This window comes from Ruegeria sp. N8, assembly GCF_056531325.1.
Genome location: NZ_JBQFLQ010000001.1, coordinates 339302 through 450263 on the forward strand (window position 1 = coordinate 339302; position 110962 = coordinate 450263).

118 protein-coding genes and 1 tRNA gene (1 of these 119 only partly in view) are annotated in these 110962 nt (G+C 59.4%); 59 read left to right on the plus strand and 60 right to left on the minus strand.

Going from position 1 to position 110962, the window contains the following annotated elements; translation table 11 throughout:
- Window positions 1-17: the end of an orotate phosphoribosyltransferase gene (locus tag ACR0C5_RS01690; RefSeq protein ID WP_170774339.1), read on the plus strand. 664 nt of this gene lie to the left of the window's left edge; only the last 17 of its 681 coding nucleotides appear in the window; its start codon lies off the left edge, out of view; the stop codon is at window positions 15-17.
- Window positions 18-253: 236 nt separating this feature from the next.
- Window positions 254-1744 (plus strand): replicative DNA helicase, encoded by a 1491-nt coding sequence (locus ACR0C5_RS01695; RefSeq protein ID WP_170774341.1) that lies wholly within the window; start codon window positions 254-256, stop codon window positions 1742-1744.
- A 1-nt stretch (window position 1745) separates the two neighbouring features.
- On the opposite strand, the gene ACR0C5_RS01700 is transcribed toward ACR0C5_RS01695, so the two are convergent.
- Window positions 1746-2285: a GNAT family N-acetyltransferase gene (locus tag ACR0C5_RS01700; protein WP_480874093.1), complete on the minus strand. Its 540-nt coding sequence runs from the start codon at window positions 2283-2285 to the stop codon at window positions 1746-1748.
- A gap of 218 nt (window positions 2286-2503) precedes the next feature.
- On the opposite strand from ACR0C5_RS01700, the gene alr reads away from it, so the two are divergent.
- From alr to ACR0C5_RS01715, 3 genes are read left to right on the plus strand one after another with little or no spacing between them, the layout of a single operon-like run.
- Window positions 2504-3538 carry an alanine racemase gene (alr, locus tag ACR0C5_RS01705; RefSeq protein ID WP_480874096.1) on the plus strand — a complete coding sequence of 345 codons (1035 nt, stop codon included), beginning with the start codon at window positions 2504-2506 and terminating at the stop codon, window positions 3536-3538.
- The gene (locus ACR0C5_RS01710; RefSeq protein ID WP_170774347.1) at window positions 3535-4317 is read left to right on the plus strand and encodes an MlaE family ABC transporter permease; all 783 of its coding nucleotides are present in this window, start codon (window positions 3535-3537) and stop codon (window positions 4315-4317) included. The genes alr and ACR0C5_RS01710 overlap by 4 nt, the downstream gene beginning before the upstream one ends.
- Window positions 4314-5060: an ABC transporter ATP-binding protein gene (locus ACR0C5_RS01715; RefSeq protein ID WP_480874099.1), complete on the plus strand. Its 747-nt coding sequence runs from the start codon at window positions 4314-4316 to the stop codon at window positions 5058-5060. The genes ACR0C5_RS01710 and ACR0C5_RS01715 overlap by 4 nt, the downstream gene beginning before the upstream one ends.
- Here ACR0C5_RS01715 and ACR0C5_RS01720 read toward each other — a convergent pair.
- A complete protein-coding gene (locus tag ACR0C5_RS01720; protein ID WP_480874102.1) occupies window positions 5057-5587 on the minus strand; it encodes an acyl-CoA thioesterase in 531 nt (176 codons plus the stop codon). The two genes, ACR0C5_RS01715 and ACR0C5_RS01720, sit on opposite strands and share 4 nt — an antisense overlap.
- Between ACR0C5_RS01720 and ACR0C5_RS01725 the strand changes: the two genes are divergently transcribed.
- From ACR0C5_RS01725 to ACR0C5_RS01755, 7 genes are all read left to right on the plus strand, one after another.
- Complete coding sequence (locus tag ACR0C5_RS01725) at window positions 5586-6032, plus strand: paraquat-inducible protein A (RefSeq protein ID WP_170788690.1); 447 nt, start codon at window positions 5586-5588, stop codon at window positions 6030-6032. The genes ACR0C5_RS01720 and ACR0C5_RS01725 overlap by 2 nt on opposite strands.
- A 156-nt stretch (window positions 6033-6188) precedes the next feature.
- Complete coding sequence (locus ACR0C5_RS01730; protein WP_480874105.1) at window positions 6189-6971, plus strand: DNA repair protein; 783 nt, start codon at window positions 6189-6191, stop codon at window positions 6969-6971.
- A 122-nt stretch (window positions 6972-7093) separates the two neighbouring features.
- Window positions 7094-8455 (plus strand): DNA repair protein RadA, encoded by a 1362-nt coding sequence (gene radA, locus ACR0C5_RS01735; protein WP_480857279.1) that lies wholly within the window; start codon window positions 7094-7096, stop codon window positions 8453-8455.
- A 42-nt stretch (window positions 8456-8497) separates the two neighbouring features.
- Window positions 8498-9097, plus strand: coding sequence for a CvpA family protein (locus ACR0C5_RS01740; protein ID WP_170788691.1), 600 nt, complete (start codon window positions 8498-8500; stop codon window positions 9095-9097).
- Between the two features lie 609 nt (window positions 9098-9706).
- Window positions 9707-11233, plus strand: coding sequence for an amidophosphoribosyltransferase (purF, locus tag ACR0C5_RS01745; RefSeq protein ID WP_170774364.1), 1527 nt, complete (start codon window positions 9707-9709; stop codon window positions 11231-11233).
- A gap of 264 nt (window positions 11234-11497) precedes the next feature.
- Complete coding sequence (locus ACR0C5_RS01750) at window positions 11498-11746, plus strand: hypothetical protein (protein WP_170782508.1); 249 nt, start codon at window positions 11498-11500, stop codon at window positions 11744-11746.
- Between the two features lie 42 nt (window positions 11747-11788).
- A complete protein-coding gene (locus ACR0C5_RS01755) occupies window positions 11789-12433 on the plus strand; it encodes an SDR family NAD(P)-dependent oxidoreductase (RefSeq protein ID WP_480874109.1) in 645 nt (214 codons plus the stop codon).
- Between the two features lie 63 nt (window positions 12434-12496).
- Here ACR0C5_RS01755 and ACR0C5_RS01760 read toward each other — a convergent pair whose 3' ends face one another.
- The 4 genes from ACR0C5_RS01760 to ACR0C5_RS01775 all read right to left on the minus strand — a co-directional run bounded on the left by ACR0C5_RS01760 (window position 12497) and on the right by ACR0C5_RS01775 (window position 15018).
- A complete protein-coding gene (locus tag ACR0C5_RS01760; RefSeq protein WP_480874111.1) occupies window positions 12497-13339 on the minus strand; it encodes an ATP-binding protein in 843 nt (280 codons plus the stop codon).
- 111 nt (window positions 13340-13450) lie between these two features.
- Complete coding sequence (tatC, locus tag ACR0C5_RS01765; protein WP_480874114.1) at window positions 13451-14323, minus strand: twin-arginine translocase subunit TatC; 873 nt, start codon at window positions 14321-14323, stop codon at window positions 13451-13453.
- Window positions 14320-14778 (minus strand): Sec-independent protein translocase protein TatB, encoded by a 459-nt coding sequence (gene tatB / locus ACR0C5_RS01770; protein ID WP_480874117.1) that lies wholly within the window; start codon window positions 14776-14778, stop codon window positions 14320-14322. The genes tatC and tatB overlap by 4 nt, the downstream gene beginning before the upstream one ends.
- Window positions 14779-14784: 6 nt before the next feature.
- The gene (locus ACR0C5_RS01775) at window positions 14785-15018 is read right to left on the minus strand and encodes a twin-arginine translocase TatA/TatE family subunit (RefSeq protein WP_480874119.1); all 234 of its coding nucleotides are present in this window, start codon (window positions 15016-15018) and stop codon (window positions 14785-14787) included.
- A gap of 219 nt (window positions 15019-15237) precedes the next feature.
- Here ACR0C5_RS01775 and ACR0C5_RS01780 point away from each other — a divergent pair, with 219 nt between their 5' ends.
- Window positions 15238-15543, plus strand: coding sequence for a hypothetical protein (locus ACR0C5_RS01780; RefSeq protein WP_480874121.1), 306 nt, complete (start codon window positions 15238-15240; stop codon window positions 15541-15543).
- A gap of 21 nt (window positions 15544-15564) precedes the next feature.
- Window positions 15565-16236, plus strand: a complete 672-nt coding sequence (locus tag ACR0C5_RS01785) for a helix-turn-helix transcriptional regulator (RefSeq protein ID WP_480874124.1) — start codon at window positions 15565-15567, stop codon at window positions 16234-16236.
- Between the two features lie 61 nt (window positions 16237-16297).
- On the opposite strand, the gene ACR0C5_RS01790 is transcribed toward ACR0C5_RS01785, so the two are convergent.
- The 8 genes from ACR0C5_RS01790 to ACR0C5_RS01825 form a co-directional block, all read right to left on the minus strand.
- Window positions 16298-17458 carry a peptidoglycan DD-metalloendopeptidase family protein gene (locus ACR0C5_RS01790; RefSeq protein WP_480874125.1) on the minus strand — a complete coding sequence of 387 codons (1161 nt, stop codon included), beginning with the start codon at window positions 17456-17458 and terminating at the stop codon, window positions 16298-16300.
- A gap of 63 nt (window positions 17459-17521) precedes the next feature.
- Window positions 17522-18172, minus strand: coding sequence for a protein-L-isoaspartate(D-aspartate) O-methyltransferase (locus ACR0C5_RS01795; protein ID WP_170774383.1), 651 nt, complete (start codon window positions 18170-18172; stop codon window positions 17522-17524).
- Window positions 18169-18951: a 5'/3'-nucleotidase SurE gene (gene surE / locus ACR0C5_RS01800; protein WP_480874127.1), complete on the minus strand. Its 783-nt coding sequence runs from the start codon at window positions 18949-18951 to the stop codon at window positions 18169-18171. The genes ACR0C5_RS01795 and surE overlap by 4 nt, the downstream gene beginning before the upstream one ends.
- A 121-nt stretch (window positions 18952-19072) precedes the next feature.
- Window positions 19073-20158, minus strand: a complete 1086-nt coding sequence (locus ACR0C5_RS01805) for an ABC transporter ATP-binding protein (RefSeq protein ID WP_480857292.1) — start codon at window positions 20156-20158, stop codon at window positions 19073-19075.
- Between the two features lie 80 nt (window positions 20159-20238).
- The gene (locus tag ACR0C5_RS01810) at window positions 20239-21297 is read right to left on the minus strand and encodes a methyltransferase domain-containing protein (protein ID WP_480874130.1); all 1059 of its coding nucleotides are present in this window, start codon (window positions 21295-21297) and stop codon (window positions 20239-20241) included.
- An 87-nt stretch (window positions 21298-21384) separates the two neighbouring features.
- The gene (locus ACR0C5_RS01815; protein ID WP_480874131.1) at window positions 21385-22494 is read right to left on the minus strand and encodes a hypothetical protein; all 1110 of its coding nucleotides are present in this window, start codon (window positions 22492-22494) and stop codon (window positions 21385-21387) included.
- A 3-nt stretch (window positions 22495-22497) separates the two neighbouring features.
- Window positions 22498-23277: an SDR family oxidoreductase gene (locus ACR0C5_RS01820; protein WP_480874724.1), complete on the minus strand. Its 780-nt coding sequence runs from the start codon at window positions 23275-23277 to the stop codon at window positions 22498-22500.
- A gap of 73 nt (window positions 23278-23350) precedes the next feature.
- Entirely contained in the window at window positions 23351-23713 is a 363-nt protein-coding gene (locus ACR0C5_RS01825) for a nuclear transport factor 2 family protein (RefSeq protein WP_170774396.1), read from the minus strand.
- 109 nt (window positions 23714-23822) lie between these two features.
- Here ACR0C5_RS01825 and ACR0C5_RS01830 point away from each other — a divergent pair, with 109 nt between their 5' ends.
- From ACR0C5_RS01830 to ACR0C5_RS01840, 3 genes are all read left to right on the plus strand, one after another.
- Entirely contained in the window at window positions 23823-25427 is a 1605-nt protein-coding gene (locus tag ACR0C5_RS01830; protein WP_170774398.1) for a peptide chain release factor 3, read from the plus strand.
- Between the two features lie 18 nt (window positions 25428-25445).
- Entirely contained in the window at window positions 25446-26384 is a 939-nt protein-coding gene (locus tag ACR0C5_RS01835) for a glycosyltransferase family 2 protein (protein WP_480874134.1), read from the plus strand.
- Between the two features lie 184 nt (window positions 26385-26568).
- On the plus strand, window positions 26569-27972 hold the full coding sequence (locus ACR0C5_RS01840) for a DEAD/DEAH box helicase (protein ID WP_480874137.1): 1404 nt from the start codon (window positions 26569-26571) through the stop codon (window positions 27970-27972).
- Here the strand turns inward: ACR0C5_RS01840 and ACR0C5_RS01845 are convergent.
- The 3 genes from ACR0C5_RS01845 to ACR0C5_RS01855 are packed head-to-tail and all read right to left on the minus strand — an operon-like array spanning window position 27969 to window position 29967.
- A complete protein-coding gene (locus ACR0C5_RS01845; RefSeq protein ID WP_480874140.1) occupies window positions 27969-28871 on the minus strand; it encodes an EamA family transporter in 903 nt (300 codons plus the stop codon). The two genes, ACR0C5_RS01840 and ACR0C5_RS01845, sit on opposite strands and share 4 nt — an antisense overlap.
- 21 nt (window positions 28872-28892) lie before the next feature.
- Window positions 28893-29771 carry a fatty acid desaturase gene (locus ACR0C5_RS01850; RefSeq protein WP_170774406.1) on the minus strand — a complete coding sequence of 293 codons (879 nt, stop codon included), beginning with the start codon at window positions 29769-29771 and terminating at the stop codon, window positions 28893-28895.
- Window positions 29764-29967, minus strand: a complete 204-nt coding sequence (locus tag ACR0C5_RS01855) for a DUF2061 domain-containing protein (RefSeq protein ID WP_170774408.1) — start codon at window positions 29965-29967, stop codon at window positions 29764-29766. Before ACR0C5_RS01855 ends, ACR0C5_RS01850 begins: the two co-directional genes overlap by 8 nt.
- A 106-nt stretch (window positions 29968-30073) precedes the next feature.
- On the opposite strand from ACR0C5_RS01855, the gene ACR0C5_RS01860 reads away from it, so the two are divergent.
- The gene (locus ACR0C5_RS01860; protein WP_170774410.1) at window positions 30074-30934 is read left to right on the plus strand and encodes a helix-turn-helix domain-containing protein; all 861 of its coding nucleotides are present in this window, start codon (window positions 30074-30076) and stop codon (window positions 30932-30934) included.
- 71 nt (window positions 30935-31005) lie between these two features.
- Window positions 31006-31188 (plus strand): hypothetical protein, encoded by a 183-nt coding sequence (locus ACR0C5_RS01865; RefSeq protein WP_170354385.1) that lies wholly within the window; start codon window positions 31006-31008, stop codon window positions 31186-31188.
- On the opposite strand, the gene ACR0C5_RS01870 is transcribed toward ACR0C5_RS01865, so the two are convergent.
- The 3 genes from ACR0C5_RS01870 to bcoG are packed head-to-tail and all read right to left on the minus strand — an operon-like array spanning window position 31185 to window position 34387.
- Window positions 31185-31946: an SDR family oxidoreductase gene (locus ACR0C5_RS01870; protein ID WP_480874145.1), complete on the minus strand. Its 762-nt coding sequence runs from the start codon at window positions 31944-31946 to the stop codon at window positions 31185-31187. The genes ACR0C5_RS01865 and ACR0C5_RS01870 overlap by 4 nt on opposite strands.
- The gene (locus ACR0C5_RS01875; protein WP_480502489.1) at window positions 31943-33424 is read right to left on the minus strand and encodes a carnitine 3-dehydrogenase; all 1482 of its coding nucleotides are present in this window, start codon (window positions 33422-33424) and stop codon (window positions 31943-31945) included. Before ACR0C5_RS01875 ends, ACR0C5_RS01870 begins: the two co-directional genes overlap by 4 nt.
- 48 nt (window positions 33425-33472) lie before the next feature.
- Window positions 33473-34387, minus strand: coding sequence for a 3-dehydrocarnitine:acetyl-CoA trimethylamine transferase BcoG (gene bcoG / locus ACR0C5_RS01880; protein ID WP_480874148.1), 915 nt, complete (start codon window positions 34385-34387; stop codon window positions 33473-33475).
- Window positions 34388-34518: 131 nt separating this feature from the next.
- Between bcoG and ACR0C5_RS01885 the strand changes: the two genes are divergently transcribed.
- The gene (locus ACR0C5_RS01885; protein ID WP_170788710.1) at window positions 34519-35505 is read left to right on the plus strand and encodes a GlxA family transcriptional regulator; all 987 of its coding nucleotides are present in this window, start codon (window positions 34519-34521) and stop codon (window positions 35503-35505) included.
- An 88-nt stretch (window positions 35506-35593) separates the two neighbouring features.
- On the opposite strand, the gene ACR0C5_RS01890 is transcribed toward ACR0C5_RS01885, so the two are convergent.
- Genes ACR0C5_RS01890 through ACR0C5_RS01900 form a run of 3 tightly spaced genes read right to left on the minus strand, consistent with a single transcriptional unit; the run spans window position 35594 to window position 38602 of the window.
- Window positions 35594-36640, minus strand: a complete 1047-nt coding sequence (locus ACR0C5_RS01890; protein ID WP_170788711.1) for an aldo/keto reductase — start codon at window positions 36638-36640, stop codon at window positions 35594-35596.
- Window positions 36641-36672: 32 nt separating this feature from the next.
- The gene (locus ACR0C5_RS01895; RefSeq protein WP_480874152.1) at window positions 36673-37131 is read right to left on the minus strand and encodes a DNA polymerase III subunit chi; all 459 of its coding nucleotides are present in this window, start codon (window positions 37129-37131) and stop codon (window positions 36673-36675) included.
- A gap of 4 nt (window positions 37132-37135) precedes the next feature.
- The gene (locus tag ACR0C5_RS01900; RefSeq protein WP_480874155.1) at window positions 37136-38602 is read right to left on the minus strand and encodes a leucyl aminopeptidase; all 1467 of its coding nucleotides are present in this window, start codon (window positions 38600-38602) and stop codon (window positions 37136-37138) included.
- 231 nt (window positions 38603-38833) lie between these two features.
- Between ACR0C5_RS01900 and lptG the strand changes: the two genes are divergently transcribed.
- The 5 genes from lptG (at window position 38834) to rsmA (ending at window position 45226) form a co-directional block, all read left to right on the plus strand.
- On the plus strand, window positions 38834-39934 hold the full coding sequence (gene lptG, locus ACR0C5_RS01905) for an LPS export ABC transporter permease LptG (protein WP_170782531.1): 1101 nt from the start codon (window positions 38834-38836) through the stop codon (window positions 39932-39934).
- The gene (locus ACR0C5_RS01910) at window positions 39934-42096 is read left to right on the plus strand and encodes an LPS-assembly protein LptD (RefSeq protein WP_170788715.1); all 2163 of its coding nucleotides are present in this window, start codon (window positions 39934-39936) and stop codon (window positions 42094-42096) included. Before lptG ends, ACR0C5_RS01910 begins: the two co-directional genes overlap by 1 nt.
- 56 nt (window positions 42097-42152) lie before the next feature.
- Complete coding sequence (locus ACR0C5_RS01915; RefSeq protein ID WP_480502493.1) at window positions 42153-43340, plus strand: peptidylprolyl isomerase; 1188 nt, start codon at window positions 42153-42155, stop codon at window positions 43338-43340.
- Window positions 43337-44302 (plus strand): 4-hydroxythreonine-4-phosphate dehydrogenase PdxA, encoded by a 966-nt coding sequence (gene pdxA / locus ACR0C5_RS01920; RefSeq protein ID WP_480874158.1) that lies wholly within the window; start codon window positions 43337-43339, stop codon window positions 44300-44302. Before ACR0C5_RS01915 ends, pdxA begins: the two co-directional genes overlap by 4 nt.
- 81 nt (window positions 44303-44383) lie before the next feature.
- A complete protein-coding gene (rsmA, locus tag ACR0C5_RS01925) occupies window positions 44384-45226 on the plus strand; it encodes a 16S rRNA (adenine(1518)-N(6)/adenine(1519)-N(6))-dimethyltransferase RsmA (protein WP_170788717.1) in 843 nt (280 codons plus the stop codon).
- Window positions 45227-45281: 55 nt separating this feature from the next.
- Here rsmA and ACR0C5_RS01930 read toward each other — a convergent pair whose 3' ends face one another.
- The 3 genes from ACR0C5_RS01930 to prfA all read right to left on the minus strand — a co-directional run bounded on the left by ACR0C5_RS01930 (window position 45282) and on the right by prfA (window position 47992).
- Window positions 45282-45857, minus strand: coding sequence for a DUF4167 domain-containing protein (locus ACR0C5_RS01930; RefSeq protein WP_170774436.1), 576 nt, complete (start codon window positions 45855-45857; stop codon window positions 45282-45284).
- 237 nt (window positions 45858-46094) lie between these two features.
- Complete coding sequence (gene prmC / locus ACR0C5_RS01935) at window positions 46095-46940, minus strand: peptide chain release factor N(5)-glutamine methyltransferase (RefSeq protein ID WP_480874162.1); 846 nt, start codon at window positions 46938-46940, stop codon at window positions 46095-46097.
- On the minus strand, window positions 46937-47992 hold the full coding sequence (prfA, locus tag ACR0C5_RS01940; protein ID WP_480874165.1) for a peptide chain release factor 1: 1056 nt from the start codon (window positions 47990-47992) through the stop codon (window positions 46937-46939). The genes prmC and prfA overlap by 4 nt, the downstream gene beginning before the upstream one ends.
- Before the next feature lie 63 nt (window positions 47993-48055).
- Here prfA and ACR0C5_RS01945 point away from each other — a divergent pair, with 63 nt between their 5' ends.
- Window positions 48056-48343 (plus strand): hypothetical protein, encoded by a 288-nt coding sequence (locus ACR0C5_RS01945; RefSeq protein WP_480548228.1) that lies wholly within the window; start codon window positions 48056-48058, stop codon window positions 48341-48343.
- Here the strand turns inward: ACR0C5_RS01945 and ACR0C5_RS01950 are convergent.
- The 4 genes from ACR0C5_RS01950 to ACR0C5_RS01965 form a co-directional block, all read right to left on the minus strand.
- Window positions 48284-48691: a DUF1499 domain-containing protein gene (locus tag ACR0C5_RS01950; RefSeq protein WP_480874166.1), complete on the minus strand. Its 408-nt coding sequence runs from the start codon at window positions 48689-48691 to the stop codon at window positions 48284-48286. The genes ACR0C5_RS01945 and ACR0C5_RS01950 overlap by 60 nt on opposite strands.
- Before the next feature lie 72 nt (window positions 48692-48763).
- Window positions 48764-49705: an agmatinase gene (speB, locus tag ACR0C5_RS01955; RefSeq protein ID WP_480874169.1), complete on the minus strand. Its 942-nt coding sequence runs from the start codon at window positions 49703-49705 to the stop codon at window positions 48764-48766.
- A gap of 63 nt (window positions 49706-49768) precedes the next feature.
- The gene (gene speB, locus ACR0C5_RS01960) at window positions 49769-50734 is read right to left on the minus strand and encodes an agmatinase (RefSeq protein WP_170774449.1); all 966 of its coding nucleotides are present in this window, start codon (window positions 50732-50734) and stop codon (window positions 49769-49771) included.
- 12 nt (window positions 50735-50746) lie between these two features.
- Window positions 50747-51910 carry a M20 aminoacylase family protein gene (locus ACR0C5_RS01965; protein ID WP_480857335.1) on the minus strand — a complete coding sequence of 388 codons (1164 nt, stop codon included), beginning with the start codon at window positions 51908-51910 and terminating at the stop codon, window positions 50747-50749.
- Between the two features lie 66 nt (window positions 51911-51976).
- Here ACR0C5_RS01965 and mazG point away from each other — a divergent pair, with 66 nt between their 5' ends.
- The 3 genes from mazG (at window position 51977) to ACR0C5_RS01980 (ending at window position 54282) form a co-directional block, all read left to right on the plus strand.
- Window positions 51977-52834, plus strand: coding sequence for a nucleoside triphosphate pyrophosphohydrolase (gene mazG / locus ACR0C5_RS01970; RefSeq protein WP_480874173.1), 858 nt, complete (start codon window positions 51977-51979; stop codon window positions 52832-52834).
- A gap of 63 nt (window positions 52835-52897) precedes the next feature.
- Entirely contained in the window at window positions 52898-53836 is a 939-nt protein-coding gene (locus tag ACR0C5_RS01975; RefSeq protein ID WP_480874175.1) for a nucleoside hydrolase, read from the plus strand.
- Window positions 53833-54282 (plus strand): GNAT family N-acetyltransferase, encoded by a 450-nt coding sequence (locus ACR0C5_RS01980; RefSeq protein WP_480874177.1) that lies wholly within the window; start codon window positions 53833-53835, stop codon window positions 54280-54282. Before ACR0C5_RS01975 ends, ACR0C5_RS01980 begins: the two co-directional genes overlap by 4 nt.
- Window positions 54283-54317: 35 nt before the next feature.
- Here the strand turns inward: ACR0C5_RS01980 and ACR0C5_RS01985 are convergent, their stop codons facing one another.
- From ACR0C5_RS01985 to ACR0C5_RS02005, 5 genes are all read right to left on the minus strand, one after another.
- On the minus strand, window positions 54318-54485 hold the full coding sequence (locus tag ACR0C5_RS01985; RefSeq protein WP_480874180.1) for a hypothetical protein: 168 nt from the start codon (window positions 54483-54485) through the stop codon (window positions 54318-54320).
- A 325-nt stretch (window positions 54486-54810) separates the two neighbouring features.
- A complete protein-coding gene (eno, locus tag ACR0C5_RS01990) occupies window positions 54811-56088 on the minus strand; it encodes a phosphopyruvate hydratase (RefSeq protein ID WP_480874182.1) in 1278 nt (425 codons plus the stop codon).
- A gap of 124 nt (window positions 56089-56212) precedes the next feature.
- Window positions 56213-57094 carry a DMT family transporter gene (locus ACR0C5_RS01995; protein ID WP_480502501.1) on the minus strand — a complete coding sequence of 294 codons (882 nt, stop codon included), beginning with the start codon at window positions 57092-57094 and terminating at the stop codon, window positions 56213-56215.
- 126 nt (window positions 57095-57220) lie between these two features.
- Window positions 57221-57634, minus strand: a complete 414-nt coding sequence (locus tag ACR0C5_RS02000) for a Fur family transcriptional regulator (protein WP_170788727.1) — start codon at window positions 57632-57634, stop codon at window positions 57221-57223.
- Between the two features lie 74 nt (window positions 57635-57708).
- Window positions 57709-58413 carry an endonuclease/exonuclease/phosphatase family protein gene (locus tag ACR0C5_RS02005; protein ID WP_170774466.1) on the minus strand — a complete coding sequence of 235 codons (705 nt, stop codon included), beginning with the start codon at window positions 58411-58413 and terminating at the stop codon, window positions 57709-57711.
- Between the two features lie 165 nt (window positions 58414-58578).
- Here ACR0C5_RS02005 and ACR0C5_RS02010 point away from each other — a divergent pair, with 165 nt between their 5' ends.
- Window positions 58579-59490: an FHA domain-containing protein gene (locus ACR0C5_RS02010; protein ID WP_170774468.1), complete on the plus strand. Its 912-nt coding sequence runs from the start codon at window positions 58579-58581 to the stop codon at window positions 59488-59490.
- On the opposite strand, the gene ACR0C5_RS02015 is transcribed toward ACR0C5_RS02010, so the two are convergent.
- Window positions 59466-60884: a protein adenylyltransferase SelO gene (locus ACR0C5_RS02015; protein ID WP_170774619.1), complete on the minus strand. Its 1419-nt coding sequence runs from the start codon at window positions 60882-60884 to the stop codon at window positions 59466-59468. The two genes, ACR0C5_RS02010 and ACR0C5_RS02015, sit on opposite strands and share 25 nt — an antisense overlap.
- An 87-nt stretch (window positions 60885-60971) precedes the next feature.
- On the opposite strand from ACR0C5_RS02015, the gene ACR0C5_RS02020 reads away from it, so the two are divergent.
- A complete protein-coding gene (locus ACR0C5_RS02020; protein WP_170774469.1) occupies window positions 60972-61391 on the plus strand; it encodes a cupin domain-containing protein in 420 nt (139 codons plus the stop codon).
- A gap of 3 nt (window positions 61392-61394) precedes the next feature.
- On the plus strand, window positions 61395-62285 hold the full coding sequence (locus ACR0C5_RS02025) for a fatty acid desaturase (RefSeq protein WP_170774471.1): 891 nt from the start codon (window positions 61395-61397) through the stop codon (window positions 62283-62285).
- Between the two features lie 65 nt (window positions 62286-62350).
- On the opposite strand, the gene ACR0C5_RS02030 is transcribed toward ACR0C5_RS02025, so the two are convergent.
- Complete coding sequence (locus ACR0C5_RS02030) at window positions 62351-63325, minus strand: leishmanolysin-related zinc metalloendopeptidase (RefSeq protein WP_170752718.1); 975 nt, start codon at window positions 63323-63325, stop codon at window positions 62351-62353.
- 197 nt (window positions 63326-63522) lie between these two features.
- Window positions 63523-64656 (minus strand): anhydro-N-acetylmuramic acid kinase, encoded by a 1134-nt coding sequence (locus tag ACR0C5_RS02035; protein ID WP_480874187.1) that lies wholly within the window; start codon window positions 64654-64656, stop codon window positions 63523-63525.
- A gap of 181 nt (window positions 64657-64837) precedes the next feature.
- Between ACR0C5_RS02035 and tyrS the strand changes: the two genes are divergently transcribed.
- Window positions 64838-66082, plus strand: coding sequence for a tyrosine--tRNA ligase (gene tyrS / locus ACR0C5_RS02040; protein ID WP_170774478.1), 1245 nt, complete (start codon window positions 64838-64840; stop codon window positions 66080-66082).
- 69 nt (window positions 66083-66151) lie between these two features.
- Here tyrS and ACR0C5_RS02045 read toward each other — a convergent pair whose 3' ends face one another.
- The gene (locus tag ACR0C5_RS02045; RefSeq protein WP_480874190.1) at window positions 66152-67186 is read right to left on the minus strand and encodes a hypothetical protein; all 1035 of its coding nucleotides are present in this window, start codon (window positions 67184-67186) and stop codon (window positions 66152-66154) included.
- Window positions 67187-67392: 206 nt separating this feature from the next.
- Between ACR0C5_RS02045 and ACR0C5_RS02050 the strand changes: the two genes are divergently transcribed.
- Window positions 67393-68148, plus strand: a complete 756-nt coding sequence (locus ACR0C5_RS02050; RefSeq protein ID WP_170782550.1) for a 3-hydroxyacyl-CoA dehydrogenase — start codon at window positions 67393-67395, stop codon at window positions 68146-68148.
- 9 nt (window positions 68149-68157) lie between these two features.
- Complete coding sequence (locus tag ACR0C5_RS02055) at window positions 68158-68706, plus strand: sugar O-acetyltransferase (protein WP_170782551.1); 549 nt, start codon at window positions 68158-68160, stop codon at window positions 68704-68706.
- Here ACR0C5_RS02055 and ACR0C5_RS02060 read toward each other — a convergent pair.
- The 3 genes from ACR0C5_RS02060 to ACR0C5_RS02070 all read right to left on the minus strand — a co-directional run bounded on the left by ACR0C5_RS02060 (window position 68703) and on the right by ACR0C5_RS02070 (window position 71894).
- Window positions 68703-70511 carry an ABC-F family ATP-binding cassette domain-containing protein gene (locus tag ACR0C5_RS02060; protein WP_480874193.1) on the minus strand — a complete coding sequence of 603 codons (1809 nt, stop codon included), beginning with the start codon at window positions 70509-70511 and terminating at the stop codon, window positions 68703-68705. The genes ACR0C5_RS02055 and ACR0C5_RS02060 overlap by 4 nt on opposite strands.
- Before the next feature lie 69 nt (window positions 70512-70580).
- Window positions 70581-71315 (minus strand): GNAT family N-acetyltransferase, encoded by a 735-nt coding sequence (locus ACR0C5_RS02065; RefSeq protein ID WP_170774486.1) that lies wholly within the window; start codon window positions 71313-71315, stop codon window positions 70581-70583.
- Between the two features lie 102 nt (window positions 71316-71417).
- A complete protein-coding gene (locus ACR0C5_RS02070; protein WP_170774488.1) occupies window positions 71418-71894 on the minus strand; it encodes an outer membrane protein assembly factor BamE in 477 nt (158 codons plus the stop codon).
- A gap of 85 nt (window positions 71895-71979) precedes the next feature.
- Here ACR0C5_RS02070 and ACR0C5_RS02075 point away from each other — a divergent pair, with 85 nt between their 5' ends.
- The 8 genes from ACR0C5_RS02075 (at window position 71980) to ACR0C5_RS02110 (ending at window position 77297) form a co-directional block, all read left to right on the plus strand.
- Entirely contained in the window at window positions 71980-72516 is a 537-nt protein-coding gene (locus ACR0C5_RS02075; RefSeq protein ID WP_170788735.1) for a YceD family protein, read from the plus strand.
- A 206-nt stretch (window positions 72517-72722) separates the two neighbouring features.
- Window positions 72723-72929: a 50S ribosomal protein L32 gene (gene rpmF, locus ACR0C5_RS02080; RefSeq protein WP_037316137.1), complete on the plus strand. Its 207-nt coding sequence runs from the start codon at window positions 72723-72725 to the stop codon at window positions 72927-72929.
- 24 nt (window positions 72930-72953) lie between these two features.
- Entirely contained in the window at window positions 72954-74042 is a 1089-nt protein-coding gene (gene plsX / locus ACR0C5_RS02085) for a phosphate acyltransferase PlsX (RefSeq protein WP_170774492.1), read from the plus strand.
- 21 nt (window positions 74043-74063) lie between these two features.
- Window positions 74064-75035, plus strand: a complete 972-nt coding sequence (locus tag ACR0C5_RS02090; RefSeq protein WP_480874197.1) for a beta-ketoacyl-ACP synthase III — start codon at window positions 74064-74066, stop codon at window positions 75033-75035.
- A 96-nt stretch (window positions 75036-75131) separates the two neighbouring features.
- Window positions 75132-75434, plus strand: coding sequence for an integration host factor subunit alpha (gene ihfA, locus ACR0C5_RS02095; protein WP_120633007.1), 303 nt, complete (start codon window positions 75132-75134; stop codon window positions 75432-75434).
- An 18-nt stretch (window positions 75435-75452) separates the two neighbouring features.
- The gene (locus ACR0C5_RS02100) at window positions 75453-76019 is read left to right on the plus strand and encodes a MerR family transcriptional regulator (RefSeq protein ID WP_480874200.1); all 567 of its coding nucleotides are present in this window, start codon (window positions 75453-75455) and stop codon (window positions 76017-76019) included.
- 60 nt (window positions 76020-76079) lie between these two features.
- A tRNA-Pro gene (locus tag ACR0C5_RS02105) sits at window positions 76080-76156 on the plus strand.
- A 61-nt stretch (window positions 76157-76217) separates the two neighbouring features.
- On the plus strand, window positions 76218-77297 hold the full coding sequence (locus ACR0C5_RS02110; RefSeq protein WP_480874203.1) for a 2'-deoxycytidine 5'-triphosphate deaminase: 1080 nt from the start codon (window positions 76218-76220) through the stop codon (window positions 77295-77297).
- Here ACR0C5_RS02110 and ACR0C5_RS02115 read toward each other — a convergent pair.
- The 6 genes from ACR0C5_RS02115 to argS form a co-directional block, all read right to left on the minus strand.
- Window positions 77294-77518 (minus strand): hypothetical protein, encoded by a 225-nt coding sequence (locus ACR0C5_RS02115; protein ID WP_170788738.1) that lies wholly within the window; start codon window positions 77516-77518, stop codon window positions 77294-77296. The two genes, ACR0C5_RS02110 and ACR0C5_RS02115, sit on opposite strands and share 4 nt — an antisense overlap.
- A gap of 64 nt (window positions 77519-77582) precedes the next feature.
- Window positions 77583-78233, minus strand: coding sequence for an SMC-Scp complex subunit ScpB (scpB, locus tag ACR0C5_RS02120; RefSeq protein WP_480874205.1), 651 nt, complete (start codon window positions 78231-78233; stop codon window positions 77583-77585).
- Window positions 78226-79020 carry a segregation and condensation protein A gene (locus ACR0C5_RS02125; protein ID WP_480548265.1) on the minus strand — a complete coding sequence of 265 codons (795 nt, stop codon included), beginning with the start codon at window positions 79018-79020 and terminating at the stop codon, window positions 78226-78228. The genes scpB and ACR0C5_RS02125 overlap by 8 nt, the downstream gene beginning before the upstream one ends.
- The gene (gene nagZ / locus ACR0C5_RS02130) at window positions 79010-80017 is read right to left on the minus strand and encodes a beta-N-acetylhexosaminidase (RefSeq protein ID WP_480874208.1); all 1008 of its coding nucleotides are present in this window, start codon (window positions 80015-80017) and stop codon (window positions 79010-79012) included. Before nagZ ends, ACR0C5_RS02125 begins: the two co-directional genes overlap by 11 nt.
- On the minus strand, window positions 80014-81066 hold the full coding sequence (locus tag ACR0C5_RS02135) for an SPOR domain-containing protein (RefSeq protein WP_480874211.1): 1053 nt from the start codon (window positions 81064-81066) through the stop codon (window positions 80014-80016). The genes nagZ and ACR0C5_RS02135 overlap by 4 nt, the downstream gene beginning before the upstream one ends.
- 88 nt (window positions 81067-81154) lie before the next feature.
- Entirely contained in the window at window positions 81155-82900 is a 1746-nt protein-coding gene (argS, locus tag ACR0C5_RS02140) for an arginine--tRNA ligase (protein WP_170788742.1), read from the minus strand.
- Window positions 82901-83033: 133 nt separating this feature from the next.
- Here argS and ACR0C5_RS02145 point away from each other — a divergent pair, with 133 nt between their 5' ends.
- Entirely contained in the window at window positions 83034-83585 is a 552-nt protein-coding gene (locus ACR0C5_RS02145) for a putative pterin-binding protein (protein WP_480874213.1), read from the plus strand.
- On the opposite strand, the gene ACR0C5_RS02150 is transcribed toward ACR0C5_RS02145, so the two are convergent.
- Window positions 83567-84739 (minus strand): deoxyguanosinetriphosphate triphosphohydrolase, encoded by a 1173-nt coding sequence (locus ACR0C5_RS02150; protein WP_480874215.1) that lies wholly within the window; start codon window positions 84737-84739, stop codon window positions 83567-83569. The genes ACR0C5_RS02145 and ACR0C5_RS02150 overlap by 19 nt on opposite strands.
- A gap of 76 nt (window positions 84740-84815) precedes the next feature.
- Between ACR0C5_RS02150 and ACR0C5_RS02155 the strand changes: the two genes are divergently transcribed.
- Window positions 84816-85139, plus strand: coding sequence for a HesB/IscA family protein (locus ACR0C5_RS02155; RefSeq protein ID WP_170774515.1), 324 nt, complete (start codon window positions 84816-84818; stop codon window positions 85137-85139).
- A 284-nt stretch (window positions 85140-85423) separates the two neighbouring features.
- Entirely contained in the window at window positions 85424-86203 is a 780-nt protein-coding gene (gene xth / locus ACR0C5_RS02160) for an exodeoxyribonuclease III (protein ID WP_480874217.1), read from the plus strand.
- A gap of 4 nt (window positions 86204-86207) precedes the next feature.
- Here xth and ACR0C5_RS02165 read toward each other — a convergent pair whose 3' ends face one another.
- Entirely contained in the window at window positions 86208-87359 is a 1152-nt protein-coding gene (locus ACR0C5_RS02165; RefSeq protein WP_480874219.1) for an FAD-dependent monooxygenase, read from the minus strand.
- Between the two features lie 70 nt (window positions 87360-87429).
- Window positions 87430-87852: an RNA polymerase-binding protein DksA gene (dksA, locus tag ACR0C5_RS02170; RefSeq protein ID WP_170774521.1), complete on the minus strand. Its 423-nt coding sequence runs from the start codon at window positions 87850-87852 to the stop codon at window positions 87430-87432.
- A 372-nt stretch (window positions 87853-88224) separates the two neighbouring features.
- On the opposite strand from dksA, the gene ACR0C5_RS02175 reads away from it, so the two are divergent.
- From ACR0C5_RS02175 to ACR0C5_RS02195, 5 genes are all read left to right on the plus strand, one after another.
- A complete protein-coding gene (locus ACR0C5_RS02175; protein WP_170788747.1) occupies window positions 88225-89070 on the plus strand; it encodes an AAA family ATPase in 846 nt (281 codons plus the stop codon).
- Window positions 89071-89167: 97 nt separating this feature from the next.
- On the plus strand, window positions 89168-89617 hold the full coding sequence (locus tag ACR0C5_RS02180; RefSeq protein ID WP_480874223.1) for an N-acetyltransferase family protein: 450 nt from the start codon (window positions 89168-89170) through the stop codon (window positions 89615-89617).
- Window positions 89614-90978, plus strand: coding sequence for a DUF2927 domain-containing protein (locus ACR0C5_RS02185; RefSeq protein WP_480874225.1), 1365 nt, complete (start codon window positions 89614-89616; stop codon window positions 90976-90978). The genes ACR0C5_RS02180 and ACR0C5_RS02185 overlap by 4 nt, the downstream gene beginning before the upstream one ends.
- A gap of 3 nt (window positions 90979-90981) precedes the next feature.
- Window positions 90982-91152, plus strand: coding sequence for a hypothetical protein (locus tag ACR0C5_RS02190; RefSeq protein WP_170774529.1), 171 nt, complete (start codon window positions 90982-90984; stop codon window positions 91150-91152).
- A 4-nt stretch (window positions 91153-91156) separates the two neighbouring features.
- Window positions 91157-92341 (plus strand): vWA domain-containing protein, encoded by a 1185-nt coding sequence (locus ACR0C5_RS02195; RefSeq protein WP_170774531.1) that lies wholly within the window; start codon window positions 91157-91159, stop codon window positions 92339-92341.
- On the opposite strand, the gene trhA is transcribed toward ACR0C5_RS02195, so the two are convergent.
- Complete coding sequence (trhA, locus tag ACR0C5_RS02200) at window positions 92330-93013, minus strand: PAQR family membrane homeostasis protein TrhA (RefSeq protein WP_480874727.1); 684 nt, start codon at window positions 93011-93013, stop codon at window positions 92330-92332. The two genes, ACR0C5_RS02195 and trhA, sit on opposite strands and share 12 nt — an antisense overlap.
- A 159-nt stretch (window positions 93014-93172) precedes the next feature.
- Here trhA and ACR0C5_RS02205 point away from each other — a divergent pair, with 159 nt between their 5' ends.
- Entirely contained in the window at window positions 93173-93862 is a 690-nt protein-coding gene (locus ACR0C5_RS02205; RefSeq protein WP_170774534.1) for a M48 family metallopeptidase, read from the plus strand.
- A gap of 71 nt (window positions 93863-93933) precedes the next feature.
- Here the strand turns inward: ACR0C5_RS02205 and ACR0C5_RS02210 are convergent, their stop codons facing one another.
- From ACR0C5_RS02210 to ACR0C5_RS02225, 4 genes are read right to left on the minus strand one after another with little or no spacing between them, the layout of a single operon-like run.
- Complete coding sequence (locus ACR0C5_RS02210) at window positions 93934-94476, minus strand: RSP_2648 family PIN domain-containing protein (protein ID WP_170788753.1); 543 nt, start codon at window positions 94474-94476, stop codon at window positions 93934-93936.
- Window positions 94473-95675, minus strand: a complete 1203-nt coding sequence (locus ACR0C5_RS02215; protein WP_480874230.1) for an RSP_2647 family RNA methyltransferase — start codon at window positions 95673-95675, stop codon at window positions 94473-94475. Before ACR0C5_RS02215 ends, ACR0C5_RS02210 begins: the two co-directional genes overlap by 4 nt.
- A 39-nt stretch (window positions 95676-95714) precedes the next feature.
- A complete protein-coding gene (locus tag ACR0C5_RS02220) occupies window positions 95715-95984 on the minus strand; it encodes a hypothetical protein (protein WP_480874232.1) in 270 nt (89 codons plus the stop codon).
- Window positions 95971-98760, minus strand: coding sequence for a [protein-PII] uridylyltransferase family protein (locus ACR0C5_RS02225; protein ID WP_480874235.1), 2790 nt, complete (start codon window positions 98758-98760; stop codon window positions 95971-95973). The genes ACR0C5_RS02220 and ACR0C5_RS02225 overlap by 14 nt, the downstream gene beginning before the upstream one ends.
- A 186-nt stretch (window positions 98761-98946) precedes the next feature.
- Between ACR0C5_RS02225 and ACR0C5_RS02230 the strand changes: the two genes are divergently transcribed.
- The 5 genes from ACR0C5_RS02230 (at window position 98947) to ACR0C5_RS02250 (ending at window position 102768) form a co-directional block, all read left to right on the plus strand.
- Window positions 98947-99369 carry a DUF2852 domain-containing protein gene (locus tag ACR0C5_RS02230; RefSeq protein ID WP_170774544.1) on the plus strand — a complete coding sequence of 141 codons (423 nt, stop codon included), beginning with the start codon at window positions 98947-98949 and terminating at the stop codon, window positions 99367-99369.
- 66 nt (window positions 99370-99435) lie between these two features.
- Complete coding sequence (locus ACR0C5_RS02235) at window positions 99436-99867, plus strand: RDD family protein (RefSeq protein WP_170774546.1); 432 nt, start codon at window positions 99436-99438, stop codon at window positions 99865-99867.
- A gap of 78 nt (window positions 99868-99945) precedes the next feature.
- Entirely contained in the window at window positions 99946-100770 is an 825-nt protein-coding gene (locus tag ACR0C5_RS02240) for an arginyltransferase (RefSeq protein ID WP_170788758.1), read from the plus strand.
- A 6-nt stretch (window positions 100771-100776) separates the two neighbouring features.
- Entirely contained in the window at window positions 100777-101166 is a 390-nt protein-coding gene (locus ACR0C5_RS02245) for a VOC family protein (protein ID WP_480874240.1), read from the plus strand.
- Between the two features lie 243 nt (window positions 101167-101409).
- A complete protein-coding gene (locus tag ACR0C5_RS02250) occupies window positions 101410-102768 on the plus strand; it encodes a dicarboxylate/amino acid:cation symporter (protein WP_480874243.1) in 1359 nt (452 codons plus the stop codon).
- A 56-nt stretch (window positions 102769-102824) separates the two neighbouring features.
- Here ACR0C5_RS02250 and ACR0C5_RS02255 read toward each other — a convergent pair whose 3' ends face one another.
- The 3 genes from ACR0C5_RS02255 to ACR0C5_RS02265 all read right to left on the minus strand — a co-directional run bounded on the left by ACR0C5_RS02255 (window position 102825) and on the right by ACR0C5_RS02265 (window position 107328).
- Window positions 102825-105179: a TRAP transporter large permease gene (locus tag ACR0C5_RS02255; protein ID WP_480874246.1), complete on the minus strand. Its 2355-nt coding sequence runs from the start codon at window positions 105177-105179 to the stop codon at window positions 102825-102827.
- A gap of 17 nt (window positions 105180-105196) precedes the next feature.
- Window positions 105197-106123, minus strand: coding sequence for a TRAP transporter small permease subunit (locus ACR0C5_RS02260; protein WP_480874248.1), 927 nt, complete (start codon window positions 106121-106123; stop codon window positions 105197-105199).
- A gap of 122 nt (window positions 106124-106245) precedes the next feature.
- Window positions 106246-107328 (minus strand): TRAP transporter substrate-binding protein, encoded by a 1083-nt coding sequence (locus tag ACR0C5_RS02265; protein WP_170774558.1) that lies wholly within the window; start codon window positions 107326-107328, stop codon window positions 106246-106248.
- A 247-nt stretch (window positions 107329-107575) separates the two neighbouring features.
- Between ACR0C5_RS02265 and ACR0C5_RS02270 the strand changes: the two genes are divergently transcribed.
- Window positions 107576-109009: a cache domain-containing protein gene (locus tag ACR0C5_RS02270; RefSeq protein WP_170774560.1), complete on the plus strand. Its 1434-nt coding sequence runs from the start codon at window positions 107576-107578 to the stop codon at window positions 109007-109009.
- Window positions 109006-109653 carry a response regulator transcription factor gene (locus tag ACR0C5_RS02275; protein WP_170774562.1) on the plus strand — a complete coding sequence of 216 codons (648 nt, stop codon included), beginning with the start codon at window positions 109006-109008 and terminating at the stop codon, window positions 109651-109653. The genes ACR0C5_RS02270 and ACR0C5_RS02275 overlap by 4 nt, the downstream gene beginning before the upstream one ends.
- A gap of 83 nt (window positions 109654-109736) precedes the next feature.
- On the opposite strand, the gene ACR0C5_RS02280 is transcribed toward ACR0C5_RS02275, so the two are convergent.
- On the minus strand, window positions 109737-110579 hold the full coding sequence (locus ACR0C5_RS02280) for a HalD/BesD family halogenase (protein ID WP_170774564.1): 843 nt from the start codon (window positions 110577-110579) through the stop codon (window positions 109737-109739).
- Between the last annotated feature and the right edge of the window lie 383 nt (window positions 110580-110962).

Genomic DNA, 110962 nt, shown 5'->3' on the forward strand with positions numbered 1-110962 from the left:
CGAACAAACCCTCCTAAAGTGCCTGTGCATAAGCTGGGGGTAACTTGGCAAAGAATCGCCCCCTCAGCGCTCGCATCTAGTGCTGCCGCGATGAAGCTGCACTAAATGTTGCGCCGCGCGGTGTTCTTTGGCAAAGTTGTCCAAACTTATCCCAAGCTGAAGTCGAGTTATTCGCGACTTATCTTCAGAGATTTACAGATGGCCCAACGGGTGCCGGATTGATTAGAACTGTCGCACGGGCAGCGGGGACAAAATGAACGAGATAAGCAGTATCGAGCAGGCGGCGGCGCAGATTCAGAACGCCGAAACCATGCCGCATTCCATCGAGGCCGAGCAGCAGCTTTTGGGCGCGATTCTGACCAATAACGATCTTTATGATCGCGTCGCCTCGATCATTGGGGCCGAGCATTTCTATGACCCGGTCCATGCCCGCATCTACGAGGTGGCGGCCAATCGCATCGCCAAGAATGCTTTGGCCTCGCCCGTGACGCTGAAATCCTTCATGGCCGAGGATGAGGGCCTCAAGGAACTGGGTGGCCCCGCCTATCTGGTCAAACTGGCGGGTGCGTCGATCAGTGCCTTTGCGGTGCATGACTATGCCCAGATGATCTATGACCTCGCCATCCGGCGCGAGTTGATCCGGCTGGGCCGCGATATCTCGGACAAGGCGGCGCGGGTGGATGTCAGCAGCGAGCCCAAGGAACAGATCGTCGAGGCCGAGCAACAGCTTTATCAGTTATCCGAGCAGGGCCAGACCGAACAGGGATTTCAATCCTTCCTCAAGGCGGTCACAGAAGCCGTCAACGTCACCAACGAAGCGTATCAGCGCGGTGGTGGCATGGCAGGGATTTCCACCGGTCTGGCCGACTTGGACAAACAGCTTGGGGGCCTGCACCCGTCCGACCTGATTATTCTGGCCGGTCGTCCGTCGATGGGGAAAACCTCATTGGCGACCAACGTCGCGTTCAACGTGGCCAAAGCCTACAAACGCGGCACCAAGCCAGATGGGTCTGAGGGTGCGATTGACGGCGGAGTGGTCGGTTTCTTCTCGCTGGAGATGAGCGCCGAGCAGTTGGCAGGCCGGGTTCTGGCCGAAGCCTCGGAAATCTCCTCGCACAAGATCCGTCAGGGCGACATGACCGAAGCCGAGTTCCGCCGCTTTGTAGACGCGGCGAAAGAGTTGGAAGCCTGCCCACTGTTCATCGACGACACCCCGGCTTTGCCGATCTCGCAACTTGCCGCCCGCGCGCGGCGGTTGAAGCGGACGCACGGTTTGGACCTGCTGGTCATCGACTATTTGCAGCTGTGTCGCGGCATGGCCGACAATCGCGTCAACGAGATTGCCGAGATTTCGATGGGCATGAAGGCCATCGCCAAAGAACTGAACATCCCGGTCATCGCCCTCTCCCAGCTGTCGCGCCAGGTGGAAAACCGCGACGACAAGCGTCCGCAACTGTCAGACCTTCGGGAATCGGGCTCGATCGAACAGGATGCCGACGTGGTGATGTTCGTGTTCCGCGAGGAATACTACAAAGAGCGCGAAAAGCCCGGCGATCATGAGCTGGAAAAGATGGAAGAGTGGAAACAGGCCATGGACCGCCTGCATGGCAAGGCCGAGGTCATCGTCGGCAAGCAGCGCCACGGCCCCATCGGCACGGTTGAACTCTCGTTCGAGGCGCAGTTCACCCGCTTTGGCAATCTGGTCAAACCCTGGCAGCAGGACGGCCAGATCGAGGGCTACTGACCTACCACATCTCTGGCACATCGAAGGCCGACACGCAGCGTGACGAGCCTGCCAGCGGCGTCAGGTCCGATTTGGTCAGCGATTGCCCCTGCCATCCATGTGGCATGCTCAGCGCGTGGGGTGGGCCGGCGAACTCTATCGTCATTGGCTGAAATCCCGCTTTGCTATAGTAAGCGGGATCGCCATAGGTAACGACAACATCCAAACCCGCCTGACGCATCTGGTCCAGACCATAAGCAATCAGTTTTCTCCCAATCCCCTGCCCCTGATAGTCAGTACGAACCGCGACCGGAGACATCAGAACCACGTCGCGCGGATCATCTTCGTAAAAAAGCCGAGAAAAAAAGATGCAACCCTTCAGATCACCAACCTCGCCAGCAGTGACGCAGAACAGGTCTTCGGGGGGCGTGGTGTCCATTAGGGCTTGCGTCAGCGCAAAAAGCGCATCGCCTTCCGCTTCGCCCTCGGACGCTGCGAACACATCGCGGTAGAATTCAGGAATTGCGGCCTCTTGCCCGGTAAGCCCCGAAGATAGCTTCATAATTTCACCCTTGCCCGCTGCATAACACCGTTTAACATGATTCCTCACCTAACCCTGCGACTGCTGTTCGGCAATTTCAATGGGATTGAGATTTTTCGCGATTTCCTGCGCGCTTTTCCCTGATCCGTGGCCAATCCCTGCCCACGTTCCTGTCAAACCGGGCAATAAACGGTGCGTACCCCCTTGACCTGCCGCGATCCAATGTCATGAACAGTGCCATGAGTACCGCACGTTTGACTATCAACCTTCTTGCGCTGGCCAATAACTGGCGCGCCTTGGATGCCAAGACGAATGCCGAGACCGCTGCGGTGGTCAAGGCCGATGCCTATGGGCTTGGGGCTGGCCCCGTTTCCGATGCGCTGGCCGAAGAAGGCGTGCGCACCTTTTTTGTTGCCGCTGCCGAAGAAGGTGCCGAGGTCCGTGCCGCCGTAGGCCCCGGTCCGATGATCGGCGTGTTCTCAGGCCATATGGAGGGCGATGCAGATCTGTTGCAGGCCCATGACCTGACGCCGATGCTGAACTCACCCGAACAGGTCAAGCGCCACGAACAAAGTCTGCCCGGCCACGCCTTCGGCATTCAGCTCGACACGGGCATGAACCGTCTGGGTCTGGAACGCTCAGATTGGGCTGAACTGCGCGAACGGATCGAGGCGCAAAACCCTGCGCTGATCATGTCGCATCTGGCCTGCGCCGATGAGCCCGACCACCCGATGAACACCTATCAACTGCGCAATTTCCGCGAGATGACCGAGGGTGTCACTGCACGACGCTCCTTGGCAGCAACCGGTGGGATATTGTTGGGACCCGAATATCACTTTGACCTCTGCCGCGCTGGCGTCGGCCTTTACGGCGGCCTGCCCTTTGCCGCGGCGAAACCCGTGGTGACAGCGGACCTGCCCGTCATTCAGGTCCGTGAACTGGCCGAAGGTGAGACGGTCGGCTACGGCAACAGCTGGACCGCGCGTCGCCCATCCCGCATCGCCACCGTCGCGGCTGGATATGCCGACGGGTTGCATCGCGCGATTGGGGGCGGCATCGACGCCTTTGCAGGCGGTCAGCCCTGCCCGGTTGTTGGGCGCATTTCGATGGACCTGATCACCGTGGATGTCACCGACCTGCCCGAAGACCCTGAACGCCTGCGCATCCTGAACGGCCACCAGACCGTGGATGATCTGGCCGAGGCCGCAGGCACCATCGGCTATGAAATCCTCACATCGCTGGGCGCGCGCTATTCCCGAGGCTACGTGGAATGAACCCTTTGTATATGCTGGGCGGGCTGGGTCGCGTCGTCCTGTCCCTGTTTGCGAACTTCGGCAAAGTGTCGCTTTTCACGGTCGATGCGATCTCGCACATTTTCCGCCCGCCTTATTACCCGCGCGAATTTGTCGTGGCGCTGATGAATATCGGCTGGCTGTCGCTGCCGGTCGTCGGTCTGACTGCCATCTTCACCGGCGGCGCCCTGGCGCTGCAGATCTACGCCGGTGGCGCCCGTTTCAACGCCGAGGCCGTGGTGCCGCAAATCGTCGCCATCGGCATGGTGCGCGAACTGGGCCCGGTGTTGGGCGGGTTGATGATTGCCGCGCGCGTCACCTCGTCTATCGCGGCGGAAATCGCGACAATGAAAGTGACCGAGCAGATCGACGCGCTGGTCACGCTGTCCACCCATCCAATGAAATACCTAACCGCTCCACGCGTATTGGCTGCAATCATCACCGTGCCCGCTCTGGTGGCCGTGGGCGACGTGATCGGCATCGCCGGCGGCTATGTGGTCGCAACGCAAAGCCTTGGCTTCAACGCCGCCGTCTACCTGCAAAACACGGTCAATTTTCTTGAGCTGATCGACGTGATCTCGTCCCTAACCAAAGGGGCCGCCTTCGGCCTGATCACCGCCGTGATGGGCTGCTACTACGGCATGAACTCGGGCCGGGGCGCACAGGGCGTCGGGCGTGCCACCAAGTCTTCGGTCGAGGCTGCAGCCATTATGATCCTGGCCGCCAACTTCATTCTGACAGGGGTGTTCTTTTCGGTATGATACGGCTTGAGAATGTACACAAGGCCTTTGGCGACAACCGCGTGCTGCAGGGCATGAACCTTGAGATCCCCCAGGGCACCTCAATGGTGATCATCGGCGGCTCGGGCACCGGTAAGTCCGTGGCGCTGAAGTGTATTCTGGGTCTGATCAAACCCGACAGCGGCATGATCTACGTGGATGGCAAGGATGCCGCCAAGGGCGACCGGGACACGTTTCTAGCGCGGTTCGGGATGCTGTTTCAGGGCGCGGCGCTGTTTGACTCGCTGCCCGTCTGGCAAAACGTCGCCTTTCGCCTGCTGCGCGGTCCGTTGAAACGTCCCCCGGAATACGCTCGAGAGATCGCCATCGAGAAACTGCGCCGCGTGGGCCTGAAATCCGATGTGGCCGACAGGTTTCCGTCTGAGTTGTCGGGTGGGATGCAAAAACGCGTGGGCCTTGCCCGTGCCATCGCTGCCGAACCCGAGATCATTTTCTTTGACGAACCTACCACGGGCTTGGACCCAATAATGTCGGGCGTCATCAACGACCTGATCCGCGAAATCGTGACCGAGATGGGCGCCACCGCCATGACCATCACCCACGACATGAGTTCCGTCCGCGCGATTGCCGACAATGTGGCGATGCTGCACGGAGGGGTCATCCAGTGGACTGGGCCTGTTGGTCAAATGGATGCCTCGGGTGATCCCTATGTGGAGCAGTTCATCAGTGGCAGTGCAGAAGGGCCGATTGAGGCGGTGCGTTAATCTTCGTTCTTTGCCATCCAATTTTCCGAACGCTCGACAATTTCCTGCGGAATGACTTCAGCGCGCCTCGTCTGCAAATTGAGCAAAACGCATTTGAAAACGGTCGTAAATGCAGGTTCTCCATCAGCAACGCGAACTAGTTTGTGGCTGAAAGTCATAGATTTCGTTCCAACCTCTAGAATCTCGCTTTCCATCTGGATGGCTTCGCCAGCACTCAATTCCGCAAGAAAATTGCTGTCTGCATAGACCACCGCAAAGGACAGCTTTCGTCCCGACCGCATGTCGTCGGCCGTAAGCCCCAACTCAGCCTGCAGCGCAAAAACGGAATCCGAGCAGGCTGCAAAATACTTGGACACATTCATGTGCCCAAGAAAATCACAGTCCGATGGGTCGACAATTGACTTGTAGGCCACAAAACCCGACATCGTTCCTCCCTTCAAAAAATAACTCTGTGGTGAGTGCTGATTTAGGTTAAGCATAGCAGAACATCGCAGCGAATTTTTAATCTCGCCAAGACGCCCTGTCATGACCCTCCGCCTCGCCACCCTCGCCCTCCTGATCCTCTACCCCATCGCGTGGTTCGCCCCGCTGATGCGCGCAGGTCTCCTGCCGATCTTCGGCCTCAGCGAAATCAGCGTCATCACCGGGCTCCAGTCCCTCTGGCAATCCGACATTTTCCTCGCATTGGTCGTCACCGTCTTCGCCCTGTTTGCGCCCTATATAAAAACCATCGGCACCGCCCTGATCCAATGGAGCCTGCTGGACCCGCGCGTTCAACCCGCGCTGAACATCCTTGGTAAGTTGGCCATGGCCGATATTTTCCTGATCGCACTCTACATCACGCTGGCCAAGGGTATCTCTTACGCCACCATCGAAACCGCCTGGGGTCTTTACCTGTTTACAGGCTGTATTCTGGCCTCGCTGGCATTGGGACATATTACAGAGATGACATCCGCCTCACGAAAAGCTTAAAGCTAATTGATTGAAAACATTTACCCCAGTATCATCTTAATATTTCGAGCAGCAACAAATAGTAGTTTTCGGGTCCGTGGCGGATCTCTGTCTGTACGTTAAGTCTACTCCGCTTCGGCTCCGGTGTGTTCCGGTTCTAGAAGGAGATCGACAACCATGGCCGCCCTCCACAACATAACATTGCAATTTCAGAATGCCTTTTTAAGACTGACTTTTTTCCTCATCTGCATGGCTGCGCTTGCGGCCGTGGCAACCACCGCATTATCCGCACTCGGGGTCCTACCCTGGCTGACCATGCAAGCTGGTTTCGGCACCGCGCCGACCGCAGATGCGGGCATGTTCATACAGATCGGATTGACCGCACTGATTCTCATGCTGGCCTTCTACCTGCCCGCAAATAGCCGGATGATGGCGCTTGAAAATGCGCATCGCAAGTTTGCGATGAACATGCAGGACATAACTTACGCTTACCAACTGGCTCATGCCGCGGATCGGGGTGACACATTCATGATGTCGTCCGAGTTCGATGCCGTCAAAGAACGTATCGCCTTTTTGCGCCAACATCCCGACCTGCAAGCTCTGGAGCCTGAAATTCTGGATCTCGCCGCTCAGATGAGTCAGATCAGCCATGAATTGGCCGTCACCTACAGTGATGAACGCGTGGCCCGAGCGCGCACCTTCCTGCAACAGCGTCAGGAAGAGATCGAACAATTCCAGCAGCGCATCGGTGACGCTCAAACCATCCAGCAAGAACTGCGGCAATGGACCCGCGATGTCGAAATCGAAGAATCCATCGCCAAATCGCAACTGGCACGCCTGCGGGACGAGTTGTTCGACCTGCTGCCCGAACTTTCGACCCAGCTTCAGGCCCCGGTCGAGGATCGCAAAACGGCGACATCCAGCGTCATCGCCATGTCGCCTTCACGCGCCGCAGAGTAGGCGCCCTTGGGCGCCCGCCGCGGACGATGGCCCGCAGGGCTTGAGGACGTGGCGCGCCACCGGCGGCAATGAAAGCCCGCAAGGGCTTGAAGAACCGCCCCACCTCGGGCACCAAGGGCCGCATGGCAAAGACGACTTTTTCATGCTCGGCCTGTGGCGCCACGCATTCCCGCTGGTCCGGCCGCTGTGACGGCTGCGGCGAGTGGAACACGATTGTACAAGAAGCCCCCCTTTCGGCTGGCCCAGCCAAGAAATCCCTCGGCGGCAAGCGGGGCCAGACCATCGCACTCACGGACTTGTCGACCGAGGAAACCCCTCCGCCTCGCACATTGTGTGGGGTCGAGGAACTGGATCGCGTACTGGGCGGTGGCCTTGTCCCCGCCTCGGCCCTACTGGTAGGCGGAGATCCAGGCATCGGAAAATCCACCCTCTTGCTGCAAGCCGCCGCACGGTTTGCTCGTGCTGGCGTCAAAACCATCTATGTCTCGGGCGAGGAAGCCAGCGCCCAGGTACGGATGCGCGCCCGCCGTCTGGGGCTGGAGGACGCGCCGGTGCAACTGGCGGCAGAAACAAACCTGCGCAACATCCTTACCACGCTTGAGGCGGAAAAGCCCGGCCTTGCTATAATCGACTCGATTCAGACCATGTGGGCCGACAATGTCGACAGCGCGCCCGGATCCGTGTCACAAGTAAGGGCCGCAGCCCATGAATTGACCACGTTTGCGAAACGATACGGCATTTCGATCATCATGGTCGGCCATGTCACCAAAGAGGGCCAGATCGCGGGCCCCCGCGTCGTGGAGCACATGGTCGACACGGTGCTGTATTTTGAAGGCGAACGCGGACATCAGTTCCGTATCTTGCGCGCAGTGAAGAACCGTTTTGGCCCCGCCGACGAGATTGGCGTATTCGAGATGACGGGTAAGGGATTGGCACAAGTCACCAACCCCTCGGCCCTGTTCCTGTCCGAACGCGGCGCGCCCAGTCCCGGCTCGGCCGTGTTTGCCGGGATCGAAGGCACCCGCCCGGTTCTTGTTGAGTTACAAGCACTTGTCGCCCCCTCTCCCCACTCACAACCGCGCCGCACCGTTGTAGGATGGGATAGCGGGCGACTGGCCATGATCCTGGCGGTGCTCGAAGCGCGCTGTGGCGTGCCGTTCACCGGTTTGGACGTCTACCTGAACGTCGCCGGAGGCCTGAAGGTCAGCGAGCCCGCAGCCGACCTTGCGGTGGCAGCAGCCCTGCTCAGTGCGCGCGAGGATACCGCCCTGCCTGCAGATACTGTCGTATTCGGAGAAATCTCTCTTTCCGGGGCTCTGAGACCCGCAGCCCAAACCGAAAACAGGTTGAAAGAAGCCCAGAAACTTGGTTTCACATCAGCTATAGCTCCGGCAGGTGGCAAAACCGGCACTGTGGCAGGTCTGACACTCACCCGACCCTCTGATTTAGTGGGGTTTGTTGGCGAAACCTTCGGAGCAGGTTAAGGTAAAGCCTTGAGAGGCTGAAAAAAACTACAGGCGAGGGCCATGGAAGGTTTTACAATTATTGACGGGGTGGTTGCCCTGATCATCGTGGTGTCGGGTCTTCTGGCCTATTCCCGCGGTTTATTGCGCGAGATTTTGGCAATTGCAGGTTGGGTCGCGGCCGCTGTTTTGGCTTTTATTTTCGCCCCCCAAGCGGTTCCGCTTATCAAAGAAGTTCCGGTTGTCGGAGATTTCCTGCGCGACAGTTGCGAATTGTCAGTAATCACTGGTTTTGCGGCGGTCTTTGCGGTAGCGCTGATCGTGGTCAGCATCTTTACCCCGCTGTTTTCGTCGTTGGTGCAACGCTCAGCCCTGGGCGGTTTGGATCAGGCACTTGGCTTCTTCTTCGGGATTGCGCGTGGCATCCTGCTGGTCGCCATTGCCTTCTTTGTCTACGACACCGTCATGACCGGTCAATCCTATACGATCGTCGATGAAAGCCGCTCGGCCAAAGTGTTCGAACAGTTCAGCGACCAGATCGAAGAACAAAACCCGGAAGAGGCGCTTGGTTGGATCACACAGCAATATGAAGAGCTTGTCGCCAGCTGCTCGACGGAGCCCACCGCGACCGAAGAGCTGACCGAACCGGCAGCAACTGAATAACTGCGAAAGCCCGGCCTTGGCCGGGCTTTTCTTTTACCAGTCAGGTAAAGCCCTCGCCTGCGCAAACGGTGCAGCGGATATTCTTCAAGCCGAAGCAGCCATCACAGCGGCTGGTTATAGGTTTCCCAAACACATCGCGGCTTTTGACCACTTCGCCTGCGCCATTGCAGATCTGGCAAGGCGAACGCCCCATGCCACGGCAACGGTGGCATCGGCGTTTTACGGGTGTTTCTTTCTTCTGACCCTGTTTGTGCTGCCACATTGCTCAGTTCATCCCAGCGAAAACAAATGATACTCTCTATCCGGTCATGACAGCACACCCTGCCCTGCCTGTCACTTGAACAGGCGTGGTTGCTGCAAAATTCGCCTGCAACAGATGCGAATTGTGATCCTTTGATGACACAGGCATCGTTACGCAGTATGTGAGGGCCGAACTGAGATGGAATCGGAGCCACCGATCTTGCTGTACCCGTTTTCTTTCGCACCAGCCCGTTGCGGCAAGGGTGCGACTGTATCCACAGGCAAGCCAGCGGCTTTGAACAGGGCAAGCGCCCCGATGTTTCTCAACCTGCCGTCAATCGCTACGTCATAGAAAGTTGGAGCCCGTACATGTGTGGGATTTTGGGGATCGCAAGCCGAACGCATGATGTGTTTGCGGAAATCTATGACGGGCTGCTGATGTTGCAGCACCGGGGTCAGGATGCCTCGGGGATCGTTACTTATAACGGCGAATTCTTCCGCGAGAAGAAAGCTAATGGCTTGGTCAAGGACGTCTTCAACGCCAAGGATGCGGAAACCCTGCTGGGCAAGGTGGGCATCGGCCACGTGCGCTATCCAACCGCCGGATCGCTGAGCGCCGCCGAGGCGCAGCCCTTCTTCGTGAACGCCCCATATGGCATCTATCTGGTCCATAACGGCAACATCACCAACACGGCCGAACAGCGAGAGAAAGTGACCGGCAAATACAGCCGCCACCTGCGTACCACCTCGGACTCCGAGATTCTGCTGAATGTGCTGGCAGACAAGGTGGCTGATGCTATCAAGGTCAACGGCAATGCCGATCCGATCCGCAACATCTTTGCCGGTGTGAAGATGACGATGGAGCGTATTCAGGGCGCCTATTCGGTGATTTGTCTGATTGCCGGTGTCGGCATGCTGGCGTTCCGCGACCCGCACGGGATTCGCCCCTTGTCCGTCGCGGTCCGAGAATCGGATGTGGATGGTGACGATTTTGCCTTTGCGTCCGAGGATGTGGCCTTTGGCATCAACGGTTTTGACAAACTGCGCGACCTGCGCCCCGGCGAGGCAATCTTGATCGATCTCGACGGCAACAAGCATGAGTTTCAGGCCGTCGAAGGCAAGCTGACGCCTTGTATCTTTGAATATGTCTACCTCGCCCGTCCGGATTCGCTGTTGGATGGGGTCTCCGTCTACAAAACCCAGATGCGCATGGGGCAGACTCTGGCCAAGCAGATCCAGGACTCAGGGCTTGAGATCGACCGGATCATTCCCGTCCCCGACAGCGCCCGCCCTGTGGCGCTTGAGGCCGCAAAGATCACCGGTATTCCCTACCGTGAAGGGTTGGTGAAGAACCGATATGTCGGCCGAACCTTCATCATGCCCGGTCAGGAAGAACGCCAGAAATCGGTGCGCCGCAAGCTGAATGCGGTCCCGTTGGAGTTCAAAGGTCACAACGTGCTACTGATCGACGATTCCATCGTTCGCGGCAACACGATCAAGAAGATCGTGCAAATGTGCCGCGAGGCTGGCGCGAAAAAAGTCTATATCGCCAGCGCCTCGCCGCCTGTGAAATATCCCAATGTCTATGGCATCGACATGCCCACCAAGCATGAACTGGTCGCCAACGGCAAAGAGATCGAAGAGATCCGGCAGGAACTGGGCGCAGATGCGCTGTTCTATCAAAAGTTGGACGACCTGATCTGGGCCGCCAAGGAAGGCAACCCCGAGATCGAGGCGTTTGATTGCTCCTGCTTTGACGGTAATTACATCACCGGCAGCGTCAGCGACGATTATCTGGACAGCCTGGAAAACAGCACCCGCGTCAGCAAAAAGCGCGAGGACATGCAGGTGCCGGGCGGGTCTTGGAACGCCACGAAATTGGCGTCGGGTTCATAAATCCAGCGAATCAGAAGCGCGGAAAAGCTCGGATCGTAGTGTCGGTCCGGGCGTTTTTGTCAGGTACAGCGCCAGGGGCAAAATTTTCTGACACACAACTCTCTGGCGAAGGAAACGCAATCGCAATGGGTTCGCAGACCCACGCGAAATTGTGAGAAAACCAGCGAGCACCGCCGCCTTTCGTTTCACCTGCTCATTTGCTAGGCCGCTGCCACCACTCACTCAGACATAAGGGGTTGGGGCCCTTCGCCCCTGCCGCAAACCATGCCAAATTCCACCGTCGAAAGCGCGGCTACGCAGAAGGACGCGCTAAAGAAAAGTTCGGTCGCCCTGTTGGGCGTGTTCGGGCCCAAAACCGAGCTACGTGCGCTGATGCGCCTGTCCTCGGGTCGGGTCAAAGAGGTCAAACCGGGTAGCCGCGTTGCCTCGGGCACCGTCGTAGCCATTGATGCCGAAGGGATCATGCTGCGACAAAGCGGCCAGACCCAGCGGATCGCCATCCCCGGTCGCTAATCCTGTCTTGACGGCTTGCGCGCAGGGGTTCAAACCCCACCCATGACCGATCAGACTAAAATTGCCCTCATCACCGGGGCGTCTCGGGGCCTGGGTGCTGCCCTGGCCGAGGCGCTGGCCCCCGAATACCACATCGTTGCTGTTGCCCGCACCACCGGTGGGCTGGAAGAGTTGGACGACCGCATTCAGGCCAAGGGCGGCGCGGCCACGCTGGCGCCAATGGACATCGCCGACCCGAACGCCATGGCAACCCTGTGCCGGGGCATTCACGATCGCTGGGGAAAGGTGGACCTATGGCTGCATACCGCCATCCACACCTCGGCCCTGACGCCTACGCACTTCATTGATCCCAAGGAATGGGCGAAGGCTTTGAACACCAACGCGACGGCGACTTCAGTTCTGATCCCATATGTTGCGCCTTTGTTGGGCGAGAGCGGTCACGCTGTGTTTTTCGACGACCCCAAGGCGGGTGAGAAATTCTATGGCATCTACGGAGCAAGCAAAGGCGCTCAGATGGCGTTGGCGCGGAGTTGGCAGCTTGAGACCGAGCGTACTGGCCCGCGCGTGTCTATTGTCGAGCCCGCCCCCATGCCCACCGCCGTACGCGCCCGGTTCCATCCCGGCGAGGACCGTGGTGCTTTGACGAGCCCTACGGATGAGGCGGCCCGGATTTTGGCGTCGCTATAGGGGAATGGCCCTTGCGGGCCATGCCTCTGGCAGGGATATTTTTAGCCAGATGAAGCGGGCGGATCAGCCGATATGGGTCCCGGTGCGCCCGGCCAGATCGACGAAGAATTGCCACGCTACGCGGCCAGAACGTGCGCCGCGTGTGGCTTGCCATTCGATGGCTTCGGCGCGTAGGGTGTCGGGGGCGACGTTGACGCCATAGGCGGCGCAGTAGCGGTTGATCATGGCGAGGTATTCGTCCTGATCGCAGGGGTGGAAGCCCAGCCAAAGGCCGAAGCGGTCGGAGAGTGAGACTTTTTCCTCGACCGCCTCGGACGGGTTGATGGCGCTGGACCGTTCGTTTTCAATCATGTCGCGCGGCATCAGGTGACGGCGGTTCGAGGTGGCGTAGAAGACAACATTCTCCGGGCGGCCTTCGATACCACCGTCCAGCACCGCCTTGAGCGATTTGTAGTGTTGGTCATCATGGCTGAACGAAAGATCATCGCAGAACAGGATGAACCGATGCGGCGCGGCCCGCAGATGGTTTAGCAGACGCGCGACCGAGCCCATGTCCTCGCGCTGAAGTTCGACCAGTTTCAGATCGGGGTATTCATCTTGCAAGCTCCCATGGACCGCTTTGACAAGGCTGGACTTGCCCATACCCCGCGCACCCCAGAGCAACGCATTGTTTGCCTTATACCCAGCCGCAAAGCGCCGCGTGTTGTCCAACAGTGTGTCGCGCGAGCGGTTAATGCCTATCAGCAGGTCCAGATCGACCCGGTTGACCTTTGTCACCGGTTCCAGCCGGTCCGGGTCCACATGCCAGACGAAAGCCGGTGCCGCGCCGAAATCCGGGGCTGCCAAGGGGGCTGGAGCCATGCGCTCCAAGGCATCAGCAATGCGGTTCAGGGCTTGGTCATCCATCAGGGCCTCCGACTGTTTTGGGGTTCAAACCATGATCAGATGCAAGCGGCAAGGCCCATGCATGAAAAAGGCGCGCCACCGGTGAGCGCGCCTGATCAGGATTAAGCCGGCTTACTTGCTTTCTTCGTTCACGATATCGGCGTCCGCTTCTTCTTCGTCGTCATAGTAGCCGTCAGCGCGCAGCTGTTCTTCGCGCTTTTTCTCGACACGCGCTACGAGGAAGATCGAGATTTCGTACAGTCCATAGACCACCACGAACAGGATCACCTGGGTAATCACATCGGGCGGTGTTACAATTCCAGCCAGAACCAAAATCGCGACCACTGCGTACTTGCGAACGGCACCCAAACCTTCGGCGCTTACCAATCCGGCTTTGCCCATCAAAGTCAACAAGACAGGTAGTTGGAAGCAAAGTCCAAACGCCACGATAAACTTAATAGTCAAATTCAAATACTCTTGCGCCGAACCTTGAAAAACAACGCTCAACGGGGCCACATTGGCTTCGTCAATTACAGCTTCACCTTCACTTCCAAACTGTTGAAAGCTTAGGAAGAAATCGTAAGCCAGTGGCGTAACGATGTAGAATGCAAAGCTTGCGCCTAGCAAAAACATGAATGGCGACGCTAGCATGAACGGTAGGAATGCACTCTTTTCCGTTCGGTACAAACCCGGAGCTACAAAGCGCCACAGCTGCAATCCAATGTAAGGGAAGGCCAATATAAAACCGCCAAACAAGGATACTTTAATAGCGACAAAGAAACCTTCCTGCGGGGAAATGAAAATCAACCCGCAGTCCTGGCCTCGTTCAAGCAAAGCGTCACACAAAGGTGCCGTGAGAAAGTTGAATATCGGTGTAGCGATTGCGAAACAAACAAACATACCGACGATGAATGCCCCAACACAGTGAATCAACCGCGTGCGCAGTTCTGCCAGATGCTCGATCAATGGGGCCGAGCTGTCCTCGATCTCGTCGGTTTTGGTCATGTCTTGCTTTCGGTTTTCAACGCGGCCTCGGCCTCTTCGGCTTTGGCTAGGGCGTCAGCAGCCTCTTTCGCCTTGCGTTCAGCCGCCGCGCGTGCGGTCGAGGCTTGAATCTTCTTGGCCTGCTCGGCGCGTTCGGCCGCCAGTTTGCCCGTTTGACTGTCGGGGTCGAACTTGGTTGGGTCCATGCTACTCGCCATATCTTTAGCGGCTTGGTTCAGACCATCAACAGCCGAACTTACGGGCTGTGACGCGGCATCTAACCCCTTCTTTATATCCGCGACACCAGTTTGATCTGCTGCTTCGTTCATTGCGCTAGAAAACTCGCGCGCCATACCACGAGCTTTACCGACGAAACGTCCTACATTGCGAAACAACACCGGCAAATCTTTTGGTCCGACAACGATCAAAGCTACGACGCCAATAACCAGAAGCTCTGTAAAGCCCAGATCAAACATCTCGGCTTAGACCTTATCTTTATCTGTCTCGGGTGTTACGTCTTTCGCCATTTCAGAAGCGTCTTTCTCAAGCTCTTCTGTGCCTTCTTTCACACCCTTTTTGAAAGACGTGATACCTTTACCAACTTCTCCCATCAAAGAACTGATTTTACCCCGACCAAAAAGAACCAGAATAACGATCGCGATTAGCAACCAGCCAACTGGAGGCACATTAGTCAATACCATAGGTGTCGTGAACATTCGATTACTCCTTCTACGTCGGCGCCGCGCGCCGGGAATAGTGTCTGGCACCGTGTCTACGCCTGCAGACCGCCAAACAACAGTGAGACAGATCAAATCCAAGCACATATCGGGCCAGTTCACATGAATTTTGAAGGCTGGATTTTCTCAACTGACAGGTTTATGTCAGTTGCGCGTGACTAGGAAGGGATCATCGAAACCTGGTCAACGGAGATTGAAATGACCCATGTTGCCGAAATCGTCACCTTTTCGCTCGCAGACAGCACCACGCCCGAGGCGTTCGTGAAGCTCAGCCAATCCACCGAAGCCTTCGTGCGCGCGGCCCCTGGCTTTGCGCATCGACAGCTGAGCCAAGGCGAGGATGGCCGATGGACCGACTACGTCGTCTGGACCGATATGAACGCCGCACAAGACGCCGCCGCGCAGTTCTCACAACAAGACTTCGCCGCTGCCTTGATGACGGCGATCAAGCCCGACAGTATCCAGATGCGTCACGAGAAAGTGCTATGGAACATGACCGCTTAAACGCGGTCCGGACGGCGTGACATGCGCCGCACGGATCGACTGTTCGATATCATCCAGATCCTGCGCGACGGCAAACTGCACCGCGCACAGGACATCGCGGACCGGCTCGAGGTGTCGGTCCGCACAATTTATCGCGACATGGATACGCTAGTCGCGTCAGGCGTCCCGGTCGAGGGTGAGCGCGGCGTGGGCTATATGGTGCGCGAACAGATCACCCTGCCCCCGGTGAACCTGACCCCAGCCGAGCTTGAGGCGCTGAACCTTGGCATGGCGATCGTTGCCCAGGCCGCCGACCCCGATCTGAAAACCGCAGCCGAGACGCTCGCAGACAAAATCGACGCAGTTCTTCCCACGCAGGTGATCGCCGAGGCCGACGCCTGGAAATTCGCCGTCTACCCCTTTGCCGATGCCGCGCGTGGACTGGCCCATATGGCCCCGATCCGCGCCGCCATAAAATCGCGCCAGAAACTGCACCTCAGCTACCGCCGGATCGACGGCACACTGACCGACCGCACAATCCGCCCCCTACACATGGAATATTGGGGGCGCGTTTGGACCCTCACCGCCTGGTGCGAGCTACGTCAGGGCTTCCGCGTCTTCCGCATCGACCTGATCGAAGCTGTCCATCCCCTGCCCGAACTCTTCACAGATGAACCCGGCAAACGCCTGAGCGACTTCGACCCCAAAGCGTGATCCGCCCTTCATCTGGCCAAAAATATCCCCGCCGGAGGCATAGCCCGGAACGGGCCATTTCCTATTTCAAAAAAGGCTCAGGATCGACCGCTTCGAACCCTTTGCGAACCTCGAAATGCACATAGGCATTGTCACCGTCCCGCAGGGCGGCAATCTTCTCACCGCGACGCACCCGATCTCCCTTTTTAACAGTGATACCGTCCACATTGGCATAAACAGTCAGCAGATCATTGTTGTGCTTGATCACAATGATCGGAACCTGATCTGCATCCGCAGTGATCGCCGCGACAGTGCCGCTATCGGCCGCTTTTACCGCGGTGCCCGGAGCCGCCGCGATATCGATCCCCTCGTTCTTGCCTTTCTGGTAGGTCCGAATGATCGAACCAGTCACCGGCAAACCCAGCGCCGAGTTGCTCTGAGACGTCGGCGCTTCCGCTGTCACATCCGGCGCAGGCGGGGCTGCCACAACCTCTTCGTCAGGCAAAGGCTGGGTGGCACTTGGAGGCGTCGGCGTGGGTGAGCCTTCACCCGGCTGAGTCACATTAGTCGCCGGTTCCTCTGTCTGGCGTGGCGGCGTCTGGGTTTTAACCGGGATCAGCAAATACTGGCCTTCGCGCACGGTGAAATCGGAATCCAATCCGTTCCAATCGGCCAGTGCATCCACCGGCACGTCATAAAGGCGCGAAATCGTAAACGCGGTTTCCCCCCGCTTGACCTGATGCCGGATGGGCTCCGGCCCCGAGGCCACTGGTGCAGGCGCTGCCGCCGGCTGCGCAGGCGCAAGGGTCGAGGTACGCACAGACCCATCGGTCGGTGCTTCATCAATCGCAGTCCCGGCAATCGTGGCAATATCGACATTGCCCGACGACGCACTGACCGCACGCGGCAACGCGATCACCTCGCCATCCCGCAACGTATCGGTCGGCTTCAAACCGTTGAATACGGCCAGTTCCCCTTCGGGCAATCCGACCCGCGCCGCCACGTCGCTGACCTTGTCGCCGCGCCGAGCGATGGCGACTTGGTAGGTGGGATAAGTAATGACCCCGCGTGCATCGGGCGCAGGGCGCCTTGTGGTGGCCGATTGCGCCGCGTCAGCGGTCGAAAACCCGCCTACCTGACCGCGCAGATCATAGTCCAGCGGGCCTTCACACCCGGCCAGAACCACCATTGCCACCATGCCGCTTGCGCAGCGGAGCGTCGCTGATTTGGAAACTGCTCTCATTTTACCGTCCTCATCACCTGCCCCTGTTGACCGGGGTTCGGGTGGGTTCCTCAGAATAAACTTCTACGCCTCGTCTTTTCCCAGCCCTTCCAGCAAGGGCACGAAACGAACAGGCAACAATTCGTCATAGTCCAGGCCGGTTTCGGTCCGTCGCACACGGATCAGAGTTTGAACCGCATCCGACTGCCCCACCGGCAATACCATGATACCGCCGATTTTGAGCTGCGCCAAGAGCGGGCCCGGAGGGTCCTCAGCCGCCGCGGTCACAATGATACGATCAAACGGCGCCTGTTCAGGCAAACCAAATGAGCCGTCCGTCAACATCGCGGTCACATTGGTCAGACCCAGCTCGCGGAACAACGCGCCGGTTTCCCGCACCAATCGCTTGTGACGCTCAACTGTGTAGACCCGGCGGGCCAACTTGGACAGGATAGCCGCCTGATAGCCCGACCCGGTCCCGATCTCGAGCACAGTATCGCGTGGCCCCACATCCAGCGCCTGCGTCATCAGCCCCACGACCGACGGCTGGCTGATCGTCTGCCCGCAAGCAATCGGCAACGGCGTGTCCTCATAGGCGCGCTCGGCAAACAGGCCCCTGACGAACTGGCCCCGGTCGATCTGTTCCATCGCCGCCAACACACGCTTGTCTGTCACGCCACGTGACCGAAGCGCAAACAGGAACTGCATCTTGGTTTCTGCACTCAAGCCCGTCATTCGATCGACTTCAAGGTCTCAAGCGTGTCATGCGCTGTCAGGTCCGCACGCATCGGCGTGACCGAGATATAGCCCGCCAGATTGACCGCCGCATCCGTCCCGGGCGCGGTCGGATTGTGCTGATAGCCGCCCTTAATCCACAAGAACCGCCGCCCTGAGGGCGAGCTGTGTGGTTCGACCGAGAAATGCGTGTCACGGCGAAAGCCCTGCGGCGCCACGCGGGTGCCCAGCACCTCATCTGCGGGAACGGGCGGGAAATTCACGTTATAAAACAGGCGGTAATCGCCCTGCTGGGCCGGGGTCGCGTCCAAGATCTTGCGCACAAGATCCGCCCCAAACCGGGCGGCGGCCTCGAACGGGTCGTCCAGCCCCAGATTGCGCGGGCCAAAGTATTGCGACAAGGCTATCGCAGGGACACCCTGCAAAGCGGCTTCCATCGCGCCACCGATCGTTCCGGAATAGAGCGTATTTTCGGCCGAGTTATTGCCCCGGTTCACCCCGGACAACACCAGATCGGGCAGTGCATCCTTCATCACATCATGCAAACCGGCCAGCACGCAATCGGCGGGCGAGCCCTCGGCGGCATAGCGACGTTCACCCAGCTTGGCGACCATCATCGGATGGGTATAGCTGATGCAATGGCCCACGCCGGATTGCTCGAATGCTGGCGCGACGACCCAGACCTCTCCGTCGGGCCCGGCAAGCTGGGCGGCGATTGCCTCAAGCGTGATAAGGCCCGGTGCATTGATGCCATCATCATTGGTCAGAAGAATACGCATATGCCCCATCCATCCCTGCGTTTCTCCCTTGATAGACCCGGCCCCGCGCCTCGGCAAGCGAAGCGCACGCGCAATCTGCGGCATTCGCGCACCAGTTGGGTCTAAAATGCCACGTCAGGCATTATTCGGGGAAAACAAAGCACCGGTCGCGGCGAATGGTCAGCCACATAACGCGCCCCGGCTGCGGCACAAAGACATTCGGCACCGTGGCCTTCAAGATCGAACCGTCATAGTCCATGCGGAACTCAACCAGGCTTTCATTGCCCAGAAAGCGCGCCCGCTGGACCACGCCACGCGCGGCCACCCCATCAGTCGGTGTGGGCAGCGGTCCTTTGCCGTTTCGGTCGAAATCCAGTTTGACGTGCTGCGGTCGGAAGACGATCTCAACGTCCGTGCCGTCAGGTACACCCGGCGCAAGAAACTGGCCGAATGGCGTTTCCGCCAGAGCTCCGTTAACTTGCGCCTTCAACACATTGACATCACTGAAGAATGCAACCGCCGCTTTATCCGCTGGCCGGGTATAGACATTATAGGGCGCGCCTTGCTGCACGATCTTACCACGCCGCATCAGGGCAATCTCATCGGCCATGCGCATCGCCTCTTCCGGCTCATGCGTCACCAAAACCACAGCGGCGTCTTCTTCTTTGAGGATTGCCAGCGTTTCATCCCGGATACCGTCGCGCAGACGATTGTCCAGCCCCGAGAACGGCTCGTCCATCAACATGATCCGGGGACGCGGCGCCAAAGCCCGCGCCAGTGCGACCCGTTGTTGTTCGCCACCCGACAGATGATGCGGATAGCTGTCGACGAAGCGCATCAGATCAACCTTGGTCAGCAATTCCTCGACCCGCGCGCGTTTTTCGTCCTTGTGGCCCTTCAGACCGAAAGCCACGTTGTCGGCCACGCTTAGATGGGGAAACAGGGCAAAGTCCTGAAACATTAGCCCAATCTCGCGCCGCTCGGGCGGGACACGAAACACCGTGTCGCAGATCAGCTTGCCATCCACATAAATCTGGCCGGACTCCTGCATCTCGACCCCGGCGATCATACGCAGCGTGGTCGACTTGCCGCAGCCCGACGGCCCCAGCAAACACGTCACCTGCCCCGCCTGAACACTCAGCGAGACATCATCCACCACAATGCGCCCTTCATACCGGGCGACCAAATTGCGGATTTCCAGACGTGGAGGCGTTGAATTCACTGTCACCGAAGGACCCCGTTGCCTTTCCCGATCAATTTCATCGGGCTTAGGCGGGGATAGCAACCCCGCCGTTCAGGCGCAAGCGGTCAGCAGCACCCGCCCGAGACGGCTTCACCGGTGCTGGCATTGGTGGCTTCGAATGGGCTTTCCCCTCCACAACCTTCGAAGATGCCATAATGGGTCGAGAAATCGCCGATAAACTCGAAATGGCGCGCAAATCGCGTGTCTTTCAGCATCATCCAGGTGTTGCCACACACCGGAAAGACCTTGCCCGCCTCGATCGCGTGATGGTCGTCCAGCTCGAACAGATGCGGCGCGTGGGGGATCGTGCCCTTGTAGATCACCGCTTGGCCGTAATCCTCGCAAGCTGGTTCCAGTTCGGGCAGTTTGAACAGACGATACGTGGCCGACAGGAAGCTCAAGGGCGCAACCCGCTCTTCCAGCACCGGGTTTTCGATGGTCAGCGGGCGATGTGTCACTCGGCGCGGATCGGCAAACCCGGCCTTGCGCGAGATCGACAGGAAATCATTCCAATAGAGCGCGCCCGACAGGCACTCCCCATACAAAACCTCATCCTCGGCCATTGCGGCGGGGATGCGGCGGTCAGCATAGACGTCCGAGAAATACTTCTCGCCGCCATCTTTCAGCAGACGGTGCGCGCCGCGCAGAACGGCCTCTTTATCGGTGGCCAGATTGATCACGCAGTTCGAAACGATGATGTCGAAGGAACCGGGCTCAAGGTCCAGCTCGTCCAGCTTTTCGATATAGCCGTTGTGGAATTCCACATTCGACGCACCATGGCCGAACGCTTGCGCGTGATATTCTTGATGAGCGCGGGCCACATCCAACTGTTCGGGCGTCATGTCCACGCCGACCACGCGGCCATTTTCGCCGACCATCGCCGACAGCGCATAAACGTCGCGCCCGGCACCACAGCCCAGATCAAGGATGCTCATCCCTTCCAGATCCAGCGGTGCAATCAGACCGCAGCCATAGTAACGCGTCAGCACATCATCATGAATTTTTGAGAGAATTTTCTTTACATGATCCGGCATGTCATCGGGCGTGCAGCAGGCATTGGTCTGCAAATCCGCGCTGCTTTGAAGGACGTCACCGTAATAGTTCTGCACCGATTCATGCTTCATCGAAGGTATCCCCTGTGTCTGGTAGGGGATCAGCTAATGCAGCAAGGGCCGTGGCGCAATCCGCACATGTGCGATTTTACAAAAGCGTTACCCGAGCAGGTCGAAATCCACGGCAGCGCGCACCTGCCCGTTCACCTGAACCTCAAGCCGGTGCGGACCCGGCACCAGTTTGAACGTGGTGGCATTGCCCTTCAGCTTGTGGGTCTTGCTGAGCGTCAGAGCGCCATCGCGCAGCGCGGTCTGTTTCAACTTATGCACCTTGGCCGAGGTTTTACCGCCAGGGCGTTGAAAGTGAATGATATAATCAATCAATACAGGCTGATCCCCGGTCCCGCCAAGGAATACATCGAAGGTCAACGCTCCTCCGATTCTGGCCTCATCGTTGACCTGAATGTCGGCCGAGATCGCCGCATCAGGATCAAACCCAAGCATCTTCATCGCATCGGGATGGCCGGATTTCACTAGTCCGCGTAGGGTGTGGCTAGTCATCCAGCGCAACTCATCCGCATCCTGACCGCCCTCGCGCCATTGCAGTAAACGGTCCAGCACCAGATCGGGGTCTTTCTTGGTGATATCGTTCAGATGGTTCGCCACCGACCGCGTCACGTATCGCGTCGGATCGCTGTGCAGGCGATCCAGCAAAGGCAACGGGTCGGTCAGTTCCAGGCCCACCGCCTGCCCCCATGGCAAACGCGGGCGAGTGCCTTCGCTGACCAAGCGCCGAACATGATAGCTGTCATGCGCGCACCACGCCTGCATCCTGTCCAGCACCTTGTCCTGATGGGCGTTCAGGAACGGGCGAATGGCCCATTCCATCGAGAATCTCTGCGTCAGTTCATCAAGCACGTCCAGCGCCAGATCCGGATGGTCGAGGCCAACGGCCACAACCCAATCACCCAAAGGCGCAAAGATGAAATCACCGAAATCATCATCTGTCTTTGACGGGTCCAGCGGCGGTGGCAGCGCACTTAACAGCCTAGGCGCAATGTCCGGCAGCGCGCCGGGGATGGCCTGTTGCAGGCATTCGGCGATCCACGCCATGCGCTCTTTCAATTCCAGATCCAGCAGGCGGGACATGACCTGCGCCTCGAACGCCTCTGCATCGAAGTCAGCATCCGCCGCTGCAAAAAGCCCCGCCAAATAGCGGGTCTTTTCTTCGTTAAACAGTTGGTCTTTTAATGAAAAATTCTGCGTCATCGTTTACATCGTCAGGTTGGTTCCACCGCCGTCCAAGAGGATGTTCTGGCCCACAATAAAGCCCGCGTGCTGCGAACACAGAAAGGCGCAGGCGGCCCCAAATTCCTGCCGTGTGCCATAGCGGCGCGCAGGGATCGTGGCGGCGCGCTCTGCACGGGCGTCTTCCATCGAGATGTTCTTTTGCAGCGAAACCGCACTATCTAGGGACTCCGCGCGGTCAGTGGCGTGGATACCCGGCAGCAGATTGTTGATTGTCACCCCTTGCGGGGCTACCTGCCGCGCGGTTCCCGCGACGTAGCCGGTCAACCCAGTCCGCGCCGCGTTCGACAGGCCGAGCACGGCAATCGGCGCGCGCACCGATTGCGAAGTGATATTGACCACACGCCCCCAGCCCTTTTCCATCATCCCCGGCAACAATGCCTTCATGAAAGCAATCGGTGTCAGCATGTTGGCATCCAGCGCCTTGATGAAGTCTTCACGCTCCCAATCCGACCACATACCCGGAGGCGGACCGCCCGCATTTGTCACAAGGATATCAACACCCTGCGCGGCTTCGATCACCTGCGCCTGCCCCTCGGTCGAGGTCACATCACAGGCCACCGTCTGAACATCAACGCCATAGGTGTCCCGCAAGCGCGCGGCTTCGGCCTCAAGCGCCTCGGCTCCGCGGGCGTTCATCACCAGATTGACACCGGCCTCGGCCAAAGCTTCGGCACAGCCCAGACCCAAACCCTTGCTGCTGGCACAGAGCAGCGCGCGTTTTCCTTTGATACCTAGATCCATCTGATCCTCCCCATCTGTTATTGTTGCCATGTCTAGCACCGGCCAGACAGAGAAGACCAGATTTCAAGCAATATCAGTAAAAGAACTCTTCCCGAACGATCTTGCCATTTGCGACGTGATAGACACCAACTTCTTTCATATCAAAGGCTTCACCGGTCTCTTTTACCTTACCTTGGACCTCGAAGATCACGGCAAAACGGTCTTCACCATGGGGCATCGGGTCGCTGACCGAGGCACCGGAAACCTCATGCGCGCCTTCCCACCATTCATGTTTGCCCCGGATCGCGTCGCGACCGTGGGTTTCGCGGCCCATATCCATGAAATCCTGCGCTTCGACCGAGACGGCATCCTCAGCATAGAGTTTCTCAAGATTTTCCTTGGCGCGGTCCTCGCGGCAACCTGCGACCAGCTCGTCGGCAATCTCTTTCAAATTCATTGTCTCTCTCCACTATTTGTTCACTATATGTTCCTATTGCCATAGGTGTATGATTCGAACCACCCCCTTTGTCTTGCCTCGGCAAGATTCCCCGCCTATACGCGCGATTATGCTTGATACCTCGAACCAACCCACCCTGCCGCCCGAGATCGCCCGTCGCCGGACCTTCGCGATCATCTCGCACCCTGATGCGGGCAAAACGACGCTAACGGAAAAGTTCCTGCTTTATGGCGGCGCGATCCAGATGGCCGGTCAGGTGCGCGCTAAGGGTGAGGCGCGGCGCACGCGCTCGGATTTCATGCAGATGGAGAAGGATCGTGGTATCTCGGTTTCCGCCTCGGCCATGTCGTTTGATTATGGGAACTTCCGGTTCAATCTGGTGGACACGCCCGGCCACAGCGATTTCTCGGAAGATACCTATCGCACTCTGACTGCCGTGGACGCCGCCGTCATGGTAATCGACGGCGCGAAAGGTGTGGAAAGCCAGACGCAGAAACTGTTCGAGGTTTGCCGCCTGCGCGATCTGCCGATCCTGACCTTCTGTAACAAGATGGACCGCGAAAGCCGCGATACGTTCGAGATCATTGACGAGATTCAGGAAATGCTGGCCATCGACGTCACGCCCGCCGCGTGGCCGATTGGCGTGGGTCGCGATTTCATCGGCTGCTATGACATGCTGCGCGACCGGCTGGAACTGATGGACCGCGCCGACCGCAACAAGGTAGCCGAGAGCATTCAGATCGACGGTCTGGATGACCCGAAACTAGCCGAACATGTTCCCGAGCACTTGCTTGAGAAACTGCTGGAAGAGGTCGAGATGGCGCGCGAATTGCTGCCCGCGCTGGACCCGCAGGCGGTTCTTGAGGGGCATATGACCCCCATCTGGTTCGGTTCGGCGATCAACTCGTTCGGTGTCAAAGAACTGATGGAGGGCATCGGCGCTTACGGCCCGCAGCCGCAAGTGCAATCGGCCGAACCACGTCAGATCGCGCCGGATGAAAAGAAGGTCGCAGGCTTTGTCTTCAAGGTTCAGGCCAATATGGACCCCAAGCACCGCGACCGGGTGGCCTTTGTACGGATGGCCTCGGGCCATTTCAAACGCGGCATGAAACTGACCCATGTGCGGTCCAAGAAGCCCATGGCAATCTCGAACCCGGTGCTGTTTCTGGCCTCGGATCGCGAACTAGCGGATGAAGCATGGGCCGGTGACATCATCGGCATCCCCAACCATGGCCAGTTGCGCATCGGCGACACGCTGACCGAAGGTGAGGCGCTGCGCGTGACCGGCATCCCGTCCTTCGCGCCGGAATTGCTGCAAGGCGTGCGTGCGGGCGACCCGATGAAGGCCAAGCACCTGGAAAAGGCACTCATGCAATTTGCCGAGGAAGGCGCAGCCAAGGTGTTCAAACCCTCGATTGGGTCGGGCTTTATCGTGGGTGTCGTCGGCGCGCTGCAATTCGAAGTGCTCGCCAGCCGGATCGAGATGGAATACGGCCTGCCTGTGCGGTTCGAGGCGTCTCAGTTCACATCCGCCCGCTGGGTCAGTGGTGACAAGGTGGCGGTGGACAAGTTCGTCAACGCCAACAAGCAGCACATCGCGCATGATCATGACGGCGACACCGTCTACCTGACACGTCTGCAATGGGATATCGACCGGGTGGTCCGGGACTATCCTGACCTGACCCTGACTGCGACCAAGGAAATGATGACGTGACCGGCCAAAGGGCCGCGCATGGGTGATAAATCGACCTGGGGCATCGTCTCGACGGTACGGGGGATGGCCCCGGACATCCTGCGTTTCGTGGCCTATCACCTCGACCTTGGGGTGGATCGGATGCATGTCTATCTGGACGAGCCCTGCCCCAAGGCCTTCAACGCCCTGAACCGGCACCCAAAGGTTGAGGTCCGCAATTGCGACGACGGGTTCTGGGCCAATCGTAAGCGGGAGCGCCCCGACAAGCATCAGGTGCGCCAGACAGCCAACGCCTCATTCACTTACCGAAAGGCCAGCGAAGACTGGTTGCTGCATATTGATCTGGACGAGTTTCTGTGGCCCGACCGCCCGGTAGCCGATCTGCTGGACGAGGTCGCGCAGGGTACCCCTTATATCCGCGTACGCCCGGAAGAGGCAGTGGCCGACGCCAAGGACCTGTACAAAGCCTATATCCCGTCCGGGCCTGATCGTGCCGCAACGGTGCAGGCGCTCTATCCCAACTATGGGGCTTTCGTGAAGGGTGGGTTTCTCAGTCACCTGCAAGGCAAGGTGTTTGCTCGCACCGGTTTGCCAGGCATCAACTTCCGCATTCACGGGTTGTTCCAGCATGGGGAACGCCTGATCTGCAAAGCGGAACTTGCCGAGGCTGCGCTCTGCCACCGGCACGCCCCGGATTGGGATCACTGGCTGGCGCATTACCGGTTCCGACTTGAGCGTGGGTCATACAAACCCGGAATGACGCCAAATGTCCCGCGGGATGAGGGCGGGATGAACATGAACGAACTGCTCAGCTGGATCGAAAGCGAGGACGGTGTCGACGGCTTGCGCGCGTTTTTCGATGAGATCAGCGGCGCGCACCCCGAGGTGCGGGCACGGCTGGAACAACACGGGTTGATCCGGCACCGGCCACTGGATCTGGACCGAAAACTTGCGAAACATTTCTCCGGAAGCATCTGAATTGTTGCATTAAATCTGCGCGGTATAGGGCCGCGAACACCTAAACCCCTCTTCATTTGACGCTGCCCAACGTTTTTGTTATGTCCCGCCTCAGCCGAAATGCGCGGGATGCGCATGGCCATCCGGGCCCGGCACATCTTCATACGCGCGGGCCAGGTCGAGTGTCCGCAAAAACCGGACATACATGACAAAGTTTAACGAACTGAACCTGAACCCAAAGGTCCTCAAAGCCATTGAGGAAGCCGGATACGAAACCCCCACCCCGATTCAGGCCGGAGCGATTCCGCCTGCGCTTGAGGGCAAGGATGTGCTGGGCATCGCCCAGACCGGTACCGGCAAAACTGCCAGCTTCACACTGCCGATGATCACCCTGCTGGCCCGTGGCCGCGCACGCGCGCGGATGCCGCGCTCGCTGGTGCTGTGCCCGACGCGGGAACTGGCCGCGCAGGTGGCTGAGAACTTCGACACCTACACCAAGCACCTGAAACTGACCAAAGCGCTGTTGATCGGCGGCGTCAGCTTCAAGGAACAAGAAGCTCTGATCGATCGGGGCGTCGACGTGCTGATCGCCACGCCGGGTCGTCTGCTGGATCATTTCGAGCGCGGTAAGCTGCTGCTGACCGGTGTTCAGATCATGGTGGTGGACGAGGCCGACCGGATGCTGGATATGGGGTTCATCCCCGATATCGAGCGCATCTTCTCACTGACACCTTTCACCCGTCAGACGCTGTTCTTCTCGGCCACCATGGCGTCCGAGATTGAGCGCATCACCGACACGTTCCTGTCCGCCCCTGCCCGGATCGAGGTTGCCCGTCAGGCCACCGCTTCCGAGACGATCGAACAAGGCGTGGTCATGTTCAAAGGTGGCCGCCGCGACCGCGAGGCCAGCGCCAAGCGCAAGGTTCTGCGCGCGCTGATCGACGCCGAGGGTGAAGGCTGCACCAACGCGATCATTTTCTGCAACCGCAAGACGGATGTGGATATCTGCGCGAAATCGCTGAAGAAATACGGCTATAACGCCGCCGCCATTCACGGCGATCTGGATCAGTCGCAGCGCATGAAAACCCTGGACGGCTTCCGCGACGGGTCACTGCGCCTGCTGGTGGCCTCGGACGTGGCGGCGCGAGGGCTGGATATCCCTTCGGTTAGCCATGTGTTCAACTTTGACGTCCCCGGCCATGCCGAGGATTACGTGCACCGCATCGGTCGCACAGGTCGCGCGGGGCGCGAGGGCAAGGCGATCACAATCTGCTCGGGCCGCGATGAAAAGGCTCTGGACGCAATTGAAAACCTGATCCAGAAGGACATTCCCCGGCTCGACAATCCGGTCAAGGAAGAGCCCAAGGACGAAAAGCCCAAGCGCGAGAAAAAGATTAAGCCGGTCGACGAGGCAAAGGTCGACAAAAAGCCCGAGCGCAAGAAGGACTCGGACCGCCGAAAGGACAAGGAACCGCGTGGCCGTGGTCGCCGAAACGATTCAGGTCCGGCGGTTGTTGGCATGGGTGATCACCTGCCCAGCTTCATAGCGCTGAGCTTTGACGAACGCCGCGCAGGCGTAACGGCGCTAGCCGAGGCGGACGCCTCTTAAATCGTTAGCACCAGGGCCAGGATTGAGGCCCCCAGCAATGCCATCCCGGCGATCTCGCGCCGGGTGATGGTTTCGCGGAAGAACAGGATCGAGGCGAACAGGCTGAGGATCAGTTCAACCTGCCCCAACGCCTTCACATAAGCCGCATTCTGCAATGTGAAGGCGAAGAACCAGCAAAACGACCCGCTTAGACTGGTGAGGCCTACGAAGACGCCGGTGCGCCGCGTCTCCCACACCGCGCGCAGTTCGGCGCGGTCTCGCCACAGCAGCCACAGCCCCATGCTGACGAATTGGAATGTCACAACAACGGCCAGCGTCACCAGCGCGCGGAACCATGCGTCGATCTCACCAAGCTGTAGTGATGCGCCCCGGTAGCTGACTGAGGAAAAGGCGAACAGAATCCCCGACCCCAGCCCCAGCCGTGACGCGCGATTGGTCAGGTGTTTCCACCACGCACCGTCCCCTCCGGGGTTTTTCGACAGCAACAGAACTGCCGTCAGGCCCATCAGAATGGCGACTAGCGCTCCGGCTGAAACCTGGTCGCCCAGAACGAGGAAACCGACGATAGCGGTCTGGATCACCTCGGTTTTCTTGAACGTGATTCCGACCGCGAAGTTGCGCTGCTTGAACAAGGCGACCACACAGATGGTTGCCAAGATCTGCGTTGTGCCGCCAATGGTCGCGAACAGCCAGAACAGGGGTGGCATCGAAGGCAAAGACAACTCGCTGAGTTGCAGTGCAGCCCAAAGCGCCAGAACGGCCAACGGCATCGAATAGGCAAATCTGGCAAAGGTCGCACCTGCGGCGGACAATTTCACGCTGCTCAGTGATTTTTGCAGCATAAACCGCACGGTCTGAAACGAGGCGGCGGCGATGGTGACGGGTATCCAGAGGCTCATACCGCCCCTTGTGGCCGCAATTTACCCCTTTGGCCAGAGCGGATGCGGCACCGGATCCTTGGCCTTTAGGAAATGGGCTCGAAACACCTGCGCGTAAGAGCGATAGACATAGGCCTCGTTCCGCGCCAAGTACGTGTCTTGCCCTGCGCGATACAAGGCGGGCAACCGGTACCACGGCGCCGCTGGATTCATGTGATGAACCACGTGCAGGTTGTTGTGAAGAAAGAGAAAGGCCAAGGGCCCCCGATCTTCGATGATCACCGTACGAGCCGAAGCCCGATCATGGGCGCGGTGTTCAAGAAAGGTTCGGATCTTCACCAAGCCTAGCCCCAGATATGCAGCCAGAACATAGGCCCAGATTGGCATGGGCGACAGCGACACAATCCACAGCACCACCAGAACTCCGCATAGATGCAATGCCCAGGCAAGCAGGATATCTGGTTGCAAAACGGGCCGTAACTCATTCCGTATGAACACAAATTGACCAATGGCCGGACCCAACACGATGCGCCCTAGTAACGTATTGTTCACTGCCAGCAAGCGTTTCTGCCAACCGCGCAGAGCTGCCCAGACCTGTGGATCCAGATAGTTAGATTCGGGGTCGTCATAGGGGTCGGTCAGCGTCGCATCCCGATGATGTGCCAGATGCTGGTCGCGGAACCGGCGGTACGGAATGAACAGCGTCAACGGCAACGCCATCAACGCCTCATTCAACGCCTTTTGCCGAAAGGGGTGGCCGTGGATCGCTTCATGCGTCAGCGAAGAATGCAGTGCCGCCACGACGCCCACCAATGGCACAGCGGCCCAAACCGGCAAATAAAACAGCATCGCTAACCACGCCCCATAGCACCCAAGGATCAGGGCAAGGGTGCCCCATTCAGGCCCTGCACGCTCAGACATTGCGGCCCCATGAGATACCTGCCCATATACGTTCGTAAATCACGTAGAGCGTCAGGCCGATGGCCGTGTTGACCAAAGCCAAACCGCCCCCGATCGCGGCTGAGCCGGTTGCGACCAACCCCACAACGGTCATCACCACAAGGCCCACCGCATTCCACAATACGGCCTTCACGACTGATCTGCGTCGTGTCTCCATTCCGTCACCCATATTTTTGTTATGGCTTAAGAATTACGGATCACGCAGATGGTGAACATTCTGAATGTGATTAACAAAATTCATCATCTGTGATAAAACCAAACACATGTCCGAAAATATCGACAAACGAGACCGTGCCGCACAGTTCCGCCTCCGCCTTGCCCGCGCGATGGAGGAGCGGCACGTGAGCCAAAGTGCTCTGGCGCGAAACATCGGCGTAGATCGCTCGACCGTGTCGCAACTTCTGACCGGCGACGGAGCTCGTTTGCCGAATGCGCATGTGGTTGGTGGCTGCGCGTCAGCGCTGGGAGTTTCGGCGGATTGGCTCCTGTCGCTCTCGGACCGACCCGAAAGCGCGGCTGAACTTTTGGCGGGTGCGCTAACTGTGACTGAGGCCGCCCGCGCGTTGGTGGATGAGCGGATATTCGAATGGCATCAAGAGGCCGCCGGATACAAAATCCGTTATGTTCCAGCGACTTTGCCGGACATGTTAAAGACCCGCGCCGTGCTGGAATGGGAGTATGCACCGCATCTGGGGCGGACGGCAGATCAGGCCATCGGCGCATCTGAGGACCGGTTGACCTGGATGCGCCGAGCGCAGTCGGACTACGAAATTGCCATGCCTTTGTTTGAAATCGAAAGCTTCGCAAGCGCAACGGGATATTACCGAGGGCTGGATCTGCAAACACGTCAGGATCAGATCGACCATCTACTTGCTCTGTGCGACCAACTCTATCCCCGCCTGCGCATCTATCTGTTTGATGCAAAAAGGCTTTATTCGGCACCAGTCACGATCTTTGGCCCCTTGCTCTGCGTGTTCTATGCGGGCAGTCATTATATGGCGTTCCGCGACCGCGATCGGATCGAAACGTTCACCCGCCATTTTGACACTCTGGTCCGCGAGGCCGACGTCACCGCGCGGGATTTTCCCGGCCATCTGCGCGCATTACGTGACTGTATGCGTTGAACTCAATCCTGTGCTAACGTCGCTGGGCGCGAACCCTTTCGCATTCCGATTATGAACGGAGGAGCACAGGAATGGACGCAATGCAAACCGCCCAATACGCACGGGCCTTATATTCCGCCCACGGAGACAGAGCCGAGGCTGAAGCCGCGCAGAAGATGCGCGAATGCGAGGCTGCCGGGAATATGCAACAGGCACAGGATTGGCAGGCGGTCCGTCAGACCATCCGCCAGATTCGTGGTCCCAATCAGGGCTAAATCTTGGGGTCGGGGTTGACGGTATGCCCGTCCACCGCGATCACTTGCCCAGATACCAGCCGCGCCGCGTCTGACGCCAGAAACACGGCCATATCGGCAATGTCGCGCCCCTCGACAAACCGCCCCATCGAGGTGCCTGCGGCATAGCCGTTATACACCTGATCTCGCGTCATGCCTTTGGCGTTGGCCTCGCGGGCCAGAACGCCCTCCATCCGGGGACCTTCGACCGCGCCGGGGCAGATCGTGTTGCAACGCACGCCGTGGGGGCCAAGCTCCATCGCCAGCGTTTTGGCAAGCCCGATGACACCCCATTTCGCCGCCGCATAGGGCGCGCGATTGGGATATCCGTATTGCCCGGCCGTAGACGAGGTGATGATGATCGCCCCACTGCCCTGACGCTTGAGGATCGGTGCCACGTATTTCGCGCATAAAAACGCCCCCTCAAGGTTGACCGCCAGACAGGTACGCCATTCGTCAAGCGCCACATCCTCGACCAGCGCCGTCGGCCCGGCGATCCCGGCATTGGCGCAGAGCGTATCCAGCCCACCCCATTGCGCCGCAATCTCGGCGAACAGGGCAGCAACCGAGGGCTCATCCGCCACATCCACCTGCGACCGTTTCCAATGCTCTGGGCACGCGCTTAACGCCTCGGCATCCAGATCGGCGACCCAGACCTGCGCCCCAACGGCGTCGAACACCTCGGCCATGGCCCGGCCGACGCCCGAGGCCCCGGCCGTGATCAGAACCCGCCCGCTCATGCAGGTTTACGGATCGCCGCCCCCGCGCCTTCGGGATAAGGCAACCCGGCCTGCGCCTCGGCAATGCGGGCCATGGCCGCCTCGATCTGTGGCGACGGAGCACTTGGACGGCGGGTGTCCAGACTGACATGCAGCAGAAAGCTTTCACCCGTGGCCAGCAGTTTGTCGCCCTCATACATACTGTGGAAAACGTGCAGTTTTTTGCCCTGCCCCAACAGCATCTGCGTGCGCACCTGTATCTTTGCGCCTGCATGAACCTCATCCACATAGCGGATGTGGTTTTCAGCGGTGAAGTAGCTGCCGCCCGAGGCGATATAGTCCGCGTCGCAGCCAATAACCTCCATGAACCGGTCGGTAGCAGCGGCAAAGGCCTCTAGATAACGCGCCTCGTTCATGTGGCCGTTATAGTCCGTCCAATCCAGCGGCACAGCGCGCGACAAGGTCAGGATCGGTTGGCTGAGATCAGCCTGATCGATCGTAGGCAACGCACCGGGTTTCAGCATCGCATCATGCTGGTTCAGTACCGCCCCCGCGCCATAGTTTTGCGCCTTGAGCGCGCGCATCATGCCCACGAGGTTATTGTCGCGGATGCGCTCCAGTTCGCGGATCGTATGCATCCCCGATTGCGCATCCGACTGATCGGCGATCATATCGACCAGTTCATCGGTGAACTCGGGCACATCCATCAGCTTGGTCCAAGGCCATTTCAGCGCTGGCCCAAACTGAGCCATAAAGTGCCGCATCCCGGCCTCGCCTCCGGCCACGCGGTAGGTCTCGAACAGGCCCATCTGCGCCCAGCGGATGCCGAACCCCATACGGATCGCCTCGTCCACCTCTTCGGTGGTGGCGATGCCGTCCTTGACCAGCCACAGCGCCTCGCGCCAAACCGCTTCAAGGAACCGGTCAGCGATATGCGCGTCGATTTCTTTTTTGATGTGCAGAGGGAAGAACCCCACCGATTTCAGGAGCCCCTGCGCACGCTCGACCATCTCAGGCGGGTTCTTGTCCGTCGGTACAAGTTCGATCAGTGGCAGCAAGTACACCGGGTTGAACGGATGCGTCACAACGATCTGTTCGGGCCGTAACGCACCCTCCTGCAATTCCGAAGGTTTGAACCCACTGGTCGACGAGCCAATGATCGCGCCCGGATCACACGCCTCCTGCAACCCCTTGTAAACCTTCAACTTAAGATCCAACCGCTCGGGCACACTTTCCTGAATCCACTCCGCGCCCTGCACGGCCTCAACCATATCTTCATGAAAACTCAGAGAACCCTCGGGTGGCAACGGAACATCACTCAGCCCCGGCAGCGAACGCCGCGCATTGTCCAGAACCTCCCCAATCTTGCGCTCAGCTTCAGGATCAGGGTCAAAAACCCGAACATCCCACCCGTTCAGCAAAAACCGCGCGGCCCAACCGCCGCCGATCACACCACCACCAATGATTGCCGCTGTTTTCACGTCGATCCGCCTCTTCATCTGGCTAAAAATATCCCGGGGGTTTGGGGGCAGGCCCCCAAACCGCGCCTATTTCGCCGCCGGCGCACGCTTGGTCAAACCCAGCTTCTCGCGCACCTCAGCAGGCCCAATGACCTTCGCGCCCATATTCTCGATAATGGTCCCCGCACGCTCGACCAATTGCCAGTTCTCGGCCAGAACACCCTTGTCCAGCCACAGATTGTCCTCCAACCCAACCCGCACGTTGCCGCCTGCCAGCACCGAGGCCGCCACATAAGCCATCTGGTTCCGCCCCAACGAAAACGCACTGAACGTCCAGTCGTCGGGCACATTGTTCACCATGGCCATAAACGTATTCAGATCATCCGGCGCGCCCCACGGCACGCCCATACACAGCTGAACTAGAGCGTTCGGCTCCAGAATTCCCTCTTTCACCAACTGTTTGGCGAACCACAGATGACCGGTGTCAAAAGCCTCAATCTCGGGCTTCACACCCATATCCGTCATCATCTGCCCCATCGCCCGCAGCGCGCCTGGGGTGTTGGTCATTACGTAATCCGCCTCGGCAAAGTTCATGGTGCCGCAGTCCAACGTGCAAATCTCAGGCAGACATTCCGCGATATGTGCGACGCGCTCGGAGGCGCCGATCATGTCGGTGCCCTCAGCCACCGGAAACGGGCTCTCGACACCGCCGAACACGATATCCCCACCCATCCCGGCTGTCAGGTTCAGCACTACATCCACATCCGCATCGCGAATCCGGTCCGTCACCTCGCGATAGAGGTCCAGCCGTCGGCTGGGTGCGCCGGTCTCGGGGTCGCGCACATGGCAATGCACCACCGCCGCCCCTGCTTTGGCCGCGGCAATCGCGCTGTCGGCAATCTGCTGCGGCGAGCGCGGTACATGCGGGCTGCGATCCTGCGTTCCGCCCGAGCCGGTCACGGCACAGGTGACAAATACTTCGCGGTTCATTTCCAAAGGCATGGCGTTCTCCCCAGCTTATACCCGGTTTTGCCCTGAGTTTTCCCCAGACTTCTCCCCGGCAATCGATTTGCGTTGCCTGCGACTCTGACGCAGGCTTGTGGAAACACTTGCCAGAATGCGAATCGAACTTGATGAAATCCGCAAAAAACATCCTCCAACCCGAACATCGCGCCCTGAAAACGGCTGTGCTGGTGCTGGACGACTGCAACACGCTTAGTTTTGCATCCGCTGTAGACCCCATGCGCGCAGCCAACCGTCTGGCCGATCGCCCCGCCTTTGACTGGGATTATGTCACTGCCACGCCTGAGCCCGCGATGCTGACCAGCGCACTGACCGTACCGGGTATCCCGCTGGCGCGCCTGCAAAGCTGCGACCTGATGATCGTGGTCGCAGGCTTCCAACTGGCGCGCCACGCAACCCCCAGTCTGTTGGCTGGACTACGCCGGATCGCAAACACCGGCGCCACAATGGCAGGCATCGACGGAGGCCCCTGGCTACTGGCCGAAGCAGGCCTGCTGGACGGCCACGCCGCAACAACCCATTGGGAAGATCTGGATAATTTCGCAGCCCGTTTCCCCGAAGTCGACGTCCGCCCCGACCGGTTCGCTGTCTCGCAAAACCGCCTCACCTCAGGCGGCGCAATCCCAGCGGTCGAAATGATGCTGCATATCATCGCCGCCCGCCACGGCGCAGGCTTCGCCGCACGCGTCTCGGGCCTATTCCTCTATGACGGCGCGCCCGACCCCAGCAAACCGCAAAGCCGCACCGGCGCCCCACACCGCCACACAGCGCTGACGGCCAAAGCCAACAGCCTGATGCAATCCGCGCTGGATGACCCCCTGCCGCTGACCAACATAGCCGAGACACTGGGTACCAGCCCCCGCACCCTGCAACAGCAATTCCGCCTGCGCCTGAACACCACGCCGCAAGACCACTACCTGCAACTGCGCCTGGCCGAGGCCCGCCGTCTGGTCACAGATACTGACATGCCGCTGATGGACGTAGCACTAGCCACAGGCTTTGCCTCGCAATCAAGCTTCGCCCGCGCCTTCCGCACGGCCCACGGCCTGTCGGCCCGTGACCTAAGACAAGAACGCGCGCACCCCACCCATCACTGACCGGATCCGCTTTCATCTGGCCAAAAATATCCCGGGGGAGACGCCCGTAAAGGGCGGCGGGGGCAGAGCCCCCGACCCACCGCGAAACCTAGTACGGCATCGGAAAGGCGCGATGGGCCGCGGTGATCTCGCTCAAAACTTCCGAGGACAACTCAAGATCCTTACCCGCAAGGATACGTTCCAGTTGCTTGACCGTCGTGGCCCCGAATATTGCCGACAACATGAACTTCCGTGTCTGGCACCATGCTAGCGACATCTGGACCGGGTCCAGCCCATGCCGATCTGCAATATCAAGATAGGCCGCAACCGCGTCAAACACACGATCTGACTTGCGCCCACCCATCTCGGCATTGATCGACATGCGCGATCCGTCGGGCACCGCACCGCCCTGATACTTACCAGTCAGGAACCCCGCAGCCAAAGGTGAGAACGCCATCAATCCCACATCCTCATGCACGCTCAACTCGGCCATATCGGTATCGAAATGCCGACAAAGCAGTGAATACTCATTCTGAACCGAAGCCACCCGTGGCCCCGCCCCTGCCTCAGCCAAGCGTAACCATTGCGCGGTGCCCCAAGCGCTTTCGTTGGACAGGCCAAAGGCGCGGATATTGCCCTTGTTCACCTGCACCTGCAGCGCCTCCAGACACTCCTGCATGTTGGCCAGCACTTCGTCGGTGTTGTCACCTGCCGGCGCAAAGGTCCAATTCTGGCGGAACATGTAGCTGCCCCGGTTTGGCCAGTGAAATTGGTAAAGGTCGATGCAGTCCGTCTTCAACCGCCGCAGGGATCCCTCGACCGCCTCTGGAATGGTTTGGGCAGAGATTGGAGACCCGTTCCGCGCATGCGTAAACCCTGCTCCTGAATGTTTGGTCGCCAGCACATAGTCACTGCGGCGCGACGGGTTTGCCGCGTTCCAGTTCCCCAAGATCTCTTCGGTGCGCCCCACCGTTTCGGCCGAGATCGGGTTAACCGGATACATCTCGGCTGCGTCGACGAAATTGATCCCGGCCTCCAACGCCATATCCATCTGAATGTGGGCGTCCGCCTCGGATGTCTGGGTTCCGAATGTCATGGTCCCAAGACATAGATCGGTCACCATGATGCCGGTGCGGCCCAAAGGCTTCATTTCCATTTATCACTCTCCTGAAATCTGTACGGCAGGGCCTAAGCCTCGGCCTTCTTCTCCCATCGACCCGAAGCCTCGGACCAGTATTGCGCCGAACAACCTGCGTCAGTCAGTGCTTTCCACTGCCCCCGCGCGTGCTGCACCGCCTGTTCATCATTGCCGTCGAACAGGATGCATACCCGCTCCAAAGCGTTCACTTCGTCCGGGGCAACAGCGGCACCGTCAACGGCCATCACACAAGCCGGATCGTTGCCAGCCTGCGGGCCGGTGGTCAGCAAGATGGGCTGATCCGCGTCATGCGGGCCTCCTGCAAGACCATGCGGCAGGAACCCATCCTCGGGCCCCAGCCACAGTTTTTCATCCAGCCAGTCCATCCGTGCGGGATCAGTGCCCCGCACGGCAATCCGCCACCCGGCCTGACGCGCCTTGTCCAGCAACACCGGCAAAGTGTGCTCCAGCGGGCGTTGGGTCAGGTGGTAGAAATAGACAGCCCCCATCCGATTACTCGAAATTGTCCTGCACAAACCGGCTGAGCGCCCGCACGCCCCATCCTGTTGCCCCTTTGGGCGCATAAGACGTCTCGGACGCGACCGAGGCCACACCAGCGATATCCAGGTGAATCCACGGCGTTTCCTCTTTCACGAACCGCTGCAGGAACTGCGCCGCCGTGATTGAGCCCGCCGGCCGTCCGCCCACGTTCTTCATATCCGCGATACGCGACTTCAACAGCTTGTCATAGGCATCACCCAACGGCATCCGCCACGCGCCCTCATCCTCGGCCTTGGCGGATTTCAGGAAGGCTTCGCAGAACGTGTCATTGTTCGAGAAGACACCCGCATTCTCATGCCCCAGACCGATGATGATCGCACCGGTTAAGGTCGCCAGATCGACCATGCCTACAGGGCTGAAGCGTTCTTGCGCGTACCACATCACGTCGCACAGGACCAAACGGCCCTCGGCATCGGTGTTGATGATCTCGACTGTATCGCCCTTCATGGACTTGACGACATCGCCCGGACGCGTGGCATTGCCCGAGGGCATGTTCTCGACCAGCCCAACTAGGCCGACCACGTTGGCCTTGGCCTTGCGCTTGGCCAGCGCGCGCATGGTGCCAGCGACAACGCCTGCGCCGCCCATATCCATGGTCATGTCTTCCATGCCACCCGCAGGTTTCAACGAAATCCCGCCGGTATCGAACACAACGCCTTTGCCCACCAGCGCCAGCGGAGAATCGCCCTTGTCGCCACCGTTCCACTGCATCACCACAACCTTCGAGGGACTAACCGAGCCCTGCCCGACGCTCAGCAATGTGCGCATCCCCAGCTCTTCGAGCTTGTCCTCTTCCAGAACCTCGACCTCAAGGCCCAGTTCCTGCATTTCGACCAAGCGATTGGCGAATTCGGTGGTGGTCAGAACGTTTGCAGGCTCATTGGTCAAGTCGCGCGTCATACGCACGCCGTCGGCAATGGCGTAGAGCGGCGCAAATGCCACCTCGACCTCATCGGGTTTTTGATGCGCGATCGTGACCGGAGCGGCCGCGTCGGCGTCTTTTGTCTTGTGCGCATCGAAATCATAGCTGCGCAGGGCGATACCAAGGGCCAGTTCCTCGGTCCTAATCTGGTTCGCCGCCATGACCAATAGCGCTTTGCCGCCTGCCAGTTTGGCCAGCGCAACACCGCCCTTGCGGGCCTCGGCCGGATCAGGACGGCGGGGCAGAATCAGGATGTCCAGTGCCTCGGCCACCATTCCTCCGGGCCAAGCCAGCGTGATCACGTCACCGCTTTTCACCTTGCCGAAGCGTTCGCTTTCCACCAGTCGTGCGACGGCTCCACGGGTCAGACGATTGGCACGCCGTGCCGCTGGGCCCATCTTACCATCGTCCGTGATGATTATCGCCACGCGCCCCTCGGCCTGTGCCATTACGTCGATGTCGAAAGACTGAAACTGGATCGGGATAAGACTGCTCATGGCGAACTCCTGAAAATCTGTTTCCCAAGACCTAGCCCGCGCTGCCCGGCTTGACCAGATAGCAGTTTTCCCCGACAGGCATTTGCAGTACAGTCGCGAAAAAATTCCGGCAGGTTGGTGGGAGAGTGCAGTGGTAAGACGGGGCAGGCATATGCCGTCGCATATAAGCGCGGCCTGCGGTGAATCCGACCCATTGCCTCCCGCAAATATTGGTCCGGCAGGAGGGGCGGCATGATCCTCGACCGCTACTTCGCCCGCCGATTCATGCAGAGTTTTCTGGTCATCGGCGCGATTTTCCTGACCCTGCTGATTCTGATCGACCTGATCGAACAGGTGCGCCGCTTTGACGACGAAAACCTGTCCTTCGGACGGTTGCTGCATTTGACCCTGCTGAATACCCCCGCTGCCATCAGCGAGATGCTGCCCCTTTTGGTGATCCTGTCCACAATCGCGCTTTTTGTCGGTCTGGCCCGCAGTTCGGAACTGGTGGTGACACGCGCCATCGGTCGGTCAGGCATTCGCGCACTGCTCGCGCCCGCCACGCTGGCGCTGGTCATCGGCGCAGGAGCGGTCGCCCTGCTGAATCCCATTGCGGCTGCCACGTCCGAGGAATATCAACGCCTGTCCGACAGCTACCGCAACAACGGAAGTTCGGCCTTTTCGATCAGCAGCGAAGGCCTGTGGTTGCGACAGGGCTCGCGCAATGGACAATCGGTGATCCACGCGCGGGGCACCGCGAATGGGAACACTTTGGTCCTGAACGAGGTGACGATCATCACCTTTTCACCTGACGGGACACCGAACCAGCAGATCCAGGCAGACGCGGCTGAGCTTAAGGACGGGAATTGGATCCTCAGCAACGCAAAGGTTTGGCCGTTGATCCAAGGCGTCAATCCGGAAACCAACGCGACAGAGCATGAAAGGCTGGAGATTCCGACCTCACTCACCCGTCAGCGTATTCTGGATACATTGGGCGATCAGGGATCCGTGTCGGTCTATGACCTGCCAGAACTGATCCGCGATTTGGGTGAAGCGGGGTTTTCGACCAAACAATATGAGGTCTGGCTGCAAGTTCAGCTTGCCCGGCCCTTCTTTCTAGTGGCAATGGTCCTGATCGGGGCCGCCTTCACAATGCGCCATGTAAGGTTCGGAGGCACCGGGATCGCCGTACTGTCGGCGGTTTTGCTGGGGTTCGCCATCTACTTCGTAAGAAACTTTGCCCAAATTCTGGGAGAAAACGGACAATTGCCTATCTTCGTCGCGGCCTGGGCTCCGCCATTTGCAGCCATTCTTTTGTCGCTCGGCCTCCTTTTACACGCGGAGGACGGCTGATGCGTCTTTTCGCGCGTTTATTGTTGTCTGGTGCCGTCGCGCTCACACTGCCCGTAGCTGCGACAGCGCAAGCACAGCCCACAGCCGCCCCAGTGCAGGATCAGGAGCAACAGGATGAACCGGCGTTGCTGGTGGCCGACAAGATCTTTATCACCCCCGACCGCGTTCTGGTGGCTGAGGGCAATGTCGAGGCGTTTCAGGGCGACGCCAAAGTCACCGCCAACCGGATCACGTATAACCGCGACACCGGCGAGTTGAATCTGGAAGGCCCCGTGCGCATTGATCAGGCCGGGACAACCACGATTCTGGCGGATTCGGCCACGTTGGACAGCGGCATCCAAAACGGCCTGCTGATAGGTGCGCGGATGGTGTTCGAACAGCAGGTGCAGATCGCATCCGTTCAGGCCAAACGTGCGGGCGGACGGTATACGCAGTTCGACAAGGTCTCGGCCACATCCTGTCATATTTGTTCGGACGGCAGGCCGCCTCTTTGGCAAATCCGGGCGCGGAAAGTCACGCATGACCAGCTGGAGCGGCAACTATACTTCGAAGGCGCACAGTTCAGGATTCTGGACCTGCCTGTCTTCTACTTCCCTTATCTGCGCCTTCCCGATCCGACGCTGGACCGCGCCACGGGGTTTCTGGTGCCGTCGATCCGCACCACATCGCAGCTTGGAACCGGAGTTCAGGTTCCCTATTTCTTCAAGTTGGGTGATCACCGGGATCTGACGCTGACGCCTTATATCTCGCCAGAAACCAAAACGCTGGGCTACCGTTATCGGCAAGCGTTCAAGCGGGGGCGGATCGAAATTGATGGCGCGTATACACGTGACGACCTGGAACCCGGTGAGGATCGCGGGTTCTTATTTGCAAACGGATATTTTGGGCTTAACGACGGATATCTGCTCAGTTTCAACCTGCAAACCACGTCGGACGACGCGTATCTGGCCGATTATGGCCTGCCCGAATTCGACCGCCTGCGCAGTGAAATTGCATTGGAACGGTACGAGCGCGATACCGCATTCCGCACCAGCTTTATCCACTTCAAAACCCTGCGCGACAGTGAAGATCAGGATGAAATCCCATCGCGCATCTTCGATCTGTTCTACGAGAAACGCCTGTTTCCCAAATCGGTCGGAGGCGAAGTACGGCTAGGCGTCGAGACCCACGCGCATGAGCGCACCAGCGACGAAGACGTGCTGGGCCGCGACGTCGCACGGGCGACATTCGATGCGGAATGGCTTCGCAGCTGGACTTTTGCATCCGGGCTGCGTGCCGACGCGCAACTGGGTGCGTCTGTGGACACATTCAACATTCGCCATGACAGCAATTTTCCCGATCAGGTGACGCGCACCACGCCGCGCGCCGCGCTGACCCTGCGCTATCCGATGGCACGCCGCGAACAAAGCGGGGCAACACAGGTGCTGGAGCCGATTGCGCAGGTCGGTTGGACCCAGGTTTCGACCAATGATGTGCCGCTGGATGAAAGCACCTTTCAGGAATTCGACCAAGGGAACCTTTTGTCCCTGTCGCGCTTTCCCGCACCCGACAGGCGCGAGGATGGGGTCACGGGCGTATTCGGGCTCAACTGGTCCCGATATGCGGGCAATGGTCGCCGTGCGTTGGTTACAGTCGGGCAGGTCTATCGCGCAGATGCAGACCCCGAGTTCAACCTGACCTCGGGCTTGCAGGGAACCTCGTCCGATCTGTTGCTGGCCGGGCAGCTGCAAACCGCCAATGGTTGGTCCCTCGCGGGGCGCGGTCTGTTGAACGGCGATTTCAGCTTCGCCAAGGCCGAGATGCGCGCGGCCTGGCAAAGGGAAACCGTTGGGATCGTAGGAAGTTACGTCTGGCAAGAACCCGACCCGGATGAAAATATCGACGACGAGATATCGGAAATACGTTTGGACGGGCGCTATACAATCGACCAAAACTGGCTGACCCAGGCCCTCGCCCGATATGATATTAGTGAATCCGAGCCGATCCGATACGGGCTTGGCGTCACCTACCGCAACGAATGCGTACAAGTTAACATGAGTGTCAGCAGGCGCTTTACTTCGTCATCAAGTATTGAGCCTTCGACAGAATTCGGCTTTACCGTAGCTTTGACGGGATATTCCGTTGAAGGCAGTGGCCAACAGTTCAAGAGAAGATGCAGTTGATTCCAGGTTTCTCAAGTTTCCTTCGTTCCGGTTGGCTTAAACCGGTTGCTCCGGTTTTGACCGCGCTTGTCCTTGCTTTCGTCGCTCCGCAAACGCAGGCCCAAAGCCTGTTCTCGCCTGCAATCAAGGTCAATCAGGATATCGTCACCTGGTACGAACTGGATCAACGGCAGCAATTCCTGACCGTTCTGGGCGCGCCGGGCGCATCAGACGAAGAAGTCCGCCAGGCCCTTATTGATGACCGTCTACGCCGACAGGTCATGCGTCAGGCCGGAATCTCGGCCAACCCCGAGGCCGTTCAACTGGGCATTGACGAGTTCGCAGCACGCGGCCAGCTTTCCAGCGATGAATTCCTGCAACTCCTTGCTGATGCCGGGGTATCACGTGAAACCGTACGTGATTTTATCGCCGACCAACTCTCGTGGCGTGATTTCATCAGCGCCCGGTTTATCTCGCAAGCGCGCCCGACCGAGGATGAGATTAACCGTGCCCTGGGCCAATCGGGCAGCGGCGGCCTTCAGGTTTTGCTCTCCGAAATCATCATCCCCGTGACACCGCAGACTCTGCCGCAAGTGCAATTGTTGGCCGACGAAATCGCTCTGGTTGAAGGGTTCGATGCCTTTTCAGCGGCGGCAACGCAATATTCGGCCGCCGGCACCCGCACCAATGGCGGTCAATTGGACTGGTTGAACCTGACCGAGCTTCCGCCCGCTTTGCAGCCGGTTATTCTTGGGTTGAAGACCGGTGACATCACCCAACCCATATCCCTGTCCAACGCCGTCGCACTGTTTCAGATGCGGGGCATCCGGGAAAGCGCAACAGCCGCGCCACAGTACTCCAAGGTCGATTACGCAATCTACAATCTGCCAGGCGGACGCAGCCCGGCAACCCTCGCGCGCGCAGCCGAATTGCGTGAAGAGGTCGATACCTGCGACGATCTCTACGGTATCGCACAGGATCAGCCCCCAGAAGTTCTGGAACGGATTGAGGCCGCACCAGCCGAGATTCCGCGCGATATAGCGCTGGAACTGGCCAAGCTGGACCTCAACGAGGTGTCCACGACCCTGACCAGCAACAATGGTCAGACACTGCGCTTCCTGATGCTGTGCACGCGCACACTGGACCGTGGAGAAGAAACATCGCGGGCAGACGTCGCCAACGCCCTGACGCAGCAGCGCCTGCAAGCCTTTTCCGAAAGCCTTCTGGAGCAGCTGCGCGCCGACGCCACGATCGTCGAGCAATGACAGCCCCTATCGCGCTAAGCTGCGGTGACCCGGCCGGTATCGGCCCGGAAATCGCAGCAAAAGCTTGGGCCGAGCTGCGCGACACCTGCCCGTTCTTCTTCATCGGAGACGCAGCGCATTTGCCGGGCGGGACCCCGACCGCAAAAATTTCGGATCCGGCCGAGGCAATGAAGCTTAGCACCACGGCCCTGCCCGTCCTACAGCTCGACTTTCCCGAATCCGCTCTTCCCGGCCGCCCTGCCTCCGCCAACGCGCCAGGTGTCATTGATGCAATCGAGTTTGGCGTATCCCTGGTCCAATCCGGTGCGGCCTCTGCGCTGTGTACGGCACCGATCCACAAAAAGGCTCTGATCGACGGCGCCGGTTTCGCCTATCCCGGCCATACCGAGTTTCTGGCGGCGCTTTCTGGTTGCAAACGGGTGGTGATGATGCTGGCCAGCGACCAGCTTCGTGTGGTGCCCGCAACGATCCACATTCCGCTGTCCCGCGTCCCGGCGGAACTGACCCCTGACCTCCTGCAAGACACGATCGAGATCACCGCGCATGGCCTACGCACCCAATTCGGCATCCCGAACCCTCGCATCGCCATCGCGGGCCTCAACCCTCACGCAGGCGAAGGCGGCAAAATGGGGCATGAGGAACTGGACTGGATCGGCCCCCTGATCGACGCGCTGCCCACCGATGGCTACACCGTGACCGGCCCGCACCCCGCCGACACGATGTTTCACGCCGCTGCCCGCGCCCGCTATGACGCGGCCATCGCCATGTATCACGACCAGGCGCTGATCCCGATCAAAACGCTGGATTTCGACCGGGGCGTGAACGTGACGCTGGGCCTGCCTTTCATCCGCACCTCACCCGATCACGGCACCGCCATGGATATTGCAGGGCAAGGCATCGCCAACCCCTCCAGCCTGATCGAGGCCCTGAAGCTTGCCCAACGCATGGCGCAAAGCACTTGACCCTTCACCTGGCTGAAAATATCCCCGCCGGAGGCACAAAAACTGGCGCACCGCCTCAACCCGCGCCACGGTAATCGGATCATGAGCGCCATCGACACCCTTCCCCCACTGCGCGAAGTCATCGCTGCACACCAGCTTTCGGCCCGCAAATCTCTGGGCCAGAATTTTCTGCTGGATCTGAACCTAACTGCCAAGATCGCCCGTCAGGCCGGTGATCTGACTACATGTGACGTGCTGGAAATCGGCCCCGGTCCCGGCGGCCTGACCCGTGGGCTTCTGTCCGAAGGCGCCCGTAAAGTCGTCGCCGTCGAAAAAGACACCCGCTGCATCGCGGCTCTCAACGAGATCGCAACCGCCTATCCTGGAAGGCTAGAGGTTATCAACGGCGACGCGCTTGAAATCAATCCGCTCGCCCACCTGACGCCCCCCATTCGTATTGCCGCGAACCTGCCCTACAATGTGGGCACCGAATTGCTGGTGCGCTGGCTGACCCCGCCGGAATGGCCCCCGTTCTGGCAAAGCCTCACCCTTATGTTCCAACGCGAAGTGGCCGAGCGGATCGTCGCCCAACCCGGCAGCAAAGCATATGGCCGCCTTGCCATCCTTGCGCAATGGCGGGCCGAGGCAAGGATCGCCATGTCCCTGCCGCCGGGTGCCTTTACGCCACCCCCAAAAGTTTCCAGCGCGGTGGTCCACCTGACCGCCCTGCCCGAGCCTCGTTTTCCGGCAGATGCAGCCACCCTGTCCCGCGTTGTCGCGGCAGCCTTCAACCAGCGGCGCAAAATGCTGCGCGCCTCGTTGAAAGGCGTCGCCCCCGATATCGAAGACAGGTTGCGCGCTGCTGGCATAGAACCCACCGAAAGGGCCGAACAGGTCCCGTTGGAAGCCTTCTGCGCTCTGGCTCGTGCAGTGAAGCAGCCCTAAGAAACAAAAAAACCTCGGGTCGAAACCCGAGGCCTAACTTTGCTATTCAAACCGATTACTCAGCCGCCTCCGGGGCGTCTCCCTTGTCGGCAGCGGGTTCTTCCGCTGCGGGCGCGGCCTTGGGCTTGCGCGCACGTGGCTTGCGTGCCGGTTTTTCTTTCTTCTCAGGTGCGGCGTCGCCGCCTTTGCTTTCGGGTGTCTCCACCAGACCGGATTCAGGTGCCGCATCTTCGGGCGCGAACCCCATCACATCAGGCTGCGGAGCCTCTGCCGGGTCGGCTTGACGGGCTGCTTCACGTTCCTGACGCTCGGCGCGCTCGCGGTCACGTTCGGCCTGGCGTTCGCGGTTCTGACGCTCTTGCTCTTCGCGGCGGGCTTCCATCTCGCGTTGGGCTTCGCTCAGCAGGCGCAGGTAATGCTCGGCATGTTGCTGGAAATTCTCGGCGGCCACACGGTCATTGGACAGCTGCGCATCGCGGGCAAGCTGGTTGTACTTGTCAATGATCTGCTGGGGCGTGCCTCGCACTTTGCCTTCCGGCCCCGAGCTGTCAAAGACCCGGTTTACAACGTTGCCGCCAGAAGGACGATTGCGGTTATTCTTGGCCCGCGAGCGGGATTTTGAAGATCTCATCTACTTTCGTCAGCCTTGTCTTACGATGTCGATCACCTCGCGACGTACACTGCTCAAAGGTTTTAGCTGTGACGCGGTGTCGACTTTTTGGGCTTGGCGTCAGGGGCGCGCTGTAACGGCGTCAACCTCGCTGACTATTCCTGAGTAAACATGTCCGGCAGGTTCAGACAAGGGGTTTGTCCCATTTTTCGCTGATTTTTTACATCAATCGGCAGAAATCGGCCTCAGAACGTGTCGTCATTGCGGCATTCTGGCGAAAACGACGCGATCGCGCCCATCCAGATCAGGAATAACGCGCGTCTCAGACAAACCTGCCGCATCAAAAAGCGCCGCCACGGCAGCGCCCTGCGTCGGGCCAATTTCCACCAGCAACCGCCCGCCCGGTAATAGAAAATCAGGCACACCGGCGGCGATGCGTCTATACGCCCCAAGCCCATCCCCTTCGTCGGTCAGAGCCATGCGCGGTTCATGCTCGCGCACTTCCGGGGACAGCGCCTCCATTTCGGACAGCGAAATATACGGGGGATTCGAGACAATAAGATCGAATTCACCCTCAATGTTTCCAAACCAATCGGATTGAAGAACCTCCACCCGGTCTTGTACCTGATGCTGCACGGCATTCGCACTGGTTTGCAGGCAGGCCGATTCACTCAGATCAACGCCAACACCGGACGCGCTGGTGCGTTCAGCCAGCAGAGTGATCAGAATACAGCCCGAACCTGTGCCCAGGTCCAGAACGTGATCGAACGGCTCGCTCAGGGCGGCTTCGATCAAGGTCTCTGTCTCGGGGCGTGGGTCCAGAACATCGCGACTGACCCGGAACCTACGGCCATAGAATTCACGCTCGCCCAGCAGATGCGACACCGGCACCCGAATGGCCCGCAGCGCGATCAGCTGGTCATAACGTTCGGCGATTTCCAGAGCCAATTCCTCTGGCGCGATCAGGGTGACACGACTGGCCTCGATCCGGGCGGCATGGGCAAGCAGAACACGTGCATCGCGCGCCGGATCATCGACCCCCGCCGCACGCAGCCGCGCCGTCGCGGCAACCATCGCCATAGCCGCTGTCTGCGGCCCGTTCATTGTGCCATCTCGGCCAGCAAACGCGCCTGATCGTCAGCGGTGAGCGCGTCGATGATTTCGTCCAAGTCGCCCTGCATCACATGATCCAACTTATAAAGCGTCAGGTTGATACGGTGATCCGTCATGCGGCCCTGCGGGAAGTTATAGGTCCTGATCCGCTCAGAGCGGTCCCCGGACCCCACCTGACTGGCCCGATCGGCTGAGCGTTCACTGTCGATCCGCTGGCGCTCCAAGTCATAGAGGCGCGTTTTCAGCACCTGCATAGCAATCTCGCGGTTGCGGTGTTGGGATTTCTCGGAACTGGTCACAACCAGCCCGGTCGGAAGGTGGGTAATGCGCACCGCCGAGTCGGTAGTGTTCACATGCTGTCCCCCCGCGCCCGAGCTGCGCATGGTGTCGATACGGATGTCATTGGCGTCGACCTGAATGTCCACATCCTCAGCCTCGGGCAAAACGGCCACGGTGGCTGCCGAGGTATGAATCCGCCCCCCGCTTTCGGTTTCGGGCACGCGCTGCACCCGGTGCACGCCGGATTCGTACTTCATCCGGGCAAAGACGTTCTCGCCCTTGATATGGGCCACCACCTCTTTGATGCCACCCAGATCGGAGGCCTGTTCTTCGATGATCTCAAACCGCCAGCCGCGCGCCTCGGCGTAACGCTGATACATGCGCAACAGATCGCCTGCGAACAATGCGGCCTCGTCCCCACCCGTGCCCGGTCGGATTTCCAGCATCGCTGGGCGTGCGTCGGCCTCGTCTCGGGGCAACAGCGCCAATTGCAGCGCATGTTCTGCTTGCGGGATACGGGCCCGAAGATCAGGAATTTCCTCTTCGGCCAATTCCTTCATGTCGGGGTCGGCCAGCATTGCCTCGGCCTCGGCCAAATCGGCCCGCAGCTGCCGCCAGGCCATGATCTGATCAACCACAGGCTTGAGATCCGAATACTCCTTGGCCAAGGCCGCAATATCTCCACCCGAGGCACCATCGGACATGGCCGCTTCGAGGTATTGGAATCGCTGGGTTATCTGCTCAAGGCGTTCTTCGGGGATCATCTGGGCGGTGTCCCCTAATATGCCGCTTTGGTCAAGGGCCGAGCTTGTGCTAAGATAGCCGACATGAAGGGGTTGGTTTTCGTTTTATCGCTGTTTGCGGTGCCTGCCATGGCGGATTACGTCGGGCCGGACGGCAAGGTGCGCGACTGCTATTGCACAGACAAATCAGGTGCACGCGTGGATTTGGGTGAGATGATCTGCTTGCAGGTCGATGGCCGCATGTTCATGGCACAGTGTCAGATGTCGCTGAACGTGCCAATGTGGCGCGAGGTGTCCGAGGGGTGTTTGTCCTCAGGGTTGGAGCGCAGCAAGCCACTCATCAACACGGTTACGGTTTACCCCAAAATCTGATCGCCCAAAGCGCAGGCGCGCATGGATGCGCAGGGTATCGCCGTCTTGCTGGACCGTGGTGTAGTCGGGAAAGCCGATCACTTTGCTGCGGGTAATGTAGGTGATCATCCCCTCATCCACCGACCCGGCCAGCACGGTAGTGCGCGGCGTGGCCTGCGCGATGTCGTCCAGTCGGGCAAGACCTTCCGGCCCGGTTTCAACGATGCGAATGACGCCGCCTTGCATATCCGTATCCGCCGTTGCAGTCAGCGGTATATGCCATTGGGCAGAGTCAGAGGGTGCGAGACGGATATAAACCCCCAGAGCCACAACAGCCCCGACCAGCACCCAAACGACCATCTTCTTCATCCTGAACCTCGTGTTTCCGCAGAACCTATTTGGTTCTTAGCGCCCGACAAGGCACAAAGCGCCCCTTTACCGTTACGTCACGCTAGGCAGGATGCATAGCAGTTCGAAAAGCAGGTTTGCCGCCGTCAGCGCCGTCGTCCCCGCAGGGTCATAGGGCGGAGACACCTCGACCAGATCGCAGCCCACCACGTTCACCCCACTCAAAGTTTGAAGCAATTGCAGAGCTTGCGGCGTGGTCAATCCGGCGATCTCAGGCGTACCGGTGCCGGGCGCAAAGGCCGGATCAAGGCTGTCGATATCATAGGTGATATAGGTCGGATGCTCTCCGATCTCATTGCGAATTTGTGCGCCGATTACCGTCAGGTTCTGCTGCCACAACTCCCACGCGGGGAATTGCTTGAAACCCCAGCCCTTGGCCTGGGTGAAATCTGACGCCGCATAGCCCGAGCCGCGAATGCCGATCTGAAAGGTCTTGTCGGGGACGATCAGGCCCTCTTCATAGGCGCGGCGGAAGACGGTGCCATGGGTTTCACGCTCGCCAAACATCTCGTCATTCACGTCGGCGTGCGCATCCACATGCACCAGCGCCACAGGCCCGTGCTTGGCCGCGATCGCCCGCAGGATTGGCAGGGTGATCGAATGATCGCCGCCCATCGCAACTGGCGTCACCCCCTGCGCCAGAATGGCGTCATAGCTTTCCTTGATGATCTTCAGGCTTTCTGCCAGTGAAAACGTGTTGATCGCAAGATCGCCAATATCGGCGATTTGAAGGCTGTCAAAGGGCGCGGCAAAACTGGCCATGTTATAGGGCCGTATCATCGCACTTTCGGCGCGGATCTGTTTTGGCCCGAACCGCGTGCCCGACCGCCACGAGGTGCCGATATCCATCGGAATGCCCAGCACGGCCACATCCAGCCCCGCCAGAGACTCCGCCTGCGGCAGGCGCATGAACGTGTTCGGCCCCGAAAACCGCGCCAGATCATTGCCGCTGAGGGGTTGGTTAAACTGTGTCATGCCCGTATCTCTCCCGTCCGACCTTTTGGCTAAGGTGATACCGGAAAGATGGCTAACCAATGGTTAAGGCTGCAGTTTGTTCCATCCCAAAAGACAAATAATCTGCGTCGCCACATGGGCACCGGCGATCGCCGTCGCGCCCGAGGTATCAAAAGGCGGAGAGACCTCGACTACATCGCCGCCCTTGATGTTGATCCCGGCAATGTCACGCAAGATGATCTGCGCCTGAATAGAACTCAGACCACCCCAGACTGGTGTACCGGTGCCGGGGGCAAAAGCGGGATCCAATCCGTCGATGTCGAAGCTCAAGTAAACTGGGCTATCGCCCATGATCTCTTTGATCTTTTGCGCCACGGCAGCGGGGCCGGATTCGTAGACCTCACGCGCGTCGATGATGTTGACGCCTAGCGTGTCCTCGTTGGTGGTGCGGATACCCACCTGAACGGATCGCTTGGGGTCCACGATCCCCGACTTTACCGCCTTGTAAAACATCGTCCCGTGATCCACGCGGGTCATATCGTCATCGGCCCATGTGTCCGTATGCGCATCGAATTGCAGCAGCGACATGGGCCCGTATTTCTCGGCATAGGCTTTCAGGATCGGGAAACTGATATAGTGATCCCCGCCCAAAGTGACCGAGGCCACATCGGCGGCAAGAATGGTGCGGATGTGATCGGTCAGCGTGTCGGGAAAGGCTGGGATATTGGCATAGTCATAGGCCATGTCGCCATAGTCTACGATGGCCAACTCGCTGAGTGCATCAAAGGGCCAGCCATAGGGCGCGTCGGGCGATTGCAGCGCGCTGGCCTCGCGGATTGCGCGCGGGCCCAGCCTGGTGCCGGGGCGGTTCGTCACCGCCTGATCGAACGGAACGCCGGTCACGGCGATGTCCACCCCTTTCAGGTCCTTGGTGTATAGCCGCCGCAGAAACGACGTCGCTCCACCAAAGGTATTCTCGAACGACAGCCCCTTGAGGTCGGGGTTGGTGAATGCCTCATCCACCTGAGTTTTTGCGTCTTCCAGTCCCATGTCTTTCCCTTATCAGCCCAGTGGCTGTGCCTTTTCGACGATCCGCGCAAAGAAGGATGCCCCGATGGGCGCGATCTCATCGTTGAAGTTGTATTTCGGATGGTGCAGCCCGGCGCCATCACCCTGCCCCACAAACAGATAGGCACCGGGGCGCGATTGTAGCATGAATGAGAAATCCTCGGCCCCCATCATCGGCGGAACCTCGGTCAGCACGCGCTCATCCCCCGAGATATCGCGCGCCACATCGGCAGCGAATTCAGCCTTGGCGGCATCGTTGATCGTGGCGGGGTAATTGACCTCATAATCCAGCCGAGCTTCGACCCCGTAAGACTGCGCCTGACCCTGCACGATCTGCGCCATTCGATCCATCACCATCTTCTGTACACTCGGATCAAAGGTGCGCACGGTACCGTTGATATAGGCAGTATCAGGGATCACGTTGTTCACCGAACCGGTATGGATCTGAGTGACCGAGACCACCAGATCGTCCAGCGCATAGTTGTTGCGACTGACAATGGTCTGAATCGCCTGCGCAATCCCGCAGGCTGCCATCACAGGATCGCGAGTTTCATGCGGCATCGCCCCGTGGCCGCCGACACCTTGAATATGAACTTCAAACGTGTCCACCGCAGCCATGATCGGACCGGTATTGGTCTGAAACATCCCCTCGGGCACGCCCGGCGCATTATGCAGGGCGTAGACCTGAGAGATGTCGAACCGCTCCATGATGCCTTCCTCGACCATGACGCCCGCGCCGCCGCCATCCTCTTCGGCGGGTTGAAAGATCAGGGCCACGCGGCCTGAAAAATTCCGCGTCTCGGCCAGATAGCGCGCCGCGCCCAGCAGCATTGTCGTATGTCCGTCGTGACCGCAGGCGTGCATATTCCCCGGCTTGGTCGACGCATAGTCCACCCCGGTTTCCTCAGGGATCGGCAGCGCATCCATATCAGCGCGCAGACCGATGGTAGGCCCTTCGCCCTGCCCGTTGATAATGGCGACGATGCCGGTGGTGGCGATCCCCTCGTGAATCTCGTCCACACCGAATTCACGTAGACGCTCGGCCACGAAAGCTGCCGTTTCATGGCATTCGAATTTCAGTTCAGGGATCGTATGCAGGTGCTGCCGCCACGCGGTCATATCGGCGGTATAATCGGCAATTCGGTTGACGACGGGCATCTGGGGTGGACTCCTGTTGCGGTCTGCGGAATGGATGCATCTGACACCGGAACGAAAGGGTTCGCAATGGCCGAAAATCCTCTGATCCACGATAAAGACGCAGGCATCGAACGTCTGCTGGAGATCATGCGCCGCCTGCGCGACCCGCAGACTGGCTGTCCGTGGGACATCGAACAGGATTTCGCCACCATCGCTCCCTACACGATCGAAGAAGCCTATGAGGTCGCCGATGCTATCGAACGCGAGGCTTATGACGAGCTGAAGGGAGAGCTGGGCGACCTGCTGTTCCAATCGGTTTTTCACGCGCAAATGGCTGAAGAAGCTGGGCATTTCACCTTTCAGGACGTGGTCCGCACCATGTCAGACAAGATGGTTGCGCGTCACCCACATGTGTTCGGTGACGAATCCCGCGACAAGTCTGCCGAACAGCAGACGCTGGATTGGGAAACGATCAAGGCAGCGGAACGTGCAGGTAAGGAACAGAAAGGCGCGCTAGACGGTGTGGCCGCGAACCTGCCTGCCCTGCTGCGCGCGCACAAGCTGCAAAAACGCGCCGCGCGCGTGGGGTTCGACTGGCCCGACGCCAGCCATGTTCTAGCCAAGATCACCGAAGAGGCCGCCGAACTGGAAGAGGCCCGCGACAGCATGGATGCCGACGCGCTCGAAGATGAATTCGGCGATCTGCTGTTCGTGATCGTCAATCTGGGCCGTCATCTGGGAATCGAGCCTGAGGCCGCTCTGCGCCGCACCAACGCCAAGTTCACCCGCCGCTTTGAACAGGTCGAATCCCGCCTGGCCGAACGCGGTAAAACACCCAGCCAAAGCGATCTGGCCGAGATGGACGCGCTTTGGGACGAGGTGAAAACCGAGGAACATCGCGCCAATGGCAAACTCCCGCCGGTGGATGTCGTCACAGGGGTCTGAAACTGCTGGACAAGTGCTGTGACACTTGCGAGTGTCCGCGCTTCTAGCCCCTCGGAGACGCCTATGCCGCGCAAAATCATTATCGACACCGACCCCGGTCAGGACGACGCCGTCGCCATCCTTTTGGCGCTGGCCAGCCCGGATGAGATCGACGTGCTGGGTATCACCGCCGTCGCCGGAAACGTGCCGCTGGAGCTGACCGCCAAGAACGCGCGCATCGTCTGCGAACTGGCCGGCCATACGGACGTGCCGGTTTATGCAGGCTGTGATCGGCCACTGAACCGCCCTTTGGTCACAGCAGAACATGTGCACGGCAAAACCGGGCTGGATGGTCCCGTTCTGCCCGATCCTCAAATGCCGCTAGCCCAAGGGCACGCGGTCGATTTCATCATCGACACCCTGCGCGCGCAGGAACCGCGCACGGTGACTCTGTGCCCTCTAGGGCCGCTCACCAATATTGCGACGGCTTTCACCAAGGCCCCCGATATCATCGACCGCATACAGGAAATCGTGCTGATGGGTGGGGCGTATTTTGAGGTTGGCAACATCACTCCGGCGGCGGAATTCAATATCTATGTCGACCCGGAAGCCGCTGATATCGTGTTCAAATCCGGCGCGCACATCGTTGTCATGCCACTGGACGTCACCCATGACGCGCTGGTCACGCCACACCGCAACGACGCCTTCCGCGCGCTGGACAGCAAGGTCGGACACGCAGTGGCCGAGATGACTGATTTCTTCGAGCGGTTCGACAAGGAAAAATACGGATCAGAGGGCGCACCCCTGCACGATCCCTGCGTCACCGCCTATCTGATCCGGCCTGAGCTGTTCTCGGGCCGCCACATCAATGTCGAGATCGAGACCCAGTCCGAGCTGACACTGGGCATGACCGTTGCCGATTGGTGGGGCGTCACGGACCGCCCGGCAAACGCCATGTTCATGGGTAACGTCGATGCACAGGGGTTCTTCGATTTGCTGACCGAACGGCTGGCTCGGCTATGAGTGCTGCGCTGAAACTCGCCCGGCCCGAGGATCTGGACCGTCTGATGACCCTCGTCGCCGCATTTCACGCTGAGGCGGGCATCGAACAGGACGCCGATCACCGGCGCAACGCGCTGGCGCCGCTGCTGGACGGTATTCCCCATGGCTGCGTCTATTTGATTGGTCCGGCACGTGCACCGCTTGGATACGCGGTTTTGACCTTTGGGTGGTCTGTCGAGTTCGGCGGAATGGACGCCTTTATCGACGAGATTTACATCCGCCCCGCCGTGCGTGGCCGCGGCATCGCCACCGAGGTCCTGCTGGACCTGCCCAAAGCCCTTGCCGGTGCCGGGCTGACCGCCCTGCACCTTGAGGTCGACCGCACCAGCGAGACCGCGCAGAAACTGTATCTGCGCACCGGCTTCAAACCGCGCGATCGTTATGTAGTGATGAGCAAAAAGCTCTGATAGCAGTCTTGTGTCAGCCCCCCAGCGACAGCGCGTCAGCGCATCTCGCCGCTATACATGTAGGTGGGCGAATCCATGTTCTTGACAGGGTCGGTTGCCGAAACTGACTGACCTGAAATCGGGTAAATTCCGGGTGCCGAGCAGGCCGCCAGAAAGACAGTACCGATCACTGTTGCCGCAAGAAGGAATCTGGAACCAGTCATGGTATTCTCCTTTTGAGTAGTGACCTTAGGTTAGGGTTTGGAGGCCTCACCTAAATAGGGAAAAGTTCACACAAAAATGCCTTTATGCTGCCACAATGTTGGCAACCACTTGCAAACGTTACACAATTATTTTTCGAAAAATTGAAGATTCTTTACCTTACGTCACTCGAACACAACTTTCAGGAGACAGAACGAGGACTTCAACGCGCATAAAGGGTGCGGATCGGACATTCCGCACAACCGATTCCCCACGAATTCAGGGCGAGAGACGAAAAAGCCCGGCCTTCCAGCGAAGACCGGGCCTGTTTACGTTTTTTTGGTACGATCAGCGCTTGAGGATCGACGCCCCCGCATACTCGGCGACCTCACCCAGCGATTCCTCGATGCGGATCAGCTGATTGTATTTGGCCAGCCGGTCCGACCGCGCGAGGCTGCCGGTTTTGATCTGACCGCAATTGGTCGCAACCGCCAGATCGGCAATGGTGGCGTCCTCGGTCTCGCCCGAACGGTGCGACATCACGTTGGTGTACCGCGCGCGGTGGGCCATATCGACGGCGCGCAGCGTCTCGGTCAGCGAACCGATCTGGTTCACTTTGACCAGCATCGAGTTGGCGCAGCCGCGATCAATGCCTTCGGCCAGACGTTCGGGGTTGGTCACGAACAGGTCGTCGCCGACCAGTTGCACCTCGTTGCCAATCGCGTCAGTCAGGGCTTTCCAACCATCCCAGTCATCCTCGGACATGCCGTCTTCGATCGAGATGATCGGGTAGTCCTTGACCAGCGCCGCCAGATAGGCCGCGTTTTCCTCGGAGGTCAGTGTCGTGCCCTCGCCCGCCAGCACGTATTTGCCGTCTTTGTAGTATTCGGTCGCGGCGCAATCCAACGCCAGGTGGATTTCTTCACCCGGTTTGTAGCCCGCCTTTTCGATGGATTTCAGGATGAAATCCAGCGCCTCGCGCGTGCTGGCAATGTTGGGGGCAAAGCCGCCCTCATCACCGACGCCTGTGGCCAGACCGGCCGAGGACAGCTCTTTTTTCAGGGTGTGGAACACCTCGGATCCCATGCGCACCGCCTCGCGGATATTCGCGGCCGAGGTCGGCATGATCATGAATTCCTGAATGTCGATCGGGTTGTCGGCATGTTCGCCGCCATTGATGATGTTCATCATCGGCACCGGCAGAACACGGGCCGAGGTGCCACCCACATAGCGGTACAAAGGCTGCGTGGTGAAATCCGCCGCCGCCTTGGCTGTAGCCAGCGAGACACCAAGGATGGCGTTTGCGCCCAGACGGCCCTTGTTTTCGGTCCCGTCCAGTTCGATCATCGCCTGGTCGATGGCGACTTGTTCGGTGGCGTCAAAACCCACCAATTCCTCGGCGATCTCGCCATTCACGGCAGCGACTGCTTCCAGCACGCCCTTGCCCATATAGCGCGCCTTGTCACCGTCGCGCTTTTCCACCGCCTCATAGGCCCCTGTGGACGCGCCCGAGGGCACAGCCGCGCGGCCCATGGTGCCATCTTCCAGGATCACGTCCACCTCGACCGTCGGGTTGCCCCGGCTGTCCAGAATTTCGCGTGCGTGGATGTCGATAATCGTGCTCATGAGGCCCGTCCCTGTGGCTGCAATCCGTTGCACGCCTCATACCATCACCGGGCAAAAAGTAAACCATTCATGTTAACGCTAACACATTGCGCAGCAGGTGTTTGCGCAAACCTGCGACGATCCGTCAAGCCGCAGCCACCATGACCCGCGCCAAACGACGTTCCCGCAGGAAAGTGTAAAGACCCGATCCCAGGATCAACGAAGCCCCCGCAATGGTCATCAGATCCGGGCGTTCGCCGAACATGATCATGCCCGCCGTGATCGAAAACACCAGCCGCGTATAGCGGAACGGAGTCAGCGCCGAGGCGTCCCCCACTCGCATCGCCGTGACGATGCCGTAGTAGCCCAAAACACTAAACAGGACGGCCCCAATCAACGGCCCCATCTGCGGGCCTGCGATCGGCACCAGCGATTGTGTTTGAACCACCATTAGCACCAATCCACCCAAGATCGCCGCGACATAGGCCTGCATCGCTACCACGGACGAGGCGATATCAGCGTCCAGTCGCCGCGTAATCAGATCGCGGGCGGCGATACAAACAACGCTGATCACAACCAACAGGGTCTCGGGCTGGAACCCGGCCAGACCGGGGCGGATGATCATCAAAACGCCCAGAAACCCGACGCAGACCGCACTCCACCTGCGCCAGCCGACCTGCTCACCCAGAAACAGCGCCGCGCCGACAGTTACGGCAAGCGGCAATGCCTGGAAAACGGCGGCGACTGTGGACAGATCAACTAAGGCCAGCGCAGTCACGAAGGCAATCGCACCGACCCCTTCGCTGACTGCACGGACAAGTGGCAAGGGGCGCCACGCAGCCCGATCAAAGATGCGCTTGCGCGTTACGACGGTCATCACCGCAAAGATCAGGCCGCACACCGCGCCCAGCAAAATCATGATCTGACCGGTCGGCACCGAGGCCGACAGGTGCTTGATGAACATATCCTCAAGCGCAAAAGCCGCCATTGCGCCGACGACCAACAAGATGCCGTTTACGTTGTTCATGATCCGATCCGTCAGAGGAGCGCTGTTCGCCCGATCACAGAAATCGAACGCGGCTTGGTCAGGCAAGTCCTATCCGCATGGAATACATGAATTCGCGTGCGGTCACCGTTCGCGATTCGTGATGAATCACTCCTGTTCCAGCGGAACACCATAGAGTTCCAGCCGGTGGCCTTTCAGCTTATAGCCCAGCTTGGCCGCGATCTTTTCCTGCAAAGCCTCGATCTCGGGGTCGACGAATTCAATGACCTGCCCCGATTGCATGTCGATCAGATGGTCGTGATGGTCCCGTTCGGCATCCTCATAGCGCGCGCGGCCATCACCGAATTCCAGACGCTCGAGAATCCCGGCTTCTTCGAACAGCTTCACAGTGCGATAGACCGTCGCGATAGAAATCCCCGCATCGACCTTTGAAGCGCGGGCATACAGTTCTTCTACATCCGGGTGATCCTCGCTTTGTTGCAGCACTTGGGCGATGGTGCGGCGCTGACCTGTCATGCGCAGGCCCTTGGCCTCGCAACGGGCGATGATCGTGTCGGACATGAGTGACCCTCGGGGTGTATTCGGTTCTCTGTCTTAATACGTCTGCGCACTCTGCGCCACAGGGGAATTGTATCTTAGGCAACGCGCCGCAGGTCGGCCCAGATCGGCAAATGGTCCGAGGCAATATGCGCAGGTCGCGCATCGTGAACGCCGTGCACCACTGCCTCAAGCCCTGCGCCCAGCGCGATGCGATCCAGCGCGCCCAAAGGCTGCGCTGCGGGAAAGCTGGGAACCGGAGGAAGAAACCGCATGTCTGGCGCCAGATGGTCCAGCACCGGCTGACGCGACCATTCGTTGAAGTCCCCGGCCCAGACCGTGGGCATCTGCGTCAGGTCAACGTCACAGCGGCGGATATGGGTGATCTGCTGACGGCGCGATGCGGGCAGCAGACCCAGATGCATGCCCATCACGCGCAGCGGCCCGATGGGGGTGTCGAATTCAACCCGCACCGCCCCCCGAGGCTCCAGCCCCGGAAGGTCGTGATGTCCGGTCTGTCGCACTTGGATCGTGTCGCCCTTCCAGATCACCGCATTTCCATGCCAGCCCAGACTGCCTGCCCCACCAAGATCTACAATCTGCCATCCGGCCTCGTCCAGCATGAAATGCGGCAGGGCTGCGGGGCGCGGTGGCAGGCGTTTGTCGGCCTCCTGCAACACCACGATATCGGCCTTCATATTGTCTATGACCTGCATGATGCGCTGCGGCTGGCGGCGGAAATCAAGCCCGACGCATTTCTGGATGTTGTAGCTGGCAATGCGAAGCGTTGGCGTGGATGTCATAGCGCTCGGATCAAATATCTGACCACAACAGTGCCACGCCCTGCGCCCAGCGCAACAGTAAATTTCCGCGCGTGTCGAAAGGATCGGATGTGCAAGAGGGTTTTCGCCTTGTATACCCTTTGGCATAACAGTCCATACACCGCCTGCCCAAACCGAGGACCCCACGTGAGCACCACCTTCGCGACCCTGGTCATTGCTGATATTTCCGGCAGCACGCCTTTGTACAAGGCCGTGGGCGATGCCGAGGCACAAAGGCTGATCCAGTTGGAACTGGATCGCCTACGGCGCGTCCTGTTTGAGCATGGCGGGGTGCAGGTCGGTCAGAAGGGGGACGATGTTCTCAGCTATTTTAAGGATGCGGATGCGGCAATCAACGCCGTTCTGACCCTGATCGAAGGATCACCGGAAACCTCGCTGTCGGTCCATGTCGGCGTTCACTGTGGGCCGATCGTCATTGCGGAAAAGGGTGTCTATGGCGAGGCCGTGAACGTAACCGCCCGTCTTGCCTCTGTGGCCAATCCCGGCGAGGCCTGCGTCAGTGACGAAGCCGCCGCGTTGCTGCACAACGGCGCGCGCCAGATGCTGACCCCGCTGGGTCAGCTCAACCTCAAGGGTTTGACCGAACAATTCGCGGCGCATTCGCTGATCAGCCCTACGGCAAATTCCTTCACCCAAACCCGCCTGCCCCAATCCTATGGCCGCACCGAAGACAATCTTGCCGCACCCGAGCATCTGACGCTGGTCCTGCGACACGAGGGCCAAAGCTGGAGCTGCCCCGACAATGGCGAGCTGACGGTTGGTCGATCGCCGGGATGCGACGTGGTGCTCAGCCAGCCTTGGGTGTCCCGTCTGCATATGGTGATCACCATGAAAGACGGCAGGCTGATCCTGTCGGATCGCAGCACATCAGGCACCTATGTCAAATCCGAAGGCGGGCGGGAAATCCAGCTTAAGCGTGAAACTGTCATGCTGGCTGATAGCGGCCTGATCTCTCCCACATTGCCCCTCGAACATTCCGAGGCCTGTTTAGAATTCGAGATCCTAGGCCGTCGTCAGGTGCCGCAAAACGTGGCGTGAACCACTTCACCTTCCGAAGGCGGGCGCGTCAGGTCGATCGCTTCAGGCTGATCCTCATAAGGGCGCGACAGCACGTCATTCAAACGGTGGAACGGGGCATAATCGCCCCGTAAAGCGGCTTGTATCATCTGCTCGACACGGTGATTGCGCGGGATGAAGACCGGGTTCGCCGACATCATGGTGGCACGTGGATCGTTTTCCCGCTGCAGCCGCGCCTTCCAAGCATCGGTCCATTGATCAAAGGCCTGCGGGTCTGTGAACTGATCGCGCGCAGTATCACCGCCCAGCGCGCGGAAGGTATTTGTAAAGTCAGCCTGGTTCTGCGCCATTCGCGCCAAAAGGTCCGAAACCAGTTGCCGATCTCCGTCCTCCTCGGTCACAAGCCCGATCTTGGCCCGAAACCGCGTCAGCCAGTGCTGTTCCAGCAAATCGGGCATGGCGTGAACGATCTCGGTCGCTTCTTCCACAGCGGCCTCTTTGTCGTCCATCTGCTGGATCAGGGCCGTCGCCAGTTGCGCCAAATTCCACACCGCGATGCCCGGTTGGTTCGAATAGGCATAGCGTCCCATCCGGTCGATCGAGCTGTAGACCGTGTTCGGATGATAGCTGTCCATGAAGGCGCAGGGGCCGTAGTCGATGGTCTCGCCGGCGATCGAGCAATTGTCGGTATTCATTACACCATGGATGAAACCCACGCTCATCCACCCGGCAATCAGTTCAGATTGCGCCTGCGCCACGGCGCGCAACAGACCCATAGGACCCGCAGCCTGCGGAAAGTGGCGTTCGATGGCATATTCAGTCAGGCGGCGCAGGCTGTCCAACTGCCCCCGCGCGGCAAAGACCTGAAACGTACCCACGCGCAGATGGCTACGTGCGACGCGGGTCAGAACCGCGCCCGGCATGGGTTCTTCGCGGAAAACAACCTCGCCCGTCTCGACAGCAGCCAAAGCCCGCGTCGTGGGGATGCCCAGAGCGTGCATCGCCTCGGACACCACGTATTCGCGCAAAACAGGCCCCGACCAAGCGCGCCCGTCCCCCTGACGGCTAAAGGGCGTGGGGCCAGACCCTTTCAACTGAATATCCCGGCGCAGACCGTCTGTTCCGACGGTCTCACCCAGCAAAACGGCACGCCCGTCCCCCAATTGGGGATTGTAGTTGCCGAATTGATGCCCTGAATAAAGCTGCGCGATGGGTTCGGCCCCCTCGGGTAGCGTATTGCCAGCAAAAGCCTCGGCCATATCCTGCACCTCACCCGGGGTGATCCGCAGGACCTTCGCCAGATCGGTGTTAAAGGCGATCAATTGCGGCGCGCGCACAGGCACTGGGGCCTGCCGGGCGTAGAAGCTGTTGGGAAGGCGAGCGTAGCTGTTGTCAAATGGGATCGTCAGGGTCATGCGCAAAAGATATTCCTCATCCACGCGAATACCATAGCGGATCACGCAATCCCGTGCATAATCGCCCCAAACACCCCCGAGGGCCCCATGACCGCACAAGAGATCATCGACCACCTGAACCTGCAACAGCACCCCGAGGGCGGCTGGTTCCGCGAGACATGGCGCGCCGACAACGCAGGCCGCGCCGCCGGCACCTGTATCTACTTCCTACTGGCCGAAGGGGAACGCAGCCATTGGCACCGCGTCGATGCGACCGAGATCTGGCTGTACCACGCGGGCGATCCGCTAATCCTGTCGCTCAGCGCCTCGGATGACGGCCCGGCGACCGAGCACCTCTTGTCCCCCGACCTGACACAAGGCGCGCCGCAACTGATCGTCCCCAAGAGTCATTGGCAGGCCGCGCGCAGCACCGGCGCCTATACGCTGGTCAGCTGCACGGTTTCCCCGGGATTCGAGTTCGACGGGTTTGAGCTGGCCGCGCCCGGTTTCGACATCCCCAAGGGCTAAGCCATGGATCACCGCGCCCTCATCGCGTCGATCCCGCCCGAGGCGAAAGACAAACTGCAAGAGCGGTCCAACACGGCCGGGCTGCGGCATCTGGCGCTGTATGTGCTGGCATTGACCGCCACCAGTATTGGCATCATCGCGCAGGTGCCTTTCTGGCCTTTGCTGATCCTGCCTCAGGGTATCCTGTTGGTCTTCCTGTTCACCCTCAGCCATGAATGCACGCACAAGACGCCGTTTAAATCCCCTTGGCTGAACGAGGCCATTGGCCATCTGGTGGCGATACCGATTGCCCTGCCCTTTGTCTGGTTCCGCTATTTTCACCTGGCCCATCACAAATGGACCAACCACCCCGAGAATGATCCCGAACTGGGCGGCAAACCCAAGCCCGACAATTGGTCCAGCCTGCTGATTTACCTCAGCGGCTGGCCCTATTGGCGCGGCATGGCGCAGGTTCTGGTGCAAAATGCCCGTGGCCGGATCAACGCGCCCTATCTACCGGCGCGTCAGCACAAAGCCATGCGGCTGGAGGCGCGGGTGCTACTGGGCCTCTACGCCCTAGCGCTTGTCAGCCTGTTTATATCACCCGTGCTGTGGTGGCTGTGGCTGCTCCCCGTTCTGGTCGGCCAGCCCTTTCTAAGGCTGTACCTTCTGGCCGAACACGGACTCTGTCCGCCGGTCGCGAATATGCTCGAGAATTCCCGAACCACTTTCACCAACCGCCTGATCCGCTTTCTGGCCTGGAACATGCCCTACCACGCCGAGCACCACGCCTTTCCGAATGTCCCCTTCCATCAGCTACCCGCGCTGCACAGATGGACCCGAGCGCATTTGAGATCGACATCAGACGGGTATTCTGACTTTACAAGCGCGTACATCCGCAAAGTAAGGAACTAACAACACCGGCGGTTGCTCTGGATGGCTAGCAACCAGACGTCATCAAGCAGCTTATGACCAGAATATTATGCCAGTGCGATTTCGTTTTCGATGCCAGCCGCACCTTCCGCAAGGACATAACCAAGATCCTCTAGGGACGCGACTGACCAATCTGACAAATAGTTGGTGGCATCATACGAGCCATCATCTGCCACATACCCGATATACCCGGTCATCAGCTCATCCTGATACTCTTCTTCGTCCCAGTGTCCTCCGGCTGTGCCCGACCCACCGTCAGTCTCTACAAACAAGAAATCGTCTTCAGTGAAGTAGCCGACATAAGCTGAGTTCGCTGCATCACCGGTATAAACGCTGGTCACTATGTCATCAGTCGGCCGTCTGGTGCCATTGTCGTCCACCACAGTCGATACCAGACCGTAGTAATCCCAAAGCGTACCAAGACCCATGACATGCATCATTTCATGCAGAACAATATCATCGAATTGCCCAGCATCATGATACGCCAGAGCGTCCGCTTCATCGAACGTCATTTCTCCCAAAGCTGGCAAACCAGTATCAGAGCGTATTGCGGTCGGACCCGCCTGCCCCAGCACGCCGCCTTCTCCGTCTATGGCATCCAAATCCGCCATGATGACGAGGTCGTCGTAGAGGTTCCCTTCTCCATCGACAGCGTCTTCGATATCGCCATCAACAAGCGAAGCCAAATAGTCTGCGGACGCAATGAACACTGACTTCAGATCTTCAGGCCAGTCACCTACAAACCGGACTTCAATATTGTATTGAAGGCTGTCGTCGATTCCGTCGCCTTGACCGGTGATGTACGTGTCCGTGACAACCTCTGTTTCGGTTTCACCCCCGCCGCCTATGCCTGCTGGCGGCCCTTTGCTGCCCCTGGCGGCCGCTGACTCATCGATCATCAGCAGATCACCGCTCAAAGTTCCGATGGATTGTTTGTTATTTTCGGATTCATGCAGACGCGAAGCTCCCGCGCCTGATGACTTCACGTAGTCAAGGAAATTTCCACTGTTTTCAGATGGCATACCCTTCTCCCTCGAGCCTAGTCGAATACCGCCACCCAGTTTATTTTCGAGGATCTAATCCAAACAAAAGAAAATGACTAAAATGTGACTTGACGCGAATTTAGTGCACTCATTTCACAACAATAGACCAATAAATCTAGGCTTTGTTTGCATAAAGCACACTAAATGATAGTTATTGGTGTGACACATAGAGTGATCTAAAAACGCTTAATCGAGTCCTCAATACGCTCGACACTACTCACTACGCCTCCTCCCACAAGCGCGCTGACGCCTGTGGTTCCGGGGCATGAGGTCGGCAAGCCCCGCGCCACACGGACGGCGAGATAGGCGAAGGCTTGGGCCTCCAGCATGTCTCCGTCCAGACCCACGGTCTCGACCGGTTCGACCGCGCAATCGAGGCCCGCGCGCAGCATGTCCATCAGAACCGGGTTGCGGCGGCCTCCGCCCGTAACCAGCACGCGCGCGGGGGGTTTGGGGCAATGCTCCATCCCCTGCATCACGCCTGCGGCACACATGCCGGTCAGGGTCGCTACGGCGTCGGCGTCCGAGAGTTCCTGCACCAGACGGATCATCTCGGCAAAGTCGTTCCGGTCCAGCGATTTGGGGGGCATTTTGCGAAAGAACGGCTCGGACAGGAACAACTCCAGCGCACCCGCCTCGACCGACCCTTGGCGAGCCAGCGCGCCGTCCCGGTCCATCGGCAGGCCCAGCCGCGCCTGCATAAGGTCATCCACGGGCGCGTTTGCCGGGCCCGTGTCGAACGCCAGCAGCGCGCCAGGGGCCTCAGGGCCGTCAAAGCTGGGGTCCACATAGGTCAGGTTCCCCACCCCGCCCAAGTTCAGGAAGCACAAGGGTTCGGTCGCGCCGATCCACTTGGCGCAGGCAAAATGGAAGAACGGCGCCAGCGGAGCACCCTCGCCCCCCATCGCTACATCGTCGCTGCGGAAATCCCACACGACCGGAACACCCAGCGCCTGTGTCAGACCGTCTCCATCGCCCACCTGCAACGTCCCCCGCCCGCGCGGCTCATGCGCCAAGGTCTGACCGTGAAAACCGATCAAGTCAATTTCATCGAACTCGGACAGCGCCTCGGCATGGGCAACCGTGACCAACTCGGCGGCGGCATCGACCTCGGGCCCGTGCCACTGGCCCAGCGCGGCCCGCAGAACCGCACGCTCGGCATCAGAATAGGCCCGGTATCTGCTGGCACCAAAGCCCAGAATGCGCACACCATCGGTTTCGACCACAGCCGTATCAACACCGTCCAGAGACGTGCCCGACATGGCGCCCAATGCCCTAACCGCGCCCGTTTTGCTGATCGCCCGACCCATGTTTGCCCTCGTGTTCCTCACGCCCGTTGATCCGGCGCGTTGGCCTCAACCTGCACGGTAACGCGAAGACAGTGCAAGCCACATCGGGCGTGGCCCGCGCTTTTCGTGAAAAAGGTGCCTTTTCCTTGCCACCCCCACCGCCTATACACTGCCCCGCAACATAAACCCAAAGGGCACGGATATGACCTACCACCCCAAATCGGATTTCATCGCCACGATGATCGAGCGCGGCTTTCTCGCCGACTGCACCGATTATCAGGGCCTTGACGAGGCGCTGATCAGCGGGGTGCAAACAGCCTATATCGGTTATGACGCCACCGCGCAGTCGCTGCATGTGGGGCACCTGATGAACATCATGGTGCTGCGCTGGCTGCAAAAGACCGGCCATAAGCCGATCACTCTGATGGGCGGCGGTACGACCAAGGTGGGCGACCCCTCGTTTCGGTCGGATGAACGCCCCCTGCTGGGGCCCGAACAGATCGACGCCAACATCGCAGGGATGCAGAAGGTCTTCGCCAAGTACCTGTCCTATGATGACAGCGAGACCGGCGCGCTGATGCTGAACAATGCGGAATGGCTGGACAGTCTGAACTACCTCGATTTCCTGCGCGATATCGGGCGGCACTTCTCGGTCAACCGGATGTTGTCTTTCGAGTCCGTAAAATCGCGGCTGGACCGCGAACAATCGCTGAGCTTCCTCGAATTCAACTACATGATCCTGCAGGCCTATGACTTCCTTGAGCTGAACCGCCGCTATAGCTGCGTTCTGCAGATGGGCGGCAGCGATCAGTGGGGCAACATTGTCAACGGTATCGACCTGACGCGCCGCGTATTGGATCACGAGATATACGGCCTGACCACACCGCTGCTGACCACCAGCGACGGCCGCAAGATGGGCAAGTCGCAGGGCGGTGCGGTTTGGCTGAACGGTGACATGCTGTCAGCCTATGAGTTCTGGCAGTTCTGGCGCAACACCACCGACGCGGATGTTGGCCGGTTCCTGAAGATCTTCACCGAACTTCCGGTGGATGAATGCGACCGTCTGGCCGCGTTGCAAGGATCTGAGATCAACGAGGCCAAAATCCGCCTCGCCAACGAAGTCACTACTCTGCTGCACGGGGCCGATGCCGCCGCAACCGCCGCGGCGACCGCCCGCGAAGTGTTTGAAAAAGGCGGCGTGGGCGATGATCTTCCAACGCTGACGCTGCGCGCAGATGATCTACCTACTTCGATCGTGCAGTTGATCGTGAAATCAGGCCTGGCCAAAACCGGCAAAGAGGCCAAGCGCCTGATCGCCGAAAACGGAGCCAAACTGGATGACGCGCCGCTGACTGACGCAGGGTTGATGATCGACGCCGGTGCGCTGTCGTCTCCGATCAAACTGAGCGCGGGTAAAAAGCGCCACGCGCTGGTGCAACTGGGCTAAGCTCAGTTCTACGCTAAGAAAAACGGCCACCCAAATGGGTGGCCGTCGTCGTTTCAGGTTTGGCCTGTCTCAGCGGTTCCCACGGTTGCCATTGTTTCCGCCGTTACCGTTTCCGCCGCCACCGTTGCCCGAGCCGCCGCCCTGACCATTGTTGCCGCCGCCATTACCTGTGCCTGGGCCGGACCCGCCAGTGTTGCCGCCACCGTTACCGGGGTTGCCGTTGTTGCCGTTACCGTTTCCGGGGCCGCCATTGTTCCCACCGTTGCCATTGCCGCCGCCGTTGCCACCGCCATTGTTGCCGCCGCCGCCGTTGCCTGAGCCGCCGCCCTGACCGTTATTGCCGCCGCCATTACCGGTGCCGGGACCGGAGCCACCATTGTTGCCACCGCCGTTACCGGGGTTGCCACCATTGCCGTTCCCGTTTCCGGGGCCGCCATTGTTCCCACCGTTGCCGTTTCCGCCACCGTTGCCACCGCCATTATTTCCGCCGTTGCCATTGCCGCCGCCGTTGCCATTGCCGCCGCCGTTGCCACCGCCATTATTTCCGCCGTTACCACCGCCGCCATTGCCGGGTCCACCACCATTGCCGGGGCCACCGCCACCATCACCTGGTCCGTCGCCGCCACCGCCATCACCCGGCCCATCTCCGCCGTCACCAGGCCCGTCACCGGGGCCACCATCACCGGGCCCATCGCCGCCGCCACCGTCACCCGGCCCATCACCAGGGTTTCCGCCACCGCCCGGACCGCCGACACCCGGCCCTGCATCGGCCGACTGCTCGTTGTCACGATCTTCCCCAAGCGGAGCGTTGGATCCGATCGAGGCAGTCGGCACATCTGTTAGCAAACCTGCAAGCCCCGGACATTGTTCGCCCGTTACCTGCAAAGTGGTCAGAAAATCACTCTGTTTTTGCAACCGCTCCAAAAAGCTGGGCGTCACCTGCGCACAGTCGCACAAGGCCGCGTAATCCCCGCTTTTGGTCACATCGCGCGCGGTTTTCCAATTGCACACATAAGGCGCGGCCGAGGCTTCACCCACAAACATCACACTCGCCAAGGGGACAACTAAAAGCCCTCCGGCCGCACCTTTCAAAACATTTCGCATCACAGCACCTCCATTCACCAAACACGCGAATTGCAAAGTTTCTTCGGTCACGAAGTGGCGATTGGACGTGATCCCCACATGAGCCAAACATGAAGACGCCTTCATACTTGCTCGTGGCACTGCCCCTTCCCTGCAACCGATCACTGGACAGACAGGGGTGCGACAGGTTATTGAACAGGTGTTCATATATTGAAAAGGAGCCCGCAATGCACCTGTCCAACACAGCCGCACTCATCACCGGCGGAGCGTCGGGTCTGGGCGAGGCGACCGCGCGCCACTTCGCTGATCAGGGCGCGCAGGTCACGATTCTGGACCGCGATGCCGACCGGGGCCCAAATGTCGCCAACGAAATCGGTGGTCACTTTGTCCAGACCGATGTGACCAACGAGGCATCGGTGACCGAGGCCGTTGCATTTGCGACAAGTAAGATGGGGCGTGTCACGGCAGCTGTGAATTGCGCAGGCATCGCCTTGGGCATCAAGACCGTTGGACGCGACGGCCCGCATCCTCTGGACGCGTTTCAGCGCACCATCGACATCAATCTGGTCGGCTCGTTCAACGTCTCGCGCCTTGCGGCGGCTGAGATGGCCAAGAATGACCCAGAACCGGACGGTGCACGAGGCGTGATCATCAACACGGCCTCTATCGCGGCGTTCGACGGGCAAAAGGGGCAGACGGCCTATGCGGCCTCAAAAGGAGGGATCGTGGGAATGACCCTGCCCATGGCGCGCGACCTGGCCTCGACTGGTATCCGCGTGATGGCGATTGCACCGGGCATATTCATGACGCCCATGCTGGCCGGACTACCGGAAGAGGTGCAACAGCAACTGGCCGCCGATGTGCCTAACCCTGCTCGCCTTGGCGACCCGCACGAATATGGGAGGCTGGCCGGGTTCATCGTGGAAATGGGCTATCTGAACGGAGAGGTCATCCGCATCGACGGTGCGCTCAGAATGCGGTAAACCTGCGCCATGAACGAGCGCGAGAAAATGGAGGCCGGGCAGTGGTATTGTTGTCTGGACCCGGAACTGAACGCCTTGCGCGATCAAGCCAGACGCGCCGTTCATGCGCACAACACCAGTTCACCGGACCGGCGCACCGACATGGGGCCGGAACTACGCGCCCTCTTGGGTCATGTGGGCGCGGACTGTTTGCTAGAAGCACCGTTTCACTGTGCCTATGGGATGAACATTCATCTGGGTGACAGAGTTTATTTCAACGCCGGTTGCATCGTTCTGGATACGGCCCCGGTCCGGATCGGGGACGATACGATGTTCGGGCCACATGTGCAGATTTATTGCGCCCAACATGCCAAAGATCCGGCAGACCGCGCGCAGGGGCTGGAGGTCGGCCTGCCTGTCACAATCGGCAAACATGTCTGGATCGGAGGCGGAGCAATCCTGTTGCCCGGTATCACCATCGGCGACAATGCCACCATCGGCGCGGGCAGCGTAGTCACAAAGGATGTCGTCGCCGGGCAGACCGTGGTTGGAAACCCAGCCCGCGTGCTGCCAGCCTAAGCGCCCTCAGCTTTTTCTTCTAGCATCAGCCATTCCTCTTCGGCAGCGGCGAGTTTTTCCTGCCGCTCGACCAAAGCCTCGGTCGCTTTCTGGAACTTAACCGGCTCGCGGGTGAACAGTTCGGGGTCGGACATGAGTTCCTCAAGCTTTCCGATCTCGGCCTCAAGCCGCTCCATTTCGGCAGGCAGTCTTTCAAGGCGATGTTTTTCCGAGAAGGACAGACCCGCCTTCGGCTGTGCCCCTTGCTTGATCTTTGGCTTGGAAGGTTTTGATTTCTCGTCCTTCCTAGGCAGAAGATCACCGCGTTGTGCGATGTAATCCGACCAGCCACCCGCATAAACGGTGGCGCGTCCGTTGCCCTCCATCGCAATGGTCGTCGTGGCGACACGGTCCAGAAAATCGCGGTCGTGGCTGACCAGCAGGACGGTGCCGTCATAATCGTCCAACAGCTCTTGCAGCAGGTCTAACGTTTCCACGTCAAGATCATTGGTCGGTTCGTCCAACACCAGCAAGTTGGACGTCTTGGCCATCAACTTGGCCAACAACAGCCGCGCTTTCTCACCGCCCGAGAGGGATTTGACCGCAGCCCGCGCCTGCCGTTCATCGAACAGGAATTCCTTGAGGTAGCCGACCACATGTTTGGGCTGTCCGCCCACCATGACTTGATCGGCCTTGCCCGAAACCCGCATTTCGGGATCGCCGGTCAGGCTGTCCCACAGGGTCATCTCGGGGTCTAACTGGGCGCGGGTCTGGTCGAAGACCGCAACCTCAAGATTGGTGCCCAGCGTGACTGCGCCCTCATCCGGGGTTTCCTGACCTAGCAGCATTTTCAGTAGCGTCGTCTTGCCCACACCGTTGGGGCCAACAAAGGCCACACGATCACCGCGCTGCACCAGCAGATCAAAATTCCGCACGATGGGTATTGAGTCAAAAGCCTTGGCCAACCCTTTGGCTTCGATCACCTTGCGCCCCGATTTAGGCCCTGCCTCCAACGTCATGGCCGCCGAGCCCTGACGTTTGATCTGCGCTGCCTTCTCAGCCCGCAACGCCTGCAAGGCGCGCACTCGGCCCTGATTGCGTTTGCGGCGGGCGCTGATGCCTTCAACGGCCCATTTCGCCTCGGATTTGATCAGGCGGTTCAGCTTGTGGCGCTGCTGATCCTCTTCTTCCCAGATCTTGTCGCGCCATGCCTCGAACGCATCAAACCCCTGTTCCTGCCGCCGCACCGCACCCCGGTCGATCCAAAGGGTCGCACGGGTCAAAGCGCGCAGAAAAGCGCGGTCGTGCGAGATCAGGACATAAGCCGCGCGGGTCGAGCCCAGCTCACGTTCCAGCCAGGCAATCGCTTCGATGTCCAGATGGTTGGTCGGTTCGTCCAGCAGCATCAGGTCTGGCGCTTCGGCCATCAGTTTTGCCAATGCCGCGCGGCGACGCTCCCCGCCCGAGGCCGTTTCGACCAGGCGCGCTGGATCGAACTTCAGCCCCTCGCCTGCGCGCTCGACTTTGTACAGTTCGCCCGGCTCTAGCCCACTGGAGGCATAGTCGCCCAGTGTGGCAAAGCCCTCCATGCCCGGGTCTTGCTCCATATAACCGACCGACTTGCCCGGAGGCACCACGATGTCGCCCTGATCGGCCTCAACCAGTCCGGCCATCACTTTCATCAGGGTCGATTTGCCGGACCCGTTGCGCCCCACCAGCGCCACGCGGTCGCCGGGTTGAACCACCAGATCAAGCTCGGAAAACACCGGATCGCCCCCGAAGGTCAGGGAAATGCCGGACATCTGCAACAAAGGAATTCTCGCCATGCCCGCCAGCTAAACCGGCAGGGTCGGCGCGTCAACGCCCAGCCCTTGTTCTCGTCAAAAATACGGAATCTACCCAGCCACCACCCGCAACAGACGTTTCCGGGCTGGCGGAATCGCCCCGATCTCGAGCCCGGTAAACACGTGCAGCGTGTTCATATGCCGATCGACCACTGCATGATCACTGACCCAGCCGCCCATCAACAGATAGGTGCGCAGCAAGGGCGGCATCCGCAACATCGCTTTTTTGACGTCGGGCCGACGCCGCAACCGTGCGGCAAAACGAAAGACATCCGGTGCCTTGACCCGTGGCAACCAGCGCTTGGGCGCCAGATGACGGTGTTTTAGCATTGCAAAAGCATCCAGATACTCGGCCGTTTCTGTCCCGGCAAAGGACGAACAGCCAAACAGCATCTCAACGTTGTTCTGATCCACATAAGCCGTCATCGCGCCCCATGCGACGCGCAGTATGTCAGGATCGGTCCAGTCGGGATGAATACAGAACCGCCCCATCTCGACCATACGCCCCTGAAAATCCTCCAAAGCGGACAGATCGTAAAATTGCGCTGAATAGCTGAGGCCGATTTCGTCCCCACGCTCCATCGTCAACATGCGGAAACAGCAGACGAGTTCGCCACTGGAACGCATATCTTCGACAAGAACATGCGCACAGAGGCGATCAAAATCATCCCGATCCGTCTGATCCGTTCCAAAGGCCAGAGTGCGCAACTTCTGTGCCGCCACGATGTCCGCCCCAGTCAATGCCAACCGGGCGCGATACCGGCCTTTGCCAAGCAGTAAAGCCATGGTCGTCCTCTATTCGGCGATCACCGACCCGTTTCATCCCGTCTCGGTGCATATCACATTATGTGTGACCATCCTGTGACGCGGACAAGAGGCGAAGGCTGATTAGTTGGTCGCGCCCGGAATATTGGCCGGGTTGAAGTTGCCGATATTGCCGAACAGCTGGCGCAGGAATCCGCGGTTCTGAATGCTCGATTCGGTTACCCGCCGCTCCAGAGGGACCACGATCCCGTCTTCAAGGCCGAACCGTTCGATGTTCCGCACCACACCACCCTGATCAAAGCTGATGGCGACAAGCTCACGCTCGACCACTTCGGGTCGTTTCGGACCATAGTGACGCACCCGAGACCGCACATAGTAGAACCCAGAATCCCGCACTACGCCGGACGAGGACGGCGCACCGACTGAGTCGAGGACGCTTTCGCGTGTGTCCACGCCCACCTGAATCTCGGCCAGGTCTTCGGGGGGCGGGATGTACCCGTGATTCTCGAACACAGGTGAACACGCGCTGATACCTGCCACACAGGCTGCAAGCACTAGCGTTCTGGACGCCGGTTTCAACCTGTTCACAACCTTTAACATGCACACCCTCTTGCCTTGGTCCCTTGCGGACCCTATCCGCTTACATCAAACCGCAGCCCCGGTTCAACACAGGAAAGGGTAACGAATGAGCAACCAGACATCTCTGCGGGTGGCCGACCTGCCGCAAAACGCGCCAACCTCGTTCGATCTGCGCCCCGACACCAAAGCGCTTGAGGCGATCCGCGATGACCTGGGCCTGCTGGGTCTGCGAAAGCTCAGCTTTGTCGGAGACGTCCGCGCGCAAGGAAAACGCGACTGGGCACTCGCAGGTAAGCTGGGCGCAACAGTGATCCAGCCCTGCGTCGTCACGCTAGAGCCGGTGACGACCCGGATCGACGTGCCCGTCACGCGGGTATTTCTGGCCGATTGGACCGACCCCGATGAGGAAGAGTTCGAAATCCCAGAAGGCGACGAGTCGGAGCCCTTGGGGTCCGAGATCGACCCAGCCATTGTAATGATCGAGGCGCTGTCGCTGTCCCTGCCCCAATACCCGCGCAAAGATGGTGCGGAACTAGAACAGGCCGACTATACAGAGCCGGGCAAACAGGCGATGACAGATGAAGATGCAAAACCCTTTGCCGGACTTGCCAGCCTGCGCGATGCACTGAAAAAAGACGAGTGACACGGGTCTGATTTCCTGTCATAGCACGCCCTCAGAAAAATCGCTTGAACATGTCGAGAATCGCAGTATTTTCGCGCGCTCATCGGAATTTGGGTTGGACATTGCGGGGCTCGTCCCCTAAACGCGCGTCAAACCACGTAAAAAACGAAGAATGAAACCCGGTCGGCAGCGAATCTGCGGACCCTCAGTAGACAAAGGTTGAGACCATGGCCGTCCAACAGAACAAAGTTTCCAAGTCGCGTCGCAACAACCGCCGCGCACACGACGCTCTGGTTGCTGCAAACCCGAACGAATGCGCAAACTGCGGCGAGCTGAAGCGCCCGCACCACGTATGTGCGTCCTGCGGCCACTATGATGACCGTGAAGTCGTCGCTCAGGCCGACGAAATCGACCTGGACGAAGACGCGGCCTAAGCCTTTCAAAGCGCAGGCCAAGGCATGACGGAACAGCCCACGCAAACCGGACGGATCACCATCTCGGTTGACGCTATGGGCGGAGATTCGGGTCCCGCCGCAGTTGTGGCGGGTATCGCCAAATCGGCGGACAAGAACCCCGACATCGCGTTTATCCTGCACGGGCCTGAGGCTGAGTTGCGCAAACTTGTTGCGAAACGGCGTGTCCTGAATGGGCGCGTCGTTTTTCGTGATTGCACCGACGTGGTCACGATGGAGGACAAGCCCAGCCAGGTTGTACGCCACGGCAAGCAGACCTCAATGTGGTCGACACTGGAATCGGTGCGCCAGGGCGAAGCCCATGGTGCGGTGTCCTGCGGCAATACTGGCGCGTTGATGGCGCTGTCGATGATGCGGCTGCGTAAATTGCCGGGTGTAAACCGCCCGGCCATCGCGATTCTGTGGCCATCGCGCAACCCGCAGGGGTTCAACGTGATGTTGGATGTGGGCGCCGATGTACGCGCCGACGCGAAGGATCTGCTGCAATACGCGCTGATGGGCGCCTCGTACGCGCGCAACGGCATGGCGCTGGAACGCCCCCGGATCGGCTTGCTGAACGTAGGCACCGAAGAACACAAGGGGCGCGCTGAATTGAAAGAAGCGCATGCCATGATCACGGACTTTGCGGATCAGGCGAGCTTTGATTTCGTGGGCTTTGTCGAAGGCAGTGATATCCCCGGTGACAAGGCAGATGTCATTGTAACCGATGGGTTTACCGGCAATGTCGCGATCAAGACCGGCGAAGGCACGGCCAGCCTGATCGGGGACCTTCTGCGTGAGGCGTTCAAATACTCGCCCCTGTCTCGGCTGGCGTCGGTTCTGGCCATCACCTCACTAAACCGGTTGAAGAAACGTATCGACCCACGCCGTGTAAATGGCGGGGTTTTCCTGGGCCTCAATGGGACTGTGGTGAAATCTCATGGCGGCGCAGATGCCACCGGAGTTTCGGCCGCCGTGAAACTGGCCTTTACCCTGGCACAGTCCGGGTTCTCTGAAAAATTGGCGGCACGGGTTGCATCGACAGTCGAGCTTGCACAAGATGCCGCCCAAGCTCCGTCCAAGGCGGGCGAATAACAAAAAAGGCAGTACCCCAACATGGCAGGCCGTTCAGTTGTTGTAGGTGTCGGACATTATTTGCCAGAGCGAATTGTGCCGAATTCCGAGTTCGAAAAGTCGCTTGATACGTCCGATGAGTGGATCAAGACGCGGTCCGGCATCGAACGCCGCCATTTCGCAGCCGAGGGCGAGACCACATCCGACATGGCCACAAAGGCAGCCGAAGCAGCGCTTGCCGATGCTGGACTGACGGCCGACGACATCGACGCCATCGTTCTGGCTACTTCGACGGCGGACCTGACCTTCCCTTCAGCGGCTACCATGGTGCAATCGCGGTTGGGTATGACCAAAGGCTTTGCCTTTGACGTTCAGGCCGTCTGTGCGGGATTCGTTTACGCTCTGACTAATGCCAACGCACTGATCCTTTCGGATCAGGCCAAGCGGGTGCTGGTAATCGGGGCCGAGACCTTCTCGCGAATCATGGATTGGACGGACCGGTCCACCTGCGTGCTTTTTGGCGATGGTGCGGGCGCGCTGATTCTTGAACGCCAAGAAGGTGACGGCACGGCCGAAGATCGCGGTATTCTCGCCACTGATCTGAATTCCGACGGTCGCTATAAAGACTTGTTGTATGTAGACGGCGGCGTGTCGACGCAAACAACGGGCTATCTGCGGATGAAGGGCAATCAACTGTTTCGCCAGGCGGTTGAACGTTTGACCTCAACTGCCGAAACTTGCTTGGAAAAAGTAGGTTTGGATCATGAGGATGTGGATTGGATTGTCCCCCATCAAGCCAATATCCGCATCATTCAGGGCACCGCCAAGAAATTGGGCGTTCCCATGGATCACGTCGTAGTCACCCTACAGGATCACGGCAACACTTCTGCGGCATCGATTCCCTTGGCCATGTCCGTGGCCAAGCAACGCGGCCAGTTCAAACCGGGTGATTTGCTTGTTACTGAGGCAATCGGGGGTGGATTGGCCTGGGGATCAGTCCTCCTTCGGTGGTAACAGGCGCAAAACGGCTTACACACAGACCTGCAATTCATTGATATTGACAGTGAATTTGCCCTGACCCTATGCTCTACCATCAACAGGGGGATTGGCATGGGCGACAAAACACTGACCCGAATGGATCTGAGCGAGGCCGTTTTTCGCGAGGTTGGCCTTTCACGCAATGAAAGCGCACAGCTGGTCGAAAGCGTTCTGGATCATATGTCCGACGCGCTAGTGCGAGGCGAGCAAGTCAAGATTTCGTCTTTCGGAACATTCAGCGTTCGGGACAAAACTGCCCGTATCGGCCGCAACCCCAAAACCGGGGAAGAGGTTCCTATTCAGCCACGCCGCGTGCTGACTTTCCGCCCTTCGCATCTGATGAAGGATCGCGTCGCCGCAGGGAACCGCAAATAGGATCAGGACGGCAGCGCTATGAGCAAGTCCCCAGACGCCTTTCGCACGATCAGTGAAGTAGCGGACTGGCTGGGCGTTCAGGCCCATGTCCTGCGATTCTGGGAAAGCCGCTTCACGCAGGTCAAACCGGTCAAACGCGCCGGTGGGCGGCGCTATTACCGCCCCAATGACATGCGCTTGCTGGGTGGTATCAAAAAGCTGCTGCACGAGGATGGGGTCACCATCAAAGGCGTGCAGCGCATTTTACGCGAACAGGGCGTGGCCTATGTCGCCTCATTGTCTCAGGGTTTGGAGGATGAGGCCAAGCCCGCCGCAACCGACGACAACGTGGTCGTTCCCTTTACAACAAAGCCCGCGCCCCAAGAGCAGATCTCGCTTGATTTGCCCGAGGCACCGGTGCCCGCAGCACCCGCGCCGCCGCAGCCTGTTTTGGACAAGCTGGATGAGGCGCCGTTGCTGGGCGGCATCGCCACCCAAGCGTGGAATCGGACCGAATTTGACGACCAACTTTTGCGTCAGATCGCGCCTGTTGCCCGTGACCTGCGCGCCCTTCTGAACCGAATTGAGAATCGGTCGGCGGGATAAGAAAAAGGCAATGTTTTCCTCTTGCCCCTGCCGGGAAAACCGTTATGAACACTCCAACGTCGGGCTATGGCGCAGCCTGGTAGCGCGTCCGTCTGGGGGACGGAAGGTCGCAGGTTCGAGTCCTGCTAGCCCGACCAAATCACACCGACGTTTATGGCAGACAGGCCAGATCCCGCTCTGGCATCAGGGGGGATCGGAATGACAGGTGTATGCCCAAACCAGAAGATCGAAGGCATGATTGCACGCGGTGAGATCACCGCCGATCCCGCTATAATCGACCCGCAGGTACAACCGGCCAGCCTTGACTTGCGTTTGGGAACAGTGGCTTACCGCGTGCGCGCCTCATTTCTGGCAGGCGAAGGGCGCTCGGTCGCCGACCGTCTGGCCGAGTTCGAGATGCACCGCATCGACATTAGCGAAGGTGCGGTTCTGGAAAAGGGTTGCGTCTATCTGGTGCCACTGATGGAATCACTCGCCCTGCCCGACAGCGTGACCGCCGTGGCCAATGCCAAAAGCTCGACCGGGCGGCTGGACTTGCTGACCCGCACCATCACCGATGGCGGCACCGAGTTCGACCGGGTGCCTGCGGGTTATACCGGGCCTCTATATGCCGAAATTTGCCCGCGATCATTCTCGGTCCTGGTGCGGCCCGGAATGCGTCTGAACCAAATCCGGTTCCGTCAGGGCCAAGCGGTGCTAAGCGATGCGGAACTAAACGCGCTGCACGCCGAGTCGCCATTGGTGGATGGACCGGCCGTGATTCAGGACGGGCTGGGCTTTTCGGTTGATCTGCAACTGCCCGATACCGATCTGGTGGGCTATCGTGCCAAGCCACACACGGGTGTGATCGATCTGGACCGGATCGGCGAATACGACCCGCAGGAATACTGGGAAGAGGTACGCACCACGGATGGTCGCATCATCCTCGATCCCGGCGCGTTCTATATTCTGGTCAGCCGCGAGGCGGTGCATATCCCGCCCTTGTATGCCGCTGAAATGGCCCCCTATCTGGCCATGGTTGGTGAATTCCGGGTGCACTACGCCGGCTTCTTCGATCCCGGTTTCGGCCACGCGGCCGCTGGGGGCGCGGGTTCACGCGGAGTGCTGGAAGTGCGCTGCCACGAGGCCCCATTTGTGCTGGAACATGGACAGGTCGTCGGGCGTTTGGTCTATGAGAAAATGGCCGATATGCCCACGCAACTCTATGGCGCGGGCATTGCCTCGAACTATCAGGGACAGGGGTTGAAGCTGTCCAAGCACTTCAAGCCGGTTGGCTAGAACTTCATAAAGCGGCGCATCTGGCGGGTCATCTTCTGCGCTTGCCTCATGTTTTGAGAAGGGCGTGGACCGCTGCTTTGTTTCTGTTGGCCTGAATCACCGCCCTGATCCGATTTGCCGCCCATACGGCTGGCCATATCAAAGCCCTTGTCCACGCCTTTATTGACCAGACGGCGCATCACCTGACGCACGATCATATCGATCATTCGATTGGCATTCATTGCTCAACTCCGTTTCCTGAACCTCAAAATAGGTGATCTGTCTGGCAACAAAAGGGCCGTTTGATCACTCTTCCTCGAACAGTTCCACCTGATCTTCATTTTCTTCTTCGTCGCTGCCCTCTCCCAAGGGAATCGTACCCGGAGGTGGCCTGTTTTCCAGCAACCCTGCGGCGCGCAATTCCTGAAGCCCTGGAAGGTCGCGGGCGTTTTCCAGCCCGAAGTGATCCAGAAACTGCGGCGTCACCACAAATGTCACCGGCCGGCCCGGTGTCATACGACGGCGACCCAATCGAATCCACTCCATTTCCAGCAACTGGTCGATGGTCCCGCGCGAGACGGAGACGCCACGGATTTCCTCGATCTCGGCCCGCGTGCAGGGCTGGTGATAGGCCACGATGGCCAAAGTTTCGATGGCGGCACGGCTGAGTTTTCGTGTCTCAACCGTTTCCTTTTGCATCAAAAAGCCCAGATCAGGGGCTGTGCGGATGGCCCAGGCCTCTCCCACGCGCACAACGCGCACGCCGCGCCCTTCATAGCGCTTGCGCAGCAGATCAACCGCTTGTGACGCGTCGCTGCCGTGGGGCATCCGGGCTTCAAGATCGCTGATCGAAACGGGTTCAGCACTCGCGAACAGCACGGCTTCGACCATACGTTCCTGTTCGGCCAAGGGGGGCGCTTCGAACAGGGTGCCGGTTTCCTCAGAGGTTTCAGTCACGTGTTTCGGTCCTCTTGCGCAGATGGATCGGTGCAAAGGTTTCGCTTTGCTTGATCTCCATATGTCCTTCTTTCACCAGCTCCAACGAGGCCGCAAACGTCGCCGCCGTGGCCGAGCGCCGCCGCACCGGATCGGCATCCCAACCGTCGGGCAGATAGGTCTCCATATCTGTCCAAGCGCCCGCAAACCCGATCAAGGGGCGCATCCGTTCAAGTGCCTGCTCCATGGTAAAGACAGCATCGCGGTCCATGACAAAGGGGCGGAATTCATCGCGGGTGCGGATGCGCGCATAGCCCTGCATCAGGTCCAACAACGTGGCTGAATAGGTCACGGTGCGGATGCGGGTTACATCCTCACCCTGCCCGCGTTTGAAGAAATCACGTCCCAACTGATCCCGCGCCATCAGACGCGCAGCCGCGTCGCGCATAGCTTGCAAACGTTCGAGTTGGAACGCCAGATGCGCGGCCAGTTCCTCGCCAGACGGTCCTTCGTCATCGGGATCGGGCGGCAGCAGCAGGCGGGATTTCAGAAAGGCGAGCCACGCGGCCATGACCAGATAATCCGCCGCCAGTTCGATCCGCAGCGCACGGGCTTTTTCAACGAAGGTCAGATATTGCTGCGCCAGCGCCAGAACCGAGATTCTGCGCAGGTCAACTTTCTGCGTCCGCGACAGGGTCAGCAGCACGTCCAACGGGCCTTCAAACCCGTCAACATCAACAATCAGCGCCTCGGCGGCAAGCCGATCCGCGACCGAGACCGGATCTTCGCTAAAAAGGTTATCGTTCATATACCTGCCCGCCCATTAGGGCAGATAGTTCCGCCTCGGCGGCTTCGATGTCAAGTTCCACAGGCTTTTGCCGCATCGACAGCGCTTTTTCGGCGCGTTTTTGCGCTTGCGGGGTCATCTCGCCAGCGGCGTCCAGCACCTCGGCGCGGGCCTCGAACGTGCCGTTGCAATGCAGAACCACGTCGCAGCCCGCAGCCAGCGCTTGCCCGGCAATTTCTTCGGGCGTGCCTGACAGGGCTTTCATCGAGATATCGTCGGTCATAATCAACCCGTCAAATCCGATCTTGTCACGGATCAGCCCGATCATCGTAGGTGAAACCGTCGCCGGTTGCGGGTCGATCCGGTCATAGACAAGATGTGCGGTCATCCCCATCGGCAGGTCGTTCAGCGCGCGAAATGGTGCGAAATCGGCCCCCTCCAGTGCTTCTTGATTCAGATCCACATGCGGCAGGTCATGGTGGCTGTCCAGTGTCGACAAGCCATGCCCAGGCATGTGTTTGATGACCGGAAGAACGCCGCCGTCCAGATGCCCTTTGGCAACCGCGCGGCCAAGTTTCGCAACCTGTTTAGGATCAGAGCCATAGCAGCGGTTCTTGAGGAACGCATGGGTGTCGTCACGCGCCAGATCAACCATCGGGGCACAGTTGCTGTCGATCCCAAGCTCGAACAATTCCAGTGCGATCAAGCGATAGCGCAGATACATCGCCCGTTCGGCCTGTTCCCCGGCCCGAGCCGCGTGATCCAGCGGCGGCGCCCATTCGCGGACCAAGGGCGCGCGCAGGCGCTGAACCCGTCCACCTTCCTGATCAATCGTTATCGGGCAGTTGCGGCCCACCGCCTCGCGAAAGTCGTCACACAGGGCGCGTACTTGATCGGCGGTGTCGATATTTCGGGCAAAGAGGATGAACCCGAACGGGTTCATATCGCGGAACAGTTTTTTCTCGTCGGATGTAAGCCGCAGCCCTTCCGCGTCCGAGATCGCAGCGCCGAATGTCACCGGGCTGCGACCGGGATACAGTCAGCCCCCTGCGCCTGAAGCGCAGCACAGAACTGACGCGAGTCGCTCAGATCATCAAAACCCAAAACCCGCAGCCGATAGAATGTGCGTCCACCGCTTGAGGTTTTTTGAATAACCCGTTGTTTTCCATCCATATACTCACCGAATCGACCGTTCAGGCGATCCCATTCTGATTGCGCAACCTGGGTGCTTTCATAGGCCCCAAGCTGGGCCATACGGGTGCCCTTTGAAAGGGTATCAGCGTCGACATCCAAGCCAACAGCGGCTTTGACTGCCGCATTGATGGCATCTTCGGTGCTGCTGCTAGGTGTGATCGGGTTGCTGATCCTGCGTGCCGGGCGTGTGATGGGCCGCAGCGACCGGCGCACACCGGGCAGCGCTGCAATTGCGGGGTCCGGCAGTTGCGCTGCGTAGTCCGCAGGGTCAATCGCCGGTTCGTCGTCAAGCGCAAGCGACGCCAGTTGCACACCGTCCTGCGGCTGTTCAATTGGCTTATCCGCCAGTTCAGCAACCACTGCATCCACGGCACCTTGGCGCAATTGCGCCGCCTCTTGATCAGAGATTTTTTCTTCCACCAAGTGCACGGCCGGTGTGGGCTTCAGCGGTTCAACCGGCGTGTCTTCATCCGTTAGCGAAACTGGCCGCGGCGCCAAAATCAAACGATCTGCAGGCGGCGCTGCGGTGCCGACGGCTGCCACTGCGTTCACCGCCAAGCCCTGATGATCTGCAGGTGTCCCACCTGGATTTTCCGGCTGGATACGCATCGGCCCTTCGATCGCGCGGACAACCGGAACACCGCTGACATCGCGCATGACCAACTTATAGCCCCAAACGGCGATACCGGCGACCAATGCCAGGGACGCGGCCGCCCCCAGAAAATTCACGATCCGACCCAGACCCGCGGCTTGCGGCGTCTCTTCATACCCGTGCATGTCGTCGGAATAATCGTACCCGCCCTGAACCGAGGGTTGATTCGTGTAATGCATCTGCTCGGGACGCATCTGTCCCGAGTAAACGTTATTTGCCATGTCCGCCTCACCGCCCGTTTCGCGCCAGAAAATAAGGCGCGCGGGTCATTTCTTGCCTACCTCGTACCGGCGGTTCGGGCGGTGTTTGTTACCGCATCTCCTGCGCCGGGGTAACGCCAAGAATACCCAAGCCCGCTGAAATCACAACAGAAACGGCACGGGCCAAAGCGATTTTTGACTGGCTTGTGGCAACATCGCCATCCTGAATGAACCGCAGTTGGGTTTCGTCGTTGCCCTTGTTCCACAGCGCGTGGAAGTCTCCGGCCAGTTCATAAAGGTAGAACGCAACGCGGTGCGGCTCGTTCGTGCGGGCAGCGATTTCCACCAGACGCGGCCATTCGGCCAGCTTTTTAGCAACCGTCAACTCGGATGCGTGATCGTTCTTACTCAGATCGGCCCCTTTGAGGGTCGCATCATCTGCGGCGATCCCGGCCTCAGCCGCGCGGCGCAGAACGCTCATGACGCGGGCATGGGCGTATTGCACGTAGAACACAGGGTTCTCGCGGCTTTGCTCCAGCACCTTGTCGAAATCAAAATCCAGCGGCGCGTCGTTCTTGCGGGTCAGCATGACGAAACGCGTAACATCCGGCCCCACCTGATCCACCACATCGCGCAGAGTGACAAAGTTCCCTGCCCGTTTAGACATCTTGAACGGCTCGCCATTCTTCCAAAGCTTCACCAACTGGGTCAGCTTGATATCCAGCGGCACCTTGCCATCGGACAGCGCCGACACAGCCGCCTTCATCCGTTTGACATAGCCGCCGTGGTCGGCACCAAACACGTCGATCAGAGCGTCAAAGCCACGGCTCACCTTGTCATAGTGATAGGCGATATCGGGCGCGAAATAGGTCCACGCGCCGTCTGATTTCTTGACCGGACGGTCCACGTCATCGCCATGTTCGGTCGATTTGAACAGGGTCTGCTCGCGCGGCTCCCAATCTTCGGGCTTTTTGCCTTTGGGCGGCTCCAGCACGCCTTCATAGATCAGGCCCTTGTCGGTCAGCGATTGCAGTGCAGCCTCGATCCGGCCCGTGCCATAGAGAGATTTCTCAGAAAAGAACACATCCATCTCGACGCCCAGCGCCTTCAGATCGGCGCGGATCAGGTCCATCATCGCATCGGTGGCAAAGTTGCGCAGGTCTTCCAGCCATTCGCTTTCAGGCTTGTCGATCAGGCTGTCGCCGTATTTCTCTTTCAGCGCCTCACCGATCGGGATCAGATAGTCACCGGGATAGAGGCCCTCGGCAATCTCGGGGCTGAGGCCATTGGCCTCGCGATACCGCTCATAGGCCGAACGCGCTAGTACATCCACCTGCGCGCCGCCATCATTGATGTAATACTCACGCGTAACTTCATGGCCAGAATAAGCCAGCAGGCTTGCCAAGGCGTCACCGAAGACCGCGCCCCGCGTATGGCCTACATGCAGCGGACCGGTGGGATTGGCCGAGACATATTCGACGTTCACCTTCTGCCCGTGTCCCATGGTCGAGCGACCATAATCGGTGCCCTGTTCCAGCACGGCGGTCAGCACACCCTGCCAGACCGACGGCGCCAGCCGCAGGTTCAAAAACCCCGGCCCTGCCACCTCGGCGCTGGTGATCCGTTCATCAGCGGCCAGCTTACCAGCCAGCACATCGGCAATGTCGCGCGGCTTCATCTCAGCAGGTTTCGCCAGCACCATCGCCGCGTTGGTCGCCATATCGCCATGTGCCGCGTCGCGCGGGGGTTCAACGGCCACGTTGTCAAAGCTCAGCCCTTCGGGCAGCGCGCCTTCGGACTGCATCTGCGCCAGCGCGTCCAGTACAAGGGCGCGTATCTCGGAAAACAGGTTCATTTCGAATGTCCTTTTGCTTGCCCGGCGGTTTATCACGCAGCGCGGTAAGGTCAATGGATGCCTAAAGTTTGACCTTGGTTTGGGCGCAATCCCCGCTACAGTCTGCCCGAACTGCGAAATTCGGAGACCATTGATGCGCCTCGCCCTACCCCTCAGCCTGCTTCTGTCCACCGCCCTGCCCGTTCTGGCCGAGATGCCCGCACCGCAAGGACATGTGCTGGTGACATTGGGTGGCGCTGTCAGCGAAACCAACCTGCCCGCGCGGGGCGAGAATGATGGCGGGCTGCTTAGGTTTCTCGAAGTGACTCATGACGGGGCAGCAGGGTTTGACGCCGCCCTTCTGGACAGCCTGCCCCAGGTTCGGATCACCATCCCCTACGGCCCGCCCGATCATCAGCGCGACTACACGTTCAGTGGCCCGCTGCTGTCGGACGTCATGATCCTTGCGGGGGCCGAAGGAAAAACCGCACGCCCCATGGCAATGGACGGGTATCAGGCGGAAATTCCGTGGGACAGCATTTCGACGTACAAACCCATACTGGCCACCCATGCCGACGGTGCGCCGATGGGGGTCGGAGGCTATGGCCCCACCATGATCGTGTTCCTGCCAACCGACGATGCAGACGCAGCCGACGCGCAAGCCAGCCAACAGGTCTGGGCACTGGCCTATATCGGCGTCGAGTGACCCGCCGGCGCGGGTCGTCCTGTCAAACGCACGTGATCCTGTATCGCAAATCGGTCCGTCATTCCGGCGATATAGTCTGACACGATCCGGGCCAGAGCGGTCTCATCACTGGCGGCCTCGATATCGGGGTGCCAACGGGCCGGCATTTGGCGCGGGTCCCCGAGATAGATCGGGAACAACTCCTCGACGATCTTGCTAACCTCGGCCCGCACCTCCATCACCGAGGGCGCGCGATACATTCGGGTGAACAGAAAGGCGCGGATGTCCTGCAACTGCGCCCACAATTGCCCCGAGAACTGGATCACCGGGCGACCCAAATGGCGGATATCTTCCACCGATTGCGCACCAGATTCGGCAATTAACCCGGCGGATGTGTCGATCACATCCGAGACCATGACCCCAAAGACGCGCCTCAAAGCCTCATGCCTGCGCCGATACGGATCAAGATTTGGATAGGCGCGATCGACCTCGGCATAGCACGCACCCACAATCGGCAGGGTTTGAATTTCGTCATCACTGAACAAATCCGCCCTCAGACCGTCCAACAAATCATGGTTGTTATAGGCGATATCATCTGACAATGCGGCCACTTGCGCCTCGGCGCTGGCATGGGTGTGCAGTTCCAGATCAAAAACGCCGTTGCACTCTGCCAACGCCCAAGGCAACACGCCCTCAACTGGGCCGTTGTGCTTGGCAATCCCTTCCAACGTCTCCCATGTCAGGTTGCAGCCATCGAACTCGGCATAGTGCCGCTCCAGCTTGGTCACGATACGAATGGCTTGTGCATTGTGATCGAAGCCACCATAGGGCTGCATGATGGCATGCAACGCATCCTCACCCGTATGACCAAATGGTGTATGACCCAAATCATGAGCCAAAGCGACGGCCTCGGTCAGTTCCGGGTTAAGGCCCAAAGCACCGGAAATAGTCCGCGCCACCTGCGCCACCTCAATGGAATGCGTCAGGCGGGTGCGATAGCTATCCCCTTCATGCTCCACAAAAACCTGCGTCTTGTGCTTGAGCCGCCGAAACGCGCTGGCATGAATGATCCTGTCACGATCGCGCTGAAAGCATGACCGAAAACTGCTCTCTTCCTCTGGCACCAACCGCCCTCGCGCGCGACTGGGGGCCGAGGCAAAACCCGCTCTTTCCAAAGGTCTTGTCCTTGTCGCCTGTCCTTGGGTTTTCTATATGGTAGTGTGGTACAGAAATAAACCTTTGGAGCGTGGCATGAATCTGCCCCCAACAGTCACCGAACGCGCCTTCGACCGTCTGGCTGAAATCGGCGCTGCGGATCAGGGACAAGCCCTGCGCGTCGCGGTAGAAGGCGGCGGCTGTTCCGGGTTCCAATACGAGATCGCCCTGGACGAACCGAAAGAGGATGATCTGATCCTTGAGGGTAAAGGACAGAAAGTCATCGTGGACTCGGTCTCGTTGCCGTTTTTGGAAAACGCGGTCATAGACTTTACACAGGAACTGATCGGTGCACGGTTTGTGATCGAAAACCCGAACGCGACCTCATCGTGCGGCTGCGGCACATCATTTTCCATGTAAGCAAAGGTGGGGGCGTTGCCCCCACACCCCCAGGATATTTATAGCCAGATGAAGAAGGGATCCGCTCTCCGACCTCAATGCCGGAGAGCTTCACCTGGCGCGGTCATCGGCGTCCCCGCCTATACCGCATTTTAGAGATCGCACGGATTGGTTAACGATCCGTTTCTTCATCTGGCTAAAAATATCCCGGGGCGCGAGGCAGAGCCTCGCTCCCCAGCCCTCCGCCATCTTGCCGCTGCGTTCATTCTGCGCGATAGGTTGCCAATGGCTCTGGAGGATTGCGCATGAAAATCGCCACATTCAACATCAACGGTATCAAAGCACGGATTGAGGCTCTGCCCCGTTGGCTGGATGACGCGCAGCCCGACATCGTGTTGCTGCAAGAGATCAAGTCGGTGGATGAGAACTTTCCCAGGGAACTTTTCGAAGACCGGGGCTACAATGTCGAAACCCACGGGCAGAAAAGCTTTAACGGCGTAGCGATCCTTTCAAAATTCCCGCTTGAGGATGTATCACGAGGGCTACCGGGCGACGATGACGACGAACAAGCGCGGTGGATTGAGGCGACGGTCGTCGGAAAGCACTCGTTGCGGATTTGCGGTTTGTATCTGCCTAACGGCAATCCGGCTCCGGGACCGAAATATGACTATAAGCTTGCCTGGATGGAGCGCCTTTATCAGCGCGCGCAGGAGCTGATTGCTGGTGAAGAGCCGGCACTGATGGCCGGGGATTACAACATCATTCCTCAGGCCGAAGACGCCGCACGTCCCGAGGCATGGCGGGAGGATGCTCTGTTTCGGCCTGAAAGCCGGGCGGCATTTCGTAAAATCCTGAACCTCGGCTTTACCGAGGCGTTCCGGGCGCGCACACAGGGGCCTGGGCACTATTCCTTTTGGGATTATCAGGCCGGGGCATGGAACAGGAATGACGGCATCCGCATCGACCATTTCCTGTTGACCCCGCAGGCGGCAGATCTGATGCGCGATTGCCGGATTGATTCCGAGATACGCGGGCACGAAAAGCCTTCAGATCACGTTCCGGTTTGGGTGGAACTCGATCTTTAATTCCTTATTCGGTCGGGTCGTAGTTGTAGATCCAGTCGTATTTGCGTGCCAATTTCCCACCGATAACGGACAAGGCCAGTTGCGCGCCCAGACGCATCGGTCCGCGCAAGTGGAAATTGCGGGCATTGGCATCAGCGGTGGCCACGACGTTGCGGGCTCTGGGGCGGCGGGTAGTCTCGTAGACCGAAAGTGCCTGGGTCACTCCTGATTGCTCAGAAAATGCACGCGCCAAGATCCAGGCGTCCTCCAACGCAAGACATGCCCCCTGCGCCATGAAAGGTAGTGTGGGGTGGGCAGCGTCCCCCAGCAAAGCAAGCCGACCGTTCTGCCAACTTTGCGCCACCGGCCGCAGGTAAAGGGCCCAAAGGTGGGTTTGCGCAACCTCGGTCAGCACCTCCCGCACTGGGCCGCCGAAATCCTGAAAGCGCGCCCTAAGATCGTCAGGATCACCTTCCCTGCGCCAACTTTCATCTGTCCAGTCCGAGCGTTCCTCGATTGCTACCACATTCATCATTTGCTGGTCACGTAGAGGGTACAAGACCACATGGCGACCCGGGCCCATTGTCAGTGACGCACATGGCGCTCGGTCGCGTTGAGCCCATGGTATCGTTGCACGCCAGGCGATTTGGCGGGTGAATTGCGGCTGTTCTTCTCCGTTCAGGATCGGACGCAGAATGCTGCGTCCTCCGTCTGCGGCAATGGCGCATTCGGTGCGCAATCGCTCACCGCTTTGTAAAACCACTTCGGCTTCGCCAGAATGTTTGATCACCTGCGACACTTGAGCACCCAACCGAATATCGACCCCCGCGTTTCGCGCGGCCTTCGCCAACAGATCCAATAGATCGGCGCGATGGTAGTAGTAGGTCGGGCCGGCCGTCGGGGGCGGAATACGACTGATGACGCGGCCTCGGCGGTAGTCGCGAAGAACCGTTCCGTTTGAGCGTTGTCCTACACGCGGCTCTGTGTGCTCAACACCCAGCGCACGCAGAACAGCCATGCCATTGGCGCTGATCTGAAGGCCCGCGCCCACTTCGGTCAGGGCTGGCGCCTGTTCCAGCACCGTCACCTGCGCGCCCTTCAGGCGCAGGGCCAGAGCAGCCGCCAAACCACCAATACCGCCGCCGATTACGGCAAAACTCAAACCGTCGATATTCATGCGCAAGGCTTAACGCAAAAACGCCGAGGCGACAGGCCCCGGCGTCAAAGATTTCCGAATTTCGCAGCGATCAATCGTCGCGGTGGACCTTCTCGCGGCGTTCGTGACGCTCTTGCGCCTCAAGCGTCATGGTCGCGATCGGGCGCGCATCCAGACGCCGCAGCGAGATCGGATCACCCGTCATTTCGCAATAGCCGTACTCGCCCTCATCAATCCGGCGCAGAGCCGAGTCGATCTTGGCCACCAGCTTGCGCTGACGGTCGCGGGTGCGCAGTTCCAGCGCGCGATCGGTTTCCTCGCTCGCGCGGTCTGCAACGTCCGGAATGTTACGAGTGTTGTCTTGCAGACCTTCGATCGTGTCGCGGCTGCCTGCCAAAAGTTCAGTCTTCCAGTCCAGCAGCTTACGACGAAAATACTCAAGCTGCTTGTCGTTCATAAATGGTTCGTCTTCGGCTGGACGATAATCTTCGGGCAGAAATACTTCCTGCTTCATTTTTGCTCCCTCGGTGTGGCCTGCAACGCCGAGTGCTCTCTCTTCACCAGACATGAGGCATTCCCTTCTGCGGAGCGTTTATCTGACGGCGCGGGGATTGTCACTATGCAAACGACGCGCCTGTGTTGTGTAATCCTAAAGCGTCTAAATATGAGACAACTAATAACAAAACCTTGTTTTTCTGTGAAAAAGTGCGGGCGATTTCTGGGCAAACTTTATATTGCCTCAGGGTGTGTTAGCGCACGAATCAAGCAAAGCCCTTGGAGTTGCTGGTCAATTCCGCATCGGGCGACGCAGCGACGTGGGTTGTAAAAATCTTCGCCCCTCTGTAACCCCAAAGGCACAACCTGCGCGACCTATCATGAGGCCCCAATGACCGCACGCTTTCAAGGCACAGCCGAATATGTTGCCACCGATGATCTGACCATCGCCGTCAACGCCGCGGTCACTTTGGAACGGCCTTTGCTGGTCAAGGGCGAGCCGGGCACCGGTAAGACCGAACTGGCCAAGCAGGTAGCTGGTGCGCTGGGTCTGAAGATGATCGAGTGGAACGTAAAGTCCACCACCCGCGCCCAACAGGGCCTGTATGAATATGACGCCGTCAGCCGTCTGCGCGACAGCCAGCTGGGCGATGAACGCGTGCATGACGTGTCGAACTATATCCGCAAGGGCAAGCTGTGGCAGGCGTTCGACGCCGACGAAAAGGTCGTGCTGCTGATTGATGAGATCGACAAGGCCGATATCGAATTTCCCAACGACCTGCTGCAGGAACTCGATAAGATGGAGTTCCATGTCTACGAGACTGGTGAGACAATCAAAGCCAAGAACCGGCCTATTGTGATCATCACCTCGAATAACGAAAAGGAACTGCCCGACGCCTTCCTGCGCCGGTGTTTCTTTCACTATATCCGCTTCCCAGATGAGACCACGATGCGCCGCATCGTCGAGGTCCATCACCCTGGGATCAAGGATGCCCTGCTGACCACCGCGCTGACACAGTTCTATGAAATCCGTGAGACGCAGGGGCTGAAGAAAAAGCCCTCGACCTCGGAAGTGCTGGACTGGCTCAAGCTGCTGCTGGCCGAGGATCTGACCGCCGAGGATCTGAAACGCGACGGGGCGAATGCGCTGCCCAAGTTACATGGCGCGCTGCTGAAAAATGAGCAGGATGTGCATCTGTTCGAACGTCTGGCCTTTATGGCGCGTAGCAAACGCTGAACATCCAGTGATCAGCCTTGCCTTACGGCAAGCGGGCTGTCAGCATTGGCACATGATCGCCCGACTGTCGGGCATCCGAGCAGATGGGGCAATCTGAGTGTCTGACACCCTTACGATCCGTGCCTTGCAGCCCGATGACCGGGCCGAATGGGCTGAGATGTGGCGCGATTATCTGGCGTTCTACGAAACATCCGTACCCGACAGCACCTATGACAGCACATTCGCGCGGCTTTTAGGGGATGATCCGCATGATTTCTCGTGCTTTGTTGCCGAAAGCTCCGATGGTTTGGTCGGCCTGACGCACTACCTGTTTCACCGCCATGCGTGGAAAGAGGAAAGTGTCTGCTACCTTCAGGATCTGTTCGCCCGCCCCGAGGCGCGCGGAACCGGCGTTGGACGCGCGCTAATTCAAGCCGTGTATGACGAGGCTGACCGACAAGGCGCGCCATCGGTCTATTGGCTGACGCAAGAATTCAACCATACCGCTCGCAAATTGTATGATCGGATCGGCAAACAGACACCTTTCATTCGGTATCAACGCGCATGATCCGCTGGGCTGCTCTTGTGTTCGGTTTGGCATTGGCTGGATGTACGGCTGTTTCCGTCCCAGAACCACCCAGCCGGGTGAAGCCCACCGTTGAAGGGCTGCCGCCCCCAAAGGCCTTTGTAACCCCGCGCCCTACCCCGCCCGGTCGGGCAAATGCCGATATGGCGCGCGATTTCGTATCACTTCACTTTGCGCTGGAAAGCGGCACGCCCCTACCGGTCTTTACTCGCTTCGAGGGGCCCGTAACGGTGCGCCTGACCGGCCAGGTTACTCCGTCGATGCAGCAGGACTTGACCCGGTTGCTCAACCGTCTGCGCCGCGAAGCCCGGATCGACATCAAGCAAACCCCCGAAGGTCAGGCAAATATCACCATCGAGGCCGTCACTCAGGACCAAATTCAGGATATCCTGCCGCAAGCCGCCTGTTTCGTCGTCCCGAACGCCTCCAGTTTCGAAGAATACAGCCGGGATCGGCGCAAGAAGAAAAGCAGTTGGGTCCGGCTGCAAGACCGGCAGCGACTGGGGATTTTCATCCCCTACGATGCCAGCCCGCAGGAAAAGCGCGATTGCCTACACGAAGAGATTGCACAGGCTCTGGGGCCGCTGAACGACCTGTATCACCTGCCGGATTCAGTCTTTAACGATGACAATATACATACCGTTCTGACCGGGTTCGATATGCTGATGCTGCGCGCCGCCTACTCGCCTGACTTGCGCAGCGGCATGAGCCGTGAACAAGTCGAAGCCGTTATCCCCGGCATTCTACGCCGTCTGAACCCAAACGGCGAAGTCCAGCCCGTAGGTCCCCCCTCAGAAACCCCGCGTGAATGGATCAGGGCGGTGCAAAAATCGCTGAACCCCAACCGCAACGTGCAGGCCCGGCTACGCTCTGCCCAGCGCGCCGCGCAGATCGGACACGAACAGGGCTGGACCGACCACCGCCGCGCCTATCCGCACTACCTGATGGGGCGCATGGGGCAATTTGACAACCCGCAAGCCGCTTTGCGCGAATATGATATCGCGCTGCAATTTCTGCGCACGTCACCGAGTACTGAGGTGCATCAGGCCTACATTACCACGCAGCTTGGCGCCTATGCGCTGGCGCAAGGCAGCGGTCCCGACTTCCTGCCCGAATTGGACAAAGCCATCGACGTGATGACCCGCGCCGAAAACGCCTCGCAATTGGCGACACTGCTGTTGCTGAAATCCGAAGCGCTGAATCAGGCCGGACGGTCCACGCAGGCACGTTCCGTCAGGCTGGACAGTCTGGGGTGGGCGCGCTACGGCTTTGGCTCGGAAACGGTGGTCCGGTCGCTGATGCAAGAGGTTGCAGAAGCACCGTCCAACAACAGAGGCGGTTAACGCATGGTCGTAGTTCTGGGAATGGCGATACTGGGGGCAATCCTCGGGGCACTGACGGCACGAAAACGCAATGGCAGCGGCGCGGATATGGCGCAATATGCTGCGGGCTATGGCATCGCTTTTTCGTTGGTGGGTCTGGTCCTGTCCCTCATTCTCGTCCGACTGATCGCGTAGACCCATGTTCCTGCCCTTCTTCGAAAACCTCCGCAAAGCCCGTATTCCCGTCTCGCTGCGCGAATATCTGACCTTTCTGGAAGGCATGAAAAAGGGCCTGGCCACCTATGATGTCGAGGCATTCTACTACCTCGCCCGCGTTTCGATGGTGAAGGACGAGCGCAATATCGACAAGTTCGATCAGGCCTTTGCTGCCAGTTTCAAGGGCTTGGAAGAGATCAGCTTTGATCAGGTTATCGAGGCCGTAGACATCCCCGCCGAGTGGCTGGCCAAGATGGCCGAAAAGCACCTGTCCGAGGACGAAAAGGCCGAGATCGAGGCCATGGGCGGGTTCGAAAAACTGATGGAGACGCTGCAAGAGCGTCTCAAGGATCAGGAAAGCCGCCATCAGGGCGGCAACAAATGGATCGGCACTGCCGGGACCTCTCCGTTCGGGGCGTATGGCTATAACCCCGAGGGCGTGCGTATCGGCCAGAAGGAAAGCCGCCACCAGCGCGCGGTCAAGGTCTGGGACAAGCGCGAATTCAAGAATCTGGACGACACGGTCGAACTGGGTACCCGCAACATCAAAGTCGCCCTGAAACGCCTGCGCCGTTGGGCACGCGAGGGTGCCGCCGATGAGCTGGACCTCGACGGCACCATCCGCGCCACCGCCGAGCACGGCTATCTCGACGTCAAAACCCGGCCCGAGCGTCACAACGCGGTCAAGGTTCTGCTGTTTCTGGACGTGGGCGGCTCAATGGACCCGCATATCAAGGTGGTCGAAGAGCTGTTCTCGGCCGCGCGGACCGAGTTCAAGCATCTGGAATATTACTACTTCCACAACTGCTTGTACGAAGGCGTCTGGCGCGACAACGCCCGCCGCTGGGATCAGCAGACCCCCACCCATGAGGTGCTACACACCTACGGCCCCGATTACAAATGTATTTTCGTAGGCGATGCCTCCATGAGCCCCTATGAAATCGCCTACCCCGGCGGGGCGAATGAGCACTGGAACCAAGAGGCAGGTCAGGTCTGGCTGCAACGCGCACGAGACCAGTGGAATTCAAACCTGTGGATCAACCCAGTGCCCGAGAAATACTGGGAATACACTCATTCAGTTAGCATGATCCGCGAGATTTTCGAGGACCGCATGGTGCCGATGACCTTGGCTGGGCTGGAACAGGGCATGCGCGAGCTAACGCGATAAAGGTTCGCTCGGTAACGCCGGGGCCCATGCCGTATGCGCGGAAACGGCGGCAAAAAACAGAACGCTGCCTGTCAGAACAAAAACATGCCAGATCGTGTTGTGAAAAGGCAGCCAGTCCAACAGGTAAAAGGCAATCCCGGTCGTGTAGACAATGCCGCCTGCGACCATCAGCCAGATAACGGGATGGGACAGGTCCGCTAGCAGAGATTGCCCCGCCCAGACGACGGCCCACCCCATTAAAACGTAGAGCCCCAACCCAAACCATCGAAAGCGATGCGGGTCAATCATCTTCAGGGCCGACCCAAGCGTTGCCGAAGACCACAAACCAATCAACAAACCCGGCGACTGTACGCCCGAAATCAATATGAATGGCGTATAGGTTCCAGCAATTTTCACATAGATTCCGGAATGGTCCAACCGCTGCAATACATGCCCCCACCTGTCCGATTGCACCATGTTGTAAGCTGCCGAAAGCGACAGCATCAGAATAAGCGTGACCCCATAAACTGAAACGCCCAGTATCGCGGCGGGCTCGGTGCGGTACTGAACCGTCAAGAAAATGAGCGTAGGAACCGCGATGTTGGCGGCGCTGACGCCCAGAATATGCACAAACCCGTCGCTGATACGCTCGGCGCGGCTGTAAGATGGGCGGATTTCTGCAAAAGACCACATGATAACAAGGGTATGGCGCAACCCCTCGCGCGACAAGCAAAGGCTCAGTCGTTTCAGGCGACCTCACCCTAGATTGATGTCACGCGAGCTAGGGCATCGTGATCGTTTCAGCCCCGATTTTTTGTTGCCCTCGCCCCGATCGCCCCCCATATCTGAGGTATGCTGCGATTAACTCCGATCTTGCTGGCGATTGCCTATGCCGTTGTCATGTACCGGATTTCCGTCTGGCGCACCCATCGCGAGTTGGATGCGAAATCTACAGAGTTGGCGGATCCCGCTCTAAAACGCATGACTGACCGATTGGCCGCCGCGCTCGAGATCGAACGTGTGCCGGTTTATATCTATGAGATCGACCCTGTGAATGGGCTGGCCGCACCGGATGGACGGATTTTCGTCACACGCGGGTTCTATCGCAAGTTCCGCAATGGAGACGTCTCGGCCGAGGAGATGGCCAGCGTGATCGCGCATGAGCTGGGCCATGTGGCCTTGGGTCATGCGCGGCGGCGGATGATTGATTTTTCCGGTCAGAACGCGCTGCGGGCGGCGTTGATGATGCTGTTTGCCCGGTTCATTCCGTTTATCGGCGCATGGATTGCCAATATGTTGACTCATCTTCTGGCCTCGCGCTTGTCACGTGGCGATGAATATGAGGCGGATGAATACGCCGCCGCGTTGTTGACCAAGGCAGGAATTGGGATCGGGCCGCAGAAATCTCTGTTTCACAAGCTTGAGGAACTGACCGAGCAACGCGCAGGTGTCACGCCCGCCTGGTTGATGAGCCATCCCAAGACAGATGAACGAATTGCGGCGCTGGAGGCGTTGGAGCAGCGTTGGGGTGCGGGTGGATAGGTTTCGGCTGTGAGGGGCCAGCCCCTCACACACCCCGGGATATTTTTAGCCAGATGAAGGGCGGATCGGGATTAGGTCGTGAGAGCTTTGCCCAAACGCGGGAGGCGGGCTTTTTTCATCAGCGCGCGCAGGGTCCATTGGTCACCTGAGAGGTGGTTGGCCTGCGTGAGGACACGGTGGGCGGTATCCGAGAGGCCTTGCGGGTCGGCTTTCCAGAAGCCATGCAGCAGCGTGTCTGGGTCATGGCGGATCAGGCCCTCATCCGACAGGATGTTTCGGGGGAAGTCCTTGGCATTCATGGTGATGATCGCATCTGACGACGAGGTTATGGCGGTGGCCAGAACGTGGATATCGGCGGCATCGGGTAGCCAGAGGCGCTGTTCCACGCCCAGTTGCGCGGCGCGTTCCGCCTTGGGCCAGTGCGATTGTGTCAGGGCAATTTCGGCGCGGGCCTGTACCTCGCCCGTGGGGCCCAGTTTGCGGGCGGCACGGGCCCATTCTTCGAGGATGCGCGCCGACCAGATGGGTTCGAAATGGCCCAGTTTTGCCGCGCCCAGTAGCATCTCTCGCATCACCGTGGGGTAGATGACGCATGTATCCAGAACCGCCCTCACAGCCGGTAGAACACGGCTTTGAGGTAGCCGCTTTCCGCCAGTTGCGGCAGTTGCGGGTGGTCGGGGCCAGCAAAGCCGGTGTGGATCAGTTGCGCCTGCCGCCCGGCCCGGCCGATCCCGCGGGATGAGGCGTCGCGGAAACGACCCAGATCGGCGGCGTGAGAACAGGAACACAGGCCAAGATAACCGCCCGGTTTGACCAGCGGCGCGGCCAGACGCGCGATGCGCTCATAGGCGCGCAGCCCCGCGTCCAGCGCCTGTTTCGAGGGCGCAAAGGCAGGCGGGTCGCAGATCACCACATCGAATTGCTCGGCCTCTTCACCCAATTGGGTCAGAACGTCGAAGGCATCGCCTTGGCGGGTTTGGAACCGGTCGGCACAGCCAGACGCCTGCGCGCCCTGAGTGGCCAGATCCAGTGCGGCGGCTGAACCATCGACGGACAGCGCTTGCCCCGCTCCGCCTGCCAGCATCGCCAGACCGAACCCGCCCACATGGCTGAACACATCCAGCACCTGCGCGCCGGGTTGAACCAGACGCGCCGCGAAGGCGTGGTTGGGGCGCTGATCATAGAACAGCCCGGTTTTCTGGCCGCCGGTCAGGTCGGCCATATAGGTCGCGCCGTTCATCGGCACCGACAGCGGCGCGTCGGGGGCCGTGCCGTGCAGGGTGAGGTTGGCATCGTCCAGCCCCTCAAGCCCGCGTGTCCGGCCCGAGGCGTTTTTCAATACCGTGGTCACGCCCGTTACGGCGACCAGCGCGTCGGTCAGGGTGTCCAGATGCGCTTCGGCCCAGGCTGCGTTGGGTTGGATCACGCAGGCATCGCCAAAGCGGTCAATGATGACGCCGGGAAAACCATCCGCCTCGGCATGGATCAGACGGTAATAAGGCGCGTCGAACAGACGCTCGCGCATGTCCAGCGCGCGGCGCAGGCGGGTTTCGAACCACGTGGCGTTTAAATCGGCATCCAGATCGCGGTCCAACACGCGGCACATGATCTTGGACTCGGGGTTTACTGCAACCAACGCGATGGGCGCGCGTTTTTCATCCTCTAACACGGCCAAAGCCCCTGCCGGGATTTTGCGGGTGCGGCGGTCGGTGACGATATCATTGGCATAGACCCAGGGGAACCCGTGGCGCAGGCCGCGCGCATTGGCTTTGGGTTTCAGGCGGATACGGGGTCGGTCGACGGTTTGGGTCATGCCGCCTCTCTTAGTGGCTCCGGCGCGCGGGGAAAAGCCCTAGCGGTTGCGGGATTTCCAGCCGCCCCGGCGTTTGGGTTTTTGTGCTGCCTGCAGCCCCTCGGCCAGCACCTGCGTCATCGGGTGATCCGCCTGCGCCGCGTAGATCGAGTGCAGATCGGTCAGCGCCTGCGTCTGGTCCCGATCCGCAGGCAGGCTAAGCGCCCAATCCAAGAAGATACTGCGGCATTCGGGCAAGGTGATGCCCTCGATATTATATGCCTCGCGGATCAGGCCCTTGTGGTCGTTGGGGTCGTCACTGCGCGCCATGGGTATCCTCCGAAATCACGCGGCCGATGATCCCGGCGGCGGTGTCGTAACTGTCCTGCAACGCGGCCTGAAGCTGGTCGACCTTTTCAAACCCGGTGGCCCGGCACAGGAAAGCGGTGCCGCCCTCGCCGATCTTGTCGGCCTCGATCACCTTGCCCGACAGCAGCCGGGCCGCGCATTGTACCGACCAGCATAGATCATAGCAGTCCTTCAGCGTATGCGCCTGCGCGACATCCAGCAGCCCGGCAGCGACCGCGCCATCCAGCCCCGTATGAACATCCCGCTGAGGCAGACCGGACAACAACACGCCGGTCTCTGCCATCAGTTCGATATCCATCATGCGGCCTGCGCCGTTCTTGGCATCCCAGATACCGGCAGGAGATTTGGCGGCGGCAAGTCTCGTGCGCATCTCGGCCACCTCGCGTAGCACCTGCGCGGTATCTCGGGGACGGGTCAGAAATTCGGCGCGGAAGGTTTCGATATCCTGCGCCAGATCAGCATTTCCAGCCACAACGCGGGCGCGGGTCAGGGCCAAGTGTTCCCAGACCCATGCTTCATTCTGCTGGTAGTTAGTGAAACTGGCCCAACTGGTTGCCACCGGCCCCTGATTTCCCGAAGGGCGCAGACGCATGTCGACCTCATAGAGCCGCCCCTGCGACATGGGCGCAGACAAGGCCGTGATCAGCGCCTGCGTGAAGCGCGCGTAATAGGTTCGTGTCGCCAGCGGGCGCGGACCGTCGGACATGTCCTGATCCAGCGGGTCATAGATCACGATCATATCCAGATCGGATTGCGAATTGATCCGCCCCGCCCCGATCGAGCCCATGCCCAGCACCGCCGCCCCGCGTCCCGGCGCCGGCCCGTGTTTGCGGGCGAATTGCTTGGCCACATGCGGCAAAAGCGCGGCGATCACGGCACTAGCCAGATCGGCATAGTGCTGCCCGGCCTGCGCCCCGTCGATCAGCCCGCGCAGGTGGTGAACACCAATGCGGAAATGCCATTCCTTGCACCAGCGGCGGGCGAAATCCAGCTGTGTCTCGTAATCCGCCTCTTGCGCCAGCGCCTGCTCCAGATCGGCCTGCAAGGCCGCCTGCCCCGGCCAGTCGTCAAAGAAGCTGCCGCCAATCACCGCGTCAAAAACCGAGGCATTGCTCGAAAGGTGCGTGGCCAGCGCGTGAGATGTCCCCACGATATCGACCAGTAGATCGATCAGATGTGGGTTGGCCTCGAACAGCGAAAACAGTTGCACGCCTGCAGGCAAGCCCGACAGGAACCCGTCGAGTGCCAGAAGCGCCTCATCCGGTTTCGCGGTTTTGGCCAGACGCGACAGCAGTTCTGGTTTCAGTCGCTCGAATATACGCGCGCCCCGTTGCGAGCGCAGCGCCGGATAGGTCGGCCAGCGCGCCATGACGCCTTCGTCAAAGGCGACCTCGGGGGTCGGCGCGGGGGCCGCAGCTCCGGGGGCGAAGAACCCTTCGGTCAGTTCATGCACCTCGGTCAGGCGGCGGGTCAGGTCGGAGGTCAGATCTTCGCTGCTGATCCCCATTAGGCAGGCGACGCGTTCGATTCCTTCGTCGGATTGCGGCACCTTATGGGTCTGGGCGTCGTGGATCATCTGGATGCGATGCTCGACCTCGCGATGAGCGCGGTAATGGTTGGTCAGTTTGTCGGCGACCTCCTGCGGGACCCAGCTTTTTTCGGACAACGCGGCCAGCCCCGGCACCGTGCCGCGGACGCGCAGGTCTGGGTCACGCCCTCCTGCGATCAACTGGCGGGTCTGGGTAAAGAATTCGATCTCGCGGATGCCACCCTGCCCCAGTTTCATATCATGGCCCGGAATGGTCAGAGCGCCCCCGGTGCCCTTGTTCTCGCGGATGCGCAAGCGCATGTCGTGGGCGTCCTGTATCGCGGCAAAATCCAGATGCCGCCGCCAGACAAAGGGGCGCAACGTATCCAGAAATCGCTGCCCTGCTGCGATGTCTCCTGCACAGGCGCGCGCTTTGATATAGGCGGCACGCTCCCAAGTGCGGCCCAGACTTTCGTAATACCGCTCGGCGGCCTCGGCGGCCATACATACGGGCGTCACCCCCGGATCAGGGCGCAGGCGCAGATCAGTGCGGAACACATAGCCATCGGCGGTTTTGTCGCTGAGCGTGGCGCAGAAGTTCCGCGTGGCACGCACCATGCCATGCCGGGCCTCATAAAAATCATCCGGGTCAAACCGGGTCTCATCGAACAGCACGATCAGGTCGATATCCGAGCTGTAGTTCAGCTCATGCGCGCCCATCTTGCCCATGGCCAGAATGATCATCCCGGCGGCGGTCTCAACGTCGTCCTCGACCATACCGGGCAGTTTACCGCGCCGGATCAGCGCCGCGATCTCGGCCTTGGCGGCCACATCAGCCGCCAGCGCGCCGAAATCCGTCAGCGCAGCGGTGACTTTTTCTAGCGGCCATGCCCCTGCTACATCGGCCAGCGCGGTCAGCAGCGCCATCCGCCGCTTGCCTTGCCGTAAACCGGGCTTCAGTTGATCCGGTGGCAGTGCGCGCGCGGCGGACATTACCTCGGCCAAGGCTTGATCGGGATGGTGCAACGCCTGCGCCAGCCAGTCTTTTTCCCGATCAATCAACCCTTTGAGGTACGGGCTTGAGCCTGCAACGCCGGCAATCAATTCGCCCTGCTGCGGCGTAGCATCGGGGACCGTTGCGCGCGCTTCATCGCCCAAAGCCGGATCGAACGGGCGCGGCATTCGGTGAATTGTCAGAGCGTCGGTCATGCGGCCTCCTGCATCACAATGATCAGAGATGGCCTGATTTCAAAGGCTTGCACAAGTGGAAACTAGCCTTGTGCGACACCAGTTCCGACTAGATGTAAAACATTTTTACATTTCCCCCTTGCAACCCGTTATGCAGCTCCCATCTATTCAATGTGAAAGCGATTTACATAAACCCGGAGACACCACATGACCGCACTATCCGACCCCGCCGTCCCTTCGAATCCGGGATGGTTGCACCGTATCGAGGCCTGGCTGGACGACAAAGGCAAAGGCGCCTGGATCGCCGCAATGGTGCTTGGTTTCATCTTCTTCTGGCCCGTGGGCCTTGCCCTTTTGGCCTATATGATCTGGAGCAAACGCATGTTCAGCAAATCCTGCAGCCGTCGCAAATCCTGGAACAGCCACATGAGCGCCATGAAACCTTCGGGCAACAGCGCGTTCGACGCATACAAGTCCGACACTCTGGCGCGACTGGAACGTGAACAGAAAGAATTTGAAGCCTTCCTGCGCCGTTTGCGCGAAGCCAAGGACAAGGCCGAGTTCGACCAGTTCATGGATGAACGCGCCCGCGAAAACCGCGACGACGCCGAAACCGGCGCGACGGCCTGATCCGACCTTGCCCTGCCCCGGATTTCGGGACAGGGTGATCCTATTCAACGACGCGGATATCCCTATATGACCCATCTACCCGATCCCGATCGCCAGCCGGAATTCTATCAATCGGTGGCGACTAAACGCTTTGTTGCCTGGCTGTTCGATATCGCGCTGATTTCGCTGCTGTGTATCGTGCCGGTCTTCCTGACCCTTGGCGCGGGGCTGTTTTTCCTGCCGCTGATCTACGGCGTCATCAGCTTTGTTTACCGCGTGGTCACTATCACCAACGGGTCGGCCACGCTGGGCATGCGCTTTATGGGGATCGAGCTGCGCGACGCATTCGGCGCGCGGATGGATCTGGGCAAAGCGGTGGCCCACACGGCGGGGTATTTCGTTAGCATGGCATTCTTTGTCGTGCAGATCGTTTCGGTCATCATGATGCTGACCAGCGCACGCTGTCAGGGCCTGACGGATTCGTTCCTTGGAACAGTGATGATCAACCAGCGCGCATAAGACAAACAGGGCTGCGTGAATCACTTGGCGGTTCCGGGATCGGTTGTTATCATCCGACCCAGGAAACACGGAACGTTCATGCGACACACGCTGCCCATTGCGCCACAATTCTATGTGACGGCCCCACAGCCTTGCCCTTATCTTGAGGGCAAGATGGAGCGGAAACTGTTCACCGCCCTGCAAGGTGAAGGCGCGGACCAGTTGAACAATTCCCTTTCTCAACAAGGGTTTCGGCGGTCTCAGAACGTGCTCTACCGTCCCTCTTGCGCCGATTGCGCGGCCTGTTTGTCGGCACGGATCGACGTGTCGGCCTTCAAACCCCGCAAAAGCCAGAAACGCGCAGCCAAGCGCAACGCCTATTTGCAGCGCAAGGCAAACTCGCCCTGGGCCACAGATGAGCAGTATGAGCTGTTCCGCCGTTATCTGGACACCCGCCATTCCGATGGTGGCATGGCCGATATGGACGTGTTCGAATTCGCCGCGATGATCGAGGAAACGCCGATCCGGTCGCGCGTCGTAGAATACGCTGACCCAAACTCGCATGAGCTGATCGCCGTCAGCCTGACCGATGTACTCGATGACGGGCTGAGCATGGTCTATTCCTTTTACGACCCACATCAGCCGCAGAATTCCCTTGGGACATATATGATCCTCGATCATATCGACATCGCGCGCGAAGCCGGTTTGCCCTATGTCTATCTGGGCTATTGGGTGCCAGGCAGCCCCAAGATGGGCTACAAGGCCCGTTTCTCGGGGTTGGAGGTCTATATTCGGGGCGAATGGACACGCGTCAGTGATCCCTCCGACCTTGCAGCTGCAGGACATCATCCGCTGTCCACCGCTCCGATTGCCGAGCAGGTCGCCAATATCCAACTGCCCGACCGTCACCCTACCAAAGGCTGATCCCTCATGCGGCAAAGCTTGCACGCGGTCACACTGGTCGTGCCCGACTATGATGAGGCAATTGCATTCTATACCCAAACCCTGTCCTTTTCGCTGTTGCAGGATATCGACCTGGGCGGAGGCAAGCGATGGGTGCGTGTCGCCCCTGCGGGATCCGAGTTGGGCTCGCTTTTACTAGCGCAGGCCGACGGGCCGGAACAGGCGGCGGCGATTGGCAACCAGACCGGCGGCCGGGTTGGTTTTTTCCTGCAAACCGATGATTTTCAACGCGACTACACCGCCATGAAAGCGGCCGGCGTGACGTTCGAGGAAACCCCGCGTCATGAACCTTATGGAACCGTCGCGGTCTGGCGTGACCCGTTTGGAAATCGCTGGGATTTGATTGAGTTCATCTAGGGCGTGGTCCGGTATTTCGACTACCTCAGGGCAGATCAGACAGAAAAGATGAAGAATTATTAATCATCTAAATGGCGACTTCCCTACGCCCAGCGATTGAATCCTTACCCTACGTCACCAAGTAATCCTGACCCTCAGCCGTTCGACCCCGTTTAGATCCGCACGGCTGGGCTTCAATGACATAGCCCGTGATGCAACAGGTTCCCGACCTGCGGGTTTGGCTTTGGTAAAGGGAGACGGACAATGACTCATGCTATTCGACGGCTGCTTGCGGCCAACCTGACAACGCAAATCCTGATGGCCCTTGTACTTGGCTCAGCCCTTGGACTGGCCCTGAACTATTGGCAAATCCCGTTCCTTCAGGAGCATATGGTCAACGGCCTGTTCACCATGGTTGGTCAGATGTTCCTGAACGGGCTGCAAATGCTGGTCGTGCCGCTAGTGGTGTTTTCCTTGCTGTGCGGCGTGGTTGGGATTGGTGATCTCAAGGTGTTGGGGCGCGTAGGCGGGCTGACCTTTGTCACCTATCTGGCGACTACGGCGCTGGCGGTGATGACGGCGCTGGTGTTCGCCAACATCATCAATCCCGGCATGGGATTTGACAGCCTGCATATGGCCAGCGCGGATGTGTCCGTCGCAACGCAGGATACTGCGTGGCAGATACTGGCAAACATCATCCCCAAGAACCCGGTTCAGGCGCTGGCCAATGGCGAAATGCTGCAAATCATCTTCTACGTGATCGTTGTCGGTATCGCCGTGCTGATGATCGGCAGCCGCGCCAAAACTTTTGTCGAGGGTTGCACCTTCATGAACGAATTGGCGATGAAAATCGTCGAGATCGTGATGGCCTTTGCTCCGATCGGCGTCTTCTGCCTGATTGCCAAGACCTTTGCGCTGGAAGGGTTCAGCCTGTTTGCCCCCGTCATCGGATATCTGGCGACCATCAGCCTGACGCTTGTCTTCCACCTCTGCGTGACGCTGATGGTGCTGCTTTATATCTGCACCGGCCTGAGCCCGCGTGCGTTTCTGCGCAAGATGCGTTCGGCACAGGTGTTCGCCTTCTCGACCTCAAGCTCGAACGCGACGATCCCGGCCTCGATGCAATGCGTGACGCAGCGCATTGGTGTGGACCGCTCGGTCGCTTCGTTCGGCATCCCTCTGGGCGCGACGATCAACATGGACGGCACCGCGATCATGCATGGCGTGGCAACCGTGTTCCTGGCCAATGCCTATGGGATTGATCTGGGGCTGGGTGGCTACATGACCATCATCTCGATCTCGGTACTGGCCTCGATCGGAACGGCAGGCGTTCCCGGCGTGGGGATTGTGATGCTGGCAATGGTTCTGAACCAGCTGGGTATGCCACTGGACGGGATCGCCATCATCCTCGCCGTTGACCGGATCATCGACATGATGCGGACGGTGGTGAACATCACCGGCGACGCGGTTGTCACCACCATCGTTGCGCAGCGTGTCGGCAAGCTGGACCGGGCGGTCTTCAATGACCCCGACGCTGGGACGCAGACCCCCGCCACGCTGGATATTGACCACGAGGCCGAAGCTGCTTTTGCAAAACTGACGCATCCCAAAGCCGAAGCCTGAACAAAAAAGACCGTAGGCCACAGGGCCTCCGGTCTGTCATTCTTCAGTCTGCCCGATCAGTTCGGGATCAGATCCGGCACGATGGTCACGATGGTCGGGAAGAACCAAAGGATACCAATCCCGACTACCTGAATCAGCACGAATGGAATGATCCCGCGATAGATATGACCTGTTGTGACCTCTTTAGGCGCAACGCCCCTTAGGTAGAACAGCGCGAACCCGAAAGGTGGCGTCAGGAACGAGGTCTGCAGGTTCACCGCCACCATGATCGTGACCCATTTCGGATCGAACGACCCGCCATAGATCACCGGGCCCACGATGGGGATCACGATGTAGATGATCTCGAGGAAGTCCAGCACAAAGCCCAGAATGAACAGCACCAACATCACGATCAGGAAGACCGTGAACTCGTTGTCGAAACTGCGCAGGAACTGCTGGATATAGTGCTCACCCCCGAACGAGATCACCACAAGATTCAGCAACTGCGAGCCGATCAGGATGGTAAAGACCATCGAGGTCACCTTGGCCGTCTCGCGCACCACGGGCGTCAGAACCCCGCTGGTGAACAAGACCCAGCAACCAAACAGCAGGCCGAACAGGGCAAACAGGTAGGCGCCATAGGCCACGATGAAGGCAATCCAGGTCTCGACGCTGACATCGCTCTGGTTGATGCGCAGATCGAAGTTCACGCCCATCAGCAAGGCCACGATCACGGCCAAAGTCGCCCAGATGATCACCTTGGCCGAGCGGCCCTGATCCTGCAGCTTGCGGTAAGCGGCCAGCATGATCGCCCCGCCTGCCCCCAGCGCCGCAGCGGGCGTCGGGTTAGTCACACCACCCAGGATCGAGCCCAGAACCGCGATGATCAGAACCAGCGGCGGGAAGACCACACGGATCAGATCATTGGTCGCACAGCGCGCGGCGGCCTCTTTGCAGCCATAGATGGCCAGCGCAAACGGCACCGCCAGCAGCACAAAGGTCACACCCGAGGACGTGGTCGGAGCGATGAACAGCACATCGAACAACAGCATCAGCAACAGGCCGATGGCCCCTACGATCAGCGGCTGCGTCGGCTTCGATGGCGCGATGCCGCGACCCATGACCAGCGTCAGACCCAGCAGCACGACCATGACGGCCACACCGGTGCCGATCGGCGCAGCCGAAGCGATCTTGGCTTGCTGCGCAGCGGCCAGTTCCTCTTCGCTTAGGCGGGTCGACTCGGCGGCCCCACCTGCGGCGTCGATGGCCTCTTGCTCGGCTACGGCCTGATCCCAGGCCAGTTGCCCATGCAGGTCGATCATCGAGGCTTTACATTCCTCGGACACGTTCGTGCGCAGCGATGCGCCCTCACCGATATCCGAGAAAGCCGAGACGCTGATGTTCTGGCTTCCGACAACACCAGCACTGCTCAGAACCATCATGCCCACGATCAGCGCAACCGGTGCACCCAGCAACCAGGTCAGACCTTCGGCACGGGTGATCGGCTCACCACTACCGCCTGACATTTCAACGGCCGGGGCCTTTTCCGGATTCAGCAGCGCATAGCCAAAGGCATAAAGCGCATACAGCAGCGCCAGCATGATCCCCGGCAGCAAGGCAGCCTGAAACAATGTCCCAACCGAGACCACAGCGGGCTCACCCAGATAGGTCAGCGCGTCTGTACAACCCGCATCCTGCGCGCGGGTTTCCTGCGCGGTCGAATACAGGTCTCCTGCCAGTGTCCCCAGCAGAACGATCACGATCGAGGGCGGAATGATCTGTCCCAGCGTTCCCGAGGCCGCGATCACACCGGTCGCCAGTTCCGGCGAGTAGTTGTTGCGCAGCATGGTTGGCAGCGCCAGCAGGCCCATCGTCACCACGGTCGCACCCACGATCCCGGTCGAGGCCGCAAGAAACGCCCCCACAACCACAATCGACACAGCCAGACCACCGGGCAGCGGGCCAAAGACACGCGCCATCGTGGTCAGCAGATCGTTTGCGATCTTCGAGCGTTCCAGCGTGATACCCATCAGGACGAACATCAGAACGGCCAGCAGGGTTTCAATCGACTGACCGGCCAGCACGCGTTCGTTCATACGGTTCACGATGAATGACACATTGCGGTCCAGCGCGGTTTCCCAGCCCTGCACAAAGACCGGTTCGGCGATCCTTGGTAAGTCCGGGAAGCGGAACACTGATACCGTTTCCGGTTTGACCCCCGAATTGACGAGGTCCCGGTACGCTTGGGAGCCGGTATCAATTGCCTGGTGGATCAGCAGCCCGGCACTGTCCAGCGCTGCGATGATCCCGAAGGAAATGATCCCTGCCCCGCCGATGGCGAACGCCACCGGGAAACCGGAAAGGATGCCTCCAAAAAGGCAGAAGAATACGATAATGAGGCCTATCTCGACGCCATCAAGTCCGAATAACATAGTCTGGGTCTCCGTCCCTAATGTGCGCCTTCGTAGGCTTCTTCACCCTCACCAAGGCTATCCTTGTCGAGGTATTTTCCTGTGCTCTCGGACCCTTCCGAGTATTCCAGGAACGAGCGGTAGAGGAATGCAATGGCGTGCAGGAACACCATGGCCGCAAAAGCCACCAGCAGGATCTTGAACAGGAAGTAGGCGTTGAACCCGTTGGGGCTGAAACCGATGGTTTCCACGTTCCAGCGCAGCGCGCGGGATTTGGCGACCAGACGGTCCAACGTATCACTGGCCGAGGGTTTCGGCACGATCAGGTGTCGCCACATGAAGTACCAGCCATACATCCAGGTCAGCACGGCCATGGGCATCATGAACAGAACCGCCCCGCACATATCGACCACACGCTTGGCCCGGTGGCTGATCCCGGCGTAGATCAGGTCAACGCGTACATGCCCGCCCTGAACGAAAGTGTAGGTGCAGCACAGGCAGACAACCATGGCGTTATAAAGTTTAAGTTCTTCCGCGAACCAACTGATATCTTGCGTAAACGGGATACCCAGGCCAAAGGACATATCGGGCCGGGTAAAGACCCGCTGCATGAACACGATGACGATCTGCTGGATCACCATCAGCAAGCCGGCCCAGGCGAAAAAGCGGCCGGTTGTGTTGGCGAAACCCTCAAGGACCCGCACCATTCCCCACATGAAGTTGCGGTAATACAGTCCAACTGCGGTCAGAACCAAAAAGAAGGTAAAGACCACAAAGAAGAACTCGACCGAACCGCCGTAATAGACAAAGCGCATGATGGCTTCTTTGTCCGACCAGTCCAGCCAGAGTTGCGGATGCGTGATGGCATATCCGAAATTATAGAAAGCTTCGGCAATGTTCTGAATGAGCCATAGCAGCCCATTCCACAGGGCGCCGAAGAACGAGATACCGTTATCGTCCTGCATGTTGTCCCCAGGTCGCGTCAGTTGCACGAGGTGTTATCGCGGGCATGTCCAAGCCCGGCACGTGCAACGGGAAAGGTTTCCCCGCACAGGGCGGGGAAACCATTTGGTCGTGAGTAGGTTGCTTAGCCGCGAACGCGGTCGCGCTGCGTGGTGTAGGCTCCCGAGGACAGGTTCTGCCACGCCGAAGATGCTGCCATCGACGACATTGCGCTGTCGTGGATTTTCTTGAACAGCTCGTCGCCCATGTTTTCGTCCAGAACTTCCTGGCTGGCCTGACCGAAGGCATCCCAGACGCTGTCGGGGAATTCCAGAACCTTCACGCCGCCCGATTGCAGACGCTGCAGCGCCGCACCGTTATTGGCCAGGAATTGCGCCAGGTTCCACTGGTGCGCTTCGCCAGCTGCGATCTCGATGATCTTCTGCTGTGCCGGTGTCAGTTCGTCGAACACGTCGCGGTTCGTTGCCAGCGACAGACCTGCGCCCGGCTCGTGGAAGCCCGCGGTGTAGTAGGTCTTGGTGATTTCCTGGAAACCGGCTTTTTCATCCGCCCAGGGGCCAATCCACTCGGTGCCGTCAATCGCACCCGAGGACAGCGCCTGATACACTTCCGAGCCCGGAATGTTCTGAACCGATGCGCCCAGCTTGCCCAGCGCCTGACCACCCAGACCCGGCATACGGAACTTCAGACCTTGGAAATCCTCGGGGCCGTTGATCTCTTTCGAGTACCAGCCACCTGCCTGCGCACCGGTGTTACCCGCCAGGAAGGATTTCAGGCCGAAGATCGAACCCAGCTCGTCATGCAGCTCCATGCCGCCATCATGGTAGTACCAGTTCACAAGTTCCTGCGCGGTCATGCCGAAGGGCACGGCAGTGAAGAACGCATAGCCCGGATGCTGACCTACAAAGTAATAGTCGGCAGCGTGATACATGTCGGCCTGACCGGACGACACCGCGTCAAACACTTCGAAGGCACCAACCAGTTCGCCAGCGGCCTTGATTTCGACATTCAGGCTGCCGTCGGACATAGTGTTGATGCTGTCGGCACAACGTTGAGCGCTGTCGAACACGCCCGCCAGACCGCGACCCCACGAGGTCACCATGGTCAGGGTGCGTTTGCCCTGTGCATAAGCCGGAGCTGCCAGCGTGGTGGCGGCAGCGGCCGAGCCGCCCAGTGCAGATGTTTTTAGAAATGAACGACGATCCATATGAGTGTTCCTCCCCTACATAGTCCAATCCCCCGAACTTTGCGGGGGCAGTCGTTTTCAGTGCGGCCAGCCTAATGACGGGAATTTGAATGTGAATACCTACTACTACGTAGGATTGCCGGTTTTTGAGGTGGGTGCGGGACAAAACCGGTAAATCTGGGGCCCATTTTCCGGCGAAACGGGCGACGTCACGATCGCAGACCCAAAGATTTTGCATTTTGACGCCTGCTTGCGTAACGATTCGACCATGAGGGGAATCCGCAATCTGATCTCGCTGACCTATGGCCAGAAACTGTCGCTTGTGGCGGCCATTCCTCTGTTGGTGGCCGTGGCAGCGATTGCATTCTTCGTCACCTACGAGGCCCGCGCTACCGCCGAGCGTGAAATTCAGGCGCTGGAACGTCGCCTGATCGAAGCCAAGAAAGAAGAGCTGCGCAACTACGTCACGCAGGCCCGCAACGGGTTCGCCTATATCTACGGCCGCGCCTCGACCGACGACAATGTGGCTCAGAATCTGGTCACGCAGATTCTGTCGGCCATGATCTACGGCAAGGATGGGTTCTTCTTTGTCTATGATTACGACGGCAACAATCTGGTCAGCCCGCGTCAGACCCAGTTCATCAACCGCAACTGGGAAGGTCTGACCGATAGCGACGGCACCCCGATTGTGGACGAGTTCATCCGCCTCGCCCGGCAGGGGGCTGGTTGGCACAGTTTCATGTGGCAAAAACCGTCGACCGGGGAAGAGGCGCAGATGATCGCCTATGTGGTTGGTCTTCAGGATTGGCGATGGGCCGTGGGCACAGGGGTCTTCATCGACGATATCGTCGCCACCGTCGCCAATGCCCGCGCCGAGGTCGAAGCCCGCGTGCAGCGCACCTTTGCCTATATCGGGGGTATCGTTCTGGCCGCCGTTCTGATCGTGTTTGCCTCGGGCATGTTACTGAATTTCCGCGAACGCAGGCTGGCAGATGCCAAGCTGAAAGAACTGACCCAACGCGTGTTTGACGCGCAAGAGGAAGAGCGCGGACGGGTGGCCCGTGAGCTCCATGACGGGATCAGCCAGATCCTGGTCGGTGTGCGCTATGCGCTGGACAATGCCCGCCGCCGGCTGACGCGCGGCGATGACGCAGGCGCGCGCGATCCGCTGGACAAAGGGATCGACCATCTGGGCACCGCGATTACCGAGGTCCGCCGCATCAGCCGTGACCTGCGCCCCGGCGTGCTGGACGATCTGGGTTTGGGCCCTGCCCTTAAGGCACTAACCGATGATTTCCGCGAGCGTACGGGGATCGAGACCGAGTTCTCGACCGTCGTGTTTCGCAACCGTCTGGATCAGGACAGCAAGATCGCACTCTACCGTATCGCGCAGGAGGCGCTGACCAATATCGAGCGCCATTCCGGCGCAACCAGCGTCACCATCGACCTGCGCGGCCACAAAAAGGGCGCGACCATGCGGATCACCGACAATGGCCGCGGTTTGCGCAGCGCACCCAGCGATGGCAGTGCCGGGATCGGGCTGCGCAACATGCAGGAACGGATCGAACAACTTGACGGATCGCTGCGCATTCTGTCATCACGCGGCCCACGCAGCGGAACGGTGATCGAGGTCAGCCTGCCTCTCAGCCACTTGCTGCCGCCGCAGGAAGACGCAACCCCAAACCGAAAGGCCGGAACATGAGCGACACCACGATCCGGGTTCTGATCGTCGATGACCATCCAATGGTTGCCGAGGGGATCCAGTCGATATTGGAAAGCTATGACGAGATCGAGGTGGTCGGCACTCTGGGTAGCGGGCAGGATGCGGTCGATCAGGTGGCTGGGTTGCAGCCGGATGTCATTCTGATGGACCTCAATATGCCCGGCCTCGGAGGCCTCAGCGCGACTGAGATCATTCTCGAACGCCTGCCAGAAACGCGCATCCTGATCCTGTCGATGCATGATAGCCCGGAATATATCTCGACGGCGCTCAGCCACGGGGCCAAAGGCTATGTCCTCAAAGATGTCCCCACGGATGAAATCAAGCAGGCCATCGACGCTGTCATGCGTGGCGAGCAATATCTATGCACCGGTGCCAGCGGCTCTCTTGAGCCCAAGGGCGACAACACGCGTGAGGCCCTGACCGGGCGCGAACAAACGATCCTGCTGGAACTCGCACAGGGCAAGTCCAACAAAGAGGTCGCTCAGACACTGGACATCTCGGTCCGTACGGTCGAGACACATCGCAAGAACATCAAACGCAAGCTGGGGATATCCTCGACCGCCGGTCTGACCCGCTATGCGCTGGAACACGGCGTCTTGCAGGGCACCAGCCCAGGGTTCTGACCGCAGCGCGGCACGCGCTGCCCGGCCCAACCGGCGAAGATACGCCGCAGGCGCATCGACTACGGGCGGGAGCCCCGCCCGCTTCAGTCGAGCAAACGGTCCTGCCGCAGCCCTTCCCGATCTAGATGATGTTGCAGCACCCGCCCATAAAGCTGCCGGGTTCGTTCGACGCTGCCGCACATCCCCTCGGCCTCAACGAATGAAAAAATACCCACGTAGCGACGTTGCGTCCCGGTCACCGCTGCGACCCGATGCAACGCGTACCGGCCCTTGAAGATCTGAAGATCGCCGGGTTGCAACTCCAATTGCCGGACCCGCGCCCTTTCCCCGCCAAGCACGGCTGAGACGGCTGGAAAATTCTCGTCCGTTGGGCTGCGCAGGTTCGGTACATATTCGAACGCGCCACCCCCTTCACCGTTTTGGATGGCCAAAGTCACGGTGAAATTGTTAGTATCGAAGTGCCAGGGAAAGCCCTGCCCCTCCTCAACCACATTGATGATCACATCCGCCAAAGGATCGTCATAGCGAAAGAAGCAGTCGTCGGGCTCATCCAACGCTGCGCGAATAAACGGCAGGAAGTCTGCGCATTCGTAAATTCGTCGCAACGGCCCCGTTTTTGCGAAATTGTCCGCTGGCACAAAGGCGTTTGAGCGGTCAAAAAACTGCCGAACCGGGTGATTTCGATCCAGCGAGGGTTCATCACGGGTAAAATAGGCATTGGTTCGGCTGAATGAACGATGGGCGTGCTCGGCCACCGTATCGGCCTCTTGTCGCAATTGCGCGACTCCGTCGGAATGCACAAACCCTGGCAACACCGCGCAGCCATCCTGATCCAACTCACGCCTCAGATCGCTGATCAACCGCTCATATGCTCGAGAGCCCGGGCAATCTATCGGATACCGTCCAAGGTCAATAAGATCGTGCATGATATCCCGCCTCCATCGCCTATATGCTCGGGTCCACGTTGCCCCAGCATGTTGCCGCTATCATGCTCGTTTCGGACATCACTTTGACACTTTCCGACACGGTCAAATCACAGAGTCGCGTGGATTTCCCTCCAGGTTTTCCCGAAAATTCCCATCATGCGGCAATCTGCGCAATAAAATGTCGCAAAATTCACTGCCTGAGATAGAAAATTGGTGCGATTGCCTGTTGACGCCCCGTCGCGCCGCTCATAATGTCCCTGCACGCAAAAAAGGAGCCTCTGGCGATGAAAGCGCTAGTCGTAATCGTAGGAAACACGCGCATGGGCCGGTGACGGTAAACCATAATTCAACCCATGCGCCTCCGAAAATCTCGGGGGCTTTTT

Coding starts and splice junctions, on each gene's coding strand:
- tyrS (WP_170774478.1), top strand. CDS start 64,838: ATGACCTACCACCCCAAATCGGATTTCATCGCCACGATGATCGAGCGC.
- trhA (WP_480874727.1), bottom strand. CDS start 93,013: ATGTGGTCTTTTGCAGAAATCCGCCCATCTTACAGCCGCGCCGAGCGT.
- ACR0C5_RS02110 (WP_480874203.1), top strand. CDS start 76,218: ATGACAGGTGTATGCCCAAACCAGAAGATCGAAGGCATGATTGCACGC.
- ACR0C5_RS02155 (WP_170774515.1), top strand. CDS start 84,816: ATGAATCTGCCCCCAACAGTCACCGAACGCGCCTTCGACCGTCTGGCT.
- ACR0C5_RS02255 (WP_480874246.1), bottom strand. CDS start 105,179: ATGTTATTCGGACTTGATGGCGTCGAGATAGGCCTCATTATCGTATTC.
- ACR0C5_RS01840 (WP_480874137.1), top strand. CDS start 26,569: ATGACAAAGTTTAACGAACTGAACCTGAACCCAAAGGTCCTCAAAGCC.
- ACR0C5_RS01895 (WP_480874152.1), bottom strand. CDS start 37,131: ATGGGGGCTGTCTATTTCTACCACCTGACCCAACGCCCGCTGGAGCAC.
- ACR0C5_RS01835 (WP_480874134.1), top strand. CDS start 25,446: ATGGGTGATAAATCGACCTGGGGCATCGTCTCGACGGTACGGGGGATG.
- ACR0C5_RS01775 (WP_480874119.1), bottom strand. CDS start 15,018: ATGTTCACGACACCTATGGTATTGACTAATGTGCCTCCAGTTGGCTGG.
- tatC (WP_480874114.1), bottom strand. CDS start 14,323: ATGACCAAAACCGACGAGATCGAGGACAGCTCGGCCCCATTGATCGAG.
- ACR0C5_RS01825 (WP_170774396.1), bottom strand. CDS start 23,713: ATGAATTTGAAAGAGATTGCCGACGAGCTGGTCGCAGGTTGCCGCGAG.
- ACR0C5_RS02025 (WP_170774471.1), top strand. CDS start 61,395: ATGGATCACCGCGCCCTCATCGCGTCGATCCCGCCCGAGGCGAAAGAC.
- prfA (WP_480874165.1), bottom strand. CDS start 47,992: ATGATCCCCGAAGAACGCCTTGAGCAGATAACCCAGCGATTCCAATAC.
- ACR0C5_RS01945 (WP_480548228.1), top strand. CDS start 48,056: ATGAAGGGGTTGGTTTTCGTTTTATCGCTGTTTGCGGTGCCTGCCATG.
- ACR0C5_RS02235 (WP_170774546.1), top strand. CDS start 99,436: ATGACCCATCTACCCGATCCCGATCGCCAGCCGGAATTCTATCAATCG.
- ACR0C5_RS01995 (WP_480502501.1), bottom strand. CDS start 57,094: ATGAACAACGTAAACGGCATCTTGTTGGTCGTCGGCGCAATGGCGGCT.
- ACR0C5_RS01725 (WP_170788690.1), top strand. CDS start 5,586: ATGACCCTCCGCCTCGCCACCCTCGCCCTCCTGATCCTCTACCCCATC.
- ACR0C5_RS01910 (WP_170788715.1), top strand. CDS start 39,934: ATGCGTCTTTTCGCGCGTTTATTGTTGTCTGGTGCCGTCGCGCTCACA.
- ACR0C5_RS01710 (WP_170774347.1), top strand. CDS start 3,535: ATGAACCCTTTGTATATGCTGGGCGGGCTGGGTCGCGTCGTCCTGTCC.
- ACR0C5_RS01975 (WP_480874175.1), top strand. CDS start 52,898: ATGCCGCGCAAAATCATTATCGACACCGACCCCGGTCAGGACGACGCC.
- ACR0C5_RS02125 (WP_480548265.1), bottom strand. CDS start 79,020: ATGAACGATAACCTTTTTAGCGAAGATCCGGTCTCGGTCGCGGATCGG.
- xth (WP_480874217.1), top strand. CDS start 85,424: ATGAAAATCGCCACATTCAACATCAACGGTATCAAAGCACGGATTGAG.
- ACR0C5_RS02060 (WP_480874193.1), bottom strand. CDS start 70,511: ATGGCGAGAATTCCTTTGTTGCAGATGTCCGGCATTTCCCTGACCTTC.
- dksA (WP_170774521.1), bottom strand. CDS start 87,852: ATGAAGCAGGAAGTATTTCTGCCCGAAGATTATCGTCCAGCCGAAGAC.
- ACR0C5_RS02175 (WP_170788747.1), top strand. CDS start 88,225: ATGACCGCACGCTTTCAAGGCACAGCCGAATATGTTGCCACCGATGAT.
- ACR0C5_RS02205 (WP_170774534.1), top strand. CDS start 93,173: ATGCTGCGATTAACTCCGATCTTGCTGGCGATTGCCTATGCCGTTGTC.
- ACR0C5_RS01810 (WP_480874130.1), bottom strand. CDS start 21,297: ATGAAGCATGAATCGGTGCAGAACTATTACGGTGACGTCCTTCAAAGC.
- ACR0C5_RS01750 (WP_170782508.1), top strand. CDS start 11,498: ATGCCAAATTCCACCGTCGAAAGCGCGGCTACGCAGAAGGACGCGCTA.
- ACR0C5_RS01790 (WP_480874125.1), bottom strand. CDS start 17,458: ATGAGAGCAGTTTCCAAATCAGCGACGCTCCGCTGCGCAAGCGGCATG.
- rsmA (WP_170788717.1), top strand. CDS start 44,384: ATGAGCGCCATCGACACCCTTCCCCCACTGCGCGAAGTCATCGCTGCA.
- ACR0C5_RS02215 (WP_480874230.1), bottom strand. CDS start 95,675: ATGACCCAAACCGTCGACCGACCCCGTATCCGCCTGAAACCCAAAGCC.
- ACR0C5_RS02035 (WP_480874187.1), bottom strand. CDS start 64,656: ATGGGTCGGGCGATCAGCAAAACGGGCGCGGTTAGGGCATTGGGCGCC.
- ACR0C5_RS02240 (WP_170788758.1), top strand. CDS start 99,946: ATGCGACACACGCTGCCCATTGCGCCACAATTCTATGTGACGGCCCCA.
- ACR0C5_RS02230 (WP_170774544.1), top strand. CDS start 98,947: ATGACCGCACTATCCGACCCCGCCGTCCCTTCGAATCCGGGATGGTTG.
- speB (WP_480874169.1), bottom strand. CDS start 49,705: ATGACACAGTTTAACCAACCCCTCAGCGGCAATGATCTGGCGCGGTTT.
- pdxA (WP_480874158.1), top strand. CDS start 43,337: ATGACAGCCCCTATCGCGCTAAGCTGCGGTGACCCGGCCGGTATCGGC.
- ACR0C5_RS01785 (WP_480874124.1), top strand. CDS start 15,565: ATGCGCCGCACGGATCGACTGTTCGATATCATCCAGATCCTGCGCGAC.
- ACR0C5_RS02190 (WP_170774529.1), top strand. CDS start 90,982: ATGGTCGTAGTTCTGGGAATGGCGATACTGGGGGCAATCCTCGGGGCA.
- ACR0C5_RS02015 (WP_170774619.1), bottom strand. CDS start 60,884: ATGACCCTGACGATCCCATTTGACAACAGCTACGCTCGCCTTCCCAAC.
- radA (WP_480857279.1), top strand. CDS start 7,094: ATGGCAAAGACGACTTTTTCATGCTCGGCCTGTGGCGCCACGCATTCC.
- plsX (WP_170774492.1), top strand. CDS start 72,954: ATGACGGAACAGCCCACGCAAACCGGACGGATCACCATCTCGGTTGAC.
- ACR0C5_RS02005 (WP_170774466.1), bottom strand. CDS start 58,413: ATGACATCCACGCCAACGCTTCGCATTGCCAGCTACAACATCCAGAAA.
- ACR0C5_RS02030 (WP_170752718.1), bottom strand. CDS start 63,325: ATGCCATCTGAAAACAGTGGAAATTTCCTTGACTACGTGAAGTCATCA.
- ACR0C5_RS01850 (WP_170774406.1), bottom strand. CDS start 29,771: ATGTCTGAGCGTGCAGGGCCTGAATGGGGCACCCTTGCCCTGATCCTT.
- ACR0C5_RS02245 (WP_480874240.1), top strand. CDS start 100,777: ATGCGGCAAAGCTTGCACGCGGTCACACTGGTCGTGCCCGACTATGAT.
- tatB (WP_480874117.1), bottom strand. CDS start 14,778: ATGTTTGATCTGGGCTTTACAGAGCTTCTGGTTATTGGCGTCGTAGCT.
- ACR0C5_RS02145 (WP_480874213.1), top strand. CDS start 83,034: ATGCGCCTCGCCCTACCCCTCAGCCTGCTTCTGTCCACCGCCCTGCCC.
- ACR0C5_RS02275 (WP_170774562.1), top strand. CDS start 109,006: ATGAGCGACACCACGATCCGGGTTCTGATCGTCGATGACCATCCAATG.
- ACR0C5_RS01890 (WP_170788711.1), bottom strand. CDS start 36,640: ATGGAAATGAAGCCTTTGGGCCGCACCGGCATCATGGTGACCGATCTA.
- ACR0C5_RS02185 (WP_480874225.1), top strand. CDS start 89,614: ATGATCCGCTGGGCTGCTCTTGTGTTCGGTTTGGCATTGGCTGGATGT.
- alr (WP_480874096.1), top strand. CDS start 2,504: ATGAGTACCGCACGTTTGACTATCAACCTTCTTGCGCTGGCCAATAAC.
- ACR0C5_RS02045 (WP_480874190.1), bottom strand. CDS start 67,186: ATGCGAAATGTTTTGAAAGGTGCGGCCGGAGGGCTTTTAGTTGTCCCC.
- ACR0C5_RS01730 (WP_480874105.1), top strand. CDS start 6,189: ATGGCCGCCCTCCACAACATAACATTGCAATTTCAGAATGCCTTTTTA.
- ACR0C5_RS01980 (WP_480874177.1), top strand. CDS start 53,833: ATGAGTGCTGCGCTGAAACTCGCCCGGCCCGAGGATCTGGACCGTCTG.
- ACR0C5_RS02055 (WP_170782551.1), top strand. CDS start 68,158: ATGAACGAGCGCGAGAAAATGGAGGCCGGGCAGTGGTATTGTTGTCTG.
- ACR0C5_RS01820 (WP_480874724.1), bottom strand. CDS start 23,277: ATGGATCTAGGTATCAAAGGAAAACGCGCGCTGCTCTGTGCCAGCAGC.
- ACR0C5_RS01695 (WP_170774341.1), top strand. CDS start 254: ATGAACGAGATAAGCAGTATCGAGCAGGCGGCGGCGCAGATTCAGAAC.
- speB (WP_170774449.1), bottom strand. CDS start 50,734: ATGGGACTGGAAGACGCAAAAACTCAGGTGGATGAGGCATTCACCAAC.
- ACR0C5_RS02270 (WP_170774560.1), top strand. CDS start 107,576: ATGAGGGGAATCCGCAATCTGATCTCGCTGACCTATGGCCAGAAACTG.
- ACR0C5_RS01720 (WP_480874102.1), bottom strand. CDS start 5,587: ATGACAGGGCGTCTTGGCGAGATTAAAAATTCGCTGCGATGTTCTGCT.
- ACR0C5_RS02195 (WP_170774531.1), top strand. CDS start 91,157: ATGTTCCTGCCCTTCTTCGAAAACCTCCGCAAAGCCCGTATTCCCGTC.
- ACR0C5_RS02020 (WP_170774469.1), top strand. CDS start 60,972: ATGACCGCACAAGAGATCATCGACCACCTGAACCTGCAACAGCACCCC.
- ACR0C5_RS01760 (WP_480874111.1), bottom strand. CDS start 13,339: ATGGATGACCAAGCCCTGAACCGCATTGCTGATGCCTTGGAGCGCATG.
- ACR0C5_RS02220 (WP_480874232.1), bottom strand. CDS start 95,984: ATGGCGCGCAGTGACGACCCCAACGACCACAAGGGCCTGATCCGCGAG.
- eno (WP_480874182.1), bottom strand. CDS start 56,088: ATGAGCACGATTATCGACATCCACGCACGCGAAATTCTGGACAGCCGG.
- ACR0C5_RS01965 (WP_480857335.1), bottom strand. CDS start 51,910: ATGCCCGTCGTCAACCGAATTGCCGATTATACCGCCGATATGACCGCG.
- ACR0C5_RS02050 (WP_170782550.1), top strand. CDS start 67,393: ATGCACCTGTCCAACACAGCCGCACTCATCACCGGCGGAGCGTCGGGT.
- ACR0C5_RS02115 (WP_170788738.1), bottom strand. CDS start 77,518: ATGAATGCCAATCGAATGATCGATATGATCGTGCGTCAGGTGATGCGC.
- ACR0C5_RS01795 (WP_170774383.1), bottom strand. CDS start 18,172: ATGACGGGCTTGAGTGCAGAAACCAAGATGCAGTTCCTGTTTGCGCTT.
- ACR0C5_RS01700 (WP_480874093.1), bottom strand. CDS start 2,285: ATGAAGCTATCTTCGGGGCTTACCGGGCAAGAGGCCGCAATTCCTGAA.
- ACR0C5_RS01875 (WP_480502489.1), bottom strand. CDS start 33,424: ATGAAGAGGCGGATCGACGTGAAAACAGCGGCAATCATTGGTGGTGGT.
- ACR0C5_RS02100 (WP_480874200.1), top strand. CDS start 75,453: ATGAGCAAGTCCCCAGACGCCTTTCGCACGATCAGTGAAGTAGCGGAC.
- ACR0C5_RS02000 (WP_170788727.1), bottom strand. CDS start 57,634: ATGTCCGACACGATCATCGCCCGTTGCGAGGCCAAGGGCCTGCGCATG.
- ACR0C5_RS01870 (WP_480874145.1), bottom strand. CDS start 31,946: ATGAGCGGGCGGGTTCTGATCACGGCCGGGGCCTCGGGCGTCGGCCGG.
- ACR0C5_RS01860 (WP_170774410.1), top strand. CDS start 30,074: ATGTCCGAAAATATCGACAAACGAGACCGTGCCGCACAGTTCCGCCTC.
- ACR0C5_RS01755 (WP_480874109.1), top strand. CDS start 11,789: ATGACCGATCAGACTAAAATTGCCCTCATCACCGGGGCGTCTCGGGGC.
- ACR0C5_RS01885 (WP_170788710.1), top strand. CDS start 34,519: ATGAAATCCGCAAAAAACATCCTCCAACCCGAACATCGCGCCCTGAAA.
- ACR0C5_RS01930 (WP_170774436.1), bottom strand. CDS start 45,857: ATGAGATCTTCAAAATCCCGCTCGCGGGCCAAGAATAACCGCAATCGT.
- ACR0C5_RS02225 (WP_480874235.1), bottom strand. CDS start 98,760: ATGACCGACGCTCTGACAATTCACCGAATGCCGCGCCCGTTCGATCCG.
- ACR0C5_RS02250 (WP_480874243.1), top strand. CDS start 101,410: ATGACTCATGCTATTCGACGGCTGCTTGCGGCCAACCTGACAACGCAA.
- ACR0C5_RS01740 (WP_170788691.1), top strand. CDS start 8,498: ATGGAAGGTTTTACAATTATTGACGGGGTGGTTGCCCTGATCATCGTG.
- ACR0C5_RS01950 (WP_480874166.1), bottom strand. CDS start 48,691: ATGAAGAAGATGGTCGTTTGGGTGCTGGTCGGGGCTGTTGTGGCTCTG.
- ACR0C5_RS01865 (WP_170354385.1), top strand. CDS start 31,006: ATGGACGCAATGCAAACCGCCCAATACGCACGGGCCTTATATTCCGCC.
- ACR0C5_RS02065 (WP_170774486.1), bottom strand. CDS start 71,315: ATGGCTTTACTGCTTGGCAAAGGCCGGTATCGCGCCCGGTTGGCATTG.
- mazG (WP_480874173.1), top strand. CDS start 51,977: ATGGCCGAAAATCCTCTGATCCACGATAAAGACGCAGGCATCGAACGT.
- ACR0C5_RS01715 (WP_480874099.1), top strand. CDS start 4,314: ATGATACGGCTTGAGAATGTACACAAGGCCTTTGGCGACAACCGCGTG.
- ACR0C5_RS02165 (WP_480874219.1), bottom strand. CDS start 87,359: ATGAATATCGACGGTTTGAGTTTTGCCGTAATCGGCGGCGGTATTGGT.
- prmC (WP_480874162.1), bottom strand. CDS start 46,940: ATGAACGGGCCGCAGACAGCGGCTATGGCGATGGTTGCCGCGACGGCG.
- ACR0C5_RS02075 (WP_170788735.1), top strand. CDS start 71,980: ATGAGCAACCAGACATCTCTGCGGGTGGCCGACCTGCCGCAAAACGCG.
- ACR0C5_RS01815 (WP_480874131.1), bottom strand. CDS start 22,494: ATGACGCAGAATTTTTCATTAAAAGACCAACTGTTTAACGAAGAAAAG.
- ACR0C5_RS01900 (WP_480874155.1), bottom strand. CDS start 38,602: ATGAGCAGTCTTATCCCGATCCAGTTTCAGTCTTTCGACATCGACGTA.
- ihfA (WP_120633007.1), top strand. CDS start 75,132: ATGGGCGACAAAACACTGACCCGAATGGATCTGAGCGAGGCCGTTTTT.
- ACR0C5_RS02280 (WP_170774564.1), bottom strand. CDS start 110,579: ATGCACGATCTTATTGACCTTGGACGGTATCCGATAGATTGCCCGGGC.
- surE (WP_480874127.1), bottom strand. CDS start 18,951: ATGCGTATTCTTCTGACCAATGATGATGGCATCAATGCACCGGGCCTT.
- ACR0C5_RS02135 (WP_480874211.1), bottom strand. CDS start 81,066: ATGGCAAATAACGTTTACTCGGGACAGATGCGTCCCGAGCAGATGCAT.
- ACR0C5_RS02260 (WP_480874248.1), bottom strand. CDS start 106,123: ATGCAGGACGATAACGGTATCTCGTTCTTCGGCGCCCTGTGGAATGGG.
- lptG (WP_170782531.1), top strand. CDS start 38,834: ATGATCCTCGACCGCTACTTCGCCCGCCGATTCATGCAGAGTTTTCTG.
- ACR0C5_RS01845 (WP_480874140.1), bottom strand. CDS start 28,871: ATGAGCCTCTGGATACCCGTCACCATCGCCGCCGCCTCGTTTCAGACC.
- ACR0C5_RS01855 (WP_170774408.1), bottom strand. CDS start 29,967: ATGGAGACACGACGCAGATCAGTCGTGAAGGCCGTATTGTGGAATGCG.
- ACR0C5_RS02265 (WP_170774558.1), bottom strand. CDS start 107,328: ATGGATCGTCGTTCATTTCTAAAAACATCTGCACTGGGCGGCTCGGCC.
- ACR0C5_RS02070 (WP_170774488.1), bottom strand. CDS start 71,894: ATGTTAAAGGTTGTGAACAGGTTGAAACCGGCGTCCAGAACGCTAGTG.
- ACR0C5_RS02090 (WP_480874197.1), top strand. CDS start 74,064: ATGGCAGGCCGTTCAGTTGTTGTAGGTGTCGGACATTATTTGCCAGAG.
- ACR0C5_RS01985 (WP_480874180.1), bottom strand. CDS start 54,485: ATGACTGGTTCCAGATTCCTTCTTGCGGCAACAGTGATCGGTACTGTC.
- argS (WP_170788742.1), bottom strand. CDS start 82,900: ATGAACCTGTTTTCCGAGATACGCGCCCTTGTACTGGACGCGCTGGCG.
- ACR0C5_RS01780 (WP_480874121.1), top strand. CDS start 15,238: ATGACCCATGTTGCCGAAATCGTCACCTTTTCGCTCGCAGACAGCACC.
- ACR0C5_RS01830 (WP_170774398.1), top strand. CDS start 23,823: ATGCTTGATACCTCGAACCAACCCACCCTGCCGCCCGAGATCGCCCGT.
- bcoG (WP_480874148.1), bottom strand. CDS start 34,387: ATGCCTTTGGAAATGAACCGCGAAGTATTTGTCACCTGTGCCGTGACC.
- purF (WP_170774364.1), top strand. CDS start 9,707: ATGTGTGGGATTTTGGGGATCGCAAGCCGAACGCATGATGTGTTTGCG.
- rpmF (WP_037316137.1), top strand. CDS start 72,723: ATGGCCGTCCAACAGAACAAAGTTTCCAAGTCGCGTCGCAACAACCGC.